This window comes from Ereboglobus sp. PH5-10 (genome assembly GCF_029504735.1).
GTDB lineage: Bacteria > Verrucomicrobiota > Verrucomicrobiia > Opitutales > Opitutaceae > Ereboglobus.
On record NZ_JAQFIP010000003.1, the window covers coordinates 173,015 to 286,799 of the forward strand.

Consider the following 113,785-nt stretch of genomic DNA (forward strand, 5'->3'; position numbering starts at 1 on the left):
CGCCGGTGAGTTGCGCGCTGAGGGTGTCGTCGTGCGCGTCGGCGGGATTGATGACGAGGCTTTCGGCGTCGCTGAGCGCATCGATTGAGACGAGGCCGTAGTTGAGCAGGATGTCGCCGTCCTGGGTGATGGCGTTGTAGCCGTAGGTGTTTTTGCCGACGGGTGTGGCGCTGTTTTGTCCGTAGGTGAGCGTGGAGGCGCCGGAGGGGAGCGGCGCGCCGTTGCTGTCGATGAGCTCAAAGGCGATGCCGTCGGCGGGGCCGCTTTCGGTGGAGCGGACGATGGTGCGCTCGTGCAGGAGGTAATCGGGCGGGGCGACGTCGACGTCGAAGATGTTGCCGTTGAGGCCGTGGCCGGGGGGCGCGGGCGGGTTGATGCCGGAGAGGACGTCGGTGTCGATGCCGATTTTGGTCGCGGCGGTGCCGCTGGTTTCGCCGACGGAGAGCGTTTTCACCGTGAGCATGTGGGGGGCGATGCCGGAGGTCGTGTCGGTTTTCACGATGAAGGTGCCGCCGGCGAGGTCGAGGCCGCCGATGGTGCGATTGGCGTCGAGCGTGGTCTCGGAGTTTTCGGCGAGCTGGAGGGTCGCGTTGGCGAGGATGGTTTGCGCGGTGTCGTTGAAATTGAACTTGGATGTCCGCGCGCCTCCGCCGACGCCGATGGTGCCGGTGAAGGAAAGGGCTGAGGGGCTGAAGGGCTGAAGGCTGAAGGTGACGGATTGCGCGTCGCCGGTGTTGCGCAGGTTCACGAGGCCGTCGCCGGCGAGGGCGTTGGCGACAGTGGCGTCGGTGGCGGCGTGCACGCCGAGGGTCGCGCCGGTCGCGATGTTCACGGTGGCGTCCTTGAGTTGGGTGGCATCCCACGCAACGGCCAGGGTGCCTTCGCGCACATCGACGGTCCGCATGTCGAGGTCGTCGGTGTCCATTGTCCATGAGCCCGCGCCCCGCTTGATTAGCGTGCCGGTGAAAGTCGTGGGGCCGGTGACCGCCGAGGTGTAGGCGGTTTCGCTGCCGGCCGCGCCGTTGAGCACCAATTGCGAGGCGTCGCCAGCAATGAAGAGTTGCCCGGCCAGCGTGCTGCTGTTCCAGAGGCGCACTTCGTGCGCGGCGTCACCGTCATCGCCTTCGTCCAGATAGACGGCGTGGTCGCCGCCGCGGATCACGCCGCCGGTCGTGTTCGTGACGATTGTTCCTTGCAAGGAGACAAGGCCGGTGTCCGAGATGCCGTTGATGGTGCCGCTGTTTGTGAGCGTGCCGCCGCTTACCATGATGACGCCGACATCGGCACCCTCGATCACGCCGCCGAGGTTCGAGATCGTCGCCTCGCCCGCGATATCGACGGCAAAGGTGTATGCGCCATCGGGGCGGCCCGTGGCGAGGATGGTGCCGGTGTTTGTCACCGTGCCCCCGGCATACAGGGAGACGCCGGCTATGCCGCCCTGGATCAGGCCGGCGTCGTTTGTGACTGCGGAGTCGGTGTAGCTGGTGATGCCGCTCACCGTCCCGCCGATGATCGTGCCGCTGTTCGCGAACGTGCCGCCGGCCATCGCGTGGATGCCAATTTCGGCGCTGTGGATAAGGCCGCCGGCGTTGTTTGAGACCGTCACCGCGAGGCCGTGCGCATAAACGCCGTTGAAATGCGCGCCGAGGATCGTGCCGCTGTTGGACAGCGTGCCGCCGTATTGAAACCAGATGCCGCTGTGATCGCCCGAGAGGAGGCCGTCGGTCGTGTTGGTCACCAATATGGACGCGCCCAGATTGGTGATCGCGTATTCGCCGCCCCTGATGACGCCGCCGTTTGCGATTTCACCCCCGCCCGCCATTTGAACGCCCGCGTAGGTGCTCGAAATAATCCCGGAGGCATTGTTGATGATCAGCGCGGACGAGCCGGCGGTGAAAACTCCGTAGGCGGACTGGCTGCCGTAATAGGACGGGTTGATGATCGAGCCGGAATTGACCACGGTGCCCCCGGCTCTCAACGTCACGCCGGCGGAGGTGCCTCGCAGCAGGCCGGTGGTGCCGTTGATGACAAGCGCGCTGGCGCCGTGGGAATACACGCCATGGCTGTTGGACGCGTAATAATTGCTCGTGCCGGAGATCACCCCGGTGTTTGTCACCGTGCCCCCGGCGGTGAGCTGGATGCCGCCCTGGCCGCCCTGGATGGTGCCGCCATTGTTCAGAATCGCCACCGCGCCCCGCTGGGCATGGATGCCATAATCATAGTAGCTCATGCTTTTGATGAGACCGGCGTTTGTCACCGTGCCCCCGCCGCTTAAAAACACGCCCTTGGAGCTTCCCTCGATCACCCCGGTGGCGGTGTTGTCGATGAACGAGGGGCCGCCGTCGGAATAGATGCCGGAACTCGCCCAGCTTGCCGCGGAGCTGATCATGCCGGCGTTGGTGATGACGGCGCCGCCATTGTTAAAATACAAGGCGTGAGTGGAGTTGGCTGACACCAGCGAGCCCTCGGTAATGGCGAGCGTCACACCGGTCATCGTCCCGGTTATGCCCCCGAAAACGATCACTCCGGAAAGAACGTATTCGCCCGCGGCGGGAATGTTGTAGCCGGTCCCGGACGGGATGCTTGTCGTCTGCGCGGACAGACGCCCCGCAAAGATAACAAATGGAAGAATGGCAAAAATGGCGGCGGCCTGAAACGACTCGCGAACCATCCGGCGTGTCTTGATATATATTTTACTTTTCATGCGATATTCGATGTCTGATAATCCGCTGGCGAAAGGCCGAAACGGACCGTTATATAATGCAACAGGGATTCATTTAAGGCGGGAATTCAACGAAATTCGCATACTTTTTACTTTAATAATTTGTGTGTATTTATATTTTAATAAACACAGTAAATCACGACTGGCCTTCGCGCTTATTTATAAAAACAGTGTTATGTTTTTATATTATATCTATGAACACCATCCGCCGGGGTAAAACGGAGCGAGGAACACAGGCCGCGACAGGGGTTTACATTCGCGAGGGGGAGTGGATAAACAAATGCGCAAAAACAAGATGCGCCGGCCAAGGAGGCCCGCCTTTGCGCATCGAGCGCGCACACGCCAATTTCAGGCCGGCTTATGGTAGCGCGCGCATGCGATTAAAATTTCTTCCAGCCAAAACCCCCGGGACAGTATCATCACATTGCCGCGATTGCATGCGCTCCTGATTTTATTTTTTGCGGTGTATACAAAAAGCATTTATATTTTGCAGCGAACAAATGTGCTCCAAGGCCACGGCCTCCCCGTTTCATTAAAAACGGAAGGATGAGAAAGATGAATTTTCAACCGCGGATGGACGCGGGGTTGCGAAGATATTCCCAAGCCAATTAGGTTTGGGGCTCGATGGTTTTATTATCCGCGTGCGCCTGCGTTTATCCGCGGTTGGATTTGCCTTGGTTTTTTTTCGGGATCACTAACAGGCGGACTTGGCAGTCTGCGCTGCGTTACCAGAGGCGGCGGTAGCCGAGGTTGAGCGACCAGGGGCGCTCGTAGGCGCCCGCCTTGTTGTATTCATAATCCAAATACACCTGGCTGCGCGGGTCGATCAGGTAGCTCGCGCCAAAACCGGCCTCGAATCGCCAGCCGTCGTAGTCGGGGGCGAAGGTCTTTTCGTTCGCGTGTATCTTGCCGCCGTCGGTGTCGGTGCGCACCACGCCGATTTTGCCGTAGGGCGACCATTTCGAATTCGTGAGCTGACGGCCAACACGCACCTGGCCGCGATATTGGGCGGCGCGGGAGCCGTCCACTTTTACGTCAAGCGCGACGCTTTCCGGCGTGGTGCGATAGCTCGCGCTGTTCAGCCAGGCCACGGCCACTTGCACGCCGGGCTCGACCCACCAGCCGTTGGGGTTTTCAAGGCGGCGGCCAAACTCAAGCGACACGCCTTGCGCGTTGCTGTTGTAATCACCACGAACCAGGCGGCCCCCGGTCGTGCGCGCCTCGAAGCTGTTTTTGTAGCGATCGACCTTGAGCACGAGGTCGGCGAACCAGCCGTTGTCGCGCAGCCACGTGGCGTAGAGGCCGGCGGAGAGATTGCGGGTCTCGCCCTCGCCGCCGGCGGCGTCGAAGTCGCGGTCAATGTTGCCCATGTCAACAAATCCGCCGAGGAGATTCACGCTGCTGCGCGCGCGGAAGGCTTTGTCGCCGCCGGCGGTCAGTCCATAGGCATGCTGGTCAAAGCCGCGTCCGGAGATCGTGTTGTTCGCGTTCAAATAGTAGCCGCGTCCGCGCAGCCACAGGTTGCCGGTCGGTTTTTCGACGCCGGCCAGTTCGGCGCGGGCATGGCCCATGCGCAGGTGAAGCGCGTCGAGGGAATAGTGCCAGTCCTTGGCGAGCATGGAGGCGGTGTTGATGATCGAGTCCGCCACGTCCGAGAGGCCGGTGTTGAGCAGATACCATTTGTCGGGGTCAAGGCTCAACGCGCTGAGGACCGCGGAGCCTTTGTTGAGTTCAAACGAGGCCAGTCCAAAGTCGATTTTTTCGCCTTCGAGCCGGTAGGTCGCGGCCCCGGCGTCGGTGATGAGCGGGATTGCGGTTTCGCCACCGGCGGGAATGCCGTCGGCGGACACCGGGTTGACCGCAACGGTGTGCGCGCCGACGGCGCTGCCGTTGGTGATGGCGAAATGGTCGGCCACCTCGCCATCGGCCTTGAGTCCGGTGGCGTTGCTGAAATCGACGTTGAACACCAGCGAGCCATTGTCGCCGGAGAGGCTGGCAAGCGTGGCGCGCCGGAAGGCCGGGCCGGAATGGACAAAGCCCAGCTTCGAGTTGTCGAGCGTCGTGGCGCCCAGTTGTGCGTTGTCAATGTCGAGCCAGATGGCGGAGTCGTCGCGGGCGTCCACGCGGGCGGTGGCGCCGCCGAGGGCGCTTGCGGCGCGCAGGTGAACGACGGCGTTGGCCAGCTCGACGTTGTCGATCTCGTTGTCGTGCTCGATGGCAAACCAGTCGCTGGTGGTGATCGCGAGCGTGCCCGGGCCGGTGACAGTGTTGCCCATCACGCCGGCGGCGGTGCGATATTCGAGGGTGGCGCCGTCGGCGACGGAAATATCGGCGGTGTTGAGCGCGGCGATGTCCTCGAGGACGAGCCTGCCGCGCTCGACGCGCGCGCTGCCGAGGAATCCGGCGTTGGCCGTCGCGATGACGGCGGCGCCGCCGTTGGTTTTGATGATTTCGCCCGCGCCGGCAAGCGTGTTGGCGATGGCGCCGTCCGCGGCGACATCAAACCGGAGCGTGCCGCCAACCGTGATGTTGCTTGCGCCGAGCGCGGCAACGTCCTTCAAGTCCGCCATGGCGGATTCGGCGATTGTGATGTTTGCGTCGAAGCCGGTGTTGGCGGAGGTGACGGTGAGCGTGCCGCCCCGCAATTCGAGCGTGCCGCCGCCGGTGAGCGTGCCAGCCGCGACGCCGCCGTTCACAATGGTGAGCGCGCCGTCGAAGCCGAGGGCGACCGTGGAGCTGGCGGCGGTGTGGAGCGCGCCGACGATTTGCGCGGTGTTGCCGATCAGGGTCGTGGTGTTGTTTTCCAGGCGCAGGAGCGAGGTGTGGCTGTCGTTGTTGCCAAGGGCGTTGTTTTTGCCGGTCACCAGCACGCTGTCCGCGGTGACAACGGTTTCGCCGGCATAGTCGTTGCCGCTATTGTTGAGCGTGATGATGCCGCCGGTGGCGCTGATGCGCAGACCGCCCTCGCCGGTGACTCTTGCGTCGAGCACGCTGTTCGCCGCGCCGGTGGTGTCGAGCGCGAGCGTTTTGCCGCCCTGAATGTCGAGCTCGGTGAGCAGATAATCGTAATAGAGACCCGCGCCCCGCCCTCCCATGGCGTTTGTCGCGGTGGCAACGGCGGCGTATTCGTAATTGGCGATCACGACGCCGTCGTAATTTATTTTCTTACCGGCGCCGATGGCGCTGCCGTCCTCGCGCCGGATTTCCATCTGGCCCTCCTGCGTGACGATGTCCGCGTCCAAGAGCTTGACCGCGTTCGCGCCGGGGTCGTCCTGGTCGAGGAAGTTGGTCGGGGGCGGCAGCGTGCCGTCCGACGTCAAGTCCTCGGAGAAGCCCTCGAAAATGACTTTGCTGGAGGAGTCCGCGACCGCGAGCGTGCCGGTCTTGAAAACGTGCGCGGGGTTGAGCGCGTCCATGGCGATGCTCAGCGTGCCGCCGTCCATCGTCAGGCCGCCGATTGCGCCGGCGCGCGCGACGCGCACATTCGAGTCGGCACCGGCGCGCACGGTCGCGCGCGCGAGCGCCCGCTCGTTGAGCGCGCCCGCGGCATCGTTGCCGAAGTCGAGCCTGGTCGAGACGAGGTTGAGCGCGCCGTTGAAATCCGCGCCGGCGGAGGCGGCGAAGTTTAACGCGCCGCCGTCGAGGTCAACAGCCACCACACCGGCTCCGGTGAGAACATTTTCGTAAGTCCAGGCGGGGGCCGTGTCGCTTTCGATGCGGAGCGTGCCGCTGACATCGGTCGCGGCGGCGCCGAGGTGGTCTTGCTCGCCCACGAGCATGTCGCCGATGATGTCCCACTTGCCGTCGAAGCCGGAGTTGTCGCCGCCGACCGTGGCGGACGCGCCGGACGCGATGCGGTTGGTGCCGCTGCCGCTGATATCCGCCGCCAGGTCAACGCCCGCGACGCGCACGTCCAGCAAGCCCGCATTGGCCGTGGTGTTCGCGTAAGCGCCGGCGGCGGTGAGCGCGAGCACGGCGTTGTTGGTCACGTTGCCGTCGCCGATGCCGCCGAGATGCGCCAGCGTGAGCGTGCCGCCCGTGACGAGCGTGTCGCCGGTGAAGTTTTCGTTGGCGCGGCTGATGACGAGGTTGCCGGTGTTTTGTTTGACGAGTTCGCCGGCACCGGTGAGGGCGTTGGCGAAGTTCCATGTCGCGGCGTTGTCGGCGACAAACACGCCGCTGTTGGCGATTGTAGCCGCGCCGGTGTTCGCGGCCTCGCTCGCGATGAGGCGCGAATCGGCGTCGATGATGAAACTGCCGGAGGCGGTGATGGCGTTGGCTCCGGCGAGCGTGATTGTCGCGCTGTTTGAAAGTTGCACGTTGCCGTCACCGTTGACCGATTTCGCGAAGACGCCGCGCGCCGCGTCGAACAACACGAGGTTGCTGTTTTCGATTGCGCCGGTCGCGCCCACCGCGTCGACCTCGCGCAGTTTGAGTGTGCCGCTGTTTTCAATCGCGGCGGTGAATCCGCTGTTGGAATTGGTCACGTCGAGCACGCCGCCGATGAGCGCGAGCGTGCCGCCGCCGGTGAGCGCGCCGGAGCTCGTGCCGCCGGACAGAATCGTGAGCGCGCCGGAGTTCAAGTTCAGCGTTGAGGTTGCGGCGCCGTTGAACGCGCCCACGGTTTGCGCGTTGCCGTCGAGGTCCGCGCCGGCGCCGGCGGCGAGTTCGAGCAGGCTGGTCTGGCCGAGCGCGCCGGACGCGCCGAGCTTCAACGTGCCGCCGGTGACAAGCGTCGCGCCGGTGTATGTGTTGCCGTCGTTGCCCAGGGTGATGACGCCGGTGTCGCCGTCGGCGTTGATTTGCAGGTTGCCGTCGCCGCTGACCAGGGCGTGCAGTTCGTCGCCGCCAAGGAAGGCGGTGTCCTTGTCCAGCAGCGTCGTCTGGCTGGTGAGCAGGCGCAGGTGCGTGAGCGTGTAGCCGAGGAAGAGGCCGCCCTCGTCGGCGGTCGCGGTGAAGTTGTAAGTGCCGCTGGCGGTCACGGTGTCGCCGCGCGTGATGTCGCGCTGCGTGGCGTCGCCGAGTTCGTTGCCGAACTGGTCAACAAGCTGCGCGCCGGAGAGCGCGGTCTTGCCGCTGTGCGCGACGCTCTTGACGAGCTGGACGCCCAGGCCCTCGTCCTGACGCAGGAGCGAGAGGACGTTGTTGAAACTGCCCGTGTCAACAACCAGCACGGTGTCGCCGACGTGCAGCGCGTTTGTGTCAACGAAGCCGGCGGCGGCGGTGCCGCTGTTGTCCAGCGCGAAACGGATCGTGCCGCTTTCCAGCATGAGGTTTCCGACTCGCTGCGAGCCGGTGGCGACGGTCGTGATGTTGCCGTCGCCAATGAGCAGGCTCGCGTTCGCGAGCGCGGAGGCGTTGTCCGCGCCGAGCGCGAATGTGTTGTTTTGCAAGCGCACCGTGCCGCTGTAATTCGCGCCGACCACCGAGGCCGCGCCGAAGCCGAAGCCGCCGGCGTTGTCCACGAGCAGCTCGCCGGACGCGCCGACCAGGCGGTGGTTGAAAATGTAGTCGCCGCCCATGCCGAGCAGCGCGAGGCGACCGCCGTCGATTTCCACGGTCGCGCCGGACGCGCCGGCGACGCCGAGATTGTCCTGCGAAGTCATCGTGCCGGTGCCGCGCACGAGCCACGCGCCCGCAAACCCGGTGTTTTCGCCGGCGATGGAGAGATCGGCGTCCGCCCCGACAATGACCGCGCCGCCGCCGCTGATGTTATTGGAAACGGCGCCGTCAAAATCGTCGAAAACAAGAACGCCCGCGGGTTGCGCCCCGACATCCGACGAGCCGAGCGCGCCGGCAATCGCGGCGGTGAGCGTGCCGGTCGTGACGAGCGTGTCGCCGGTGAAGTTTTCGTTGGCGCGGGCGATGACGAGGTTGCCGGTGTTTTGCTTGACGAGCGTGCCGGTGCCGACGAGGGCGTTGGCGAAGTCCCATGTCGCGGCGTTGTCGGCGACAAACACGCCGCTGTTGGCGATTGTAGCCGCGCCGGTGTTCGCGGCCTCGCTCGCGATGAGGCGCGAATCCGCGTCGATGATAAAGCTGCCGGAGGCGGTGATGGCGTTGGCTCCGGCGAGCGTGATTGTCGCGCTGTTTGAAAGTTGCACGTTGCCGTCGCCGTTGACGGATTTTGCGAAGACGCCGCGCGCCGCGTCGAACAACACGAGGTTGCTGTTTTCGATTGCGCCGGTCGCGCCCACCGCGTCGGCCTCGCGCAGTTTGAGCGTGCCGCTGTTTTCAATCGCGGCGGTGAATTCGCTGTTGGAATTGGTCACGTCGAACATGCCGCCGGTGAGCGCGAGCGTGCCGCCGCCAGTGAGCGCGCCGGAGCTTGTGCCGCCGGACAGAATCGTGAGCGCACCGGAGTTCAAGTTCAGCGTTGAGGTTGCGGCGCCGTTGAACGCGCCCACGGTTTGCGCGTTGCCGTCGAGGTCCACGCCGGCGCCGGCGGCGAGTTCGAGCAGGCTCGTGAGGCCAAAGGCGTTGTCCGTGTTGGCGATCACGGTGCCGCTGGTGATCGTGGTCGTGCCGGTGTAGTTGCTCAGCGCGTTGCCGATGAACGCGACGCCGGCGGCGCGCATATCGAAATTGCCGGAGCCGGTGAGTTGCGCGCCGAGGGTGGCGTCGGCGCCGGTGTTGTCGAGCACGATGGTCTTGCCGGCGTCGGCGTCGAGCCGCTTGAGGCCGTAGGTGAGATACACGCCGCGGCTTCCGTCCTCGTCGCTGACCACGGCGAAATAATCGTAATACGCGGTTCCGAGCGTGCCGCCCGCCTCAATGACCGGCTTGCTGATCGCGGCCGTGCCGCCACTGAGCGCGCTGCCGCTGATCGTGGTGACGGTGAGCTGCGCGCCCGCGCCGCTATCAACGACGGCGGCGGTGATTACTTGCTGGAGATTTTCGCCGCCGTCCTGGTCGAAGAACGAGGCGGGGGAAGGTTCATCCGCGTCGAAATCAATCGGGCCGCTGCCGCTGATGACGATCGTGCCCGTGCCGGTCGCGCCGAGGTGGCCGACCATGAGCGTGCCGGTGATGACGTTGTTGACCATCCTCGTGACAAAGGCGCCGCCGTCGAAGTCGATGCCGGCGATTTCGCGGTTGGAGGCGATGGACGCGCTGCCGCTCGCGCCGAGGCGAAGCGTGGCGTTGCGCAAGGCGGTTTCGGAGGTGTCGTCGTCGAGCAGGAAGGAGCCGTTTTTGACGAGCACCGCGCCGGTGAAATTATCCCCGGCGAAGGCGGCGCTCGCGACGGCGAAGCGGAACGTGCCGGAGCCGCCGAGCTCGGCCGCGAGCACGCCGGAGCCGCCGAGGGCGTTGGCGTAGGTCCAGTCGGAGCTGGTGCCGACGGTGAGCACGCCGTCAACGCGCGTGGCGGCGGCGCCGAGATTGTCCTGCGCGGTGACGGTCGCGGAACCGTCGGCGGCGATGTGCCACAGGCCGTCGAAGCCGGTGTTGTCGCCGGTGATGTTTGTATCCAGGTTTTCAATACGGTTGGTGCCGCTGCCGGTGATGTCCGACGCGAGCGTGACGCCGCTGCCGGTGACGAGGAGCACGCCGGCGTTGACAGCGGCGTTGGAGAAGGCGGCGTCGCTTAGCGCGAGGGTGAGCGTGCCGGTTTGCGCGATGCGCGCGGCACCGGTCGCGCCGAGCGCGCCGGACGCGCCGAGCGAGAGCTCGCCGTTGTTGACGAAGGTGTCGCCCGAGTAGGTGTTGCCGGAGGTGAGCGCAAGGGTGGAGTCGCCCTCCTTCACCAGCGCGCCGTCGCCGGAGACGAGGCCGGAGAAGGTGGAGCTTCGCGTGGCGTTCACGGTGAGCGTGCCGGTGCCGAGGGTGACGGCGCCGTCGCCGGAGAGGTTGTTCACGCGCTGGTTATAATTGTTCAGGTCGAACACGCCGTTGACGACGACTGCGGTGCTGCTGGCGATGGCGTTGGCCGTGCCCGCGCGCAGCACGCCCTCGCTGACGAGCGTCGTGCCGGTGTGGGTGTTTTCCGCGCTGAGGATGAGCGTGCCCTCGCCGAGTTTGACGAGCGATTTGCCGTCCCAGCCGGCGTGCGCGGTGGTGTTGCCGAGGACCACGTCAACCTCGAACGTCTTGCCCGAGCCGAGCGTGAAGTTGCCGTGGCCGTAGGGCGCGCCGTTGCCAAACCAGGAGAGGTTCACGCCGGCGAGGTATCGTTTCGCGTCGGCGGATTTGTGGATGCCGCCGTAGAGATAGTCGGGGAGGCTCGCGGCGTCGAAGCCGGCGAGCGTGGCGCTGTCGAAGGTGCCGGAGATCACGCCGGTGGTTGTCTTGAGGAGCACTTGCGTGCCGTTGGCAAGAACCTCGGCGGCGGTGGAAAGATCCGGGCCGATGGTGAATCCGGTCACGCTGAGCGTGCCGCCGACCGTCGCCGCCGACGCGATGACAAAGGCGTCGCCAAGGCCGCGCCCGGAGGCGTCGAGCGCGAGCGTGGACGCGGCGTTTTGCTGATACGTGCCGACGACGTTGACGAGGCCGCTGCCGGAAACGCCGAGGTATCCCACGCCGGTGTAGCCGACGCGGAGGTTGTTCGCATTATTGAAGTAACCGGAGCCGCTCACCGTCACGCGGCCGTGGCTGTTTGCGTTGCGACCGATGTAGCCGTGGGTGGTTTGCACGCTGCCGCTCCCGGCGATCTCCAGGCTGCCCGTGCCGGAACGTCCGACGTAGAGGCCGCTCATGCTCGTAATGTTCCAGTGTCCGGAATCGTCCACGGTCACGCTGCCGTTGCCGTTGGCGGCGTAGCCGATGTCGGCACTGGCGCTTTGCACTCCGCCGCCGCCGGAAATCGCCATGCGGCCCGTGCCGCTGTTGCCGACGCGGAGATTGCCCGTGTTGTTAAAGTAACCGGAACCGCCCACCGTCACGCTGCCGTTGCTGTTTGCGATGTTGCCGACGTAACCGTTGACGGCTTGCACGCTGCCGCTCCCGGCAATCATCAGTATGCCGGCGCCAGTGCGCCCGACGTGGAGATCGCCCGTGTTATTCCAGAATCCGGAACCGTCCACGGTCACGGTGCCGGTGCTGTTGACGCTGTTGTTGCCAATGTAACCGATGGTGTTTCGCACGCCGCCGCTTTCGGTGATCCTCAGGCCGCCGGCGCCGTTATTGCCGATGGTGAGGGATTGCGTGTTATTCCAGAAACCGGAACCGCCCACGGTGACGCTGCCGACGCCGGTGGCGTGGGCTCCGATTTCGCCGCTGTCGCTTTGCACGCTGCCGCTTCCGGCAATCGTCAGGGTGCCGCTGCCGTTGGCGCCGACATAAAAGCCATATCTATTATTCCAGAAACCGGAACCGCTCACCGTCGCGCTGCCGACGCCGCCGGCATATGCGCCGATGAAACCGAACGCGCTTTTCACACTGCCGCTTTCGACAATCGCCAGGCCGCCGGCGCCGGTGTGGCCGACATAAAGATAGCCGTTGTTGGAAAGGCCGGCCTCGACGCCGAGATAACCGCTCACGTTGACCGTGCCGTTGTCGCCCGCGGTTTCGCCGATGATGACGCGCGTGTTGCCGCCCGTCCAGTCGGTGATGTTGAGCGTGCCGCCGTTGACGAAGGTCGTGCCGGTGTGGGTGTTGCTCGCGCTGAGGATGAGCGCGCCCGCGCCGAGCTTGGTGAGCGATTTGCCGTCCCAACCGGCGTGCGCGGCGGTGTCGGCGAGCGGCACGTCAACGTCGAACGTGTCGCCCGCGTCGATGGTGAACGTGCCGTGGCTGCCCGGCGCGTCGCCGAGCCAGGAGAGGCTCACGCCGGCGAGGTATTGTCTCGCATTGGCGGATTTGCGGATGCCGCCCTGGATATAATCGGGCAGGCTCGCGGCGTCGAAGCCGTCGAGCGTGGCGCTGGCGAACGCGCCGGAAATCGTGCCGGTGGTGGTTTCGAGAAGCACTTGGTTGTTGTTGGCGAGAACGTCGCTGGCCTTGGAGAAATCCGCGCCGATGCTCAACCCGCTCACGCTGAGCGTGCCGCCGACCGTGGCCGACGAGGCGACGACAAAGGCGTCGTCGCGGTCGCGAGCGGTGGCGTCGAGCGCGAGCGTGGACATGGCGTTTTGGCGGTAGGTGCCGCCGATGGTGACGCGTCCGCCGTCGGAAATGGAGAGGCGGCCCGTGCCGCTGTTGCCGACGAAGAGGTTGCCCGTGTTGTTCCAGAGACCGGAGCCGGACACGGTCACGGCGCCCTTGCCGCTGGCGAAGCGCCCGATGTAGGCGGTGGCGCTTTGCACGCTGCCGCTCCCGACAATCGCCAGGCTGCCGGAGCCGTAACGTCCGACGGAGAGGATGCCCGTGTTGAGCCAGTGGCCCGAACCGCCCACGGTCACGACGCCGACGCCGTTGGTGTTGTTGCCGATGGCGCCGGTGGTGTTTTGCACGACGCCGCTCCCGGAGATGGTCATGGCGGCGGCGCCTTGATCGGCGACGTAAAGATCGCTCGCGCCGCCAAGGTAACCGCTGACATTGAGCGTGCCGCTTGTGCCGGCGGCGCCGCCGACGAGGACGCGCGCGGTGGCGCCCGTCCAGTTGGTGATGTCGAGCGAGCCGCCGCTGACGAGGGTCGTGCCGGTGTAGGTGTTGCTCGCGCTGAGGATGAGCGCGCCCTCGCCGAGCTTGGTGAGCGATTTGCCGTCCCAGCCGGCGTGCGCGGTGGTGTTGCCGATGGCCACGTCAACATTGAACGTGTCGCCCGCGCCGATGGTGAACGTGCCGTGGCTGTATGCCGCGGCGCCGAACCAGGAGAGGGTCATGCCGGCGAGGTATTGTCTCGCATTGGCGGATTTGTAGATGCTGCCGAGGAGATAATTGGGCAGGCCGGAGCCGTCGAAACCGTCGAGCGTGGCGCTGGCAAAGGCGCCGGAGATCGTGCCCGTGGTGGTTTCGAGGAGCACTTGGTTGTTGTTGGCGAGAACCGCGCTGGCGGAGGAACCAGCCGAGCCCGCGGCGAATCCGCGCACGCTGAGCGTGCCGCCGACCGTCGCCGACGACGCGACGACAAAGGCGTCGGCGAGGCCGCGCCCGGAGGCGTCGAGCGCGAGCGAGGAGCGGGCGTTTTGCACATACGCGCCGGCGATGTTAACGGAGCCGCTGCCGGCGACCATGATGACGCCGCCGGCGCCGGCATCGCCGAGTTGGAGGTCGCCCGCGCCTCGGAGATAACCGGCCGCGTCGATCGTGCCGGTGGCGGTGACGCGGTCGGAGCGGTTGAGGAAGAGCGTGGCGCCGGAGCTGATTTGCGCGTTGGCGGCGATGACGCCGCCCGCCCAGCCGTCGGTCGCGCCGGAGCCGATTTGTAGCGAGCCGTTTTTGACGACGAGATTGCCGGTGAGGGCGTTCGCGCCGGTGAGCGTGGTGGCGCCGCCGCCGAGTTGGACGAGGTCGCCCGCGCCGGTGATCGCGCCGGCGTAGGTGACGGCGTCGGATCGGTTGAATGTGAGCGTGCCGGAGTTGGCGACCGCGGCGCTGGCAATCATGCCGGAGGCGCCGCCGCCCTCCCCCGCCGCGCCGAGTTGGAGGTGCGCGGCGGTTTCGATTGTGGCGAGGCCGGTGTGGGTGTTGTTGCCGGTGAGGATGAGCGCGCCGCCGGCGGCGAGGGTGAGCGCGCCCGCGCCGTCGATCGTGCCGGAGAAGACGAGGCCGGCGGTGTTGTTGATGATGTCGAGCGAGCCGTCGCCGATGTGGATGGCGCCCGCGCCGGAGAGGTTGCGCAGGGCCTGGTCGGTGTTGTCGGTGTCGAAGGCGGCGCCGGCGGTGATGGTCACGCTCGTGCTGCTGGCGATGACGTTGTCGATGCCCGCGGTGGTGAGCGTGGCGGAGCCGGTGATGAGCGTGGCGCCGGTGTAGTCGTTGTCGGTGTGGCCGAGGACGATGGTGCGGCTGCCGGTGAACGCGAAGCCCGCCGCGCCCGCGCCGGTGAGTTGCGCGCTGAGGGTGTCGTCGATGGCGTCGGCGGGATCGATGACGATGTTTTCGATGTCGCTGAGTGACTCGATGGAGACGAGGCCGTGGTTGAGCAGGATGTCGCCGTCCTGGGTGATGGCGTTGTAGCCGTAGGTGTTTTTGCCGACGGGGCCGCCGCCGGAATCCTCGCCGTAGGTGATGGAGGAGGTGCCGGAGTGGATCGGGTCGCCGTTGCTATCGACGAGGTCGAAGGCGATGCCGTCCTCGGGGCCGCTTTCGGTGGAGTGGACGATGGTGCGCTCGCGCAGGAAGGAGCCGGACTTGACGACATCAATGTCGAAGATATTTCCCGCGAGGCCGATGCGCGGGTCCGCTGACTGGGGGACGCCGGAGAGGAGGTCGGTGTCGATGCCGATCGTCGTCGAGGCGGTGAGGTCGGTTTCGTTGACGTAGAGTGTTTTTACGGTGAGCAGGTGGGGTTCGACGCCGGAGGCGGAGGCGGTGTCGGTTTTCACGATGAAGGTGCCGCCGTCGAGGTTGAGGCCGCCGATGGAGCGGTCGGCATTGAGGGTGGTCTCGGAGTTGTCGGCGAGCCAGAGGGTGGCGTCGGCGAGGGTGGTTTCGGCGGCGTCGTTGAAATTGAACACGGCCATTTGCGCGTCTCCGCCGACACCGATTGTTCCGGTGAAGGAAAGGGCTGAAGGACTGAAGGGCTGAAGGCTGAAGGTGACGGCGTCGGTCGGGGAGGTGTTGAGGAGGTTGACGAGGCCGCCGCCGGTGAGTGTGTTGGCGAGGGTGGCGTCGGTGGTGGCGCGCACGGCGAGGGTCGCGTCGGCGGCGATGTTCACGGCGGCGGCGTTGAGTTGGGTGATGTCCCACAGCGCGGTCAGGAGGCCTTCGCGCACATCGACGGCGCGCATGTCGATGCCGCCGGTGTCCATGAGCCACGAGCCCGCGCCCTGCTTGACGAGCGTGCCGGTGAAGGTCGTGAGGCCGGTGACCGCCGAGGTGTAGGCTTGTTCGCTGCCGGACGCGCCGTTGAGCACCAGTTGCGAGGCGGTGCCGGCGATGGAGAGTTTGCCGGCCAGCGTGCTGCTGTTCCAGAGATGCACCTCGTGCGCCTCGTCGTCATCGCCGAGCAAATCGACGGCGTATTCGCCGCCGCGAATCACGCCGCCCACCATGTTCATGACAACGGTCCTGCCTTCCTCGGAGAGAACGCCGGAATCCGTTATGCCGCTAATGGTGCCGCTGTTTGTCAACGTGCCGCCGTATACCAGGCCGACGCCGACATCGGCGCCCTGGATCAGGCCGCCGGCGTTGTTCGTGATCACGGCCTCGTCCTCGGATTCGATGCCGAACGCGTAGAAATCACCGGGAACACCCGGGGCGCGGATGGCGCCGCTGTTCGTCACCGTGCCCCCGGATCCCAGGAAAATACCGAACATGCCGCCTTGGATGAGGCCGGTGGCGTCGTTTGTAATTGTCGCCTCGTCGCGGCTGCTGACGCCGGTAGCGGCCCCGCCGATGATCGTGCCGCTGTTGGTGACCTCGCCGCCGGTTTGCAAGCGGATGCCGAGCGTGCCGCCCTGGATGAGGCCGCCGGTGGCGTTTGCGATCGCCACCCCGGTGTTGAGGGCGTGGATGCCCACCGCGCTGTCAATCGTGCCGCTGTTGAGCACCGTGCCGCCGGCTTGCAGAAGGACACCGCCCCTTTCGCTCAAGATGAGTCCGCCGGTGGTGTTGGAGACCAGCATGGACTCGTTCACGCTGGTGACCGCGTATTCGTTGCTTTCGATGGTGCCGCTGTTGGTGATTTCGCCGCCGTCCGTCAGCCGGACGCCAAAGCGGTCGCCCCAAATCAATCCGGTAGCATGGTTGGTGAGTTGAACGCGCGCGCCGCCGCCCTGGATGCCGACGGCGTCCGGGTTGTAGAAGGCCGTGCTGAGGATCGAACCGGAATTGATAATGACGCCCCCGACCGTCAATGCCAGTCCGGCGGACTCGCCGCGCAACAGGCCGGTGGCCTCGTTGGTGATGTGCGCGGCGGCATTGGCGGCATACACGCCGTAGCCCCCGCCAAAGAAGGCATTGCGCGTGCCGCTGAGCACTCCGGCGTTTGTCACGGTGCCCCCGCCCTGCATGTGAACGCCGGCCACGGCGCCCTGAATCAGGCCGCCGGTGGTGTTTGTGATTGCCACGGTGCCAACGGCATAAATGCCATGGGACTCGGTTCCCGTGCCGATGATCGTGCCGCTGTTCGCGACCGTGCTGCTGATGCCGAGATGCACGCCGGTGAGGCTGCCGCTGACGAGGCCTTGGTTGCCGACATTGGTGGTTCCGCCCGCGTAGATGCCGCCGTCGATGACGCCGGCGTTGGTGATGGCCGCCACGCCTCTGTCGGCGTTCACCGCGTATCTTTTGACGCCGCGAATCGTGCCGCTGTTGGCCAGCGTGCCGCCGTTGGGAATAAACACGCCGTAGTTGACACCATGAATCAAGCCGCCGACCGCATTTTCCATGAAGGTGTCGGCGATAAGGAAATAGACGCCGTGAGCGTTGGCTCCGGTGCCGGAGATCGTGCCGGCATTGAGCACCGTGCCGCCGGCGGCGAGATACACACCGCGGTTGATGCCCCAAATCAAGCCGCCGGTCGTGTTGCTCACGAACGCGGCATTGCCGACGGTCTCGACGCCGAAATTACCGCCGATGGTGCCGCTGTTCGCGATCGTGCCGCCACCACCAAGATGTATGCCACAGAGGACGCCATGAATCAGGCCACCGGGCGCGTTAACCACGGATGCAATGCCGGCGTGGGAATAGACGCCGTATCCAAGGATTTCGATGCCGTAGCCGGATATCGTTCCGGAATTGAGCACCGTGCCGCCGGCCAATAAATCGACGCCACTGATAACACCCCGGATCAGTCCGCCGGTCGTGTTGCTCACAAGTGTGGCGGCGGAGTCGGAATAAATGCCGACGTTGGAGGCGCCGGAGCCGGAAATGACGCCGGCATTAAACACCGTGCCTCCACTCGCCAGCGAAATGCCCGCGGTGCCTCCTTGGATAAGGCCGATGACGGCGTTGGTGATTATTATACTACTATCGTCGCCTTCAATGCCGTGGACCTCGGTGCCGATAATTGTGCCGCTGTTCGCCACCGTGCCGCCTACGACGAGATGCACGCCAGCGAGGCTGCCGCGGACAAGGCCTTGGTTGTTGAAATCCGCCACACCTTCGAAGATGACCGCCGTGCCGGTGACATCGATTGTGCCGGTATTGGCAAGTGTGGAACTGACCCCGATGACAGCGCCGCGCTCGCCGGTGACGAGGCCCTTGTTGTCAACGGTGGTGATGCCGCCCGCATAAATGCCGCCGTCGATGACGCCGGCGGCGGTGTTGGTGATTTCCGCCTCGCCGTTGTTGACGCGCACCGCGTAGTCGTTGACGCCTCGAATCGTGCCGCTGTTGGCCACCATGCCGCTATTTTCCAAAAAAACACCTGCCGAGCCGCCTTGTATCAAACCGATGGCGGAATTTGTGATTATTAAATTAATTTCGCCACCAATGCCGTGGGACTCCGTGCCAATGATCGTGCCGCTATTCGTCACCGTGCCGTAGTCGTCCGACGATCCCCACCCCTCTTTTCTTACCCAAATACCATCAGCGCCACCTTGAACCAGGCCGGCGGCATTGTTTATGATTGTCACATAAGGGCCGCCGCGAATGCCGGCGGATCCCGTGCCGAGGATTGTGCCGCTGTTCGTGAGCGTGCCGCCCTCCCTCATGAGGGCGCCATCACCGCCGCCTTGAATCAATGCGGCGGCGTGGTTTGTCGCTATCACATTATAGCCACCGTAGAAGCCCACGCCCTCCTCACCTATGATCGTGCTGCTATTTATCATCGTGCCGGTCCACAAACTAATGCCACCAGTGCCACCTTGGACCAGGCCGGTGGCGTGGTTTGTGATTGTCGCGTCACCATCGACGGAAATACCGGTTCCCGCCATGCCGAGAATTGTGCTGCTATTGGTAACCGTGCCGCCTTCCCACAAAGAAATACCCGCGTGACCGCCCCGAATCAGGCCGGCGTTGGTGTTTGTAATCACTGTATCAATGGATCTCGTATGGATGGCGTCACTTACAACGCCAAGGATCGTGCCGGTATTCGTAATCGTGTTTCGATCCTCAATGAAAATAGCCTCAAAGGCACCTTGAATCAATCCGGTGGCGTGGTTCGTGATTGTAGTTGTTGCGGGTGAAGACAAACTGTGACTTGTGATACAACCGATTTCGATGCAGATGATCGTGCCGCTGTTTATAATCGTGCCACTACTCCACAGGGAAATACCCCCGTAATCACCTTGAATCAGTCCAGTGGCATGGTTCGTGATTGTCGCATTACTGTAGGCTTGGATGCCGTCGCTCGCACTGATGATCGTGCCACTATTGGTCACCATTCCGTTGCCCACTCCGGCAAGGAAAATGTCTCCAAGGGAAATGCCATACCAGTCGCCTTGGATCAGGCCGGTGGCATTATTTGTAATGGTCGAATTGCCGCCAGCGTAAATACCTTGTGATTGATTTTGCGTGCTGACGATCGTGCCACTGTTGGTCACCGTGCCACCGTCCTGCAGGGAAATGCCGCGCCTGCCTCCCTGAATCAGTCCGGTTGCGCTGTTGGTAATAACCATGTCATTGCCGCCGCTGATGCCGGAGGATCCCGTGCCGATAATCCTGCCGCTGTTTGTGAGCGTGCCTCCCTCAACGTTGAGGCGCACGCCGGTGAGGCTGCCGCGGACGAGGCCTTGGTTGTCGAAGTCCGCCGCGCCTTCAAAGATGACCGCAATGCCGGTGACGTCTATGGTGCCGGTGTTGGCGAGCGTGGAATCAGCCCCGATGACGGTGCCGCGGCCACCGCTGACGAGGCCCTGGTTGTCAACATTGGTGGTGCCGCCCGCATGGATGCCGCCGTCGATGACACCGGTGTTGGTGATGTGCGCCCCGCCGTTGTTGACGCGCACCGCGTAGTCGTTGGCGCTGCGAATCGTGCCGCTGTTTGTGACCGTGCCGCCGTTGGAGAGATACACGCCCTGAAAACCGCCCCGGATCAGGCCGCTGGTCGCATTGTCCACGAGCGTGTCGGCGGCGAGGGAATAGACGCCGTAACCGCCGGCCCCGGTGCCGGAGATCGTGCCGGCATTGGTGAGCGTGCCGCCGCCACCGAGAGACACACCGCGGAGGCCGGCCTGAATCAGGGCGCCGGTGGTGTTGCTCACGAGTGTGGCGTTGCTGGAGGAATGGACGCCAAAACCACTGGCGCCGGTGGCGGCAATGGCGCCGCTGTTGGCCACGATGCCGCCGCCGGCAAGTTGCACACCGCGGGTGACGCCCTGAATCAAACCGCCGGCGGCGTTATCCACGGATCCGACGCCGTCGTGGGAATAGACGCCGTAGGTGCCGGAGACCGTGCCGGAATTGAACACCGTGCCGCCGGCCCATAAGGCGATGCCGCGTTCGACACCCTGGATCAGGCCGCCAGTCGTGTTTCTAACGAGCGTGGCGTTGGAGTTGGAATAAACGCCTATGCCGTAAACTCCGACCCCGGTGATCGTGCCGGCATTGAGCACCGTGCCGCCGGCGATGAGATGCACGCCATAGTAATTGGCCAGGACAAGGCCACCGGTCGTGTTGCTCACAAGCGTGGCGTTGGCGTTGGAGGAGACGCCGGAATCCAAAGGCCCCTTGGCGCCGGGGCCGGAGATGGTGCCGGCATTGAGCACGATGCCGCCGCCGCCAAGATACACCCCCCGATAATTGCCGCTGATCAGGCCGCCGGTGGTGTTGCTCACGAGCGTGGCGGCGCCGTTGGAATAGACACCGGCGCCGTTGGCCCCGGTGCCGGAGATGACGCCGGCGTTGAGCACCGTTCCGCTGGCGACAAATCGCACGCCGTGGATGCCCTCGATCAAGCCGCCGGTGGTGTTTGTGACGAGGGTGTTATTGGCGGCGGTGACGCCATAGGCCTCCGAGCCCGTGCCGAGAATCGTGCCGCTGTTCGCCACCACGCCGCCGTCACCCAGAAGAATGCCGGCGGTGCCGCCCCGGATCAGGCTGTCGGCGGCGTTGCTGATTGTGGTGTCATCGCCGGCGCTGATGCCGTCGAGGATTACGCCGCGATTTATCACCCCTCCGCCGTCCTTCATGGAGAGGTATTGGATCACGCCCTCGTCGTTTGTGATTGTCGTGCCCTCGCCCGCCCCGATTTCGCCGATGATCGTGCCGCTGTTCACAAGCGCGCCGTTGATCCCCAGAGAAACGCCAATGGAGCCGCCCTGGATAAGGCCGGTGGAGGCGTTGGTGATTGTTGTATTGTCGCCGCCCTTAATGCCATGCAACCCCGTGCCGATAATCATGCCGCTATTGGTGACCGTGCCGTCGGAACCCAAGGAAATGCCGTCGATGCCGCCCTGGATCAGTCCACCGGTGGTGTTTGTGATTGTCAGACCATCGTAACCGGAGACCCCATCGCTCAACTCGCCGATGATTGAGCCGCTGTTTGTGATCACGCCTCCGTTCCTCAGGAAAATACCATTCCTGCCGCCGCGAATCAGGCCGGCGGTGCTGTTTGTGACTGTTATATTATCGCCGCCTTGAATGCCATGGAGGCTTGGCCGCGTGCCGATGATCGTGCCGCTGTTTGTCACCACACCGCCGCGCCCCAAGTAAATGCTTGTGACGCCGCCTTGAATGAGGCCGGTGGCGGCGTTTGTGATGGTTGAATCGACGCCGCTATTTATGCCGGAGGAGGACTCGCCGGTGATCGTGCCGGCATTTGTAATCGTGGCGCCGTCACCCAGGGAAATGGCGTCAAAATCGGCATGGATCAAGCCGGTGGCATTGTTTGTTATTGTTATGTCATCGCCGCCGGTGACGCCGAGTTCTTGCACGATGTTGATGATGGTGCCGCTGTTTGTGATCGAGCCCCCGTCTCCGAGCAAAATGATCCTTTCGCCGAAGGTTTCGATCCGGCCCGTCGCGTTGTTTATAATTGTCGCATTATCGCCGGCTGTGATGCCTTCGGTGATTTTGCCGTCATTTGTCACAGTGCCCCCGGCGCCCAGCGATATGCCTTGGATCAGGCCCGCGCCGCCCGTGATCGTCACGTCGTCGCCGCCGGTGATGCCGCCGGTGGTGCCGCTGTTCACCACCACGCTTCCGTCCCCGAGGGTCATGCCCCGGGCCAGGCCCGACGCGCTGTTTGTGATTGTTGTGTTAATGCCGGCCTCGATGCCTCCGATGATCGTGCCGCTGTTCGTGATCGTGCCGCCGTCCAACAGCGAAATGCCACCCGCGACGCCCTGAATCAGGCCGGAGGTGCTGTTGGTGATTGTCACGTTATTGCCGCCGGCGATGCCGTAACTGGCGGCGTCGGTGCCGGTGACTCGACCGCTGTTGGTTATCGTGCCGCCGTCGCCCAGGGATATGCCATAAGCGTCGCCCCGGATCAGGCCGGTGGCGGCGTTTGTGATTGTGGTGTCATGGCCGGCGGCGACACCGGCGCTGGGGGGGGTGTAATCGCCGCCGATGATCGTGCCGCTGTTGAGCACCGTGCTGTTGTTTCCCACCTTGACGCCATGCCCGCCGCCTTGAATCAGGCCGGTGGCGTTGTTGGTGATTGTTGCATTCTCGCGGGCGTCTATGCCTTCGTATAGCATCTCACTGAAGATCGTGCCGCTGTTGATCACCGTGCCGCTGCTCCACAGAGAAATGCCCAAAGTGCGACCATGGATCAGGCCGGCGATGTCATTTGTGATTGTCAGATTGCTCCAGCCGCTAATGCCCTCGGTCCCCTCGCCGTGAATTGTGCCGCTGTTCGTGATCGTGCCGCCGCCTTTCAGATAAACGCCCTGCCATTCACCTTGAATCAGGCCGGTGGAGCTGTTCGTGATTATTGCATTATCGGTGACGGTGATGCCGCTGGCGTTGTATCCGACACCCTTGATCGTGCCGCTATTGGTCACCGTGCCCCCGTCCCCCATCAAAATGCCGCTGGAGCCGTTTCCGTCGCTCGAGATCACGCCGTAATTGGTCACCGCGCCGTCGGCCCCAAGGGAAATGCCAAAGGTGCCGCCCTGGATCAAGCCGGCGGCATTGTTGGTGATTGTCGTGTCATCGCCGGCTTCAAGGCCCAAGTCACCCGAGCCGATAATCGCGCCGCTGTTCGTGACCACGCCCCCGGCCCCCATGAAAATGCTCCGGGCGCGCTCGCCGATGATCGTGCCGCTGTTCGTCACCACGCCCCCGCTTCCCATCAGAATGCCCGTGGTGCCGCCCCGGATCACCCCCGTGGCACTGTTTGTGATTGTCGCATCAGCGCCGGCGGCAATGCCATAGGCCAGCGAACCGGTGATAACGCCTTCATTCGTCACCGTGCCCCTGTCCCCCATGAAAATGCCAGCCGAGCCGCCTTGGACCAGGCCCGCAGTGATTATAATTGTTGAATCACTGCCGGTTCTTACGCCATAGGCCCGCGAGCCGGTGATAATGCCACTATTAGTCACCGTGCCGCTGTCCTCAAAATAGATGCCGGTAACGCCGCCTTGGATCAGGCCGGTGGCGTTGTTTGTGATCGCCACATCCAAATAGACGGGTGGGTAATCAAGCCGGGCATTGATGCCGAAGGATCCCGTGCCGATGATCGTGCCACTGTTTGTCACCGTGCTGCCATCCCGCATGGTGATGCCGTTGGCGAGGCCCCTGATCAGGCCGGTGTCGTTGTTTGTGATCACTGCATATTTCCAACCATTGATGCCATCATACAAACTGATGATACTGCCGCTGTTTGTCACCGTGCCGCTGTCATAAAAGCTTATGGCATGGTTGAGGCCTTGGATCAGGCCGGTGGTGGCGTTTACGATTGTCGTGCCGACATGGCTAATGCTGTCGATGCCTTTATACGTGTCGCTGAGGATCGTGCCGCTATTCTCCACCGTGCCGCTGCTTGACATGTAAATGCCTGTGGAATAGCCACGAATCAGGCCGGTCTCGTTGTTTGTGACGGAGCCATTGCTGATGTTGACGGCATGGCGAACTTTGTGCTCCGTGGGATCAGTGTTAGTAATAGTGATCGTGCCGTCGTTAACCAGCGTGGTCACATCCGAAATGCCTGTATAGAATCCTTGAATCAGGCCGGTGGTGCCGTTTGTGATGCTGCGGACTCCGGAAACGCCAGTTGCCTTTGTGCCCACGATGCTGCCGCTATTCATGAGCGTGGCGTCGTTTGGCGGATAGTTAATATAAATGCCCGTGCTGTCGCCTTTAATCAGGCCGGCGGCGCTGTTCGTGATTGTGATAACACCGCTGCCGGTAATGCCATAATACAGCGTGCCGATGATTCTGCCGGTATTTGTCACCGTGCCCCCGCCCCGCATGTAAATGCCGGCCGAGCGGCCTTGAATCAGGCCTGTTTCGTAGTTTGTGACGGACGAGGGATTGGTGGCTGAAAAAACACCGTAGTCCGACGAGCTAATGACCGTGCCGGAGTTGTAAATGTCAGCGCCGCCCTGAAGAAAGTTCAAGGCATTGCCGGACGAATTCACACGCGCGCCGGTGTAGATGATGAGCGTCACGCCTGTCATCGATCCCGTTATGCTCCCGGAGCCAATCGTGCCGGAAAGCGCATAGCTTCCGGGTGATGAAATATTGTAGCTGTAGCCGGGGGGGATAATTGTCACAGTTTGCGAGGGCGACTGCACGGCGAGGGACGCCAGCAGGAAGGGCGCGGCGAGGGCGCGCAAACCACGGAGAGTCATCCGATATGATGCGGGATGTTTTATAGTTTTCATGGCATTACTGTGTTTGCCGCCCAGAAACGAAAACCCGGGCAGGACGGCGCATGGCATGGATTAATTAACGAAAAAAATCATGGTGTTCCTGGATTCACTTTCATGGCTCTAGTTTCCTTCAAACTGTCATTTATTTAATTCTTAAAATGGAAAACGCCCCGCTACCAAACCGCCCGATGAAAAAACATATCAATAATATAGTAAATTATAAAAGCAGTTCGTTCGGTTAAAATGGAGTAAAATGAAACGAATATTTGCATTTATATAATCACAATGCACGACACTCGAAAAAATACCCACGAGGGAATTATTTACGGGCAATGTTCAGAATAAAACTAATCAAAATCGACACCGTGCCGGGATATAAAAAGGCGCCCTCGGCGTAATGTTAAAAAAACCTTTAATATAATTAAACAAAATAATATTAATCAGTTTTTTTATTATAATTTCATAATTTTATAACATACCGCACACAACATGAATTTCATCACAATTTTCGCGTATGAAATTAATGAAAACACACCGCACCCCACGGATGGCCCTCATCCACGCGGGCCGTCAACGGCGGGGTGAGTCCGCCGTTCCGCGCACCCGACGGGAACGCCTCCTTTAAAACCAGTTCGCAAACGGCATCATTGCACGAAAAGCAATCCCAGCACCGCGCGAAGATCGCGCCCCGGCACGGGCGCGCCGCGCTGGGTAAGCACAAGCGATTTGCAGCGCCACGCCTTGAGAATCGCGTCGTCCTTCCAGGTTATCCGCGCCTCGCCCGCGATGCCCGCAATCTCCGTCTCGCCAAGCGGTGTCCACGCGAAGGGAATCCCCGTCTCGTTAAACAGAATCTCCCAGCCGCCCACGCCGCCGGACGGCACCGGCTTGGTCAGCAACGCCGGATAGCGCCGTGTAAAATCGGGCACCGCGCGCGTGACATAACGCACACGCACCGCCGGTTTCATCCGCGAGAAATACGCGCGAAAATCAGGAACCTCACCCGCCCGCCATTTGCTGAAAAAATCCAGCGGATCAAACCCCATCAGGTTCATTCCGTTCCAGACGCCGTGTTTGTTTTTGCCGCCAAAATCCCGCGCGTCATACCACGGCTGGAAATTGTCAGTCAGCCGCACGCCAAGCTCGAAGTGCAAATGCGCGCGGCTTTTCGGAATTGCGATCACATCCGAGCTGCGCCCCATCGTCGCGATGCGCTGCCCGCGCGCGACCGTGTCGCCGGCGCGCAACCCCGGCTGCGCCGCGCTCAGGTGCGCATACAACGAATACACCGCGGGCGACACGCCCGGATGCTCGATCACAATGTAGCGCCCGTAGTTGCTGTTTCCGGGGATGAGGTTGAGGTGGCGCACCACGCCCGGCAGCACCGCGAAAACCGCGTCGAGCGGCTCGCCCCGCGTGTCGCGCAGCGTCGGCTTCAAGTCAATCCCCTCGTGAAAACGCCGCCCGCCGTTGCGCGTGCCCCCATACAAGCCCGACGCGACCACGCCCGACGCCGTCGGCTGGATATACGCCTCGACTCCCCTGCCCCGCATGAAAGCCGTGTTCGGCGTTGGCCACGCCATGTCGAGCCTCGCCGTTTGCGCCCGCGCCGCGCCCGCGAACAACAGCGCCGCCGCCACGGCAACGGCTAATTTATAATGAATAATGTATAATTTATAATAAAGAGCCATGGTGATAAATATCCAGGGAGTGCCCACCCGCCACCCGCTACTCACTGCCCGCCCCTTCCGTCAGAGCGCCCAGCATTTCGGCGGCAATCGCATCGGCTACGAGCCGGCCTTTCAATGTCAGGCGCAACCTGCCCTCGTCGTTTATTGCAAGCGCGTCGTTTGTCAACCGGTCCACAAGCGCGTCGACTGCCGTCCAGTTCAGGGCGTCCGCGCCCGCTTTCTTGCGCAACGCACCCACGTCAACACCCTCGTTCATGCGCAGTCCGAAAATCAACGCGTCCTCCGCCAGCAACGCCGGCGTCATCCTCACGCGATCCTCGGTGACGCGCGCGCCGTCTCGCATGCCCGCCAGCCATTTTTCCAGATCGCGCGCATTCGCGCCGCGCCAGCCCGCGTGCTGCGACGCCGCGCTCGGGCCAAGGCCGATCCATTCCTCCATGCGCCAGGTGTTCAAATTATGAACACACTCGAAACCGCGCGGCGCAAAGTTGGAAATCTCGTATTGGGGAAACCCCGCCGCGTCCAGCTCCGCCCAAGTGCGCTCGTAGAGACGCGCCTCGCGCTCCGCGTCCAGCTTCACCTTGCCCTGCGAAAGCTTAACCCACAACGCCGTGTCCTCCTCGAAGGTCAGGCAATACGTCGAGAGATGATCCGGCCCGAGCGCGAGCGCCTCGCCCACATCGGCAAGCCACGCCTCCTCCTCCTGCCCCGGCAGAGCGAACATCATGTCCAGGTTCACATTCTTGAACCCCGCCGCGCGAATCCGCTCGTAGGCGCGATAAATCTGCGACGGCGAGTGACGCCGCCCCAGCGCCTCCAGCAAATCCGCGCGGAAGCTTTGCACGCCAAGCGAAACGCGCGTCACGCCAATCTCGCGCAACGCCTCCAACCGCGCCTCCGACACCGACCCCGGCGCCAGCTCAACCGACCACTCTTCCGGCGCGCCCCTCCCTTTCCAAAGTCTGCTCGCGATTCCGCCCAGCCGCAGGATATCCTTCGCGGCGAGCACCCCCGGCGTCCCTCCGCCCCAAAAAACCGTGTCCACCGCGCGCGTTTTTTTGCCAGCGCCGGTTTCCACCCCGCCGTTTTCCGTCAGGATATCCACCTCGCGCGCAACCCCGTCCAGATACCGGCGCACCTTTTCCGCCGTCGGAGCCTCCTCGTAAAACGCGCAAAAATCGCATCGTGTCGCGCAAAACGGCACGTGCACATACAACCCGAGCGCGCGATTTTCAGGGCGCGCGGGCTCGTCCGCATTCTTAAGGGAGTCAATTTCGCTCATTGCCAAGCGGGAATGTTTGTGTTGCGTTTGCGTCGTTTTTTAACCGGAAAACACTCATGCAAAACAACCGCACCTTTCACGCGAGATCATTCTTTGTCATCATCAGCGCCCTTGCCGTCCTCGTGCTGGCCGGGTGCGGCACGCCGTCCATCACCAACCTGACGGCTCCGTCGCTTCCGCCCAACCCGTCGCAAATCTACACGATCACCGCGCGCATCAAGCCGCAGGCATCCAACGTCGTCGAGGGCAGCACCGTCGCCAAGCTCATCATCGACGGCAACGCCCACAAGATGACCATGATTCCCGACACCCCCGGCATCTACGAATACGAATTCCAGGCCCCCCCCGGCGTGACCGAACTTCGCTACTACTTCCTCATCGAGTATCAAGTTTCCAATATCGGCATCCTCCGCTCGCGCACCGATTACAGCCCGTTACAAGTCGCCACGATTGTGGGGCGCGACGCCGTCGGCCTCAGCTCCAACCGCGGCCCCGCCGGCTCGCGAATCGCAATCACCGGACGCGGCTTCACCAGCCACGACAACGTCTATTTCAACGACAGCCTCGCGCGATCCATCTACGACTCCGCAAACTCAATCAGCTTCTACGTGCCCGACCTTCCCGCCGAACAAAACTACACCGTCTCGATCGGCGACGTCCCCGGCAAACTTGTGATCGGCACCTTCCGAATCGACCCCGGCGCGGACTCAGGCGCACCCGCAACCGTGATTCCCAACGATCCGCAACCGGCCGCGACAACCGCCCCCGCGCAAACCGCGCAACAAGGCGGCGCGCTCACGGTCAGCCCCTCGGAAATCAAAATTCGCGAGACCCAGACGCTCGTCCTCAAGTTCATCACGCCGCAAGTCGTGCAAGGCGCGCCCATGCTCATCGACGTGACGACCGACATCCCCGAAAGCGTGATCATGCCCGAAGTTTACGTGCAGCCCGGCAGCAACGTCGGCAGCGTCACCATCAAAGGCGGCACCCCCGCCACCGGCCAGCTCTACGCGCAAATGCCCGGCGCCGACAAACCCCTCGTAATCCCCGTCACCATCCAGCCGCTCAACTGACGCGCGCCCACGAAAACGGATTCCCTTTACACAAACGCCCCGGATTTTTCCGGGGCGTTTTTCATGAAAGGCCGCGCCTACTTCAACATCCGCACACGGCGGTCTTTTCTTGGAAATTGCAAGGTCACCACGGTTCCCGCGCCCTCGCGGCTTTCGACGCCGATCTGGCCGCCGTGCTCGCGCATGATGCGCTGCACAATCATCAACCCGAGACCGTGCCCGCCCTGCTTGGTCGTGTGATACGGCTGGAACAGCTTCGCGAGATCGGCCTGCTTGATGCCCGCGCCGGTGTCCCCAAAAAGCAAATACACATTGTCGTCGTCCGCGCGCGCCTTGACGCGCAACACACCGCCGGGCTGCATCGCCTCCATCGCGTTTTTGTTGATGTTAAAAAACACCTGCTTGAGCTGGTTGCGATCCGCCATCACCAAGGGCAGGTCGCCCGGCGCCTCGACCTCGACCGTGATGCCGCGATCCTCCAGCTCGCGCCGCTGGAAATGCAGCACGTCGGCGAGCACTTCGCTGACCTGCGTCTCGCACAAATCCGGCGGACGCGGGTGCACCGCCTCCAGAAAATTCGTGATGATTCCGTCGAGGCGCTTCACCTCCTCCTGGCAAACGCCAATCGACTCGGCCAGCGCATCGGCATCCTTTTGGGCGGCGCCCTTGAGTTTTTTCAAACGCCGTTCGATGAGTTGCAGATGAATTGTGAGGGAGTTGAGCGGATTGCCGAGCTCGTGCGCCACGCCGGCGGCAAGCAGGCGGATCGACGATGTGCGCTCGTCCGCGATGCGCTGCTCCGTCTTTTCGCGCTCGTTGGTGATGTCGCCCAGGATCACGGCATATTGCTGCCGCCCGCCGTTTTCGTCCGAGAAAAACGGCACCATGTAAAGCCGCAGCACGCGCGGCTCGGGATAGGTCAGCTCGATCTCGCGCGTCATCGCATGGGCCGCTTGCACGGCGTCGTCGCGCGCGTCCCCGCTCACATCGATGATCGGCGGGCGCAGCCCCGGCACAAAACGCCAGAGCACCACGTCGCCGAGCTGGTCGTCGCGCAGGCCGAGCATTTTGCCGGCGGTCTGGTTCGCATACTCGACGCGCCCGTCGGCATCGACCAGAATCACGCCGTCCTTGAGCACGTTGAAAATATTTTCGAGCAGGCGGCGTTCCCGCGCGAGACGCTGCACGAGGCTGGCGCGGCTGGCGGGATCGAGGCTGTCGAACCTGCCCAGGACATGATCGAGCGATTTATATGTTTTGGCCGCCATTTTCGAAAAACGATAATTGCCCCGGATCCTCGCGATGGTCGAGCAGCTTGCGCAGGAATTTTGCGCGATGCTGCGGGCTGCTTCCCTTTTCCAGCACCGCCGCGCGATGCATTTCGGTGCCGTAGCCCTTGTGCTGCTCGAAACCATAGCCCGGATGCTCGCCATCGAGCTCCGTCATCAGGCGGTCGCGCGTCACCTTTGCGATGATCGACGCCATCGCGATGCAAAGCGAGCGCGCGTCGCCGCCGACAACCCCCGTGTGCGGATACGGAAAACTTTTCAGCGGCAGCCCGTCGACCAGGATGCGGCACGACAGTTTTTGCCCGAAAAACGGACTGCGCGTTTCCATGTCCGCAAACAATTCCGGCTCGCCGGGCTTGCTGCGGCGGAAGGCCGCCGGCGGATAAATGCCCTCGAGCGCGCGCCGCATGGCGAGCTTTGTGGCGCCGAGAATGTCCATCTGTTCGATTTCATCGACCGATGCCACGCCGTGGTGCGCGTGGATGAGCCCGCCACGCGCTAGCTTGTCGAGGTCGTTCCACGCCTCCTCGCGTCCGGCGGCGGTGAGCTGCTTCGAGTCGTTGATGCGCCCCGCGTTTCTCATGGCCCAGTTGCTCGCCAAAAACTCCCGAGTCACGAGCACGGCGGCGGCCACGACCGGCCCGGCGAGAGCGCCCCGGCCGGCCTCGTCGACCCCGATGAGGCTTTCGTAACCGTTGATCTGTTTTAAGTCGTAGCCGCGCAGCTGGCGGCGTTTCATGCGTTCCGGTTGTAAGACTCGCCGCCCATGGTGCAAGCACGCTGATTAGCCGTTGCCGCGCAAAAAATCACGCCACCTCCGCCCTGTTTCGCACGCGCATAACCAAGCACGAGGGAAAAATTGCGCTGCAAAATTTTTTGAATGCCTCCCGCCATGCTATTGCCCTCGCCTCTTGTATTCGACTATGTCTTTTCACCGCACATGGCATCAAACACGCACAGGATCGTTTGCTTCGACATCGAAATATCCCGACAAAACCATAGTGTTTTGGACATCGGTGCGGTTGATGATGCAGAATGCGTTTTTCATTCGCCCTTAAAAAGGGCATTCGCAGAATTCTTAGAAGGCGCGGCTTTTGTCTGCGGGCACAATATTATTCGTCACGATCTGAAATTCGTGGGCGAGTGCATGCCAAAGTCAGCAGTGACGGTGGACACGTTGCCGCTCTCCCCGTTGCTTTTTCCGCGCAAACCCTATCATGCGCTGCTCAAGGACGACAAACTGATCTGCGACGAACTGAACAATCCGGTCAACGATGCGCGCAAAGCGAGGGAACTGCTCGATGCCGAACTCGCCGAGTGGACGAAGCTGCCGTCGGAATTGCGCGCCATTTTTTTCGAACTGCTTTCCGGGAAGCCTGATTTTTGCGGCTTCATCAAACTTGCAAATTCCACCTCCGGTGCCACGGCCCCCGCCTCCTCCGATGCCAGCACAATTGCAAAAACTATTGCCGACTTTTATCGCGAATTGATTTGCGAAAATGCTCCTCTCGCGGAAACCGTGACAAAAAATCCGGTCGAGCTCGCCTACGCGCTGGCGCTCATTCATTGCGCCGACGTCGGGTCACTCACGCCGCCGTGGGTGTTGATGCAACATCCCCGTGTCGAGCACGTGTTTCGCCGGCTGCGAGCGACACCGTGCATCGCCGGATGCCCGTATTGCCGCGAAAAACTGGACCCACGGCACGGACTTAAAAAGTTTTTCGGTTTCGACAACTTCCGCTCCTACGCAGGCGAACCATTGCAGGAAAATGCCGCGCGGGCCGCCGTTGGGGGAAAGTCCGTGCTGGCTGTTTTTCCAACGGGCGGCGGCAAATCCGTCACCTTCCAAGTCCCGGCGTTGATGGCCGGCGAAGCCGAAAAAGCGCTTACTGTCGTCATTTCGCCGCTCCAGTCGCTTATGAAAGACCAGGTGGACAACTTGGAAGCGCGCGGCATCACGCAAGCCGTCGCCATCAGCGGACTGCTTGATCCCATCGAACACGCCAAGGCCATCGAACGCGTCGCCGACGGTTCCGCCTGCCTGCTTTACATCGCGCCCGAATCACTGCGCTCGGTGACGATGGAAAAACTTCTCCTCCAGCGAAACATCGCCCGTTTTGTCATTGATGAGGCGCACTGTTTCTCCTCCTGGGGACAGGATTTTCGTCCCGATTATTTATATGTTGGCGATTTCATAAAAAATCTTCTCGAGCGAAAACTCTCGGGCGCGACCGGCGACCCAATCCCCGTTTCCTGCTTCACCGCCACCGCCAAGCAACGCGTCATTGAGGATATCTGCGCGTATTTTAAGGAAAAACTCGGGCTCACCCTCGATGTTTTTATCGCGCGGTCCCAACGCGAAAACCTGCACTACGTCGTGCTCGAACGCACCGGTGATGATGAAAAGTTCAACACGGTGCGCGACCTCATCGAGCAACACAAATGCCCGACTATCGTTTACGTATCGCGAACCCGACGCGCCACGGAAATCGCCGGGCATCTGGCGCAAAACGGCTTCGCGGCGCTCGCGTTTCACGGCAAAATGGATCGCGAGGAAAAGACCGGCAACCAGAACAAATTTCTCTCCGGCGAAGCCCAAATCATGGTCGCCACAACCGCGTTTGGCATGGGCGTTGACAAAAAAGACGTCGAACTCGTCATCCACTACGACATCTCCGACTCCATCGAAAATTACGTTCAGGAAGCAGGCCGCGCAGGGCGCGACGAAAATATCCGCGCCGAATGTTACGTCCTCTTTAACGAGGACGACCTCAACAAACACTTCCTCCTCCTCAACCAGACAAAACTCAACCTCGGCGAAATTAACCAAGTTTGGCACGCGATAAAAAACCTTACAAAAAACCGTTCGAGCGTCCAGCAATCAGCCCTCGAAATCGCGCGCGAAGCCGGGTGGGACGACACTTCCGGCGCTGAAATGGAGACGCGCATACTCACCGCCATCAACGCACTGGAGCAATCGGGCTACCTGAAACGAAAACAAAATTCACCCCGCATCTACGCCAGCAGCATCCGCTGCCAGTCAATGATCGAGGCGTCGCAAAAAATCGCCGCATCGGCGCGTTTCGCCAGCGAAACTCAGCGCCAAAACGCCAGCCGCATCATGGCCAATCTTTTCAGCGCGCGCAGTCGCAAAGGCTCGATGCAAGACGGCGCGGAAAGCAGGGTGGATTACATCTCGGACAACCTCGGCATCGTGCGCGAGGACGTCATTCGCGTCATCCAGATTCTGCGTGAGGAAAAGATTCTTGATGACCAGAAGGACATGTCCGCCCATTTCGCCCGCAACGAAAGCGAAACCACGGCACGCCGAATCCTGAAGGAGCATGTTGAAATCGAACACTTCCTCCGAAAACACATCACCGAGGAAGGCTCCGTTCTCAACATTAAGGAGCTGAACGAAAATGCGGAAACCGCCGGGTGCCGCTCCTGCGACACGAAAAAAATCAACACACTGCTCAACTATTGGGACATCAAGCGCCTTGCCAAACGGGAGTGGGACGGACGCCACAATGCGCATGTCACCGCAAAGCTGCCTCCCAATGAGTTCGCCGGCGTCGTGGAAAAGCGCGGTGAAATCGCGCGCCGGATAGTCGAATATCTCCATGAAAAAATGGCGGCGGACGAGGATACGCAAAGGAGCGTGGCGCCGGACGCGCAAGTCGCCCCCCTGTCCACCTCCGTTTCCTTTTCCATCCTAGAGCTCGTCCGGATCGTTTCCGCCAATTCCGGCCTTTTTTCGATGGCGGCGAGCGCCGCCGAAATTGAGGACGCTCTCTTTTATCTTTCACGGATTGGCGCGATGAAAATTGAGGGCGGCTTCATGGTCGTCTACAATCGCCTTACCATCGAACGGAAAGAGCACAATCTCCGCGTCTCCTACAAAAAGGAGGACTATCAAAAACTCTCCGAGTTCTATGAAAACCGCATGCAGCAAATCCACATCATCGGCGAATACGCAAAAAGGATGCTGGAGGATTACGCTGGCGCGGTGCAGTTCGTTGACGACTACTTCCGTCTTAATTTTTCATCCTTCCTCTCCAAGTATTTCACAAATGCCCGACGCCGTGAAATGCGCCTCAACATCACGCCGAAAAAATACCGACAACTCTTCGAGTCGCTCTCGGAAACGCAGCGCCGCGTCATTGACGACAAGGACTCCCGGGTGATCGTTGTCGCCGCCGGGCCGGGCAGCGGAAAAACAAAACTTCTCGTTCACAAACTCGCCGCACTCCTGCTGATGGAGGACGTGAAACACGAGCAATTGTTAATGCTCACATTTTCAAGGGCGGCTGCGACCGTGTTCAAAACACGACTTCTCGAACTGGTCGGCAACGCCGCAAACTTCGTCGAGATAAAAACCTTTCACTCCTACTGCTTCGACTTGCTCGGTCGCGTGGGCTCGCTGACCAAGACAGACCACATCATCAAGGAAACCGTGGCAAAAATCCGCGCCGGCAATGTCGAGCAAAGCCGCATCACAAAAACCGTGCTCGTCATCGACGAGGCGCAGGACATGTCCGCCGACGAATTCGCACTCGTGAATCTGCTCATGGAACGCAGTGAAAAAAAGATGCGCATCATTGCCGTTGGGGACGACGACCAGAATATCTATACCTTTCGCGGCTCCGACTCGAAATACTTCGCCAGTTTGCTGAATGCCGAGGGTGCGACTCGCTACGACCTGCTCACCAACTACCGCGCACGGCCAAACCTTGTCGCCTTTTCAAACCAATTTGCCAGCACGATCACAGGCCGCATGAAGCGAATTCCCGTCGCCGCCAACGACACACAAAACGGCATCATCACGATCACCCGCTACACCACGCCGCACCTCGCCGCACCTCTCCTGCGGGTAATTTTGCGCACCGGCCTCGCCGGATCGACCGCCATCCTAACCCGCGACAACACCACCGCGGAAATCATCACCGGACTGCTCAACCACCACAACCAACCCGCCCGTCTCATCCAAAGCAACGACGGCTTTTCACTGGCGGACATTGAGGAAGTTCGTTTTTTCTTCCGCCAAATCGAGCAATTCACATCCATTCCCAATGACGAATGGAATGCAGCAAAAAGACTCCTGCAACGGATGTTTCCGACGACAAGCCGCGGACTCTCGGTATGCCGGTCGCTTATACGCGCATTTGAGGCCGCAAACACGCGTTCGCGCTACCGCACCGATTTCGAAATTTTCGTGCGCGAATCACGCCTCGAGGATTTTTGCGAAACGGAATCCCGCGAAACCATCACAGTCTCAACCATGCACAAGGCGAAGGGGCGCGAATTCGACAACGTGTTTCTTCTCCTCACGAAACCGCCGCGCGATGACGAGGAACGTCGCCTGCTCTATGTCGCGCTCACCCGCGCCCGCTCACGCCTCGCTATTCTCACCAACACCGGCACATTTGATTCAATCCAGGCCGACGCAGTGCGCCGGGTCACGGACACCAACGCCTGGGGCGAGCCATCCGAAATCACAATATTCCTTACGCACAAGGACGTGTGGCTCGATTTCTTCGAACGCGTTCAGGATCAACTGAAAAATATCCGCTCCGGCGACACGTTGCACATAACATCGGATGTGGACGGTTGCACTAGTTCGCATCCCGGCGCAACCGGACGGGTCATTTTGAGATTTTCGAAAAAATTCTCTGAAGAACTGGCGCGTAAAAAAGCGTCTGGCTACCAGCCTGTTTTCGCACGGGTGAACTTCGTCCTTTGGTGGAAAAAAACAGACGCCACCAGCCAAACGCCCCATGGCTGCGCCTGTAAAATCATCCTCCCCGAACTCCTTCTGCGAAAAAAACAAGAAAAACACATAAATCAGAACGCGATAATTTCGACTTTTCACTGAAGTTGTGATTCAGCCAAAACTGAATTTTTTCAAGGGACTTCAACGTATTTTTTACCCCATATACTCACAATCTTCCGTTTTTTTAAAAAATTTCCCTTGCCAGACTCGCGCGGGCAGCTTTGCCTCGCCGACTTCAATCTAATCGAAACATGGCAAGAATTTGTGCAATAACAGGCAAACGTCCCACCAAGGGCAGCCGCATTAACCGCAAGGGTCAGTCCAAAAAGAGCGGAGGCATCGGCACGCACGTGACGACCATCACTCCCCGCAAATTCCGCCCGAACCTTCAGCGAATTCGAATTAAGACCGCAAACGGCGGCACCAAGCGCATTCTCGTCTCCGTGAAGGCGATTAAGGCAGGTCTCGTCGAAAAAGTTTAATCCGCGAGCCCTCGTATCACGCACCCATTTCCAAAAGCCCGCGGATCAAGCCGCGGGCTTTTTGTTTTTTCTCACTCCCTCTCCAGCATCACACTACAAACTCCACACTTCGCATTCCCATGAGCACACCCACCCAGGTCAAAATATACGACACCACCCTCCGCGACGGCACGCAGGGCGAGGGCATCAACTTCTCAGTCACCGACAAACTCCTCATCGCGCAAAAACTCGACCAGTTCGGCGTGGACTACATCGAGGGCGGCTTCCCCGGCTCCAACCCGCGCGACATCACCTTTTTTCAGGAGGCGCAAAAACTCAAACTCAAGCACGCACGCCTCGCCGCCTTCGGCTCCACCCGCCGCGCCAATACCAAGGCCGACGCGGACCCGCAGCTCCGCATGCTTCTCGACAGCGGCATGCCCGTCATGACCATCGTCGGCAAGACGTGGACGCTCCACGTCACCGAAATCCTCAACACCACCCTTGAGGAAAACCTCGCCATGATCGGCGATTCCGTCGCCTACCTCACCGCGCAGGGACGCGAGGTGGTCTACGATGCCGAGCACTTTTTCGACGGCTACAAAGTCAACCCCGACTACGCGCTCAGCACACTCGCCACCGCGCTCAAAAACGGCGCGTCCAACCTCACCCTCTGCGATACCAACGGCGGCACGCTCGCGCACGACTTTGAAAAAATCGTCGCGCGCGTAGTCGGCGAATTCGGCCCCGAAAAAGTCGGCATCCACACGCACAACGACTCCGGCCTCGCCGTCGCGCTCTCCCTCTCCGGAATCGCCGCCGGCGCGCGCCTCGTGCAAGGCACCGTCAACGGCTACGGCGAACGCACCGGCAACGCCAACCTCGTCACCGTCCTCCCCAGTCTCTTCCTGAAAATGGGCTGCACCGCGCACTGCGCGCCCAAGCTCGGGGAACTGCGCGAGCTCTCGCTCTATTTCGACGAACTCGCCAATCTCCCCCCCGACACCAAGACCCCCTACGTCGGCGCCTCGGCCTTCGCGCACAAAGGCGGTCTCCACGCCAACGCCGCGCAAAAGGTCAAATCCAGTTACGAGCACATCGACCCCTCGCTCGTCGGAAACCGCACCCGCATCCTCGTGTCCGACATGGCCGGACGCACCAGCATCGCCACCAAGGCGCGCGAACTCGGATACGAATTCGACGAAAAATCCCCCACCATCGCCGACCTCATCAAGCAACTCAAGACGCGCGAGTTCGAAGGCTACGAATACGAGGCCGCCGACGCCTCGCTCAAGCTCCTCATCGCAAAAAACCTTGGCCACTACAAACCCGCCTTTGAACTCGAAGCCTACCGCGTTATCATCGAGCGCCGTCACGACGAGCTCGTCTCCGAGGCCACCGTCAAAATCAAGGTCAACGGACAAACCTACCTCACCGTCTCCGAGGCCAATGGCCCGGTGGCGGCGCTCGACCGCGCCCTGCGCAACGCGCTCGAACCCGTCTATCCCCAACTGAAAACTGTCACCCTGGCCGACTACAAAGTGCGCATCCTCGACAGCCAGCAGCACGCCGCCGCGCGCACCCGGGTCCTCATCGAAACAAACGACGAGCGGGGAAACATCTGGGGCACTGTCGGCGTGAGCGACAATATCATCGACGCCAGCTGGGAGGCCCTCCGCGACTCCGTCGAATACAAACTACTGCAGGGATAACCCCGGAAACGCAACCCGGCCCAAACTAAAATAAACCGGTCGGGTTTCATGGGGAGTGCAACCTATGGGTTGCACTGTCTATGATCTGATTTTGGTCTTCAACGGGTGGGGCGCGCTCGCCGAGCGCGCCGAGAACCGCGAAGAATAAAACCTCAAACGCGCCTAAACCGCGCTTGCCGTGATGAACGCCTTGATCGCGGCGGGGTCGGCCTTGATCTTGTGCTTCACGAGCGGGCGCGTTTTTAGAATTTCGAGCGCGGGGTCGGTCGGCTCGACGCCGATGGCCTCGCGAATCGTGTCGGGGAATTTCGCCGGGCTCGCCGTCGCGAGCACCACGCTGGCGCGGTCACGCGAGAGATCCTTGAAGGCGCATGCCGTGTGCGGATCGACGATGTATCCGAAATCCTGATACACGCGCTTGATGATGCCGGGGATTTCCGCGTCGTCGCAGCGCGAGGCGCCGAAGGTGTCGCGGTTGAAATTTTCAAACACGTAGCGGCCTGTCGTCTTGAACGCGTGCATGACTTCGCGCACTTTGGCCGTGTCGCGTCCGAGGCTGTAATAAAGGAAGCGCTCGAAGTTCGACGACACCTGGATGTCCATCGACGGCGCGAGGCTCGGGCGGACATCCGCCACGCTGTATTCGCCGGTCGTGAAGAGGCGGTGGAGAATGTCGTTCTGGTTTGTGGCGACCTTGAAGCCGCGAATCGGCACGCCCATTTTTTGGAGCATCCAACCGGCAAGCACATTTCCAAAATTGCCGGTCGGCACGACAAACTCCGCCGAAGCGCGCGCGCCTTCCGGCAGGCGCAGCCATGCGGACAAATAATAAACGCATTGAGCGAGCACACGGGCGAGGTTGATCGAATTGACCGCCGACAAATGGTAGCGCGTGCGGAATTCCTGGTCGCCGAAAACATCCTTCAGCGCGTTTTGCGCGTCGTCGAAAGTGCCGTCGATTGCGAGCGTGAAGACGTTTTTCGCGCCGGTGCAGGCCATCTGGCGCTCCTGCAGCGGCGAGGTGCGCCCGTCGGGATAAAGGATGAAGATGGCGGTGCCGGGTTTGCCCAAAAGTCCGTGGATGGCGGCGGAGCCAGTGTCGCCGGATGTCGCCCCGAGGACGTTGATCGACTCGCCGCGCACACGGCATTGGTGCTCGTAGAGATTGCCGAGCACTTGCAATGCAAAGTCCTTGAACGCGAGCGTGGGGCCGTGAAAAAGTTCGAGCACGAACAGATCCGGCGAGAGCTGCTTGAGCGGCGCGATTTCGGGAACGGAAAAGGTGGTGTAGGATTTCGCAATGATCGCGCGCAGTGTCTCCTCCGGAATATCGGTCGCGAAGTGGCGCAGAAACTCGAAGCACAGCGCGGCGTAGTCGTTTTTCAGCGCGTCGAAGCGCACGAGCTGCGCGTCATCAAACGCGGGCAGCGTCTCCGGCAGGAACAAACCGCCGTCCGGCGCGAGTCCGGTGGCGACGGCGTCGGAAAATGAGAGTGCCGGAGTTTGTCCGCGTGTGGATGTATAGAGCATGAGAAGAAGAGGCCAGAAAACCAGAGGCCAGAGTGCCAGAGGTCGGAAGACGAAGTATTGAAATTAGAAAATTATGTTATGACTGTTTGTCATCGTCGCTCAATAGGAATGGTTCGGGATTGCGAATCATGCTTCCCAGCATTCGGCCCACTTCCCGAGCCAGTTCCACGTGTTCATCGAATTCAGGTTGATTGATATATCCGTGACTGCGCGCGAAGCGGAGCCAGTTTTCGGATTCCAGCAATTCGCCGTCGGCATCGGTAAGCTTGCTGATGAAATGAGCTCTGTAGCGTCGCTTGGCCCATGATTCACAGATGTTGCCACTCACCGAGCGCGCAGACCGGCGAACCTGATCGGTCAGGGCGTAACGTTCTTCGCGCGGCCAGTTTCTGGATAACTCAAATATGCGACACCCGAAATCGAACGCCTTTTGCCACACAATCAAATCGGTGTAATGGCGAATCAATCCCATGGGTTGTCAATGTTTGGGCATTCTGGCCTCTGGCTCTCTGGTCTTCTGGCTTTCCGGCCTCTTGCCTTCCCCTTCACGCGTCGAGTCCGAAGACCTTGTGCGCGATGCGGGCGGCTTCGTCAACGCGCTCGCTGGAGATGACGACGGATATCTTGATCTCGGAGGTTGTGATCATGTCGATGTTCACGTTCACGTCGGCGAGCGTCTGGAAGAGCGTCGCGGCCACGCCGCTGTGCGTCTTCATGCCGACTCCGACAACGGACAACTTGGCGATGTCCTCCTGGATCGTCACGTTGCCGCCGCCGATTTCCTCAAGCACGGGGGCGAGCGTTTGCTGCGCCTTATTGGAGTCAACCTGCGGAACGGTGAAGGAGAGGTTGGCGACGCCGTTGCGGCCCACGTTCTGCACGATCATGTCAACGATGACATTCGCGTCGGCCAGGGCGCGAAACACCTTGGCGGCGGAGCCGGGCTTGTCGGCGATGTTGCTGACGGTGACCTTGGCCTGGTCCTTGTCGACGGCGACTCCGCGCACGACGACTTTTTCCATATACGAGACTTCTTCTTTCACGATTGTTCCTGGGTTGTGGTTAAAGGATGAGCGGACTTCAAAAACGACGCCGTATTTCTTGGCGAATTCGACCGAGCGGCTTTGCATGACCTTCGAGCCCGACGAGGCGAGCTCGAGCATTTCGTCGTAGGAAATCTCGTCGATTTTTTTCGCGGTTTTCACAATGCGCGGATCGGCCGTGTAAACGCCGTCAACGTCGGTGTAGATTTCGCATTTGTCGGCCTTGAGCGGCGCGGCGAGCGCGATGGCGGTGAGGTCCGAGCCGCCGCGGCCGAGCGTGGTGAGCTGGCCCGCGGCGTTGATGCCCTGAAAGCCGGCAACGATGACGACCTTGCCCTGCTTGAGCGCGTCCTCGATTTGCTTGGGCGTGATGGTCTGTATCTTGGCGCGTGTGTGCGCGTCGTTGGTGAGGATGCCCGCCTGCGCGCCGGTGAAGCTGACCGCGGGCACGCCGAGCGCGTGCAGGGCCATCGCGGTCAGCGCGATGGTTTCCTGTTCGCCAACCGCGAGGAGCATGTCCATTTCGCGCTCGTTGGGAAGGTCGCTGATGGACTTGGCGCGCGCGATGAGCTCGTTTGTCACGCCCGAACGGGCTGAGACGACAACGACTACTTCGTTGCCATCGTCGCGGGTGAGTTTGACGCGTTCCGCGACTTTTTTGATGCGTTCGACGTCACCGACTGAGGTGCCGCCATATTTTTGGACGATGCGTGCCATGTAGGAATAGGGACGAAAGATGAGACTAAAAAACAAGTTTTGTCCTTCCGGCGAGAGGAAAAACGAGCCGCGCTGAGGCTGGCACGCGAGACGGGGTGCCGTTTGGCACGCGAGGAGGCGGGCGCAACGCTCCATTGCGCATGCGCACTCCACTGGTTCCGCGCTCCGCAACACCCCGCCCGCGGACGCGACATCTCATGAAAATAGTAACTTGCGGCTCGCAAAAACCGTCACAGTTCATTGTGAATGCTGTTTCGATCAACTTATGCCTGCCGACCCCGACGCGCCCTTTGACATCGCCCGCTGCCTGGAGCGGGTGCGCGCGCGCGATCAGGAGGCCGCGCGCGAGCTGGTCGAGCACCTTTACCCGCTGGTCATCCGCATTGTCCGCTCGCATCTTCCCCGCCGCGTGCCGGAGGAGGATCTCGCACAGGAGGTGTTTATGAAAATGTTCACGCGCCTCGGCCAATACCAGGGAGCCATGCCGCTCTCGCACTGGGTTTCGCGCATCGCGGTGACGACATGCATCGACCACCTGCGCGCCCAAAAACGGCGCCCCGAGTTTCGCTGGGCCGACCTTTCCGAGACGGAGGCGGAGGTTCTGGACAGCGTCATCACCAACGAAAACGATGTGGCTGCGGGCGACGCATTTGCCGCGCGCGAACTCGTCCACCGGCTTCTCGACCAGCTCAAGCCCGAGGATCGCATGGTCATCCAACTGCTCGATCTCGAGCAAAAAACACTCGCCGAAATCAGCGCGCTCACCGGCTGGAACACCACGCTCATCAAGGTCCGCGCCTTCCGCGCGCGGCGCAAGTTGAGGAAATTTTTTCAAGAACTAAAAAAGGAGGAACGCTCATGAATCCCGCCACACCGAGAACAACCGCATGGAAACGACTGACGGAGGCCGCCCGGCGCTCGCAATTTGAAAAGGTGAGCGACATCCCGGCTCCCTATGGGTTTGCCACGCGCGTCGCCGCACGGGCGCTCAGCATGCCGCCAACCTCCGCCGGGCCGTTTTTCGTGGCCAAGCTCACGCTGCGCGGACTCTGCGTCGCCGGCCTGCTTGCCATTGTCAGTGTGACCATCAACCTCGGCCCGATCCTGCGCAACATTGACAAGGCGGCAGGCGACCTCGGGGGCACGTCCATCGAGGCCGTTGAAGTCGAGAACAACACCGAAGTCCCCGCCCAGCCCTGAGCACCCGGCTATTTCGAAATGAACAAAACCATCATCACCGTATTTGCCCTGATCGGCATTTTTTTCTGCGGCGCCATCGCGGGCGGTGTCTTTGCCGTGCGTTACGTGAACGTGACCGTGCAAAGAAAAGCCGCCGCCCAGCAACTCAGCAACCAGCAATGGGTGCGCATCACCAACCGCCTCGACCCCACGCCGGAACAGCGCGAACAGATCAAGGCCATCGTCACCGTTTACATGGAGAAACAACAGGCCTCGCGCCAAATCGAACGCGACGCCTCGGCCAAGTTGCACAACGACATTCGCGCCGTCCTCACGCCCGGACAAGTGGAGGAATACGACAAAATCCGCGCCCGCCATCGCGAAAACGAACGACTCTGGCAGCGCTGGTATAAGGAACAACGCGCCAGGCACGGCGAGTCCCCGCTCGTAAGCCCCAAGCGCGTCGACCTGAAAAACAAGAAGGAAAAGGGCCGGGAAAAGAATCCCAAGCCCGCAACGCCGGAGAAATAACCGCGCGCGAAAATCGCCGGAACAGCCTCGCCCGAGTCCACTCAGATCACAAGAAAGTCCTTCTTCGAGGAACCCTTGAGCTTGTAAATGACGATGTTGTTGCCGTCTGGATCGTTCACCGTGGCCTGATAAGTGCCCGAAATCTCGGCGGGCATTGTCACGAAAGTCGTGTCGTGCGCGCGCAACGAGGCGATGACGTCGTTGAAATTGTCCACCTCGAACGCCACGGTGACTCGCGGCATGTTTGCCACGGGCAGCTGCCCCTCGCACTTGATCGTGACGCGCCCCGAGTCCAAGTCGTAGTCAATCGAACCACGCCCGTCCTTTTCAAAAATCCGGGCGGGCAGCAAATGAAGCGCATCCTCGTAAAATTTTCTCGCGCGGGCGATGTCGGACACGGGCAAAACAACGAATGCGATTTTGGTGATTTTCATGATATCGTGAGTAGTTAGACAGAGTTTCCGGGCAAATCAATCCGCCTCCAGCCAAACCGCCTTGTAAGGGTGGTGGTCGAGCAGGGTCGGATGCCAGTTCCTGACCGAAGGCCGGATCAAAAAAACGTGCGAATAATGATAGAGCGGAATCATCGGCGACTGCCCCAGCAAAATCGCCTCCGCCTTTTGCAGCAACACCGCGCGCGCCTGCTTGTCCGCGGTGCGCGCCGCCTGGTAAAGCAGCTGGTCGAAAGCCGCGTCGCTCCAGCCCGTGTGGTTGTTTCCGCTCGACGATTCCCACACTTCGAGAAACGAAAGCGCGTCGGCATAGTCGGCCATCCACGCCGAGCGCAGCACCTGGTAATCGCGCGCCCGGCGCGCGCCGAGCACGGTCTTGTTCTCCTGATTGACGAGCGTCACGCTCAGCCCCAGCTCTCGCCGCCACATTTCCTGCACCGCCTCGGCCACGGCGCGATGGCTCTCCGATGTGTTGAAAAGGAGCTCGACCGGCGGAGCGCCCTTCCCCTCCGGATAACCCGCCTCGGCGAGCAGGGCGCGCGCCGCGTTTGCGTCGTGCCGCAACGCGCCGGGGGCCGGTTTTCCGTCCGCGCGCGCAAGGGCGTCCGGCGGCACGAATTCGTATGCGGGCGATTGCACGCCGCGGAGGATTTGCGCCGCGATGAGCTTGCGGTCAACCGCCAGCGAAAGTGCGCGCCGCACACGCGCATCATTCAAGAACGGACGCTCCGTGTTGATTCGGTAAAACTCGGTTCCCAAATACGGATCGACGCGCAACAGCCCCGGTGAATTGCGGCGATACGCGTCGATCTTCGAGGGGGAAAGCGCCTCGGTCAGGTGAAGCTGCCCCGCGCGAAACGCGCGCTCCTCGGCATCGCGACTCTCGAACGAATAAAACACGACCCCGTTCAGCCGCACATTTTCGGCATCCCAATAGGTCGGCGATTTTTCGACCGATATCCGCTGACCGTGCCGCCATTCCTTGAGGACGAACGCGCCGTTCCCAACAAAGCGTCCCGGTCTCGCCCAGTCGGTTTTGCGATCCGCAAGCGCGCCGTGCGCCTCGATCGAGCGCGCGTGCACCGGGAAAAATGCGGTGTGATTGAGCATCGACAAAAAATTCGCGCACGGATGCTCCAGCGTGATCTTCAGCGTGCGCTCGTTAACCGCCACCGCGCCCACTTGCGCAAAATCCTCCAGGTGCCCCTTGTGATACGCCTCCGCGTTTTGGATGATGTATAAAAAGTGCGCGTAATCCGCGGCGAGCGACGGCGAAAGCATGCGCTTGAACGACGCCACAAAATCACCCGCCGTCACCGGGTCGCCGTTGCTCCAGCGCGCGTTGTCGCGCAGCAAAAACGTGTAGGCCAACCCGTCCCGCGAGACATTCCAGCTCTCCGCGACGCCCGGCTCCGGGGACAGGTCAACCGGATTCTCCGTCACAAGCCCCTCGAGCAGCGCCGACAAAATATTATACTCCGAAGTCCCCGTCGCCAGGTGCGGATCGAGTGTCGCGATCTCCGGTCCCGCGCCTCGATGCAAAACCTGCTCGCGATTTCCACTGTCGATGGCGCGCTCGCGCTGAAAACAGGAGCCCAGCGCAAAAACGCCGAGGGCCGCCGCCGCGCAAAAGATTCGTTGAAAGATACGATGAGCCATGGAAACAGTTTGTCGCGCACCCAATACCATCAGCCGCGCCGTCGCAAGCGCGGAGCTCGCGGTGAATGTGTTTCTCTTGGCTTGCGAACAATTTTCGCCGCCCGCACCCTTGCCGCCAAGATGCCTCCCCGCCGCCATCCCCTTCCCCGGGTTTTCACGCTGCTCGCCGCATTGATCGCGATCGCGCTGCCCGCCCATTTGGCAAAAGCCGCGCCCTGGGCCAATCTCGAGACCGACTTGCCCCAGGATCCCGCGCTCGTCCTCGGCGAACTGCCCAACGGTTTTCGCTACGCGCTTCTGCCAAACGCCGAGCCCGCGAACCGCGTCTCGCTCCGGCTGCTTGTATCCGTTGGATCAATACACGAAAACGACAACGAGCGCGGCATCGCCCACTTCATCGAGCACATGGCGTTTCGCGGCACGCGCAACAAGCCCGGAGGCGGGCTCATTGCCGAGCTGGAACGCATGGGCGTCAGCTTCGGCCCCGATCACACCGCCTTCACCTCATTCAACAACACCATCTACCACCTCGAGCTGCCCGACGTTTCCAAGTCCACCCTGCGCGAGGGCTTGCGAGTCTTCCGCGAATACGCATCCGGCATCGAATTCGCGCCCGGCGACATAGAGCTCGAACGCGGCGTGATTCTCAGCGAAATGGCCACGCGCGACACCGGCATGGCGCGCGCCGGCCAGCGTTACAGCGCGTTCATCTGGCCCTCCGCGCGCGAAAACAGCCGCTCCCCCATCGGTGTCGAAAAACAAATCCGCCGCTTCACCCAAAAACAATTCCGCGCATTTTATGACGCGTGGTATCGCCCCGAGCGCATGGCGCTCATCGCCGTGGGGCAGATCGACCCCGATGCCCTGCGCGCGATGATCGCGGATGAGTTTTCCCCGCTTGCCGCGCGCGCCCCCGCGCGCCCGGAACCGCCGCCGCCATCCCCGCGCCCCGCCTCCAGGAAACTGCCGGCTGTCGGCGTCTTCACCCACAACGAACTCACCGGCATGGGTGTCATGCAAACCTGCGCGTGGGCCGAGCCGCCCGCGCCCTTCACGCGCGAGAAACTCGCCGAGCACACGCGCCGCAACCTCGCCCTGTCCATGTTCACCCGCCGCCTGACGCTCCGCGCCCGCCAGCCCGGCGCGCCGTTCGGCGCCCCAAATGTCGAATACACGCAACTTTTCCCCGGCCTGCGCATGGTCCAGTTTGCCGTTCCCGGCGACCTCAATAAAACTGACATCGTCATCGCCGCCGCCGAGCAATCCCTCCGCGCCGCGATCGAGCACGGTTTCACCCAAGGCGAGCTCGACGAGGCAAAGGCCGACCTCGTCAACCGCTACCGCCAGGGCGCCCTTTACGCCCCTTCCCGAAAATCGGCGATGCTCGCCTCGCAACTCGCCTATTTTTTGCTCAATGGCGAGGGATTCTGCACGCCCGAAACAACTTGGCGCGAAGTCGAAAAACCCATCGCCGACGCCACACTCGCCGAATGCAACGCCGCCTTTGCCAAGCTCTGGAGCCGCGCCCCCGTGCGCACATTTATCAACGGCAACATCCGCCTCCTGCCCTCCAAGCCCGCCGCCTTTGAGAAAAAACTCGCGGCCAGCCGCGCAATCCCCGTCAAGCCGCCCGCCGGAATCAAGGCGCTCGATTTTGCCTACACCGATTTCGGCAAGCCCGGACGCATTGCGGAAACCAAAACGCTCCCCGAAATCGACGCGCACCTTGTCCGCTTCGAGAACAACATTCTTCTCAACTTCAAGCACACCGAATACGAAAAAGACTACGTCCTCATAAACCTCCGCATCGGGCACGGAAAACGCGAGGAACCCAAAAACGTTCCCGGCATCGGACTCCTCGCATCAAAAGCCTTTCTTTTCGGCGGACTGGGCCGTCACACCGCAGCCGAGATCACCCATCTCAACGCGCGGCATCTGCTCGACATCAATTTTACAATCGCCGACGACGCCGCGCACTTTTACGCCCAATGCCCGGTGCGGTCGCTCCCCTACGCGCTTCAAATGATGACCGCCTTCATCACCGACGCCGCCTATCGGCCCGAGTCGTTCGTTCTCGCCCGGCCCGATCTCACAACACTGTTCCAGCACACCCTTTCGTCGCCCTCCGCAAACCTGAACGCGATTTGCGAACGCGCGCTCACGCGCGACACGCGCTTCGGCTGGCCCAATTACGACGAGCCCGCCTCCCGCACCGTCAACGAGCTTCGCGAATGGCTCGTCCCCCTTTTCACCTACGACGACATTGAGCTGAGCATCGTCGGCGATGTCGATTTGCAAGCCGCCCTCGATGCCGCCGCCGGGACGCTTGGCGCCCTTCCCGTTCGCGCCAAGCGCCTCCCGCCAAAACCCAACACCGGCGTCGCCTTCGCCCCCGCGCCCTCCGCGCCCATTGTCATCAATGTGAACCCCGCGCTCAAACAAGGCGCGTTCCTCCTCGTCTGGCCCGTGCCCGACGCCGGCGACACGCACCAAGACCGGGCCCGTGTGCTTCTTGCCGACGCGCTCGACAATGCCGTCCGCCTTTGCATCCGCGAACAACTCGGCGCCGCCTACGTCTCGTCCGCCGCCTATGCCACGCACGACGGTTTCGACAATTTCAACTACCTCTTCGTCGGCGCCGAGGTTGACCGCGGCTCGCTCGACAAAGCCATCAACGCCGTGCGCAAAACAATCGCCCGAATCGCCGCCAATGGTTTCAGTGACGACGAATTCCTGCGCGCCAAAAGACCCTTCGTCGAACACTACGACCAGCAATCCCGCACCAATGCCTACTGGGGCTACACCGTCCTGCGCGACATTCAAAACCGCCCCGAACGCCTCACCCAGGCGCTGACACGCCTTGCCGACGTCTCCTCGATAACACGCGACGAAATCAACGCCATCGCCGCCAGGCACCTCCGCGACGACACCCTTTTCCTTTTCAAAACAGCCCCCGCGAAAAAATAGGGCTGTTTAATTGAACTGTATTCGCGCCGTTAAAGGCCAACCCCGGCCATCGCAAATGGCATAAAACCTAATCGCGTCCGTCGGTCATTATGATCGGGAGGATCAGGCCTTTCTTGTCGTAACGCACGCGCTCAATCGCAATTTGCCGGCGCGTGCTATACGGGCCATCCCCGGTCTGGCCGTCATAGCGGTGATAAACAATAAGGTCGGAACCGTCGGCGGGATTTTTGAAAAAGGAATGATGCCCGGGTCCCTTGTGCGATGCGTCGCTTTTCAAAATTGCGCCGCGATATTTCCACGGGCCAACGGGGGATTTTGACGTCGCGTAGTGCACGGAATAGGAAGCCCTCTTGTAGCTTCCGTGGCTGTAGGACAAATAATACACGCCGTCGCGAAAATGCATGAACGCGCCTTCCGTAAAATGCGCGGGCGTCTCCACGGGCACTTCGGCGGCGAAGCTGACCATGTCTTTGTTCAACTCGAACACGCGCAGCTTCGAGCCGGCGCTTCCACCGGCGTAAAAATAATATTTCCCCGACTTCGGGTCGGCAAAGACCATCGGGTCAATTGCCTCGAAGCCTCTTTTGCCCTCGTCGTCAAGGAGCGGGCGGCCGCTGTCAACAAACGGCCCGGCGGGACTCGCCGCGGTGGCGACACCGATGCGCGAGCGCTTTGGGCCGACGGAATAATAAAAATACCACGTGCCGTCGCGCTCGATGACGCCGGGCGCCCACGCGCCGTGATGCTCGCGTCCATCCTCCCCCACCCACGGCACGTTCTTGAAATCCAGCACGGGGCCGTGGCGCTTCCACGTTTTTAAATCGTCCGATGAAAACGCGTAAAAGCGATCTCTCGATATGGTGGGATACAGCCAGACGGTTTTGCCGGCGACCACCGCGTGGGGATCGGCGCCGCGCATCAGCGGATTGGCGAACTCGCCCGCGCGGGCGTGACCTGCGGCGGCGGCGAACCCCGCAATGCAAACGAGCAGGATTGCGTGGCGAAAAACGGTTTTCATGGTTGGCAAGAAAGTCGAAGCGTTAATGCGCGCAAGCCTGCCTTCGCGAACGGACGAGACAACAAAAACCGCCAAAATCCGCGCTGGCGCGGATTAGTTTGCGGACGTTTGTTTGCCAACGCTTTCCCACCAGTGCGCGAAAGTTTGGGCGTCGTCGCGAAGGTCAACAATTTCGCCGATGACCGGCGTGAGCAGTCGAAGGTTTGGGGCTCGCCCGCCCTGTGTGACTCGCCGGTGGGGATCGTCCCAGTCGTGGTTTGAAATGCTGAACTTCGAGTTGTGCACGGGCAGCAGCCGCCTGGTTTTTAAATCGGCCGCGGCTTGCAGTGTTTCCTCCGGCATCATGTGGATGCTGGCCCAGTTTGGGTCGTATTGTCCGTTTTCGAGAATCGCGAGATCCATGGGGCCGAAGCGTTCGCCCGCCTCGGCGTAATGCGCGCCGTAGCCGCTGTCGCCCCCGATGTAGAAACGGAGCGCGGGAGTCTCCACAAAAAACGCGGCCCACATCGAGCGTTCATGCGAAAGACCGCGTCCGGAAAAATGGTGGGTGGTCAGGCAGTGCACTTTCACACCCGCCTCCGGCGAGGTTTCGTCGCCCCAGTGCATTTCAATGATCTGCTCCGGCTTGAAGCCCCAGTATTCGAGGTGCTCGCCGACGCCGAGCGCGCAGACAACTTTCCCGACCTTGGGCTTGAGTTTCAAAATGGTCTCGTAGTCGAGATGGTCCCAGTGATCGTGCGTGATGAAAAGGTAGTCGATGCCGGGCAGGTCGCCGACCGTGTAGGCATCGGAGCCCGTAAACGCCTTTGTGGTAAAGGAAACCGGCGAGGCCGCGCCGCTGAAAACCGGATCGACCAAGATGCGTTTCCCTCCCGCTTGCATAAAATATGAGGAATGCCCGAACCAGACGAGAACATCGCGTCCGGCGTCGAGATTATGCAAGTCGCGCTTCACGGACGGAACAGGGGCGGACGGCGTGCGCTTGCTTTTGTCGCCAAAGAAGAATTTCCCGAGCGCCTCGATCGTGCTCACGTTTTCCGGAGTTCGGGGCTTGGGCTCCACATTGCGAAATTTGCCGTTCTTGAAGTGCGGCGACTTTTGAATTCGTTCAAGGCGCGCACCACTGGGAAGGCGTCCAAATTTCGGATGCTGCATGTATGCAAACACCAACAGCGCCATCGCGCCGATCAGGCTGAGTCCGATGATCAACATGCGCTTAATCCACTTTCTTGTTTTGGTTGTTTTTTTGGCGGACGCCATGCGGTGTTGGGTTTGAGCGGCAGGGCGAGCGCGCCGAGCGCGCCGAGGATTGGCGAGAGATGCGCGGGAAACGAATGCGGCGATTACGCGCCGTTGGATTTTTGCTGTGTGCCGCGGACGGCCTCGGCGATGGTGTCGTCGCTGCCTCGCTGGACTTCGGCGTCGCCGAGTTCCTTGTTGAAGCGCATCGAGACGGTCTTCGAAACGCCGCGCTCCTCCATCGTCACGCCGTAAATCGCGTCGGCGGCGGCCACCGTGCGCTTGTTGTGCGTGATGATGATGAACTGGCTTTCGTTCGTGAAGTGCGAGAGCAGGTCCGTGAAGCGTCCGATGTTGGATTCGTCGAGCGGCGCGTCGAGTTCGTCCAGCAAACAGAAGGGCGAGGGCTTCACCATGTAGAGCGCGAAGAGGAGCGCGACCGCGGTGAGCGTTTTTTGCCCGCCGGAGAGGAGCGAGATGCCCTTGAGTTTCGTGCCGGGGGGCTGCGCGGTGATTTCGATGCCGCTTTCGAGCGGGTCGTCGGCTTGCACGAGGTCGAGCGCGGCTTTGCCGCCGCCGAAGAGTTTCGTGAAGGTGTAGTCGAAGTTCTTTTTGATTTGCTCGAAGGTGATCTGGAACTGCTGCATCGAGGTGTTGTTGATTTCGTCGATGGTTTTCAGGAGTTCGGTTTTCGCGTTCACGAGGTCGTCGTTTTGCGTCTTGAGGAAGTCGTAGCGTTGCTTGAGCGAGCGGTATTCCTCGATGGCGACGAGGTTCACGTCGCCCATGCTGTTGATGCGCTGGCGCAGGCTGGCAACGTCGGAGCGGACTTGGTCCCAGTTGGTGTCGTCGAGCGCGGCGAGGTCTTCCTCGGTGGGATCGCCTTTTTGTTTTTGTTTGCGGCGACGGCTGCGTTTGGCGGGCTCGGCGGGTGCGGCGGCGGCGGCTTCGGGTTGTTCGGAGGGCGTCGCAAGCGACGCCCCTACGTCGGCAGACTCGGATGCGGGCTGATCGGACTGATCGGGCGGAGTGGACTGATCGGATGCGGGTTGCTGATCCTCCGGCTTCTGGCTCTCTGGCGCTCCGGCCTCTGGCTTCTGGCCTTCCTCTTCGTCTTCGTCGAGGTCGAGATTTTCGATGCCCTCGGGTTCGTCGTCGGCGTGCCAGAGGAGGTTTTTCCAGTCGAGCGTGGTGATGTCGGTTTGGAATTCGCGCTCGACTTCCTCCTTGAGAAAATCGGCCCGGGCGCGGCTTTCGGCGAGTTTCACCTCGCACTTGCTGAATTCGTCGTGCGCTTTTTCCGCCTCGACGCGAAGGCCGTCCTGCGTGCCTTCGACGCCGGTGATTTGTTGCTCGACTTCGACGAGTTGCACGCGGATTTGCTCCACTTGCTGCTGCGCGACGGTGATGGTTTCGTCGAGTGTTTCGGCGCGGGCGCGCTTGGCGGCCGTCTCGCCTTCGAGGTCCTGGATTTGCTGCGTCCAGAGTTCGATTTCCTGCTGGCGCTGGATGAGGAGGGTGCCGAGCTCGGCGCGACGGCGTTCCATGTCGGCGATGCCGCGGTCGAGGTAATCGACTTTGCTGCGTTGCTCGGAGGCGGCGAGGCGGGCGGAGTTGAGGCTTTCGCGCTTGGTGTCACGCTCGACGCGGAGTTCGGCGAGGCGCGTCTCCATTTGCGCGATGCGCTCCTTGCCTTGCGTGTGAAGGGTTTCGGCCTCGGTGAGCTGGGTTTGCGCTTTTTCCCAGCGGGCGTGGGCCTCGTTGCGCGCGGCTTCGACCGAGGCGGTCTCGGCTTCCATGCGGCGGAGTTTGTTGGAAATGTCCTCGAGGGTTTTTTGCGCGTTGCGTTGCTCGGCCTGGATGGCGGCGACTTGTTGCGAGATGGCGAGTTCCTCCTCGCGTTTTTCGGCGAGGGCGGTTTCGGCCTCGGCGATGCGGGCGTTGATGGCGTCGCAGATGGTTTTTTGCTCGTCGTGCGCCTTTTGGTCGTCGGCCAGGGCGTTGGCGGTTTCGCGCATTTCGTTTTCGCGCTGGACGATGCTGCGGGGGTTTTTCTTGTTGCTGCCGCCGGAGACGAGGCCGCGGCGGTCAACGTATTCGCCTTTGCGCGTGGCGACGGCGAGGAAGGGGAAGGCGGGGTTTTGTTTCCAGTAGTCGAGGAAGGCGGCGAGGTCGTCGGCGATGTAGCAGGCGGAGAGGAGGCCGGCGGCGGGGTGCTGCTCGGCGGCGGTGTTGAGGATTGCGCTGACTGGCGTCAGCCCAGAAGCCAGAGAGCCAGAGGCCAGAGGGCCGGAAGATTCCGGATTCTGATTTTCTGTCTTCTGGCTTTCTGGCCTCTGGTCTTCCGGCCTCTGCTTTTCTGTGAGTTCGCCGACGCGGAGGCAGATCGAGCCGGTTTGGGAGGTCTCGAGGTGGGTGAGGATTTTTTGCGCGGTGGCGAGGTCGGCGACGGTCACGGCCTCGGCGGCGGCGCCGAGGAGGACTTCGATGGCCCTGGTGTATTCGGGGGCGAAACTGAGGCCGTCCATAATCGCGACGGGACGGGGCGCGCCGTCGAGGATGTTGTCGAGCTGGCCTTGGAGAACGGCTTTCGCGCCTTCGCCGAAACCCTCGAAGGATTCGTGGAGGCGCTGGAGGACTTGGAGGCGTCCGGAGCGGGTGGTGAGCTGGCGGTCGATTTCGGTGAGGCGGCGCTGGGCGTCGCGAAATTCGCGGGTGCGGTCGGCGATGGCTTGCTGCGCGTCGCGGGCGTCCTGCTGGGCTCGGGCCTTGGCAACGTGGGCTTCCTCGACGCGCTGCTCGAACTCGGTGGCGATTTGCGCGGCGGCGCTTTGCTGCTGGCGGACGCCTTCGATTTCGGCGAGGAGGGCTTCGTGGCGGTGGACGGAGGTTTTTTGGTCAACCTCGTAGCTGGAGCAATCGGTGCGGAGGCGCGCGAGCGTGCTTTCGACTTGGAGGATTTGAAACTTGGATTGCGTGAGTTCCTGCTCGGTGTTGGCGAGGGAGGCGTCGGCGACGGTGACTTGCTGGATGATTTCCTGGAGCTGCGCCTCGGAGGTGCCGAGGAGGGAGAGCTGGAGTTGTTTGTCCTGCGCGCCTGTGTCGACCTGGGTGGCGATGTCGCGGAGCTGCATTTCGAGTTCGCCGAGGGTGGCGCGGGTGGCGTCGAGGCGCTCGATGAGGCCGGTGCGCTTGATTTGCGCGAGGTTGGCGGCGTTGAGGATTTGTTCGCGTTCGGTGCGCAGGTCGAAGACGGCTTGCTGGGCTTCCTGCACGCGCTGGTTGAGGCGCGAGCGGTGGGCTTTTTTCTCCTCGAGGTCCTGCTGTTGTTGCGAGTAGTGGACGCGGCGGGTTTCGGAGGCGGCGCGGAGTTTGACGACTTGCTCGTCGAGCTCGGCAAGCGTGGCGGTGATTTTGCCGTGCTGGTGGCCGCTGTGCGCGAGGGCGAGGTGGCGGAGGCGGTGCGAGACTCGCTTGTAGCGAAGGGCCTTCGAGGCCTGGCGGCGCAGGGAGCCGATCTGGCGTCCGACCTCGGTGATGACGTCGGAGACGCGGGCGAGGTTGGTGTCGGTGAGGGCGAGTTTTTGGAGGGCTTCGCGGCGCTGGCTTTTGTATTTGGTGATGCCGGCGGCTTCCTCAAACACGGCGCGGCGCTCCTCGGGTTTGGAGGAGAGGATCTGGTCGATCTGGCCCTGCGCCATGATCGAGTAGGACGTGCGGCCGATGCCGGTGTCCATGAAAAGCTTGTGGATGTCCTTGAGCCGGCAGGGGGTGTTGTTGAAGAAGTATTCGCTGCCGCCGTCGCGATGGACGCGACGCATGATTTCGATTTCGTGGAACTGGCTGCCGAGTTGTTTTTCGCAGTCGGTGAGAAGCAGCGAGACTTCGCACATTTGCGAAGGTTTGCGGGTGTCGGCGCCCTCGAAAATGACGTCCTGCATTTTGCCGCCGCGGAGAGCCTTTGCGCTTTGCTCGCCGAGAACCCAGCGGATGGCGTCGGCGATGTTGGACTTGCCACAGCCGTTGGGGCCGACGACAGCGGTCACGCCGCGTTCGAAGTCGAGTGTGGATGGATCAGCAAAAGATTTAAAGCCGTGCAGTTTGAGTGCCTTGAGATACATGAAAATGAAGCCCGCTAATGGAGCGGACGCTTTCTTGCTCGGCAAACGGAAAATTCACACACACGCGGGAAATTGTTCACATTGCCCGCGCACCCGCCGGCTTGCGCGTCAATTCCGCCTGGCGGAGACGAGCCAGAGGAGGTTTATCAACGAGCTGAGGAAAGCCGCGACATAGGTGAGCGCGGCGGCGTTGAGGGTTTCACTCACGCCTTTTTTTTCCTCGGGCGCGATGATGCCGAGCCCCGCGAGCTCGGCCTTGGCGCGGCGGCTGGCGTCGAACTCAACGGGAAGCGTGACAAGGTGAAAAAGCGTCAGCACGGCGTAGCAAACAATGCCGATGTCCAGCATGATGCCGCCAAAGCCGCGAAAGAAAAACGCGCCGACAATCACAAAGGGCAAAATGCGCGATGTGATTTGCGTGATGGGCACGAGCGCCATGCGTGTCTGGAGCATCGAATAACCGACCTTGTGCTGGATGGCGTGGCCCGCCTCGTGCGCCGCGACTCCGAGCGCGGCGAGGCTGGTGCCCTGGTAGTTTTCCGTCGAGAGAACGAGGCGTTTGTGCGTCGGGTCGTAATGATCGGTGAGGTGCCCGGGCGTCTGGACGATTTCAACGTCGCGGATGCCGGCGCGCGCCATCACCGCCTCGGCAGCCTCGCGCCCCGTGATGCGTCCGCGCGATGGGATGCGGACGTTTTTGCCATAGGCGCTCGACACACGATACTGCGCATAACCCGCGAAAATGATCGAGAATAGCAGCAGCCCCAGGACAATCGGCGGCGAAAGAAATGCGAAGGCAAAGAGTTGTGTGGTCATTACGCTGAAAGAGATTCTGTTTTTTGGGTTTTGTTTCCAATAATTTCGCAGGTCTCAAGATTATCACAAGAGGCAAGCGCGAGATGGATCAAATGTGTCAGCGGATGACATGAAACTCCGGCCAGCCCGCCAGCCTTGCGCAACCGAAGATGCCGCGAAGATTATTAGAATTGGTTAAACTGACCATTTTTCTTTTTTGCATGACGTTTTTGGTTCAACAGTGCGCAAAGAGGATAAAACAACTGCCCTCGATTTATGTAATTTATTCTCAAAAATTATTTTAAACAGTGTTCACTGTTCCTCATTTGGTGAAAGATTTTTTTCATCAGCGAACAACTACTATTAGTTATTTTTATTGTTAGCCATCCTGCTAATTTCCGATTTGTGCAGCGGAGCATGGCGACTCAAGGTCTGCCCCTCGCGCAAAGCGTTGATTCTCTCCACATCACACATTTTCAGCCATGCCATACGTCCAAAAAACCATCGAGGCCCTCAAGTTCAGCAGCCCGGCGCAAGCCGAGTTCTACCAAGCCGCCGAGGAAGTTTTGCACTCCTTGCGTCCGCTTTTTGAGCGCGAGAAAAAATACCTGAAGCACAACATCATCGAACGCATCGTCGAACCCGAGCGCCAGATTTTCTTCCGCGTGTGCTGGGTTGACGACAAGGGCGACGTGCAGGTCAACAAGGGCTACCGCATCCAGTTCAACTCCGCCGTCGGCCCCTACAAGGGCGGCTGCCGCTTCCATCCAAGCGTGCGCGCGGGCATCATCAAGTTTCTCGGCTTCGAGCAAATTTTCAAAAACTCGCTCTCAGGCCTCGCCATCGGCGGCGCGAAGGGCGGCTCCGACTTCGACCCGAAGGGCAAGTCCGACAACGAGGTCATGCGCTTCTGCCAGTCGTTCATGAACGAGCTCTACCGCCACATCGGCGCGACGATCGACGTGCCCGCCGGCGACATCGGCGTGGGCGGCCGCGAAATCGGCTACCTTTACGGCCAGTATAAAAAACTCACCCGCCACTACGAGGGCGTGCTCACCGGCAAGCGCCTCAACTGGGGCGGCTCGCTCGTGCGCACCGAGGCCACCGGCTACGGCTCCGTTTATTTCGCCGAGCACATGATGAAGGCCGCCCACAGCGGGCTCGAGGGCAAGGTCTGCACCGTTTCCGGCTCCGGCAACGTCGCCATCTACACCATCGAAAAACTCCAGCAGCTCGGCGCAAAACCCGTGACCTGCTCCGACTCGAAGGGCATGATCTACGACAAGGAGGGCATCGACCTCGAACTCCTCAAAAACGTGAAGGAAGTGCGCCGCGAACGCCTCACCGAATACGCCAAGGAGCGCAAAAGCGCCGTTTACACACCCGTCGAAAAATATCCCGAGGGCCACAACGCCGTGTGGACCGTTCCCTGCGATTGCGCCTTCCCGAGCGCCACGCAAAACGAGCTCAACGGCAAGGACGCCGACGCGCTCCTCAAAAACGGCTGCGTCTGCGTCTCCGAGGGCGCGAACATGCCCTCGACGCCCGAGGCGGTCGAAAAATTCCTCGCCGCGAAAATCGGCTACGGCCCCGGCAAGGCGGCCAACGCCGGCGGCGTGTCCACGAGCCAGCTCGAAATGGCGCAAAACGCCTCGATGCAGCAGTGGCGTTTCGAGGAAGTCGACCTCAAGCTCCAGGGCATCATGCGCGGCATCTACAAAACCGCCGCCGAAACCGCCAAGGAATTCGGCGAGCCGCACAACCTCGTGCTCGGCGCGAACATCGCCGGCTTCCGCAAGGTCGCCGACTCGATGATCGAACAGGGCGTCGTCTGACAACACAGGCACAGAAATGTCCTAGCCATAACCATGAAGCCCCGGCGCCAAAAATGCCGGGGCTTTTTGGCGGGCGAACCGGCCAGTCTTACGCTCCCCGAAAGACTTTCGGACACGCGTGCGACTTTTGATTGGACACGCCTCGACCGCCTGCTTCCTAATGGGCAGACTATTTTCCTCAAACTTCCAAAAAAACAAACACCATGAGCCTCAAAATCAAATCAGCCAAGGAATGCGCCTTCGACCAAATCTCGCTCGGCGAGATCATGCTCCGCCTCGATCCCGGCGAGGGCCGCATCCGCACCACGCGCTCCTTCAAAGTCTGGGAGGGCGGCGGCGAATACAACACCTCGCGCGGCTTGCGCAAATGCTTCGGCCTGCGCACCGCAGTCGCCACCGCGTTCGTTGACAACGAGGTCGGCCACCTGCTCGAGGACTTCGTCATGCAGGGCGGCGTTTGCACCGACTTCATCAAGTGGAGCGAGGACGACGGCATCGGCCGCACCGTTCGCAACGGCCTCAATTTCACCGAGCGCGGCTTCGGCATTCGCGGCGCCGTCGGCGTTCCCGACCGCGGCAACACCGCCGCCTCCAAGCTCAAGCCGGGCGACTTCGACTGGGACCACATTTTCGGCAAGCTCGGCGTGCGCTGGTTCCACACCGGCGGCATTTTCGCGGCGCTCTCCGAATCCACCGCCGCGCTCACGATCGAGGCCGTGAAGGCCGCCGCCAAACACGGCACCATCGTTTCCTACGACCTCAACTACCGCCCCTCGCTCTGGAAGACCATCGGCGGCCTCAAGAAGGCGCAGGAGGTCAACCGCGAGATCGCCAAATACATCGACGTGATGATCGGCAACGAGGAGGATTTCACCGCCTCGCTCGGCTTCGAGGTCAAGGGCGTTGACCACAACATCAGCAAGATCGAAGTCGACGCGTTCAAGGCGATGATCGAAACCGCCGTGAAGGAATTCCCGAACTTCAAGGCCGCCGGCACCACGCTCCGCGTCGTGAAGACCGCCACCGTCAACGACTGGAGCGCGATCTGCTGGCACGACGGCAAGTTCTACGAAAGCCGCAAATACAACGACCTTGAAATCCTCGACCGCGTCGGCGGCGGCGACGGTTTTGCGAGCGGCCTCTCGTTCGGGTTCCTCGAGCACAACGACCCGCAAAAGGCGGTCGAATACGGCGCGGCCCACGGCGCGCTCGCCTCGACCACGCCCGGCGACACCTCGATGGCCACACGCAAGGAAGTCGAAAAGCAAATCGCCGGCGGCGGCGCGCGCGTCGTCCGCTGAGAACCGGCAAGGACAAACATTTGATTAACGAAGCCCGGATTCACTCCGGGCTTTTTTGGATTTGCGATTTATACAGTCCGGACGGGGCGTCGTTATTCCAGAATCACGCTTGCGCCTTTTGCGCCTGTTTGCGGCAATTCAAGTGAATCTCATGCGTTTTCTTCCGCTCATCGTTTTGTCGTGCTGCCTTTTGTCGATTGGCATCGCCGCGCCCGAAAAATTTGTCCCGACGAAACACGATTCCTTTGTCGGCGACTGGCTGCCGAAGAATCCGGGGGATTATGTCGCCCAAGTCTTCGCAACGGGCGACAACGCATATCAGGCAAACATCCTTCTCGCGTTTGACGACGAAAGCAGCGCGGAACCGGTCGCTGTTTTGCACGGCACGCGCCCCGACGAAAAGTCGCCGGTTTCCCTAAATGGTGGAGATTGGACGGGCGCGCTTCGCCCCGATTGCTGCGGCAGTCCGCAAATGGAAATCGTCAATTCCAAGACGGGGCAAAAAACACGCCTCGCCCAATACATGCGCCCGAATCCGCGGTTGCAAGTGAAGCCGCCGAAAGGCGCAAACGCGCGCATGGTGTTCACCAATCGCATGCGCGACGGCGTGAGGACACTTGATTCCGCAATCCTCGCAAGCGAAACAATCGACGGGAAAAACGTCCGCGCGCACATTGAGTTCCGTCTGCTCAGCGCCCAAAGCGCGGCCGCCGTCACGCTTTGGAAGGACAGGTGGATTGCGCTTTCGGCCAGCTACGGGCGCGCTGGCGCGGCGCCGACATGCGGAGCGCTCGGCGACACGCCGCCAACAATACGCGCCGAGCGCGCCATTCTCGAATGGCAGGCGCTCGACATCGAAAGGCGCGACGGCCGCGCGACCATTTTTTTAAACGGCGTGAAAATCCACGACAACGTGAAGGTCGCGGACGTCGCAAGCCCCGCGCCGCTGAAAATCGAAACCCGCGGCGCGCCAATCGAACTGCGCAATGCCTGGATCGCAACCGAGTGAGGCGTCTCCGTTGCACGATTCGGAGCGATTTACTTTTCCGAACCCGCGGCACGGTTTAAGCAAAACTAGGCGACATCCCCAAACCCGGCTGTTCAAAACCGCACCCTCACACCGGTTTGGATGCGCCAGCGGCTGTTGCTCCCCTGAAGAGGTTGCGCGCGGGGATGGACCAAGTTGCCGGATGAATCCGTCATGGAATAACGATACACTTCCGCCTCGGGATCGTAGTAGCCGTAGGCGATGCCGAGATTGTAGGGGGAATTGTATTGGTAAACGCGGCCCCATTTTTCGTTCAGCAGGTTGGCAAGGTTGGTGATGGTGCAATACACCTCCGCGCGCAAAGTGCGCCAAAAGGGGATTTGTTGCGTAACACTCAGGTTGAGGCGGTGCTGGAATTTGCTGCGCTCGCTGTTGCGGGAAACAATTTTCCCGGCGTAGCGGCGGAGGGCGTCATTGGTGGCGAGATAGGCGAAAAATGCGTCCTCGTCGGGTTTGCTCGCCCAGTAGAGTTTCGGATCATTGCGCCCGGCGGGAACGTAGAAAAGATCGTTTCCGGACTGTCCGTCGCCGTTGGCGTCGTTGCGAAAGGTGAAGCTGTAGGGGCGGCCGCTGTGGCCGTCGTAAGTGAGTGTCATGACGGTATCGAAGCCGCGAACAAGGGCGAACTTGGTCGTCACGCTTGCGATGACGCGGTCCCGTATTTCCGTGGCCGACGCGCCCGATTCATCGCTGTTGGGGTTGATGCCGATGCGGCGGGTAAAGTTGGCCGAGGCGCTGCTGTTTGTGAAGGGACTGACCTCGGTTGCGTGCCCGCGTGTGTAGGCGAGCCTCGCGCTCCAATGGTTGCGCATCGGGCGGCTGAGGCTGAATGTGAGATGCGAGCTGCGGGAGGAATCCTTGTCTTTGTCGGCATTGGTGAGCCAATACACATCATCAAACGCCCCGTGGTTGAGCTGGCTGTCGGTGATGTGCGGAATGCCGGTGACGTTTCCATCCTTGTCGGTCTTGATTTCCCATTCGCCGTAGAGCGGGCGCCCGTCGGGGCCGGCAACGGGTTCCTTCAAATTGAGATTGCGATAGACGAGGCTTTTTTCCGCGCGCGAAAAGAGCCATTCGATCGAGGCGCTCATGCGCTGCCAGGGCAGTTGAAAATCCACGGCGATGTTTCCGCGCAGCAGGCTGGGCATTCGCAGGTCCTTGTCCATCATATCCACGCGCATGCGTTTCGAGCCCGGCTCGCCTTCGGGCTGGGCATCGACATCAACAATCACGCTGCCGGGTTTTTGCGTGGTGCGAAACGCCGTCATGCCATCGTTGATGTAGGAGTTGCCCATCCAGACGCCGGGTATCTGCCCTTGAAAAATGCCGACGCCGCCGCGCACTTGCGCCTTGCGCAGTTTGCGCGGCGACCATGTGAAACTGACGCGCGGGCTAAAGGTGTAAACGCCGTCAATCGTCGAGTTATTGCGCACGCCAAAGGTCTGCTCGACCTGTTTGTTTTCACGCGGGGCTTCGTTCATCTCGGGATAATCGAAACGCAGTCCGGTGGTGATGGTGAGCGAGCGGAAGAAGCGCCAGTTGACCTGCAAAAACGCGGTGTTGATCGCGTAGCCCCAGGCAAAACCCGGCGCGCCGCCATCGGCTGTGTATTGGTAAATGTAGGAGCTGATCTTTCCGCTTTCAAAATCGTTGATGGACGCAAAGGCGTAGTGCCCCCAGGCGTAATCGAGGTATTTGTTGTCGAAATCATTGCGGACGCGCTCGGCTCCAAACTGAAGCGTGTGCCTTCCAAGCAGCCACGTTGCCGAGATTTTGGCCTGCTGCTTTTTTGTCGTCAGAAAGTTCAAGTGGCTCGTGCTGTATGCGCCCAACCACAGCGTCTCGGCGCCGCTGCCGTCGGCGGCGTCAACACTGTTCACCCTGATTTGCGGCAGGCGGGAGTTTGGCTGACGGTCCGAGGAGTATCGCTGGTTCGCAAAACTGATCTCGGTCTGAAAATTCGGATGCCATTGCGAGGTCATTTGCGCGCTCCACGCTTTCAAGTCGCGCGAGTTGACATACCAATGGCTGCTCAGGGACGTGGACGCCGTGCTGGCATAATTCTGATAAACGGGATTGTCGCCATACGACGATGAGTAACGCGCGGACAAGCGATGCCTCGCGTTGATGCGCCAGTCGAGCTTTGCCATGTGGGAATCGCTTTTCTGACTTCGCTCGCCCGGGTCAAAAAGCACGCCGGGCTCGATGCCGTATTTCTCCCTCGCGATGTTGACAATCCTCTCAAGCGCCCCGGGAGCGGGGATGAAACTGGCCTCGCGCGACGGATCAGTGCGTTCCTTGCGCTGCCAGTTCACGAAAAAAAACAGCCGGTTTCTTATAATCGGGCCGGCAAGTGTGAAACCATACGTCTCGTCCGTAAAACGCGTGCGCTGGCCGGTGGCGGGATCCTTTGCTCGAAATTTTTCGTTGGCGTATTTGTAGTAAGCGGAACCGGAAAAGGCGTTCTCACCACTCCTCGTCACGGCGTTTATCGACGCGCCGGTAAATCCGCTGCGCCGCACGTCATACGGCGCAAGATCGACCGAAACGGCCTGGATGGTTTCCATCGAAAACGGATTCCCGAGCGCGGGCAGGCCGTTGTCGCTCAGACCGAAACCGTCGTCGAGACGAATGCCGTCGATTTGAAGCGAGTTAAAAAGATGATGCTGCCCCGCCGCCGCGATGACACTGTTCTCCTCGTCAAGCATCGTGACGCGCGGATCAGCGGTCGCGTAGTCGTTGACGGTTTGGTCGATCGACGGGCGCTCCTCGATATCGCGTTGCGTAAGCGCGGTCGATGTGCCGGGTTGCGGATGCTCGCGGCGCGCCTCGACGACAAACTTTTCAAGGTGCACAATCTCATCCGCCGAAGCGGAAAGCGCCACGTCAAGCTGACGGTCCTCCCCCAGCGAAAGCACGATCTCCGGGATATCCGCGACCTCATGTCCAGACGCGCCCACCCGCAGCGAAAGGCGTTCGCCCGGGCGCAATCCGGTGAACAAATACCGGCCGGCGTGATTGGTGCGCGTCTCAAAAACATCCCCCGTCGCCCCATGGCGCAACACCACGCGCGCGCCGCCAACCGGCGTTTTCAAAACACCGCCAAAAACCGTGCCGCCGAGCGCCGCCGTCGTCTCCATTTGCGCACGAAGCCCGTCCGGACAACACCACGCGATGACGCAGGCACACACAATTTGTCTTAACTTTCGTGGGGAGCAGGGCGAACGCAAACACATGGGGACGCGGGGTTGGGGTTGGCGTGGAGTTCGACTCCAGTCAAACCGCGCCCCGTGATTTTTCAACCTCAAACATCGCGCGAACACCGGCCCCGCGATGGCTCCGTGTTTCGAAAACCCCGCCTATGCCTTCTTCACGAAACACGCTTTCAGCGCCATCGCAACGCCGTCGATGCGGCAATCAATCTCGTGGTCGCCATCAACCAGGCGGATGCCTTTCGCCTTCGCGCCCTGTTTCAAAACTCCCGACGAGCCGCGCAATTTCAAATCCTTGATGAGCACAACCGTGTCGCCGTCCGCGAGCACGTTGCCGTTGGCATCCCTCACAACACGCGCGCCACTCTCCTCGGCGGCGGCCTCCTTGGGCCATTCGTGTCCGCAAGTGGAGCATTCCCAGTGGGCGGGATGCTCGAGAATGTCTTCAAGTGTGCAGGCGGGACAGGCGTCGGGTTTGGTCATGATTAAAAAAAGTGTGCGCGGACGAGATGCCGCACCGCCCCGGGATTGTCCAATCGAAACAATGCCCGTTGGTGGAAAACGCGCCATTTCACACGCATTTGTTTTCCCCTTCGCGTCACGGAAAACCGTTCTCCCGTCATGGCAGCACGATCACCTCGGTGTCGATTTCGACGAGTTCAACGAGTGCGAGCGCATCCCAGTTTGCGAGGCGAAAACAACCGTGCGATTCCGTGCGCCCCACTTTTTCCGGTTCCGGCGTGCCGTGGATGCCGTAGCCGGATTTGTCGAGGCCGATCCAGACGAGGCCTACTGGATTGTTCGGGCCGGGAGGGATGATGAGTTTGCGCCCGAGCTCGCGAGCCTCCTCGGATTCGGTGAAAATCTCGGGATCGAATGTGTAGTTGGGGTTGGGCGCGATGGTTTTGACACGCAGCGTGCCGACGGGGCGCTTTTCGATTTTGCGCGCGATGCTCACGGGGAAATGCGCAAGGAGCCGCCCGTCGTCAGCGCGCGCCTGAAGTGTGTGCTCGCCAAGGCTGATAATGATGCGCGCCGCCTTTTCACCGGCGCGAATCGTGGCGGCGCGCGTCTCTGGGCCGGCGTCGGGAATGGCGATGATCGTGCCGGGCTCGATTTTTTCCCAAATCATGCCGGGATTGAGCTGGCGGAGAAGCGCGGGATGCGCGCGGGATTGCTCGGCCGCCATTTCGAGCGCGGTGGCGTAGGCGAGCGAGGGCTGTTGCGATTTGCCGAGCCAGGTTGGCGGCACGGGATGGAGCGAGGCGAGGTCGGCGGCGGTGACAATGCGAGTGGTGATCGGAGGCGCGGCGAGCGCGAGCGCGGCGCGGGTTTCCCCGTTGAGCCTGCCCGTGGCGTCGAGTGATTGCTCCTCCTGAAACGCGATCAACGCGGCGCGGGTTTGCGCGCCAAACTTGCCATCGATGGGCCCGCTGGAAATGTTGCGGCGCGCGAGCGCGACTTGCGCCTCAAGGATGTCGGCGGGCGGGCGGGGAAATTGCCCGGAATCGGCGGCGCTTGAAATTACCAGTCCCGGAAAGACTCCCAATTTCAAAATCCAAACCCCAAGGAAACCGCGCACCGCGCCGCGCTTTTTAATTTTTGGAAATTTGCTCATTTGAACTCTCAGGACTTGGAATTTACAGAGTCGTTCCACGATGCGCCCGGAGGCTGAAGGATTTTGACCGGCCAATTGCCACGCCCAACCCGGCAATGCCTGCTCTTGCTTTGTTCATCCGCGCATAAAAATGCACGCGACCCGCGCCTTCGCGAATAAAAAAACGCAATGCGCAGAAAATGCGAATGCGCGGCGTGATTTTTGTGATTTGCCGGTGTTATTTTTTAAAAAACTCGTGGACTCGCGCGCCAAATCCCGCAACCTGACAGGTTCCAATTATGAAAACACCCATTCGTGTCGCTGTTACCGGCGCTGCCGGACAAATCGGTTATTCGCTCCTCTTCCGCATCGCCTCTGGCGCGATGTTCGGCCCGGAGCAACCCGTCATCCTCCATCTCATTGAGATCGAGCCCGCGCTTCCCGCGCTCAACGGCGTGGTGATGGAACTGCAAGACTGCGCGTTCCCTCTCCTCAAGGGCATCGTCGCAACCGCCGACCTCAACGCCGGCTTCAAGGACGTCAACTGGGCGCTGCTCGTCGGCTCCGTTCCCCGCAAGCAAGGCATGGAGCGCAAGGACCTGCTCAGCATCAACGGCAAGATTTTCACCGGCCAGGGCAAGGCGATCGCCGCCAACGCCGCCAAGGACGTGCGCATCTTCGTCGTCGGCAACCCCTGCAACACAAACTGCCTCATCGCCATGAACAACGCGAAGTCGATCCCCTCCGACCGCTGGTTCGCGATGACCATGCTCGACCAAAACCGCGCCGTCACGCAGCTCGCGATGAAGGCCGGCGTCGACACGACCGAGGTCAAGAACCTCGCCATCTGGGGCAACCACAGCTCGACGATGTATCCCGACTACTTTAACGCCAAGATCGGCGGCAAACCCGCCACCGAGGTCATCAAGCACGAGATTTGGTTCAAGGACACCTTCATCCCGACCGTGCAGCAACGCGGCGCCGCCATCATCAAGGCCCGCGGCCTCAGCTCCGCCGCCTCGGCCGCCAACGCGGTCGTGGACACCGTGCGCAACCTCGTCAACCCGACGCCCGCCGGCACCTGCTTCAGCGTGGGCGTCTGCTCCGACGGCAGCTACGGCATCGAGAAGGGCCTCATCTACTCGTTCCCGATCGTCAGCGACGGCAAGAACTGGAAGATTGTGCAAGGCGTGGAAATCAACGAGTTCTCGCGCGAGAAAATGACCGCCACCGAGAACGAGCTCAAGGAAGAGAAGGCGATGGTCGCCGAGTTGCTCTAAGAGGAACAACCGCGCAACAAGCAAAACCCTTCCGCACTTTCAACGGCGTCCGCAAAAACGGACGCCGTTTTTTTGCGCATGGTGGTTTTCAAGCGCAAAACCATGACGCATGGAAAATTCGCTGTTTCCCGGAATAACAGAGAACCCCTTCAAAATTCCCACTCTCAGTTTTCATCAGCCGTCGCAATCAGTCCGAGCCCAAACGGGCATTATACGATTCCATGATTCCACTTTCCCCGGGAAAGCTGATGAACATGGCGCCTGCCAGGGCCTGAGTGACGGCATTCTCATCGGCCTGCATGTTTGCTGTCGTTGCGGAACCGTTGTATATAATTCCTTCAATCGATTGGGCTGTCGCGGGATTCAAGGAGGTGAGAATCGAAATATCATGGCCGGCCTCAACGAGTTTTTTGCCGTCACTAATAATCATATAAACATAACGCTCCGGACGCATTTCAAGCCGAGGAACCTCCTCCACATCGTAAGACCTGAAATAACTGTTTGAACCAAGATTTGAAAATCCGATGCTGCCCTCCATTTTGAAACGTGCATACACCCATGCATTTTCATAATCCTTATAGAGCACGCGTCTCACACCATGCCTGAGGATTACATAATAATCGGGGGCCGACGCCCCTGACGCATCATGATACAAAAGCCCAAGCGCATTGAGCTTTTGCGTAATGAGTTTCGCCTGTTTTATGAATGAGGTTTGGCCTGCACCCTCCTGATTCTCGACGGACACAATGACGAAAGTTTTTCCCGCAAGATCGCCGGGCATCGAATGAATGCGCCCGACTTTTGTTTTTATATTATTTGGATCCACGTCCACAGCCTGTTTCCGATCGGCATTCTGCTTTTGTTTGGTTTGGCCGACAGTTCCACAGCCAGCCAAGATCATTGGTAACAAAAGAAAGAAAAAACAGATAGGGAGGGGGTTATTCGAACGCATGGATTTTTTTCAGGGGCAAACGGGGGATTTTGAAGGGGGGCAGGGTCGATGTTTGTTGATTTTCGTTGGCGGCATGAGTTTTGACGGGGTAATTCAATGAATTATTCGTATTTATTTGCAGTCCCAGCATGCAAGCGAGCGCGTTGATTGCAACGCCACTTTCACGAGCTTCAATGATACCATTTATGAGTTCGTTTTGATCCTTAATAGGTAGGCGCGCGCCAAGAATTATGAAAGGCAAACACGGCGGCCTCGGCGAGGCCGCCCTACCCTTGGCGCCCACCAAAAGAATAAATCGCGTTCGCAAATGGGGGCACTCCCCGGATATCGAATCCCCGACCGCTCACACGAGTTTTCCGCCGCAGATGACTTGGGCGACGGGATTGCCGCCCAGTTCGTAGGCGAGCAGGCGTTCGTCCTTGTGGTGCAGCAAAACCAAATCCGCGCGTTTGCCCGGCTCGATTGTGCCGCGATCCGCAAGGCCGAGCACAAGCGCAGGATTCACCGTCGCGGCCACAATCGCCTCCTCGATGTCGAGCCCGCAAAAACGCACCGCCGTCGCGATGGCAAGCGGCATCGAGCACGAGGGCGACGTGCCGGGATTGCAATTCGTGGCGATGGCAACCGCGCCCCCGTTTTCCGCCAGAAATCCTCCGCGCGCGAAACGCTGGTTGAGATGCAATCCGGTCAGCGGAGTGAGCACGGCGACAACGGGCGACTCGGCAAGCTCGCGAAGCTGCTCCTTCGGCGTTCCCTCGAGATGCGCCACGCAGCCCGCATGCAACCGCACCGCCTCCGGCACCATGCCGGTCGGCGTGAACTGGTCGGCGCTCGCGCGAATCGGCAAGTGCTTGCGCGCCTTTTCGAGCAGGCGCACGCACGTCTCAACCGTCCACGCGCCCTGGTCGCAAAACGCCTCGATCGCGATCCCCGGAAACTCGCGCAACACCTCCGGCAAAATATCGCGCACGACCATTTTCGCATAGTCGTCGAGACTGCTGCCCTCGCAACCGTGCCCGAGCAACGCCGTCGGCACGACCGTGCCCGGCCAGTCACCCGCCGCGCGCTGGATCGCGCGAAGCATTTTTAGCTCGGCCTCGAGCGTGAGGCCGTAGCCGCTTTTGATCTCGAGCGTCGTCGTGCCGTTGCGCAAAAATTCGTCGAGCCGCCCGCGCAGGTTTGCGGCCAGCTGGTTGCGCGTGGTCTCGCGCACGGCGCGCACCGTGGCAAGCATCCCGCCGCCCTTCTTGAGCAGATCGGAATACGTTTCGCCGTTGAGCAGCGCCCGCCACTCATCGAGCCGCGAGCCCGCCCAGCACGCATGCGTGTGACAGTCGACAAAACCCGGCATGAGCACGCGCCCCGCCGCGTCAATCACCTGCGCGTCAGCGGGCGCCGTGTCGATTTTTTCGGCGACCGCGGCAATTTTCCCATCGTCGCCGACCAGCACCTCGCCCTGCGGAATCACTCCCAGCGCGCGCAACTCCGCGCCGCGGCGGGCGACGGGTGATCCGGACAGGGTGAGAATGCGGGCATTGCGAATAATGAGGGCTGGCATGATGCACCTAGTAGAGATGCATCTCCGGATCGCTTCAAGAATTGTGTGACGGACGGGGCGGCACCGGGTGTAATTGCGAATGGTAGCAAAACGCAAAGATGCAATCCTTTGGAGTGCGGTGGCAAAGCGAAGCGGCGACACCGCTTTGAGCGATTTGCGCCCGGTGAAAATCTTACGCTGTTCAAAGCGGTGTCGCCGGTCGCTTGCGCTCCCTTTGCCACCGCACTCCAAAATAACTCCGCTTCGTCGCGTATTCCATCAAACTGCTACCAATTGCAATTACACCCGGCGGCGTCCGGAGTAAATTATGCAAAGCCTCAATTGACCCCGGCGCAAAACTTGCCCATGCGTGATGGTTTTCCTCGCACAATCCACACTCATGAAAACACCCGCATTGTCCATCCCTGCCAAACTCACCGCGCTGGTTTCGGCGCTTGCCCTCGCATTCGGCCTCGCCGGTTGCGGTGGCGGCGGCGACTCCCAAAACACTTTCCGCATCGGCCTCGAGGCCAGTTATCCCCCGATGGAATTCAAGGACGCCAGCGGCAAAACCGTCGGCTTCGACATCGACATGGCGCGCGAGATCGCGAAGCGCCTCGGCAAGGATCTCAAGATTGTCGAGATCGAGTTCGACGGCATTTGGGAGGGGCTCAACACCGAGCGTTACGACGCCGCCATCTCGGCGTGCTCCATCACGCAGGCGCGCATGAAAAACTACCTCTTCACGAAGCCCTACATCGCCAACAAGCAGGTGATCGTCGCGAAGAAGGCCATCGCCGGCAAAATCACGAGCCTCGACGCCCTCGCCGGCATGAAGGTCGGCGTGCAAAAAGGCACCACGGCCGATTCCGCCTGCCGAAAGTTTCTCGACGAAAACAAAAACAAGCAATTCACGCTCGAATCGTATCCCGGCGCCACGCAGGCGCTCGACAATCTTGAGCTCGACCGCCTGCAGGTCGTCGTCGTCGATCTCGTCGTGGGCAGCTACTATGTGAACGACGCCAAGCGCGGCTTCGCCTACGCGCCCGCCTCGTTTGCCTACGAGCCCATCGGCGCGGCCTTCAAGAAAACCAACACCGAGCTGCACGCCAAGGTGGACAAGATCCTCGCCGAAATGCGCGCCGACGGCACGCTCCAGGCCATTTCCAAAAAATGGTTCAACGAGGACATCGTCTCGAACGTGAAGCAGGAATATCCAGAGTGAGGTGATTTTCGATTTTCGATTCTCGATTTTCGATTGCGCGCTTCCGCGCGTGCCCGAAATCGAAAACGGAGCGGTAGCTCCCAATCGAAAATCGAGAATCGAAAATCGAAAATTTCAACATGACTGACATTTTTAACGAAATCTGGCCGATGATGCCGCAACTGGCACGCGGCGCCGTTTACACCTTGCTCATTGCCTTTGTGGGTTTGATCGGCGGGCTCGTGCTGGGCTTTTTCATCGCGCTGGGCAAAATCAGCAAGAACCCGGTTCTGCGCGCCGTGTGCGGTTTCTACACCTGGTTCATTCGCGGCACGCCGTTGCTCATGCAACTGTGCTTTATTTATTTCGTGCTGCCGAAGCTGATTTTTCACCTGCGTTATCTCGACGCGTTGCAGGCGGCGCTGATCGCGTTCAGCCTCAACTCCGCCGCGTATCTCGCCGAGATGTATCGCTCGGCGATCCAGTCGATCGACAAGGGCCAGTATGAGGCCGCGCACGCGCTCGGGCTCACTTACTGGCAGACGATGGGGCGCGTCATCATCCCGCAATCCATCCGCCGGCTCGTGCCGCAGGTGGGCAACGAAATCATCATGTTGCTCAAGGACACCTCCGTCGTGGCGTTCATCGGCCTGACCGACCTCATGAAAATCACCTCGCAGATTCAAAGCTCCGGCGGCAAGAGCCTCGTGTATCTGCCCTCGGCGCTCATCTACCTGATAATGACGACGCTCTTCACCTACATCTTTTCCAAGATCGAGGAGCGCCACGCGAAATACGAATGAGCCGCTTTTTTCGCTGCATTTCTGAACCACGGATTTCACGGATTATCACGGATAAATACAAAAGTGCCGGAGTCCGGATCCGTGCAAATCCGTGAAATCCGTGGTTAATAAAAACTCCCAAAAATCTTTTTCACCGCCGTGTCCGAAAAAATAATTGAAATCAAAAACGTCCGCAAAAACTTCGGGAAACTCGAAGTGCTCAAGGGCATCAACCTGCACGTCGACAAGGACGAGGTCGTGTGCATCATCGGGCCGAGCGGCTCCGGCAAAAGCACGCTCCTGCGCTGCCTGAATTATCTCGAGCGCATCACCTCCGGCGAGATCACCATCCACGGCGAGCTTTTCGACAAGCGCGAGAACGACCGCGACGTCCACAAGCTCACTGCGGCCGAGGTCTCCGCGCACTGCGCCTCGCTCGGCATGGTTTTTCAGCGCTTCAACCTCTTCCCGCACATGACCGTGCTCGGAAACCTGATCGAGGCGCCCATCCGCGTGAAACACATGGACCGGGCCGCCGCGATCGCCCTCGCCGAAAACCTGCTCGTCAAGGTCGGCCTCGCCGACAAGCGCGACGAGTATCCCTCGCGCCTTTCCGGCGGCCAGCAGCAGCGCGTCGCCATCGCGCGCGCGCTCGCCATGCAGCCGCAAATCATGCTTTTCGACGAGCCCACATCGGCGCTCGATCCCGAGCTCGTCGGCGAGGTGCTCAATGTGATGAAGGACCTCGCCACCGAGGGCATGACGATGGTCGTGGTGACGCACGAGATGAGTTTCGCACGCGACGTGGCGACGAGGGTTGTCTTCATGGACAAGGGCGAAGTCGTGGAGCAAGGCCCGCCGCAGGAAATCTTCACCGCCCCGAAAAACGAACGCACGCGCATGTTCTTGAAAAAAGTGCTGGCCTCGTAGGGGCGCACCTTGCGTGCGCCCTTGTGTGCGAACGACTGTTTGCGCGGGCAGCCAAAAAGCGGGATGACGCGAGGGCGCGCGCAAGGCGCGCCCCCACAAAAAAACGGACGCCTTTTCGGGCGTCCGTTTTTTTGTGATTCAACGTTTCCTCAATTCTTAGAACAGCGAATAGCTGAAGGTCATCTGCACGCGGACGTTTTCGCCCGAGGAGCCGCTCTTCACCTTGTTCTTGCCGTAGAGGGCCTCGATGCCGACGTCGAAGCGGGGCATCACCGTCCACACGAAATTCACCGAGGCGTATTGCACGCGGTGGTAGGCGTCGTCGGCCTGGGTGGAGATGTTCTTGATGCTGGACACGCTGTAGGAAGCCGTGGAGCGATACTTCGGCGACCAGCGATGCGTGTAGCCGGCAACAAAGCCCCAATAGGTGAGCGCCTTGAGTTCGCCCTTGCTGTTGAACGCCATGTCACCGTCGCGGAAAAAGTCATTGATGTGGCTGAAGATGCCTTCGCCGTAGGTGCCTTCGAGCTGGATGCTGTCGTTTTCGCCAAACTTAGGGCAGAGGCTCAGGCTCAAACCCCAGCCGAGAACGTCGTCGTCAACAGGACCGTCAACAGCGAGTTTGCGCACGATGCCGCCGAGTTGGGCGCTGCCGCATTTTTCGCTTTCCCAGCGGATGTTGGCCGAGAAGTCGGGAAGGCGGTCCCTAACGCTGCCGTCGTTGCCCGTGGCGCTGTAGAGCGAGGCGTCGGGATTGGAAAGCGCGAAGGCGGTGTTGAAGCCGTTGCCAAAAACAGGCGTGTCGTAGCGCAGCATGGAAGGGCGCGAGAAGACCTTGGCGCTGGCGCCGCTGTAGTCGAGCGTCGCGGGCCAGGAGTCGACATTCTCAAAAGGCGAGACGGTTTTGCCCATGGTGAGCTTGCCGAAGCGGCCCTTCATGCGCGCGTAGAGGTGATTGATGCGGTAGCCCAAGTCGCGGCCATTGCTGGTGTCGTAAAAGTCGTTGTTATAGAAAACGGTGATCTCGTTGTCACCGGCCACGGTGATGGCGTCGAAGGTGATGTTCGAGCCGCGTCCGGTGACGTAGGTGTGATTCGAGCTGTCGTAGCCGCCGACTTCGGAGCCTGCGGGCGCATTTTTGACCGGCACGAGCGCGACGGCAAAGCGGCTGTTGAGGCCGGGGTTGCGGCTGTCGGCGATGACGTCGAGACGCGGGCTGAGGTTGAGGCGGACCTTGGCGTTGGTGCCGGGCACGAAAATGTAACCGTCGCCGATGTCGTGAAGGCCGATGACCACAGGCTCGGCCGGCGCGACGGCAACCGGGGTCGGGCGCGTGTTGCCGCCCTGCTGCTGCTCGAGACGCGAAATTTGCGCGTTCTGTTTGATAACCATTTCTTGCAGGCCCTTGACGGAGGCGCGCAACTGCTCGACCTCGGATGACGAGGTTTGGGCTGTCGAGGGAAGAGCAGCGGTTATTAAGAGCGCAAGACTTGCGCTGATGTTACGTAGCGAGGTTTTGTTCATGGTGTTTTCGATGGACAGAAATTTCGATGCTCTGCGATTTCATCGGCCGTGGTCGATATTATTTTCCAAACCAACGATATTGTTTCTTGCCTCCCCCTTGCCCCGCCCCTCATTTCTAGACGCTTCTTTCCCAGCAACTACCGCCCACTAATCTCTTATGGACCAAAGCGTCACGCCCGATACCCAGCCGCCGCAAACAGGTTTGCTCAAGCGCGGACTGAAAAACCGTCACATCCAACTTATCGCCCTCGGCGGCTGCATCGGCACGGGGCTGTTTCTCGGCTCGGCGGGCGTCATCCAGCTCGCGGGCCCGGCCATGATTCTCGGCTACTTGATCGGCGGCATCATCGAATTTTTTATCATGCGCCAGCTCGGCGAGATGGTCGTCGAGGAGCCGGTGGCGGGATCGTTCGCGCACTTCGCGTATAAATACTGGAGCAAGTTTGCCGGCTTCATGTCGGGCTGGAACTACTGGGTGCTCTACGTGCTCGTGGGCATGGCCGAACTCACGGCAGTGGCGAAATACATACACTGGTGGATGCCCGACATGCCGCAATGGATTCCGGTGCTGGTGTTCTTCATACTCATCAACGCAATCAATCTCGCCAACGTGAAGATATTTGGCGAGGCGGAGTTCTGGTTCGCGATCATCAAGGTGCTCGCGGTGGTCGGCCTGATCGTGTTCGGCGCGTATCTGCTGATCGGCGGCGGCGCGGGTCCGGAGGCAGGCGTGGCAAATCTTTGGAAGCACGGCGGATTTTTCGCGCCCGCCGAAAGCGGTTTCGCGATGTTCCAGAACTTCTCAATAGCGCTCGTGCTGATCATGTTCTCCTTCGGCGGACTTGAGCTTGTGGGCGTGAGCGCGGCCGAGACGGCCAATCCGAAAAAAACCATCCCGAAGGCGGTCAACCAGGTGTTTTTCCGCATCCTCATTTTCTACGTGGGCGCGCTCACCGTCATGATCATGCTCCAGCCCTGGCCGGAAATGGTGAAGGCGATCAACGCGGTCAGCAACTCCGACCTCGGCGACAGATACGGCGCGAGTCCGTTCGTGCTCATCCTGAAACAAATGCACGTGCCGAGCGCGGCGGGCATTCTCAACTTCATCATCCTCACCGCAGCGCTCTCGGTTTATAACAGCGGCGTGTATTGCAACAGCCGCATGCTTTACAGCATGGCGGACAAGGGCAACGCGCCGGCGCTCTTCAAGAAAACCGACCGCCGCGGCGTGCCCGTCAACGCGCTCATCGCCTCGGCGTGCGGCACCGGCATCGGCGTGCTCATCAACTACACGATGCCCGGCAAGGCGCTCGGCCTGCTCTTCGCACTCGTGGTCGCGGCGCTTGTGCTGAACTGGGCGCTGATCAGCTTCACGCACCTGATGTTCCGCCGCGCCAAGAATCGCGAAGGCTACACGACGAGTTTCAAATCATGGGGTTTCCCGGTCACAAACTGGATTTGCATCGGGTTCGTGGCGTTCATCCTGTTTGTCATGGCCGCGTGGGCGGGCATGGAAACCTCCGTCATCATCATGCCGATATGGATCGGTGTCCTGGCGTTGCTTTACTGGATACTGCATCGCAAGCCCAAACAGGGCGCGCAGTAACCGGAAAACGGACGAGTCCTTCGCCTCGACGGGCGGCTGAAAAAGCCGCCCTCCCCTTCGCGCAAACGCGCTTTTACTGCTGCGGCTGTTGCTGCTGTTGCGGCGGCGGTTGTTGTTGCTGCTGCGGCGGTTGTTGTTGCTGCTGCGGCGGTGTGCCGACCTTGGTCCGTTTGACTTCGTAAGCGCTCGGCTGGGACACTTGCTGCGCTTCATCATCCGGGTTCGCGGACGAATCCTGCGCGGCATCCGCGGGGGGCGGCGGTGTCGGCAGTTGCAATTTCAGTTCGTTGAAACGCTCGCGCTCCGCGTCGTCCTTCGATGTTTTTAGAGCAAATTCGACCAAGGCTCGCGCAGCCGTGTTGTTTTTCATGCGCAGCAGGATTCGGGCTGACTGATAAAGCAGCGCCCGGTCATTCCTGAACAACACCAGGCCTTCAGACAGGACTACAAAATTTTCATTGGACGGCGTCGCCGAGCTCGCGATCCATGCGTCGGCAATCGTCCGGTAGGTTTGCGGCAGGGCCGGCCTCAACTTGCGCGCGGCAAAAAGCACTTCGAGAATCGGCGTGAGTTGCGTGGGCGTTATGTGCACGCCGTCGGAGGCCTCCGGGTGCGCCTTGGCGTCGTCCAGCAAAATGCGTGCGTATGCGGGATAGGCGGCGGCGCGTTTCGCCTTTCCCACGACGGCTTTCGAGAGCATGCGGCGGGCGAGCTCGGTCTGGCCCGCCGCATGGGCGGCGAGACCGTAGGAGGCGAGAAATTCCGGATCGCGCGCCCCGCGCCCGTAAGCGCCGCGCAGCGTGGGAATCGAGGGGGAGGCATTGTTGGCGAGCACGAGCGCGTCGGCCTTCATGCGCGCGCTGTCCCCTTCCGGCGCGAGCGTGAATTCGCGCGCCGGCGCGTCGATGCGCTCGCCCTTCCCCTTGACGACGAAATCCGTGTATTGGTAGGCCGTGAGGCCGATGTAGCCGCGCAGTTCGACGAGGAATCTTTTGTAGGTCACGCCAAAGCACTCCTTGAACAGCTCCTCGGTCATGGGTTCCTTCACCGAGCGCGCCACAAGGGTTTCGAGCGCGGTCTTGTAGTTTTTGTTGGGAATCCCGTAAAGGCACCTGTGCACGAAGGCGTAGCATTGCTTGGCCCAGACGTTGTTGCCGATCGGATTGCGCGCGAGCGGCGAATCACGCGTGACGCCAAAGAAATCCTTGAACCCGAGAAGCGCGCGGCGATCCAGTGCGACATTAAAATCCTCGTCCGGTATGGTCTCCATGCCGGGAATGCCGACATCCTCCTCGTCGCTGACTTCCATATCCTCGCCGTCGCCGGCAACGGGGGCGACAACCGCCATGTTGTTCTTGCCCTGGCCTCGGCGCACGGACCTGAGCTCCCCGATTCGGATGTATTTTGGATACACTTCCATTTTTTGGATAATTTGCAGGACGCCCTCCTCATACCACGCGGGCGGCGGCGTCTCCGTCTGGCTGAGCAAATAATGCACATACTCGCGATAAAGGAGGCTGTAATAATCGACATCGAATGTCGCGCCCAGGGACGAGGCGTCGATATCGTAAGTGGTGTCGTTGAGCGTCACGCTCGAGGTGCTCATATCGATCACAATAAAAGCCTGCTCGGGCCCAATAAGCGTGGTGCTCGCACGCGCGCTGTCCTTCGAGTAATCGGCCTGGTCCGACCGTGGAATGAAATCGTCGAACCCCGAGCGCCCGCACAAAACCAGCGTGGTGGGTTTGCGAACGGTGACATTGATCGGCCACGCGGCGTCGAGCGCGACGCGAAACATCTCGAAGTCCTGGATCAGTTTCCGCGAGGCGCGCTCGCTGGCGCTGGAGTAAATCTCAAAACCCGGGATGCTGGCGGTCAGCCAGTTTTCCGGACGCGGCAGCTCGGTTGCGGCCGTGACCACAAGCGTGTCGAGCTGCACGACGGGTTCCTGATCTCGCGCGGCAGTGCCCGAAGCGGCGACAGTGCCGGAAACGACCTGCGCAAAACTCAAGGTTGCGAAAACAGGAATCAACGAAAGGACGCAGGTGACAAGGAAACGACGGGACGCGAATTGCATAAAAAGGAGGTTGAGCGGATAAGACGGGACTTGTGGACGCAAGTTTCGCGGCAGTCACGCCGTAAATAATTTTACCCGGACAAACACCGAATCAATGGGGAAACCGGCGCTGTCCGATCCGCAAAATCAAAAAACGAAGCCCAAATAAACGCCGGGCCTCCCGCCCGCCCCATTAAAAAATTAAACCGGGGTGGCACGAACGCCACCCCGGATTAACAGGACGCGGCATGCGCCGGCACCAAGGCCGCGGACTTATGCGACGATCGCCGATTCCTGCGCCAGGAACGCTTCTTCTTGTTTCGTGAGGAAGTCCAGGACCGCCTCAATCAAAAGGCTTTCGCGAATCACCTCGATCTGGCCGTTTTTGTTATAAGCGGCGCGAAGCTTGGCGGGGCTCATGCCAACCGAGCCCGCCACATTTCGGAGGTGCTCCTCCAAACGCGTCTCGCTGACCGTGATGCCGTGGCGGTCCGCCACCTCGTGCGCGATGATGTGCAGGAGCGCGTTGTGCTCGGCCTCGTCCCACAACTTTGAGCCCGGCTGCACAATGTCGCGCTGCATGGAATCGAGCTCCTTGCGAATGATCGGCTCCGGCACATTGCATTCCGTGTTGGCAACCAGCCATTCCCTCGCCTCCGTGCGCCGCGTGTGCTTGCTGTCCGTCACGGGCTCAAAGCTCCCGCAATCGGGCAGCGACACCTCGGGGCGCAAAAGCAATTCAATCGTGCAAACGAATTTTTCCCCGGGCTCGAGCGAGGCCTGGAGAATCAAAAGCGGACCGACCGTGCGGATTCCCTTTTCAACGAGAACCGAGCGGATCAACCGCGACGCGCACCGCCGAATGGTCTCCGCCCGTATCTCGCGGCTGAAGCAATTGGCGGTGATGATCGCGGGCACCTCGCCCTGCGAAAAACCGGGAACCGGGATGTCACGATAAAGCGCGCAGGCTTCCGCGTAGTCCGAGGCGGCCGTGCTCCACGCCGCTTCAAGCGTAATGCGGATACAGCCCGGGGTTACTTGCATGAATGATGTATACATTTTGGGATTTTCCTATGGGTTAATATACTGCGAGGGCGGGTTGACCAAGCTGGACAGTCCATATCACTGAAAACATATGAGCTGTAATATAATTTTTTCCGGATGTGGCGTCCAAAAGTGTATAATAAGTATGAAAAAACCCCCGCCCCGGAGGGAGAAACCCCGTCGCGCGCATTTTACCATCCTCCATTATGTTATAAAATTCGAGCGAACCCGAAGGCACTTGCGGCCCCGCGCAATCATAATTTCGCAACAATATTTATTAAATTATATAATCAATTGGCCCGAATTGTTAATATAAAGTCAAACGCCCGCCGCCCAAAACTCCGGCAATGGCGCAACCGTCGCGCAAAAAAACCTCCCGCTTCCTTTCGCCAGTCACCGCCAACCAAACAGACTTAACGGCGTTTTTCATAATTCGCCCGCGGCGGTAAATGAATTTTAACCTTGTTTGTTGACCAAAAAGTCAACAAAGTATGCCGCATGGGACGCACAAGCAATGCCGATCAACGCCTGATGGACGCCGCGCTCTCGCTTATCTGGGAGCGGAGCTACGGTGCCATTACCGTTGATGACATTTGCCGGAAAGCGGAAGTAAAGAAGGGGAGTTTTTATTACTTTTTCGATTCCAAGGCGGACCTGGCCGTCGCGGCGTTGGATCGCTATTGGCGTGAGCAGAAACCATTGTGGGACAGCCAGTTCTCGCCAACTATAGAACCAATGCAACGCATCCGTGCGCATTGTGATGCCGTCTATCGGCAACAAGTCGCGATCAAGGAACGCACGGGGCGCGTGCTGGGGTGCCCGTTTTGCACACTGGGTTCCGAAATTTGCAAACAAGACGAGGCGATTCGCGCCAAGATTTGCGAGATCCTCAGCAACAAGACAAAATATTGGGAATCAGCAATAAACGACGCACAAAAGGAAGGCCTTGCCGCCCCGGGAAATAGCGCCGAAAAGGCTCGTTGCGCAATGGCGTATTTCGAGGGTTTGCTCGCGCAGGCGCGCCTGCACAATAACGCCGAAACACTTGCGTCGCTCGGAGATCGGGTGTGCGAACATATGCTGGCCAGCAGGGACAGCTCACCAGGCAAGCCCAGCTCGCCGAGTGCGCCAACCTCAGTGGAAACGACCGCCCCGCCCGTGGAATCAGAGGAATTCGACCCGACCAAGTATTAATAGACAACTAGTCAACTATTCAAAAACTATGCCGCGGTGAGGATTCAGCCGCAACCACATCTTCATTTTTCGTTATGGACACATCAGAAAACACAATCACAACCGCCCAGCTTCTTGGCGCGCTCAACTGGAGATATGCGACGAAAAAGTTCGACGCATCAAAAAAGATTCCCGCCGAAACGTGGGCCGCGCTGGAGAAGGCGCTCGTGCTTTCGCCGTCGGCGTTCGGCCTGCAGCCGTGGAAGTTTTTCGTGGTGAACGACCCCGCGGTGCGCGCGCGCCTGATCGAGGCCTCCTACGGGCAGACACAGCCGGCGGATGCCTCGCATTTTGTCGTGTTCGCCCTCCGCAAAAACATCGGCGACGAATATCTGGACAACTACCTGAGGCGCGCGGCGCAAGTTCGCGGTGTGCCCGCCGAAACGCTCAAGCCTTTCCGGCAGGCGATTGAGAGCAGCATTGAGCAACAGGCCAAAGCCGGCGTTCTGGATATCTCGCAAGCGCAGCAGTCGTTCATCGCGCTCGGGCAGTTCATGACATCGGCGGCGCTGCTCGGCATCGACACATGCGCGCTCGGGGGCATCGACCGCGAAAAATACGCGGAGCTTCTCGGGCTCGACCGCGAAAGCCACATGCCGCTTGTCGCGTGCGCCGCCGGTTATCGCGCCGCCGATGACAAATACTCGTCAATTCCAAAAGTGCGTTTTGAGGATAGCGAAGTAATCACACATGTGTAAAGTGACTGGAATGCGGCTCTCCGGAGCCGCATGAAAATCACCGCACACACCATTGATTACCGCCATGCCAACGCTTCAGGAACTCGCCAACCCGTCCGTCCTCACGCAGCCCGTTTACGAACCGGGCAAGCCCATCGAAGACGTTGCCCGCGAACTCGGCCTCGATCCCGACGGCATCATCAAAATCGCGTCGAACGAAAATCCCTCGGGGCCGTCGCCGCTCGGCATCGAGGCGGCGCGGCGCGCGCTCGCGCAGGCGCAGCTTTACCCCGATGGCGGATGCGTCGCGCTGCGCGCCAAGCTCGCCGAAAAATGGCGGCTTTCGCCGGAGCAGTTTGCCGTCGGCAACGGCTCCAACGAATTGCTCGAGCTCGTGGGGCGCGTGTTCCTGCGCCCCGGCGACGAGGTGGTGATGGGCGCGCCCGCGTTTGCCGTGTATAAGCTGGTCGCGCTGCTCTTCGGCGCGAAGCCGGTCGAGGTGCCGCTCGTCAACCACACGCACGACCTCGCAGCGATGCTGCGCGCGGTCACGCCGCGGACGCGCATCGTTTATTACGCCAGCCCGAACAACCCGACCGGCACGGTCAACAGCGCCGGGGAAATCCTCGATTTCGCGCGCGCGCTGCCGCCGCATGTCGTGCTTGTGTTCGACGAGGCCTACGCGGAATTTGTCGAGGCCGACGGCGACGCGCCGGACATTCGCCCGCTGATCGCCGAGGGCCGCCACGTGATCGGCTTGCGCACGTTTTCCAAGCTCTACGGACTCGCCGCGCTGCGCGTCGGCTACGGATACGCAAGCGCGGAGTTTGCCGCGCTGCTCAACCGCGTGCGCCAGCCGTTCAACGTGAACGCCATCGCGCAGGCCGCCGCCATCGCCGCGCTCGACGACCACGATTTCACGGGGCGCTGCACCAGGGAAAACAAAAGCGGCCTCGCACAAGTTGAGGAGGGCTGCCGCGCGCTCGGATTGGAGTGCGTGCCGAGCCGCGCGAATTTCATGCTTGTCAAGGTCGGCGACGGCGCGCGCGCGTTTGAGGCATTGCAGCGCCGCGGCGTGATCGTGCGCCCGCTGCGCGGCTATGCGATGCCGGAGTGGATTCGCGTGACGATCGGCACCGCTCCGCAGAATGAGAAGTTTCTGGCAGAGCTGAGGCAAGCCCTCGCATGATTCGCGGCGGAAACCGAAGAGCGCCAAACCGCCCCGCCAAAAGGTTTTACTTTGCGACAGTCCATGCCGGCGAAATACCAAGGGATGACCTGACGATCGCCGGCTTCCCTCCCCTACTCCGGCAGCCACACCTCAAAGATTGAGCCGTGTTCGGGCGGGGCGGCGTTGCGCACCGAGACCACGCCGCCATGCGCCTCGATAATCGCGCGCACCAAGCTCAATCCCAAGCCGAGGCCGGTTTGCGAGCGGCTCTGGTCGCTGCGATAAAGCCGCTCCCAGATTCGCCCCTGCTCGGCCTCGGGCACGCCGGGGCCGTTGTCACTGACCGCGAGCAGCGCGCCGTTTTGGATGCCGCGGCTTTCGGCGCGCGCGCCCAACATCACGCGTCCGCCGTCGGGCGTGTATTTGAGCGCGTTGTCCACCAGGTTCACGATGACCTGCCGCAGGCGTATCGGATCGGCGGATACAAACAGGGGGGCGGCGAACGGCGCGACCTCCAGGGTCTGCGCGCGCGCGTCGGCAACGTCGGCATACAGGTCGCACGCGGCGCGCAAGATCGTCTCCACGTTGCATTGTTCGCGCTTGAGTTTGAGCATGCCGGAGTCGGCCTCGGAAATTTCCATGAGCGCGCGCAACAGGCGCAGCACCTCGTCGGAGCGCTCGATGTTGTCGGCGAGCGCGTCGCGCATGGCCGGCTCGCCGCCGTTGGCAAGCGCGAGCTCGGCGGTGCCGCGCATGCTTGTGAGCGGCGTGCGCAAGTCGTGCGCAACGTTGTCGAGCGCCTCGCGCATGGAGCGGAGCAGCGCGGCGTTTTTGTCGAGCACGGTGTTGAACAGGCGCACGAGCTCGGCGATGTCGTTGTCGCGCCTGGGCTCGGCCACGCGCGCGTCGAGCGCACCGGTGCTGATAATCTGTTGCGCCGTGTCGATGACGCCCTGGAGCGGTTTGACTGCGCGGCGCGCGGCGAACCAGCCGACGGCAAAACCCACCAGCACGACCGCCCCGGCCACAAACGTGAACGTGCGCTGAAGCGGCTTGAGCAGGGTGGCGCGATTGTTCGTGCTGACGCCCACTTGCAGCAGGAAGCCGCCGCGCAGCATTTTTGAAAACACAATCAGGTCCTCCTGCTGGTCCTGCGGCACGCGCCACGAGTAAACTTGCTGCTCCGTCCAGAAACCCCAGCTGTCGGGCACCCGCACGCGCTTGGCCTCCTTGTCGATCCAGTCGTTCGGGACGATCAAAATGGGCGTGGCGCCGTTTGGCATGATCATGCGAACGAACAGCGGACGGTCGAGCAGTGTGTTTGAGCCGCGATACAGCGCGAGTTGCAGGCCGGGCTCGCCCTGCGTGTTGTAAATGTGGGCGTATTCCTCGATGCGGTTCCTGACCGCGTCCTCGTCGCGCTGCGCGAGTTGTTTTCCGAGCAGCCAGTAGAGCAGGACGAACAGCGCCGTGAAGCCGACGGTGAACAGCAGCGCGAACGTCACGCTCAGGCGGATCGCCACCGAGCGGCGTATTCGTTTAATGACTCCCTTTGAAAACATAACCGACGCCCCTCACCGTTTCGATGCGTGTTTTGTCGGGATCAACTTTCATGCGCAACCGGTGCATGAGCACATCGACGACGTTGGTTTGCGGATCGAAGCTGTAATCCCACACATGTTCGAGAATCATTGTTTTTGTGAGCGGCCTGCCCGGATTGCGCATCAGGTATTCGAGCAGTGAAAACTCGCGCGGCTGCAGCTCCACTTTTTGCCCGGAGACTGTCACCTCGCGCGTCACCAGGTCCATGACGACGTCGTTCACCGAAAGCCGCATCGCCTCGGGGGCGCGTGTGGCGCGGCGTATCAACGCCTGCAGGCGCGCCGAGAGTTCCGCAAACGCGAAGGGTTTTGTCAGGTAATCGTCGCCGCCGGCCTGAAGCCCCTTGATGCGATCCTCCACGGTGGCACGCGCGCTCAGGAATAGCACCGGCAAATCAGCGCGGTGGTTGCGCAGGCGCTTGACAAGCGAGAGGCCGTCGAGCCGCGGCAGCATCACATCGACGATGGCGGCGTCGTAAGGCGTGTTCATTGCGAGCGCGAGTCCCGTGTCCCCGTCGGGCGCGTGATCCGCGGCGTAGCCCTCCTGCTTGAGTCCCTTGACCACAAACTGGGCGATTTTTGCATCATCTTCGACAACGAGAATCCTCACGTCACGCATGAGAGCATACTTGGGGGCGTTGCGGAAGAAATATGTGCGGCAAGGCGCATGGGGGCCGGAGGTGTCGCCGGCTATTCCGCGCCGGAACGCGGCGTCGCCGGGAGATTCCGCGCGATGTCGTCGGCAAGGGCGGAGGCGGCTTGGCCGAGGAGCGCGGCGAGGGAGGAAGAATCCTTGCCGTCCCAGTCGGCGGCGGGAGCCGTGAATTTGCGGATGCCCGTGACCGTGTTTCCACCCGGCGCCGTGATTTCATACTCGGCGGTGAAGCGCGCGACGGGTGATGCCCCGGCACCCGAAACCGCGCCTTCGCATTCGATGATGCGGATGCTCACGTCGTAATCGCGTTTCACTCGGCCGGGGCGAAGTTCCACGCCGGACACGGAATTGGTGGCGATGAGGCGCTCGCTCACGATGCGCGTGATTCCGGCATCAAGCGTCTCGGCCCAGCGGGAGAATTCGTGATAAACAATTTCACTGGTTCCGTGGCGGACGGCGATGTTTCTGCGCGCGCGCAGGTAGGCGGGAACCTCAACGGAGCGAAGGGCGAGGAATGGTTTGCCCTTGTTTATCTCGCCGGCACCGGCTTGCGACGCATTGGATGGCATCGTGAGCACGTAGTATCGCGTTGGGTCTGCCTTGGGCTCGGGCACGATGGAGCAACCGGAGGCCAGAAGGATAGAGGCCAGAAGGCCAGAAAGCCAGAGGACGGAGGATAGAAAACGGAGGGATCGGATGGTGGTCATGGAAAGGGAGGAGTTTGCAGTTTACGGTTTACAGTTGGCGCGCTGCCGCGCGGTGAGGAATTTTAAGATGGGATTTTAGGATTCCGGTCTCTGGCTTTCTGGCCTCTGGTCTTCTGGTATTCTGACTTTCACGGTTGTTTTTTTCCGGAGATAATCGCGCTGGGATTTCGTTCGAGATAGTCGAGAAGCTGCTGGAGGGTTTCCGCTGTTTCACTGAACTGGCGGAGGGCGCGCGTGGCGTCCTCGCCGAGTCCGCCCTGCGCCTCGACCAATTGTTTGGCGGCGTCCGCCGCCTCGCCGACCTTGTTGATGGCGGTTTGCGCGTCAACGAGCACGGTGTCGAGGCGCTCGCCGACCGGCCCGACAGCACGATCGAATCTTGAAAGGGTGCGGCGAAACTCGGCGATGGCGGAGCTCATGTCGGTGAACATCCTTCGAACCTCGGCCGACTCGGCGAGCGAGGCGACGGATTTGCCGGCGCGGGTGAGCTCGGTGTTGAGGGAGGCAAGATCGAGCGAGTTGACCTGGCCGCGCAGGTCCTTGATGAGGCCGCGGAGCTCGTGTGTGAATTCGGGAAGGTTCATGCGCTTCACATCGGCGAGCAGGTCGGTGATGTTGGCCTGAAGCGCGGCGATGGCGGAAGTCGTGGCGGGAATGACGACGTAGCCTTTGTCGTCCAGCATGGTCACGGCGGGCGGAGGCTGGTTTGCGAACTCCGAGGGATTTCGGAAATCGAGCTCGACGAAGAGCAGCCCGGTGGCGAGGCCCTGGATGCCGAGCTCGGCGCGGAGTCCGTGCTTGATCATTTGTTGCAGGCTCTTGCGGTCGTTGACGTCGATGAGGGAGCCCTTGCTGTCGACTATGATGTTGCGGCTGAACTCGCAGACGACCGCGACGACGGATGCGTTGGTGGCCCCGTTGTAAACGACATTCATGTCGACCACGCGCCCGACGCGCACGCCGCGGAGCTTCACGGGCGAGCCGAGGTCGAGCCCGTGCGTCGATTCGTCAAAATACACGATGAAGCGTTTCGGGCTGGAGAAAAAATTGATGCCGCCAAAGGACACGATGCCAACGATGGCGATCAGTATGGCGCCTAGGACAAATAAGCCGACCAAGGTCGGGCTGACTCTGGTTCTCATGGGAAAAGTTTAAGTTTGAAGTTCGGGTTCATTGAGAGGGACGGGAATTAGTTTTCATTTCTTCACCTTAAACTCGTCGCGCTGAGGCCGGGCGAGCGCGCCGCGCTGCAGGAAATCGCGCACGCGGGTGTCGGTGCTCGACACGGCGAGTTGCGCGGGCGGCCCCTCGGCGATGGCGCCCCGCGCCTCGCGATCAAGCATCAGGATGCGGTCGGCGATGCCGTAGATGCTGGCGAGCTCGTGCGAAACGATGATGAGCGTGGTGCCGAGGCTGTCGCGGATGGAGAGCAGGAGATTGTCGAGGTTGCGCGAGGTTACGGGGTCGAGTCCGGCGGAGGGCTCGTCGAAGAAAACGATCTTGGGGTCGAGCGCGAGGGCGCGAGCGAGGCCCGCGCGTTTTTTCATGCCGCCGCTGATTTCCGAGGGATAATAGTCCTCGAAGCCGCTGAGGCCGACCTGTGCGAGTTTGTGCGCGACGACAATGTCGCGCTCCTGTTTTGTAAGCGTGGTGTATTCCTCGAGGGGAAGCGCGACGTTTTCGCGAAGCGTGAGCGCGCTCCAGAGCGCGGCGCTCTGGTAGAGGACGCCGAAAGTTTTGAGGTGTTCGCGACGGCGCGCGAGGCTGGCGTTGGTGAAGTCCTCGCCGAAATAAACCACGCGGCCCGCCGTCGGCTGGTGAAGGCCGATCATGTGCTTGAGGAGCGTGCTTTTGCCGCAACCGCTGCCGCCGACGATAAAAAAGATTTCCCCGCGCTTGACGGTGAAGTTGATGTTCTCGATCACAACGCGCCCGTCGTAACCGCAGCGCAGGTTTTCAACACCGATGGCGGTTTGCGCGCCGGACGCGGCAGGGCGGTGCGGTGACGGGGTGTTGGAAGCGGGAGTGTTCATTCTACATTATGCATTCTTTATTAGCGCGCGGCGCGTCACCATCCGAGAATATTGAAGAGCACCGCGTAAACGGCGCAGGCGACGATTATGTAGAGCATGGCGGTGACGACCGCGGAGGTGGCGGCGCTGCCGACGCCGGCGGAATCGCGCCGGGCCTGAAGTCCGCGCAGGCAGCCGGCGAGCCCGATGATGATGCCGTAGGTGGCGGCCTTGATGAGGCCGGTGGTGATGTCGGACATGTCGAGCGCGGACTGCATCTGAATCCAGTAGGCGGAGGGCGAGATTTTGAGAAGCAAGGCGGCGACGGTCATGCCGCCGAGATTGCCGAGCGCGTTGGAATAGAGGGAAAGCAGCGGCATCATAATCGCGAGCGCGACGATGCGCGGGATGACAAGGAAATCGACGGGGCGAATGCCGAATGTGACGAGCGCGTCGATTTCCTCGCCGGTCTTCATGTTGGCGATCTGCGCGGCAAACGCGCCGCCGGTGCGCCCGGACAAAACGATGCCGGTCATCATCGCGCCCATCTCGCGAACCATGGCGAGCGCGACGAGGGTGGCGATGAAGATGTCACCTCCGTATTGGCGGAGCACAACGGCGCCGATGTAGGCGAGGATGACGCCGACGAGAAAGCTGATGAGCCCGACGATGGGCAGCGCCATGGCGCCGCAGCGTTGCATTTCCTGAAGGCAGTCGCGCCAGCGAAATTTCTTCGGATGGCGCGCGAGGTGAAACGCGCTGATCACGCATTCGCCGACAAACTGTGTGAATTGTTTGGCCTGCTTGTAGGCGGAGACGGAGGCGAGACCGGCCGTGGCGAGAATGTTGGGGCGGCGCTGCCTGTCGATCGGACGCACGCGCGCATCGCGCATGGACTTGAGCGGCCGGCGAATGTTTTCGGGAAGCGCGCTTTCGTCGGGCTCCACCTGGTTGTTTTCGCACCAGTCGAACGCCTCGCGCAGGAAGAGGACGAGCGAAGTGTCCCATTCCGTCACCTGTGAAGTGTCGGGGCGAAGCCTGCCGGCCTTTAATGCGAGCGCGGCGAGGCTGGCGGTGTCGAACGATGCCCATTCGGGCGTGCCGCCGGTGATTTGCCACGAGCCGCCGAGCTCAAGTCGAACGCCGTCCTGGTCCGGAACGGCGCGCGCCCGCGCTGCGGTGGATGTTGTCGTGGTGGAAATGCTCATTCGCACAAAATAACTGGTTCATTATTGGGAAAACCTAAACGCAAAAGTGTGCCACGTTTTGCAGGGCGCATCCCAAGATTTTGCAATGTTTCGTAAAATATACGGTTAAATCCCCGCATAAGCGCGCGCAAAGGAAGTCTGGGCGGCGTCACCGCGGCGCGGGCGGAACCGCAGGGACGCGCCTTGCGGGCGCACGCGAGGTGCGCGCCCACGAAACCCAGGCGGGCTTTGGAAAGTTTTAATTGTAATCTTTCGCGGCGGAAAGACCGGTTGTGAATTCCTTCACCGAATAGGTGTTTCCGAAACGGTCTGTCGCGCGGACCTCGACGCGGGCGTTTGGATTTTTCAAGGTGTGCCGGTAAAGGTGCGTGTTTTCGCCGTTTCCGCCGGAGGCATACGACTTGCGCTTGAGCTCGCCCACATGGTAACCGGCGGCATAGGCATCGACCATCCGGGGAAGTTTTTTCAACGGGCCGGCCTCCACACCGTCTTCGTAGGCGATAATTTTCCACGACGGATCGGAGTTCCAGACATCGACGACGATGTCGTCCGCGGTTTGATAATAAGTGAAGTGGCCGCCGGGGCCGCCGAAGCGCGCGTCGCCGCGATACATCCGCATCTGGAAATCGAGGCCGCGCCTGATGGACTTGTAGGCCCAGTTCGCGGCCTTGTTTCCGTTGAAGGTGTAGAAGGCGAAACCGTTTGGCGTGCCGTCAGTGTTGAGCGTGGACCGCCACCACGCGCCGCAGGCGGTGGCGTGGGTGTGCTCGAAGGCGTCGATCGGCTGGGTGATGACGAGATTCTCCTGGGTGTGCATGTGGCCGGCCATGAGCTGCACGTCGGCGTAGCCTTTCAACAGGGAGAGCACGGCCTCGCGGTTTTGCAGGGAGTTGTCGGCGCGCAACGGGGCGTGGTAAGCGAGAACGATGGCTTTGTTTTTCGGCACAAAGCGCAGGTTCTGGCGGAGCCACTCGACCTGCTCGTCGGTGAAGCCGACTTTGTAGTTTTTCCTGTCGCCGTAGAGGATGTTGTCCATGCCGATGATGTGAACGCCGCCGCGATTGAAGGAGTAGTTGAGCGGGCCAAAGACGTTTTCAAAATTCTCGCCGGATTTATAGTCGTCGTTTTTGACGGCCTCGTTGTGATCGTGGTTTCCGATGACGGCGAAGAAGGGTATTTCGGCGAGGCTGGTGATGTCGCGCATGGGTTCGAGAAACTGCAGGTTGTCGTGGACGACATCGCCGAGGAGAATGGCGTAGCAGGGCAGGCGCGAGGCCTCGCCGAATGCGCGAAGGTCGGCGATGGTCTCCTCCTTGTAACGCGCGAGGTTGGCGTCGATGCGCGTCTGGGGGTCGCCAACACAAACGAGCGTAAATTCCCTCTCGGGCGCGGGAAGCCTCGCGAGGTCGAAGTTGTGGCGGTTGCCATTTCCGAGTTTTGTCCAGAACTTGGCCAGGCTGTTCTTGCCGGGCGCGCCGCCGGTTTCAACGACGAAGTTTTCCGGCGTGGAATAATACACCATGCGCGCCTTCGAGTTGCGCTTCATTTGATAAACGCCCCTCGCGTCGGTGGCGACGCACTGGAAACCGTCGCTTACGACAACGCCCGCGACGGGCGCGCCGGTTTCGTCGAGAATGCTTCCGTAGAGGTCGATGCCGGCGTCCGGTTTGATGTCGGGGTGAGTGCCTTTTGCAAAAGCGATGCCGGAGACGGCAAGGAAAAGAAACGCGGCGATGGCGCGCGCGATGCGGTGCATGGTGGTGATGGATGTCGGGTGATGGGTGGTCATAATTGAGAAAGGAGCCGGTGCGAAAGGAGTCAGGAGTCAGAATACAGGAGTCAGGAGGGGCGCTGTCGCGCCAATGAAAAAGGTTAAATTAAAAGATAAAATGTAAGAGCGTCCGACTGGCGTTTGGCTCGAAACCGGCCTCCGGTATTTTGGTTTTCCACTTTCAGCCCTTCAGTCTTTCAGTCCTTCAGCCCTTGCCCTGGCCTCCGGATATTTCTCAAGGAATTCGAGCAATTCCGCCCGCATCTCTTTCACGGCGTTTTGAGTGGACTGGTTCTTCAACATTTCCTCCACGATAATTTGCCCGAGAAGCCGACCCGCCTGGGTGTCGCTCGGATAATGCGCGCCCGCGAGGACTCGGCTCCACATGATTTCCCGCGCGGCATCGTCGAAAAGCGTTTTATACTCGGGCAACGCCCCGCCCAAAAACATCGCCCAGAGCACGCCGCAGGAGGAATGGCCGCTTGGATAGGAGGCGCTGCGCGGCACGTCCACGCAAGGCTCGACTCCGAGGCCGCGTTTGTGGGGACGAACGCGATTCCATTGGTTTTTGGACGCAATCATGACCACGCGGCGCTCCGCCGTTGCCTGCCGCAAAATCGCGGCCGTGCGGGGCAGGTTTTCCCCGGTGAACGCGGGACCGAAAACAACCTGCCCCATGCACCCCTCCTCAATGGACAGGAATGCGTGCGCGTTGATGCGCACGGCGCGCGCGACTTGCTCCGGCGTGCGATCTTTTTGGACTTGGAGCAGTGTTTCCACGTCGGCCATTCCGGCGGGAGAATCGTTCGCGGGCGGCGGCGGAATCTTCGCAAGAATGAGTTCGTGATCCGTTGTCAGAAAGCGCGGCGTCGCGAGCTTTGCGAGGATGTCCTCATGCTCCGTGGTCAGGTGGTGAATCGGCGGAGCCCCGAAGGCAGCGGCAAGGCCGGACGCCAACAACAGCGTTATGGTGAGCAGCTTTTTCATGGGTAGCATCTGGTTTGGCGTTTCGGCGGGAAGTGCGGTTGCCCGGTGTTTGATTGCGAAAGGCGGATGTTTCCTGAAAGCAAAGCCGGGACACGCGCGATTGAGCAAATCAAAAGACAGGATTTCCAGGAGCCGGACGCATCCCAAGATTAGGCGGCGTCTGGCGAAACGCGCGGGTGAAAACGAGCGCGCACAAGAACGCGCACGGGCAACCGGGTGTCGCGACAAAGTTTTCCTCGAAATCCCGCGCCATTGTCTCCGAGGCAAAAGCGAGCCGCGTCATATGTGACCGCCAGCGTCGCGAGCGCCTGCGAGTGAACCGCCTTGTGTTGGGCGGAGAGACCGGGAAACGGAACTTCCTTATGGAAAGCAAACGCCGGGGAAAACTCCCGGGCCTCCCGCGGCGGCAAGATTTAACATTGCATTGAAACTTGTTGAAAACCGCGCGGCGTTGTAAAGCCACGCCTCAGAATTTCATGCTCCTCGCGCTCAACAAACCCTACGGCGTGCTTTCGCAATTCACGCCCGAGCCCGGCTCGCGCTGGCGCTCGCTCGCGGACATCTCCGCGCCCGCGCCGCTGCCGCCGCGCGTGTATCCCGTCGGGCGTCTCGACGCCGACAGCGAGGGGCTGTTGCTGCTCACCGACGAGCGCGCGCTTGTCGACCGCCTGCTCAATCCCGCCCGCGCCCATGCGCGCGAGTATTTTGCGCAGGTTGAAAACATCCCCGAGCCCGGCGCGCTTGCGCGGCTCGCGCGCGGCGGCATCGTCATCGGCGGACACCGCGCGCTGCCGTGCCGCGCGGAGTTGATTGATCCCGCCTCGCCGGAAGTCGCCGCGATTCCGCCGCGCGATCCGCCGATTCGAGTTCGCAAAAACATACCCGACGCGTGGCTCTCGCTCGAACTCACCGAGGGCAAAAACCGCCAGGTTCGGCGCATGACCGCCGCCGTCGGGCATCCGACGCTGAGGCTCGTGCGCGTGCGCATCGGCGCCCTCCGCCTCGCCGCGCTCGGACTCGCCCCCGGCGAGTGGCGCGAACTCACAACCGCCGGGCGCGAAGCGTGTTTTTCGTAGCGCGGGCATCCTGCCCGCACAGACCTTCAAACCGGCGGGCAGGATGCCCGCGCTCCCAGGGGCTACTTTCTTTTCGCCGTCGCCTGCGGCGTTTGCGGCAGGGCCACGCTTTCGCGCTTGATCAAACCATACGGCAAAATCGTGTGGGGCTGCGGCCTTTCCCCGTCCAGGCACGCCTCGATGACATCGGCGGTGGACGCGGCCATCGCCGCATAGTCGGGCGAAATCGTCGTCAGCGGGGGAACCGTGTAGTTGGAAAACGCCGTCTGCTCCGAGGCGATGAGCGAGATGTCATCCGGCACCCGGCGCTCGTAAAGAGAGAAGGCGTAATACGCCATGACCCCGGCGTTGCCTCCCGGGCAAAACAGGGCGTCCACACCGCGCTTCAACAGTTTCCCGATCAACTCCACATACCGTTCGGAGCCCGGGCCGGAAAACATGACCAGCGAATCGTCGCAAGGGAGCTTTCGCGCGTTCAGCGCGCGAATGACGGCGGCGTGCCGCAGGTCGGCGTTGCCCGTGCCCGGATCGCCATGGACGATGCAGCCGATCTTGCGGCAACCGCGTTCGTGGAGATGCGAAATCGCGATCTTCATGCCCTGGGCCTCGTCCGAGCGAACGTAGAACACATGGGACGGATTGGGCTTTCCGTCGCGATCCATGATGACCAGCGGAACGGGAAACCGGTCGGGCCAGTCGGCAAAGTCGGCGGGCTCGGCGCCGATGGCGACCGCGGCGCAAAACTGCATGTCCTCAAGCCGGTCGCGATTGTTGACGGGCAGTATTTCCAGGCGGAAGCCGCGCCGCGGCATCTCCTGCGTGAGCGCCATCAGAATCATGTCCACGCAACTCTGCACCGGCCACACCGCGTTGTAGGGCGTGATGATGACCACGTTCTTTTGCTTGAGCGAAAGCCGGGGGTGGTAGCCGTGCTCGCGCGCCGCGGCAAACACGCGCTTGCGCAAGTCGGGACGGATGTTCGGGTGGTGGTTGAAAACCCGCGAGATGGTCGCAATCGACACTCCCGTGAGGCGCGCGAACTCCTGAATCTTTATCATGGAGGGCTTGTTCATGGTTTGAAAATAGGGGGTATTTTTCTAAAAATTTTCCAAAGTTTCAAAAAACAAAATCAATTTTCAATGATAATATTGAAATCTTTCTGATAGAATGCCGAGCATGAAACCTCGCACCCGCCCCGTGTCCGCCCTTCGCCATCTTCCCCTGTCTCTCCTCGCCGCGCTCGCCGTGCTTATCTCCTTGCCGGGCGTGGCGGCGCGGGCCCAGACCGCGGCAAATGCCGGTTCCGGCGCCGTCACCGGGCGCGTTTTTAATCCCGCGACCAAGGAATATGTGCGCGACGCGCAAATCCGCGCCGTGCCCACCGGTGAAACTGTTTTCACCGAGGCCGGCGGTTTTTACCAAATCTCCGGCCTGCCCGCCGGCGAGGTCGCGCTCGTGCTCAGCTACGCCGGCTTGCCCGACATCACGCGCACCGTCACGGTTGCCGCCGGCGCCACCGCCACGCTTGATTTCGACCTGCCCGTCGCCAGGGCGCCCGCCGTCACCGGCGGCGACGACGACGTGGTCCAGTTGGAACAATTTACCGTCACCTCCGAGCGCGAGGGCCAGGCCAAGGTCATCATGCGGCAGCGCGCCTCGATGGACATCGGCCAGTCCATCTCGTCCGACCTTTTCGGCAGCGACCCCGAGGGCAACATCGGCGAGTTCCTCCGCAACGTCCCCGGCATCTTCGTCAACTCCGTTTCCGGCGAGGCCTCCAACGTCAGCATCGGCGGGCTTCCCGCCGAATACACCAACGTCACCGTGGACGGCATGGCCGCCGGCGCCGCCAATCCTCCCGGCGGCGATTTCAACGCCGTCACGCGCGCGCCCTCCTTCGAGTTGATTTCGCTCAACAGCATGGAGTCGATCGACATCTCGCGCACCATCAGCGCGGATGTGGACGCCAGCGCCCCCGCCGGCACCATCAACCTTCGCAGCAAGACCGCATTCGACCGACGCGGCACCCGCTTCGCCGCGCGCCTGGTCGTCAACGCGCACTCCTCCGCGCTCACCCTCGACAAAACGCTCGGCCCCGACGACGACCGCGGCTCGCTCAAGGTCCGCCCCGGTTTCCTCGCCGAGTTCTCCACCGCGGTGCGCAACAAATACGGCCTCATTATCAATATCAGCGAAAGCAACATCTACTCGATCACGCACCGCACCGGCCTCGTCACCGACTACGCTCCCACCGCCGCCGACCCGCGCCCGCAGTTGCCCAACAACTTTTACTTTCAAGAGCAGCCGCGCGTGAACCACCGCTTCGCCGCCACCATCCGCGGCGACTGGCGCGTCACTCCCCGACTCACGCTTGGCGCGACCATCAACTACAACAAGACCGACACGTGGAGCAAGCTGCGCAAGGTCGCCTTCAGCGCCGGCCTCGGCACCAACCGCGCCACATCGCTCAACGTCATCGGCAACGCGCCGATGTATTCCTTCGAGACCACCGGCACCACCGCCTTTGCCCAGGTTGAGCAGCGCGCCTCCGTCCTCAACAGCCGCTATTTCGCCCCGCAGGTCCGCCTCGAATACAAACTCCGCGACATCACCCTCGACGCCACGGTCGCCTACTCCGATTCGAAAAGCGTCAGCGACGGTTACGGCCAAAAAGGCGCCGCCTACTTCGCCCGCGCCAACGCCAGGGGCATCAACTTCCGCTCCACCCGCACTCCCGGCGCCGACACCTCCGACTTCACCGTCACACAACTCTCCGGCGAGGACATCGCCTCCGGCGCCTCCTTTAACAGGGACACCACCCTCTTTGTGGAGGACGGGCGCAAAAACACCCGCAAGGATTTCACCGCCCAGGCCAACGCCTCCGCGATCACCCGCTGGCTCCTGCCCATCCACTGGAAAGCCGGTCTGAAAAGCCACCAGCAAAAGCGCACTTTCGACCAGGCGTATTGGCTGAAACGCATAGCCTATACCGACACCTCCGCCGCCAATATCTCCGCCCAAAACGCCTCCTTCAAAAGTGCCTACGATTTCGACTTCGGCGATCTTGGCGGCTCCATCATCACGCCCTCCGGCGGCACCATTTTTATGTTCGATCCCGCCGCCATTGCCAGGGTTTGGGATGAGGACCAGACTCGCGACGCCGCCGACAGAATCTTCCGCCCAGCCCCCACCGTCGCCGACTACTACAGCACCAACGTCCTTTACCACCGCAATTTCCGCGAACGCATAGACGCCGGTTACCTGATGGGCACCACCACCTTCCTCGACAAGCGCCTCACCGTGCGCGCCGGCATCCGTTACGAGGACACCAACATCAAAATACACGAGCCCAACCCGCGCTCCGCCCGCGAGGTCGAGCTCAAAGGCTACACCATCGGCGCCAGCACCGGCTACGCCACCACCACCGAGGGCATAGACTACCAGTTCTTCTCCCTCCCCCGCGCCACCCGCAAATATGACTACGACAACTTCTTCCCCAGCGCGTCCCTGAAATACCTCATCCGCCAAAACCTCGTCTTTCAGCTTGGCTACGGCACCACCATCCGCCGCCCCAACTACGACGACCTCATCGGCGTCATCAACGTCATGAGCAGCCAGAACCGCATCAGCGTCCCCAATATCAATCTGCGTCCTGAAAAAGCCAAAACATTCTCCGCCCGTCTCGCATGGTATTTGAAGAGGGCCGGCCAGCTCTCCGTCGCCGTTTACCAAAACAACATCGACAGCAAAATTCAAAACGAGGAGGTGCCCGTCGAAAGCTACGACGACGTCCTGGCGGACCAATATCCCGGCTACAACGTCTCCACCCGCTTCAACAGCGGCGGCCAGGTTACCACCCGCAGCATGGAGCTTTCCTGGAGCCAAAATCTCGGCATGATCGCCCCTGTCCTCCGCCCCGTCAGTCTCCGCGCCAACTACACGCGCACCTACGCCGACACCATTGTCTCCAACCTCGTCCCGCACACCATCAACGCCGGCATCAGCTACTCGTGGCGCGCACTGAGCCTCAACGTCAACTGCAACTGGAGCGACGACTTCCCAATCGTCGCCAACGGGGAGAGAATCCGCCGCCACCGCGCCCAGACCGACATCAGCGGCGACTGGCGCATCAGCCAGCGCTACACCGTCTCCTTCAGCGTTCGCAACGTCTTCGACGCGCGCTACGTCTGGCAGGAAAAAAAGGGCGACAACCCGCTCACCCTGTATCTGACCGACCGCGTCGGCTCCGTTGTCAGCCTCTCCGTGAAAGGCCAGTGGTGACCCGCCGCCGCCGGCCCCAGCAAAAAACTGAAAGCCCCGAAAACACAAATCCCAAAACCGCCATGAACCTTTCGCAACACTCCCCCTTGCCATCGTTTTCCACAACGCTGCCGGCCTCACCGGCGGAAAACTTCCCCCTCGCGTCCGAGCCAGTATTCGGGGCGTCGCGCGTGGTGCCCGAAAGCCAGCACCCAAATTGTTTCATCCAGGATGATGTAGGCGAAGTAATACGGAAACATCCGCAGGTTCACCCGGCGGTATCCGCCCGCGCGCAAGGCCGCCGCCAGCGGGTTGCCCGCGATACGCTCACGCGCGATGCGCGCCTCCTCCTTCAGCTTGGGGCCAAGCCGCTTTTCGATGGTTCCGTAATACTCGACCGCCACGAACAATTCCTCCCGCGCGATTGGCAAAAACTTCACCTTCACGACGGGAATCGACTGTCAAGCTCGGCAAACACCGCATCGGCGTCCACACCTCCGGCGGTCCCGTTTCGCACCGCCTCCGCGCGCCGCGCGATTTCCTCGCCCCAAGCGTGCTCAATTTCCGCGCTCAACGGACGCCCCTCATCCACCCCGGCGAACAACTCCAGCGCCAGTTCAGCCTTCTCCGTTGGCGTCAGCCGGGCGATCTCAGCTTTTATTTCAGCAACACTCATGCCCGCCACCCTGTCCCGCTTTTTCAAAATGACAACCCGAAACCCTGCCTCCCACCCATTCAACCCTGTCAAGATGCTCGTTCCGCTCGCAGCAGCCTTTTTGTCCTTTGGCGCCTTGCTGCCGTGCGTCCGCGCCCAGACCACCACAATCACCACCAGCACCAACGCCCCCGCGCAGCTCGTCCTCAGCGCAGGCACCACCACCATCGATGTCGCCGCCGGCGCGCTCTACACCTTCGACAACCTCGCCACCGGCGGCAACAGCGCCATCATCGGCAACACCGCGGGCGCTGTTTTTCGCACCACCGGCAGCGGCACCACCGTTTTTATTAACAATGACATAGCGGGACGAGGCCCCGGCCTGAGCCTCCGCTACTCCGGCACGCTCGACCTGCAAAACGTCCGCTTCGGCGACAAGGACAACCCCGCGCTCGGCAACATCAACCGCCAAAACGGCGGTGGCGGCGGAGCTCTTTCCGCCACCGGCGCCGGATCCCTCCTCGATCTCCGCAATGGCGAGTTTTATTACAACAAAAGCACCCACACCAGCGCCAGCGGCGGCGCCGTCGAAATCGCTGGCGGCGCGCGCTCCATCATCGACGGAGCCACCTTCCTCGGCAACTCCTCCGCCAACATCGCCGGCGCCATCCTCTACAATTCCATCAACCAATCGCACATCCTCAAAAACGCGGTCTTCACCAGCAACACCGCCGCCTCCCGCGGCAGCGCCGTCTCCGTCTATGCCGGCACTGTCACGATGACCGACGTCGCATTTTACGGCAACAAAACCACCAACACCTCCGGCGCCCACCCGGGCGGAGCCGTCCACATCGTGGCCGCCGCGCGCGCCACGATCGACGGCGCCGTCTTTGAGCAAAATTCATCATCCATCATTGGCGGCGGTGCAATCAGTGTCTACGCCACCGGCATCACCACCATCACCAGCGCCACCTTCGGCAATGCCACCGACCTCACCCGGGGCAACTTCTCCTCCAACGGAGCCGGCGGCGCCATCCTCGAATCCGGCTCCTCGAACCTCGTCCTCAACAACGCCGCCTTTTACGGCAACTTCACCTCCACCGGCAATGGTGGCGCCATCGCCGTCCTCGCCGGCGGCACTCTCTCCGTTAACGGCGGTGTCTTCGTCTCCAACTCTGTCGGTCCCACCGCCGGCTCCCAAGGCTCGGCCATTCACCTCGCCACGGACGCTGTTGCCACCATCACCAGCGCCACCTTCGCCAACAACAACTCCAACTCCCACGCCACCGTTTTGATCATGGGAGGAAACGCCAGTTTGAAAACCTACACCTTCACCGACGTGCTCTTCGATGAAAACTACGTCGCCAACGAGGGCGGCGGCGTCTTCCTCAACGGCGGCAACAGCCGCTACGAATTCAACCGCGCACGCTTCACCGGCAACTCCGCCAACACCGGCGGCGCCATCACCACCCGCGCGGGCACCATCCTCACCCTCACCGACGCCGTCTTCACCAGCAACACCGCGCGCGCCGGCACCGGCGGCGCCATCTCCCTTCACCTGGGCGGCCTCCTCGCCTACAACGCCACCGTCTCCGCCACGCACTCCGGCAACATCGCCGGCGCGGGCGCCGCCTCCGGCGGCTTCCTCTACCTCGGCTCCGGCGGCACCGCCAACTTCAACATCGCCCCCGCCGCCATCGTCCAGATTGGCGGCGAATCCGGCGCGCACGACACCATTTCCACCGGCACCTTCACCGACACCGTCATCAACATAAACAACGACCCCGCCGCCGTCGGCGCCGCCCCCGGTGACGGCGCGGGCACGCTCATCCTCGCCAATGGCGATTCCTCCTCACAACGCGGAGCCATCAACCTCCACGCCGGACGCCTCCTGCTCGCCAACTCCGCCACGCTCGGCGGCACCATCACCGTCGCCGACGGCGCGACCTTTGGCGGCGAAGGCACGCTCGACTCCGCCGCCGGAGGCGCGCTCAACCGCTCCGTCGCCATCCAAACCGGCGGCACGCTTCAAGTCGGACTCGACGGCGCGGACGGCGCCGCGCAAACGCTCGCCATCGCCGGCAACCTCGCGCTCGCAAACAACACCGCCATCATCGGCGACGGCGTTCTCGCCACGCCCGGCGCGGGAGGCATCACGCTCGGCGCGGCGGCGGGCGACACCGTGACGGCCAATATCGCCGCGGACAAACTCGTGTCCATCACAGGCCTCGCCAGCGGCGCGGGCGGCCTGCTGAAAACCGGCGACGGCACGCTCGATCTCTCCGGCGCGAACACCTTCGCCGGCGGCGTCACGCTCGCCTCGGGCACGCTCACGCTTGGAAGCAACACCGCGCTCGGCACCGGCGCGCTCGCCGTCACCGGCACCGCGACCGTGGGCTTTTCCGCCGCCGCCACCGTTTCAAACGCCGTCACGCTCGGCACGACCACTGTGATTGACAGCGGCGCGTTCACCACCGCGCTCAACGGCGCCATCACCGGCCCCGGCGGCATCATAAAACAAGGCTCCGGCCAGCTCGCCCTCGGCGGCGCGCTCACCGGCGTCCCCTCCATCGCCATCAACGCGGGCTCCCTCTCCGGCAACATCGACGGCGTCTCCGCCATCAGCATCTCCAACACCGCCGCCTACATCGGCAACCTCGCGCGAGCGAGCGGCCAGACGCTCTCCATCACCACCGGCTCCATCGGCGGCAACCTCACCCTCTCGCAAGGCGCCCTCCTCGAATTCAACCTCGCCGACGCCGGCACCGTCGCGTCCCTCGACATCAGCGGCGCCTTCTCCGCCACCGGCACCACCACGCTCAACTTCATCAACCTCGGCAACGCCACCTACACCATTGTCTCCGCAAACAGCATCACCGCCAACAACTCCAACTTCGACTACACCGTCAACGGCGGCCCGCTCACCGGACGCAACAGCCTGGCCCTCACCGTCGGCACAAACGATATCACCGTCGCCGCCTCCTACCGCAACCTGCGCATGACCTGGGACGGCGCAAACGGCGGCATCTGGGACACCACCGCCTCAAACTGGAACGACAACGGCACGTCCGATTTTGGCGAGACACGCTTCGTCACCGGCGACAGCATCCGCTTCGCCTCCACCGCCTCCGGCACCGTCCTCGTCGCGGACGCGGGCGTGACCGCCGGCGACATCGAAGTGGCGTCAACCGGCGCGCTCACCTTCACCGGCGGCGCCATCACCGCCAGCGCGACCTCCGCCTCGGTGGACGGCGTCGCGGGCGCCGTTTACCTCAGCTCCGGCACCGTCGCGGCAACAGGCAAGTTTGTCAAAAAAGGCGCGGGCACGCTCACATTCGACAACGCCGCGGGCGTCTTCGAGGGCGGCCTTGAAATCGAGGACGGCGTGCTCGCGTTCAATCGCGCCGCCCAGCTCGGCGACGCCTCCGGCACCGTCAGCATCACCGGCCCCGCCACACTCCGCGCCAACGGCGACATTCTCGGCGCCACCGGCACGCTCGCCGGCGCCATCGCGATCACCGCCGCCAGCGGCACGCTCGACACGCAAGCCCACACCGTCGAGTCCGCCGCCGCGCTCGCCGGCACCGGCACGCTCGTCAAAATCGGCGACGGCAAACTCATCCTCCGCGCAACCGACAACGCCGCCTTCGCCGCCCCCACCCTCGTCTCCGCCGGCTCGCTCCTCCTCGCCGACGGCGCGAAACTTGGCGGCGCGCTCACCGTCGTATCCGGCGCGACCGCCGGCGGCATCGGCGCGTTCACCGGCGGCGTCACCGTCAACGACGGCACGCTCCTCGTCGGCGACGCCGGCGAGACCGGCGCCGGCGCGACCGCCATCGGCGGCGCGCTCACCCTCAACGGAGCCGCCCGAGTCGAGTTCGGCATCCACGCCGGCGGCATTGCCGACACCCTCGACGTCACCGGCGCCATCAACACCGCCAACGCCACAAACGTCGTCTCGATCAGCATCGCCGGCGGCATCGCCTCCGGCACCTACGCCCTCGGCAACGCCGGCGCGCTCGCCTCCGTGCAAAACCTTGAGGTCAACGGCGTCCTCATCGACAGCTCGCTGCGCATCGTCAGCGAACTCGCCGCCACCTCCGGCACGCTCCTCTACATCTACGGCATGGACGACTCGCGCTACATGGAATGGACCGGCGCGAGCGGCACAAACACATGGAACATCGGCCTCGCCAACTGGCAGGGCTACAACGGCGACACCGGTGGCAAATCCAAATTCCAGGACGGCGACACCGTGCGCTTCACCGGAGCCGCAACCGCAAGCATCGCCCTCGAATCCGCCGCCACCGTCTCCGACATGGTCGTGGACAACACCGGCACGCTCACATTCACCGGCGCGGCTCTCTCCACCAGCGTCGCGACAAACGGCGCGCTCATCACAAACGCCGCCGGCAAACTCGTGAAATCCGGCGAGGGCGCGCTCGTGTTTGAAAACGCCGCCAACACCTTCATCGGCGGCATTGAGCTCGACGCCGGCCTCCTCGCCGTCTCCACCGACGCGCAAATCGGCACCGCCGGCGCCGGCATCACCCTCTCCTCCGGCACCCTCCGCGCCCTCGCCAGCCTCGCGCTCTCCGACACGCTCACGCTCGCGGGCGGCTCCGCCGCGCTCGACACCGGCGCGAACGCAATCACGCTCACCGGCGGCATCGCCGGCTCCGGCACGCTCTCCAAGCTCGGCACGGGCGCGCTCACGCTCTCCGCCGCCACCTCCGGAGCAAGCCTCCTCTCCGCCGACGCCGTCACGCGCATCGTGGACGGAGCCGTCCTGCTCCGCGACTTCACCGCCGCCGACGCGACCGCGACCACGCACACCTTCATCCTCGACGGCGGATGGCTCGACCTCTCCGACACCCCCGGCTTCAATCCCGCCACCGGCGCGGGCGCGAACGACTGGGCCGGCCTCACAATCACCGGCACCGGCGGCACGGTCATCGGCTCCAACGACAAAATCACCCTCCGCGACGGCGCCATCCTCGCCTCCGTCGGCGGCGCCACCACCGCCGAGCAAGGCATCTTCGTCGTCGTTGACGCCGGCGCCGACGGCGTGGCCACCCTTGCCAGCGCCAATAATTACGCCGGGCGCACGCTCCTCCAAAGCGGCACGCTCCGCATCGCCGCCGACGACCGCCTCGGCCTCGTCTCCCTCAATCGCGAAGTCCGCGTCACCGGCTCCGGCGCGGCGCTCGAAATCACGGAGGACGGTTTCCTCTCCAACCGCACCCTCGGCCTCGACGAGAACGGCACGCTCTCCATCGCCGCCGGCGCGAGCGGCACCTGGGCCGGCGCCATCACCGGCCTCGGCAAAACGCTCACCAAGGCCGGCGACGGCGAACTCGTCATCACGAACACGGGCAACTCCACCACGCTCGCCTACCATGTGGCCGGGGGCGTCCTTGAGGGCGACGCGACCATCCTCTCCCGCGCCATCACGCTCGACGCCGCCGGCACCGTCGCCGTCAACCAGGCCGCCGACGCGGACTACACCCCGCAAATCACCGGCGCGGGCGTCTTTGAAAAACGCGGCGCGGGCGTGCTCACGCTCCTCTCCGCGCTCGGCAACACCGGCGCCGTCCGCGTTGCCGCCGGCACCCTCAAGACCGGCGCCGACAACCAGCTCTCCGCCGCCTCGCCGCTCGTTGTCGCCCAAGGCGCCGCGCTCGACATGCGCGGCACGCGCCAGACCGTCTCGTCACTCTCCCTCGACGGCGCGCTCCTCCTCTCCGCCACCGTCAACTCCAACCTCGGCGCCATCATCGCCTCGGATTACCTGAAGGCGACGGACTTCGTCACCGGCACCGGCTCCATCGCCCTTTCCCTCGACGAAACCGACGAGGACGGCTACTCCCCGCTCAACGGCAACGCGCCATCCTCGGTAATATTAATCGAATCCGGCAACAACACCGCCGACCTCTCCATCAGCATCGCCAACAACCCCGACGACACCATCTACGCCTGGGACGTGACGAGCGACGGCAACAACTGGCGCCTCTCCCGCGAAAACCTCATCCCCGTCATCCCGGCCGTCACCGGCATCAACGCCGCCGTCCACATCGGCACCCAAACCGCCTTCGACACGCTCTCGCAACGCATCAGCCTCCTGCGCCTCGCCAACGACGGCAAGCACCGCATCGGCGGAGACCTGTGGGTGGCCGGCGCCTATCGCCACGACAAGATAAAAGGCACGCTCTACGAAGGCGCCAAGGCGGACACCAGGTCCGTGCAAACCGGCGTGAACCTCGTCAAGGCGCCCAAGGCCGCGCGAGGAAAAAGCAAAGGCGGCCTCAAATACGCGGCGGGCGTGTTCCTCGATTTCACCGACACCGACATCGACATGACCGACGCCGACACCACCACCCGGACCGGCGGCGGCGGATTTTATCTCACCTACCAGCCCAACGACGCGTTCCACGCCGAAGGCATCGCGCGCCTGGCGAAAGGCAAGCACGACACCCGCGTGAACGGCATGGACGACATGCGGCTCGGCACAAACGGCTTCGGCCTCTCGCTTTCGCTCGGTCACACCTTCCGCACCAAGTCCGGCTGGATGGTGGACGTGAGCGAGCGCATCCTTTACAGCATCACCAACGTGCAGGAGGACATCGACAGCGCGCACCGCCTCTTCAAGGTGAGCGACGTGGATTCGTTCCGCGGCCTCGTGGGCGTGCAATTCTCGCGAAACGTCCGGCTCTTTGGAAAATGGGATCTGCGCCCCGCGTTTCGCGTGGCCTACGACCACGAGTTCAAGGGCAAAAACGGCACGACGGTTCTCCGCTACCACGACGCGGGCCGCACCCGCCTGCGCGACCGGTATGACTACGCCGACGATTTCAGCGGCGGCTCGGTTGACATCGGCGCCGGCGCGACGCTGCGCTTCAACGCGCACTTCGAGCTCTACACCGACATCTCCGGCAGCCTCGGCGGCGAACTCGAAAACTACACCGCCAACCTCGGCATAAGCTGCCACTGGTAAGCCGCCGGAACCGGTCACCGACACGCCACAAAACAACACCATCGCCACTCTTGGGCGGTTCGAGCGCGAGCAAAGTGCAGGCTCGCGCTTTTTCATTTAAGCTGCCGCGAAAAGCGACCGCCCGGTCGCGCACCGGCATGACCTCGCCGGGGGGCGTGACGGCAGGGCGCCACGCGCGCTTACTTCGACCAGAGATAGCTTTGCCGTGAGAAAATTTCCGCGCCGTCGGCGGCGAGCAGCCTCAGGCGCCAGGCCGTGGGACGGGCCTTTGCGTCGGGCCAGTCCGCGCCGGTGAGCCCGGGATTGAGAATCAGCGCGCCCTTGCGCAGCGGCGGCGCGGGCAGCGAATAGGTTTTCGGATCGGGCGAGGTCGGCATGATGACGTCGAGCACAATGCGCGCGCCGGAAATGTCGCCGGGGATTTTCACGCGGGTGAAAAAATAGTAGCCCTCCCGGCTTTCGGGGCGGGTGCGGAGAACGATTTGGCCGCCCGTGTTTTCCCTGCCGGAAAAATACTCCGAGATGCGGTCGAACGATTCCGCCGCGCGGTATTCCGGCCAGACGCGCACGACTTTGACCGCGCCGGATTTTGATCCGCCGCTCGCGCATCCGGCGGCGATGACGACGGCGGCAATCATGAGCGAAAATGAAAATGTTTGGGCGAGGAGGCGTTTCATTGAACTTGGGGTTGGGCACGGTTTGAGTGTTTCCAACACAAGCCGGCATGCTTGAAATTGCCGTGAATGGCGAGTCGAAGATTTGTGACGCCCCAAGGCGAGCCGTAAGATTTCCGGCTCACCGGGACGGTTCGCCCCACCTAAAAATGCGACTGAACAAATCTCTTTCACTCAACCGCACAACCGGGGCGGCGAAGGATTGACGGGCTCGTTACAGTCGGTCTTTTCATGTCGCAAATGCACGAAAACGCGCACACCGCAGCTCCCTTTTTCCGACGGCTTTTTGCGTCGGGGCTGTGCGCGCTTGTGCTGGCGGTTGGCATGCTCGCGGCTTCGCCCCAGCTGCACAAGATGCTGCACAATGATGCCGACCAGCCCGACCACACTTGCGTGATCACGGACTTTGCGCAGGGTGCCACACTCACGGCCGCCCTCGACGTCCCGCCCGCGAACGTGATCGTGTGGCGCGAGGTTTTTTTCACGGCGCCCGAGGCGCCGCTGTTTGGGATTCCGAAACACACGCACCCGCTCCAATGCGGGCCGCCGGCGCGCGTTTGATAAAAACTCGTCCGCTTTGGGGCGCGACGCCCGCGATTGCCGAACATGACATGCGACGCGGTTCCTCCTGTTTGCAATGCGCGAGCTGTATTCCCGCGATTGCGCGAACCGTCCCGAAAAACACCCGAAACCCAACATGAAAACCAATGTCCACAATTTCCCTTTTTTCCCGATCCCTGCTCAATTCAAACACCGCAAGATGCAACATCGCGCGGCTCGTCATCGCAATCGCGCTCATCGCGCTTAATTCCGGCGTTCGCGGCGCAACCCGCGACGACGACGATGTCATCAACCTGGACCGCCTCACCGTTTCCACGGGCACGCGAACGGAGCGGCTGGCTTCCGACGCGCCCGTCAAAACCGAGTTTTTCCTCGCATCCGAAATCAAGGCCCACGGGGGCGTCACCCTCGCCGATAGCCTGCGCTTGATACCGAGCGCCCGCTTCGAGTCGAACTGCTCCAATTGCGGCCTCAACGAAATCCAGCTTCTCGGGCTCAGCACCGATTACACCGCGATTTTGTTTGATGGCGCGCCGCTTTACTCGGGACTGGCCAAGGTTTATGGCGCCGATCTTTTCCCCACGATTTTCATCGACCGCATCGAAATCGTCAAAGGCAGCAGCTCCGTGCTTTACGGACCGGAGGCGGTCGCTGGCGTCGTCAACCTCATCACCACGATGCCCACGCACAACCACACCAGCGCGCTGTTGAGTTACTCCAATTTGAAAAACGACGCGGATGAGCGGAAGTTCACCTTCAAATCCAGCTGGCTGGACCGATCTGAAAAACTTGCCCTCACCGTCTACGGACTATGGGAAAACCGGGACGGCCTCGACTTGACGACGGACGGATTCACCGAACTGCCCGAATTTGAAAGCAAGGTCGTCGGCCTTCAGTTTCACTATCGCCCCGACAAGGACAAGCTGCTCAAAGCCTCCTATCAATACATCGACCAGTCGCACCGCGGCGGCGACCAGCTTGACTTGCCCGAGGAACAGGCCCGCGTCGCCGAATCACTGGCGCACAAAATCCACATGATCAACCTGCAATGGGAGCAACAGCTCACGCCCGCCCTTTCCTATTCGCTTCGCGGCTCCTACCTGCGCCTGCAACGCGATGCGTTCTACGGAGCGCGGGCTGACGCCGAGTTCGGCGCGTTCGACGAGGCTGGCGGATTCGCCGATCCCGGCAATCCCACGCCCGCCGAGGAGGCCGCGCTGGACGTGTTCGCCGCCGATCCCGCAAACCAGTCCGCAATCGACGCCGTCGCGCATCGCATCTGGAGCGACACGCGCAACCAGGTCGTTTTCCTGGACGCCCAGGTCACGCAAAAACTCGGCGCGCACGAGCTCGTTTACGGCGCGCAATACCGTTACGAAAAGCTGAAGGAACACCGCCCCAACGATCCCGCCATCGCCGACACCACCGACGACTTTGCAACCTACGGATTTTTTGCCCAGGACATCTGGACAATCCGGCCCGGACTCGAGCTCGTGCCCGGCGTGCGCGTCGACCGGCATGACAATGTTGGCGGTGCCATCTTTTCGCCGCGCGTCGCCTTGCGCTACCAACCGCTCAACGCCCTCACACTGCGGGCCTCATACTCGGCGGGCTTCAACGCCCCCGGTGCCTACAACGAGGACCTCCACATCGGCGTGAGTTCCGGCGGCGCCATTTTTCTGCGCAACTCACCCGACCTTGAGGAGGAGCGCTCGGACTCCTTCACGCTCGGCGCCGACTGGCTGGTTCCCTCCCTTGGCAAACGCCTCATGCTCAGCTCGACCGTCCACTACACATTCCTGCACGACACGTTCGACATTGACGACAGCGACGTCAACGGCACGGGAATTTGGGAACGCGTCAACGGCCCCGACGCCAGGGTTTTTGTCTGGGAAACCGGTTTCCAATGGATGGTCGTCCCCGGCTTGCGACTCGAAGGCAGCGTCAGCTACATCCGCGCGCGCTTCGACGATCCCATCTTTCGCGTCACTGGCCTGACCACGAGAGAGTTTGTCAAGCGCCCGGAATGGACGGGTAAATTCTCCGTTACATACGATTGCGGCGCGGGCTGGCAAATCGTGTCCCTGCTCAACTACACCGGCAGCATGCTGGCCGTCGGCGAGGAGGCGGACATTCATCGCAGAGCCCCGAAGTTCTGGGAGCTCGACCTGAACCTGAGCAAAACCTTCCGCCTTTCAACACACATGGACCTGAAAATCGGCGTCGGCGTGCGAAACCTGTTTGATGATCGTCAGGATGACCTTTTCGACAATGGCGAAGACCGCGATCCGACCTACTTTTACGGCCCCGTGCGTCCGCGCACCCTCTTCGCAACCGCGGGCATTGAGTTCTGATCACGGATCTCTTGGCACGGAGCAAACGCAACCTAAACAAACGGAAAGCGCCGCCAAAGGCAGGGCAGTTGGCAGACTGTCGCTAACGCTAGGAACGCCGAAACCGCAGTGTTTGCCTTTGAGATTCCCAGACAATCACTCCACCCACACTTTTTGATAGCGGTGGATTCCCAGGAGCGAGGGCACCCAGTTTTGCACTCGCGGGGAAATCAGGTAGCTGCGCGTGCCAAAGAAGATCGGCGCGATCGGAGCCTCGTCGAGGAGGATTTTTTCGGCGCGCTGATAAAGCTCGAAGCGTTTCTCCCGGTCGGACGCGCGTCCGGCCTCGGCGATGAGGCGGTCGTATTCGGCGTTGCTCCAGTGTGTCTGGTTTTGCCCGCCGTTGGTCACAAACATGTCGAGAAAGGTGATCGGGTCGTTGAAGTCGCCGACCCAGCGCGAGCGGCTGATGTCGAAGTCAATGGCGCGCTGCGCGTCGAGATACACGCGGTATTCCTTGTTCGTGATTGTGACGCTGATGCCGAGTTCGCGCCGCCACATTTCCTGAATGGCCTCGAGCACGGTGCGGTTGACTGCGTCGTTGTTCATCTGGATGTCGAGTTTCGGAAATCCTTTTCCTTTCGGATACCCCGCCTCGGCGAGCAGGCGGCGGGCGGCGGCGAAGTCGTCGGGAATCGCGGTCGCGCAAGTGTAACCTCCGGTGTTTGGCGGCGTGTAAAAGCGCGCGGGCGTGCGGCTGTTGTGGAGCACGCGCGCGATCAAGTCGCGGTTGATGGCGCGGGCGAGCGCGGCGCGGACTTTCGGATTGTCGAGCGGAGGGCGCTTGGTGTTGAATCGCAGGAAAAAGGTTTCCAGCAACGGGTCGATGCGCAGGGCGGCGGGGTTGTTTTTGCGGTAGGCGCGGATTTTTTCGGGGAGAATGTCGTAGGTGATGTCAACCTGTCCGGCGCGGAAGTTGCGCTCGTCGGTGGCGATGTCGTCGTTCGGGAAAAACACGACCGCGTCGAGCCGCGTGCCGGCGGCGTCCCAGTAGAGCGGATTTTTCTCAACGGTGATCTGGCGGTTCGGCTCCCAGCTTTTCATCGTGAACGCGCCGTTGCCGACGATGTTTTCCGGGCGCGTCCAAGCCGTGCCGCGCTGGTCGAGTTTTCCAAAGCGCAAAATCGTCGGCGCGTGAACGGGAAACCACATCGGTTGCGCGACAATGGAGAGCAGGTGCGGCGTCGGAGCCTCGAGCGTGAGCACGAGAGTGCGCGCGTCGGGCGCGGCGACGCCCACTTGCGCAAAATCGGAGAGCTTGCCGGTGTTGAAGGCCCCTGCGTTTTTGACTGGGTAAAGCATGTAGGCGTATTCGGCGCCGAGCATGGGCGAAAGGATGCGCCGGAATGATGTCGCGAAATCTTGCGCGGTCACCGGGTCGCCGTTGGACCAGCGGGCGCCGGCGCGCAGGCGAAATGTCCACGTGAGTCCGTCGGGCGAAGTATCCCAGCTCTCGGCAACGGCGGGGACGGGTTGCGAAGTGGCCTCGTCGATCGCCACCAACCCCTCGAAGAGCGCGATTGCGATGTTTTGGTCGGTGTAGGCCGACATCGTTTGCGGGTCCATATCCTGCGGCTCCGCGCCGTTGCCGATGCGCAAGACGGAAGAGGAGGCGAAAAGGGCTGAAGGGCCGAAAGGCTGAAGGGCTGAAAGAAACAGCAGCGCGAGGAGGTGGAGAAATCGCATGTTTGAAATGTGTAGGCGGTATTTTATGCGGTGGAAGTGGAAAAACACGCGCAGCCGAACACACTTCGGGCGGGTGCTGGTTTAGCGCATGCGCGACCTCACATAATGGCGAGCCCCCAACAGCAGACTTGGCAGCCCGTGCCGCGCGGGACATCGTGCGCCTCATGCTCCCATTTCGTCGCGCCCTGGCCCTCGCCGCCTTTTCATTCTTCATTTTTCATTCTCCATTCTGCATTGGCGCGCGCGCGCCCAAGCCGCTTTATCGCGACACCATTTACGACGGCGCGGCCGATCCCGTCGTCATCCACAACCGCGCCGGGAACAACTGGCTCATGTTCTACACCAACCGCCGCGCCAACGTCCCCGGGCTCGACGGCGTGAGCTGGGTGCACGGCACGCCCGTCGGCATCGCGCAATCCAACGACGGCGGCGCGACATGGGCCTACCGTTGCGACGCGCGCTTCCACGGCATCCCGGTCCCCGCGGGCACCGACCCAAAAACGCTCACGCACTGGGCGCCCGACGTCATCGAGCACGATGGCGTTTACCACATGTATCTCACGCTCGTGCCCGGCGTTTTCACCGATTGGAAACACCCGCGCGACATCATCCATCTCACCAGTCGCAACCTCATCGACTGGCACTACCAAAGCACGCTCGCGCTCGCCAGCGACCGTGTCATCGACGCGTGCGTGTTTCCGCTGCCCCAAGGCGGCTGGCGCATGTGGTATAACAACGAGCGCGACGCCAAATCCATCTACTACGCCGACAGCCCCGACCTCCACAACTGGACCGACAGGGGCAAGTGCGCCGGCGTCGGCGAGCGCCCCGGCGAGGGCCCGTATGTTTTCCGCTGGCGCGGACACTACTGGATGCTCGTCGATCTCTGGCGCGGCATCGGTGTTTACCGCTCCGACGATCTCCTCAACTGGACGCCGCAGCCCGGCGATCCGCTCCTCGGCAAACCCGGCAAGGGCGCGGATGACGGCGTGAACGGCGGGCATTGCGGCGTCGTGGTCGATCACGCCACCGACCGCGCGTATTGCTTCTATTTCACGCATCCCGGACGCAACGGCACCATTTCGCCCGACGACAAAAACAACCTCGAACTCCGCCGCAGCTCCATCCAAGTCGTCGAGCTCCGCGAAAAAGACGGCGTGATTTCGTGCGACCGCGACGCGCCGGCTTACGTGAAACTTTCCGCACCCGCCGTCGCAGCTGCTGATTTCGACTTAGTCGGTGTGAACGGCCCCGCCTTTATTTTCCACTCCGACCGCGATGCCAAGGTCGTTGCCATCGCCGCCCGCGATCTTGCCGCCGACATCAAACGAGTTTCAGGAAAAGAACTCTATCTCGCCACACATCTGGACTACGACGATGGCGTGCCACCACCCGCAATAATTGTCGGGACTCTCGGTAAAAGTGAATACATCGACAACCTCGTCCTATCCCGCAAACTCGACGTCTCCGCACTGCGTGGCTCATGGGAATCCTTTCTCATCACCACGCTCGACAACAACACGCTCGTCATCGCCGGCAGCGATCCGCGCGGCACGGCGTTTGGCGTTTACGAACTCTCGCGCATGATCGGCGTTTCGCCCTGGCATTGGTGGGCGGACGTCACGCCCGAAAAGAAAACCAGCATTTCGATTCCCGCCGGCACGCGCGTTTTCGGTCCGCCCTCGGTCAAATACCGGGGCATCTTCATCAACGACGAGGACTGGGGCCTGCAACCTTGGGCCGCAAAAACCTTCGAGCGGGAAAATGGCGGCATCGGCCCGAAGACCTACGAAAAAGTTTTTGAACTCCTCCTGCGCCTCAAGGCCAACACCCTCTGGCCCGCCATGCACGCCTGCTCGCCCGCGTTCAACAGCAACCCCGCCAACGCCGCACTCGCCTCCGACTACGCCATCGTCATGGGCAGCTCGCACGCCGAGCCCATGCTCCGCAACAACGTCACCGAGTGGACCGCCCCCCACAAGGACTACAACTACGCCACCAATCGCGACGGCGTCCTCGCCTACTGGGAGGAGCGCGCCAAAACCAACGGTCGCTACGAAAACATCTACACCATCGGCATGCGCGGCATCCACGACAGCGGAATGCAAGGCGGCGGCACAAAGGAAGAGCAAATTGCCCGCCTCGAAAAAATCTTCGCCGACCAGCGCGCGCTCATCGCCAAGCACGTTTCGCCCGGTGTCGAGCGCGTCCCCCAAATGTTCTGCGCCTACAAGGAAGTGCTCGACCTCTACCGCGGCGGCCTGCGCGTGCCCGACGACGTCACGATTATGTTCCCCGACGACAACTTTGGCTACATCCGCAACTTCCCCTCCGACGCCGACCGCGCCGCCATGCGCGACGGCAAACGCACCGGCGGTTTCGGCATCTACTACCACCTCTCCTACCTCGGACGCCCCATGGCCTACCTTTGGCTCAGCACCACGCCGCCCGCGCTCATCTGGGAGGAAATGAACAAAGCCCACCAGCTCGGCGCCGACCGCATCTGGATCGCCAACGTCGGCGACATCAAGCCCGCCGAAATCACCACCGAGTTTTTTCTGCAAATGGCATGGGACATCGGTTCCGTCGCCACGCTTCCGAACATGCAAATCGATTTTCTGCGCCAATGGGCCGCGCGCGAATTCGGCGCCGAACACGCGCCCGACATCGCGCAACTGATGGACATGTATTACCGCTACAACTTCGAGCGCCGCCCCGAGCACCTGCAATGGTGGCTGCCCCGCGAAAAACCAAAACCATCCACATTCACCCCCGCGCAACGCGAACGCCGCGACGAACTCGCGCGCAAAATGAACGAACTCCTCGCCACGATCCGCGAACGCATCCCCGCCGAAAAGCAGGACGCGTTTTATCAACTCGTCGAGTATCCCGTGCAAGGCTCCATCCTCGCCAACAACCGCTACTTCACCGGCGAGGAAGCCGCGCTCAAGCACATCGCCGGCGACAAAACCGCGCTCAACAAACTCGGCTACCAAGCCGACGTCCTCAACCTCCAACTCGCGCGCATCACGCACCGCTACAACAATCTCATCGCCGGCGGCAAATGGCGACACCTCATGCAACTCGAGCCCGCCGACAACGATTGGAAATCCATGCGCATCTCCAAGTGGCGCGTCCCCAATTTCCAGCAACCGCTCCCGTCCGCGCCAAAAGATCCGCTGACAGAAGCGGAAGAGAATGGCATTGAAATCTGGACGACAGGCATGCTCACTCCGATTGACGGATTGGGACGCTCAGGAACAGTCACTACCATTACTCCCGCCACGACATCAGCGACATCGATATTAGAAGCAAAAACAGCCCCCACTCTTATTTTTAAATACACCCTCGCCGCCCAACCCAATTCCGCAACCCTGCGCATCCACGTCCTCCCCACGCACGCCATCGACGGCTCCGGCAAACTCCGCATCGCCTACGCAATCGACGGCGCCCCCGAACCGCAACTCGCCGAACTCATCATCAACGACGGCAAACCCGAGTGGGCGCAAGGCGTCCTCGCCAACGAGCGCACCTTCGACATCCCGCTTCCGCCCTCCGCGCTCACCGCGGGCGAGCACACGCTGCATCTCCACGGCATCGACTCCAGCGTCGTGATCGACCGCGTAACGATTGAGTGAGAATATCGATGAGCTTAAACCAACAATGCCCGAATAATATTCCGTGAAAAAAGCCCGCTTCATTTTTAATCCGCGCTCGGGTTACAACATCAGCAATCCGCATGTTGTCGAACGGGTGCGGCGGTTCATCGCGGAGCAAAACGCGGCGGGCGTGCTCGACGCGCGGCTCGTGAGCACGGAGCGTCCGCATCACGCGACGGAACTGGCGCGCGCCGCAATCGCGGACGGATGCGAGCTCGTCGTCGCGGTCGGCGGCGACGGAACAATAAACGAAACCGCGACCGCGCTCGTCAACGCGCCCGCCCCGGTTGCGCTCGGCCTTGTCCCGTGCGGATCGGGCAACGGACTTGGGCGGCACCTCGGCATTCCCCGCCCAGACGAAAACGCCCTGCGCACGCTTGTCGACGGCACGCCGCGCGTGATCGACACGGCGATGGCAAACGAGCATCCGTTTTTCAACATGATGGGACTCGGCTTCGACGCCGGGATCAGCGCCCGGTTTCGCTCGCTCAAAAAACGCGGATTTCCGCGCTACCTGAAAATCATCCTCTCGGAATTTTTCCGCTACAAGCCGGTGTCCTGCGCAATCACGCCCCTCGATGAAAACGCACTCCCGGCACCCGCCACGGCAAAGCAACGGCTCGAGGCGGAGGCGTTTATTTTGGCGATCGGCAATTCCGACCAATACGGCAACGATGGCTTCATCACTCCGCTGGCGCGCATCGACGACGGACAGCTCGACCTGACGCTGGTGCGCGGCGTGTCGCTGCTCAACGCGCTGCCGCTTGCGATCCGCCTGCTCACGCGCCGCCTGTATGGCAGCAAAAAGGTCGCGCACCTGCGCGCGCCGGGATTTGTCATCGAACGTTCCGAGCCGGGCCTGATTCACACCGACGGCGAACCGCGCGAAGCGACGGCGCGAATCGAAGTGAAAATCCTGCCGCAAAGTTTGCGCGTGATGACCCCGCGCGGGAAGGTGCCTTAATATATTGGGCGAAAGTATAAAGCGCCCGCGCGTTAAATTGTTTCACCAAAAGCGCGAGCCAATGGCGCGGTTTCCGGCGCGCGCCCCGCTGCCCGCCCAAACCTTACTTGCCCTTCTCCTCCTCAAAATGCTCGTGAACATCCAGCGTGGTGACACGGAAATTCCTGATCTGCATTTTTGAGTCCACCGTGCGAAAACCAAACCAGCCCTCCTTGAGCGGCTTTGGATCCTTGTAGGAGAATACTGTTTTGCCGTCGCAAACAAAGCGCGCCTCGCCGTCCTGCGCGATCAGCACGATCTTGTATGTGTGATCGGGCTTGAGCATGTGCCCGGCGTCGGTGAGGTCGTGCTCCGGAAGCAGCGGACGCGCGCCCGTGCCATCGTAACGGCGGAAGCGCGTTGTCGTGTTCGCATTGCCGCCGTAGCCGGCATAGTAGAGGTTGAGCGCGTCGTAAGTCGCAAATTGTCCCGTGCGGCCGTGCTTCGCGTGAAACAAATCCTTCGGGTTCTTCGGATCCGTCGCCATCCAGAAACAGTTCATGTCCGACACGCGCGCGGCGGAGCTCATCGTGACCTCGTAGGAAATCGCGACTGGCGCGGTCAGCTTTTCCCTTAGCCACACCGTGCAGCCCTTCGCGTCCGTGATTGTGAGCACTCCGTTTTCCGCCGTCACGGTGCCGCCCGGCATTTGTTCGACAACCCACTTGTCGAGGCCGCCCGAAAAATCATCACTCGCCACAACCTTCGACTTGATCGTCACCGAATCGGGCTTGGGTTTGCATCCGGTGAAAAACGCGAGCGTGGATAAAATTGCCGCGGCAAACGCGAGCGCAGACTTGGCGTGAGGACGTTTCATGGTTTGCATGCTGGACGAATCGCATGTCCCTGCCCAACGAAAAAATTCTACACGTGCTCACCGGCCCGACCGCCGTTGGCAAAACCGAGCTCGCGCTTCGCTGGGCCGGGGCGAACAACGCGGAGATCGTCTCGTGCGACTCGCTCCTCTTTTACCGCGGCATGGACATCGGCACCGCAAAACCCGCGCCCGCCGAACTCGCCCGCGTGCCGCACCACCTGGTCGGCGTGTGCGACTGCGCCCGGCAAATGGACATCGCCCGCTACATCGCCCTTGCGCGCGCCGCCGTTGACGACATCGCCTCGCGCGGCAAACAAATCCTCGTCACCGGCGGCAGCGGTTTTTACCTGAAGGCATTTTTCGCGCCCGTCGTCGATGACATCGCCGTGCCGCCCGCGCTCCGCGCCGAAATCGCCGGACAACTCGCCGCGGAAGGCCTGCCCGCGCTTGTCGCGCGGCTCCGCGCGCTCAACCCCGAAGGGCTCGGCGCGCTCGACACCGCCAACCCGCGCCGCGTCACCCGCGCGCTCGAGCGCTGCCGCGCATCGGGCCTCACGCTCGCCGAACTCGCCGCCGACTTCGCGCGCCGCCCCCTCCCTTTCGCCGGCTGGAAAACGCGCATTGCCGTGCTCGACCGCGGGCGCGACGACTTGGAAAAACGCATCGCCATCCGTGTTGACGCGATGCTCGCCGCCGGACTGGTTGACGAGGTTCGCCGCCTGCGCGCGCTTGGCTTTGAGAAAAACACCAGCGGTTCCGGGGCCATCGGCTATCGCGAAACCCTCGCCATGCTCGACGGCAAACTCCCTCCCGAATCCCTCGCCGCTGAAATCACAAAAAACACCCGCGCGCTCGTCAAAAAACAACGCACTTGGTTTCGCACGCAACTGCCCGCGCACAAACTCATCGACGCGGACAGCGCCACAATCGGGACAATTTTCGCAGCATAACCAGGCGACGGTTCCGAACCACGATTGCACCCGGGAGCGGGGGGGGGGGGGCGCCGCCCGGGGGGGGGGGGGGGGGGGGGGGGGGGCGCGGGGGGGGGGGGGGGGGCCGCGCCCCCCGGGG

Annotated in this window: 64 protein-coding genes (1 of these 64 only partly in view); 27 read left to right on the top strand and 37 right to left on the bottom strand. The window is 61.7% G+C overall.

The genetic code is table 11. The features are described 5' to 3' along the window. The 4 genes from M2447_RS04115 to hemW all read right to left on the bottom strand — a co-directional run. Window positions 1-2,704 carry the 5' portion of an autotransporter outer membrane beta-barrel domain-containing protein gene (locus M2447_RS04115; protein ID WP_277557507.1) on the bottom strand. Its footprint begins 2,312 nt before the window's first position, so 2,704 of the gene's 5,016 nt are visible here — the first part of the coding sequence; the start codon lies at window positions 2,702-2,704; its stop codon lies off the left edge, out of view. Between the two features lie 743 nt (window positions 2,705-3,447). After that, on the bottom strand, window positions 3,448-24,486 hold the full coding sequence (locus tag M2447_RS04120) for an autotransporter-associated beta strand repeat-containing protein (RefSeq protein ID WP_277557508.1): 21,039 nt from the start codon (window positions 24,484-24,486) through the stop codon (window positions 3,448-3,450). 632 nt (window positions 24,487-25,118) lie between these two features. After that, window positions 25,119-26,165, bottom strand: coding sequence for a M23 family metallopeptidase (locus M2447_RS04125; RefSeq protein WP_277557509.1), 1,047 nt, complete (start codon window positions 26,163-26,165; stop codon window positions 25,119-25,121). Window positions 26,166-26,202: 37 nt separating this feature from the next. Beyond that, a complete protein-coding gene (hemW, locus tag M2447_RS04130; RefSeq protein WP_277557510.1) occupies window positions 26,203-27,447 on the bottom strand; it encodes a radical SAM family heme chaperone HemW in 1,245 nt (414 codons plus the stop codon). A gap of 56 nt (window positions 27,448-27,503) precedes the next feature. Here hemW and M2447_RS04135 point away from each other — a divergent pair, with 56 nt between their 5' ends. Beyond that, window positions 27,504-28,520 carry an IPT/TIG domain-containing protein gene (locus tag M2447_RS04135; protein ID WP_277557511.1) on the top strand — a complete coding sequence of 339 codons (1,017 nt, stop codon included), beginning with the start codon at window positions 27,504-27,506 and terminating at the stop codon, window positions 28,518-28,520. 77 nt (window positions 28,521-28,597) lie between these two features. Here the strand turns inward: M2447_RS04135 and M2447_RS04140 are convergent, their stop codons facing one another. Beyond that, window positions 28,598-29,788 carry an ATP-binding protein gene (locus M2447_RS04140; RefSeq protein ID WP_277557512.1) on the bottom strand — a complete coding sequence of 397 codons (1,191 nt, stop codon included), beginning with the start codon at window positions 29,786-29,788 and terminating at the stop codon, window positions 28,598-28,600. Further along, window positions 29,769-30,548: a ribonuclease HII gene (locus M2447_RS04145; protein WP_277557513.1), complete on the bottom strand. Its 780-nt coding sequence runs from the start codon at window positions 30,546-30,548 to the stop codon at window positions 29,769-29,771. Before M2447_RS04145 ends, M2447_RS04140 begins: the two co-directional genes overlap by 20 nt. A 408-nt stretch (window positions 30,549-30,956) precedes the next feature. Between M2447_RS04145 and M2447_RS04150 the strand changes: the two genes are divergently transcribed. From M2447_RS04150 to cimA, 3 genes are all read left to right on the top strand, one after another. Continuing rightward, on the top strand, window positions 30,957-35,684 hold the full coding sequence (locus M2447_RS04150) for a RecQ family ATP-dependent DNA helicase (RefSeq protein ID WP_277557514.1): 4,728 nt from the start codon (window positions 30,957-30,959) through the stop codon (window positions 35,682-35,684). Window positions 35,685-35,833: 149 nt separating this feature from the next. After that, window positions 35,834-36,064, top strand: a complete 231-nt coding sequence (gene rpmB / locus M2447_RS04155; RefSeq protein ID WP_277507946.1) for a 50S ribosomal protein L28 — start codon at window positions 35,834-35,836, stop codon at window positions 36,062-36,064. A 119-nt stretch (window positions 36,065-36,183) separates the two neighbouring features. Then, complete coding sequence (cimA, locus tag M2447_RS04160; protein WP_277557515.1) at window positions 36,184-37,755, top strand: citramalate synthase; 1,572 nt, start codon at window positions 36,184-36,186, stop codon at window positions 37,753-37,755. A gap of 162 nt (window positions 37,756-37,917) precedes the next feature. On the opposite strand, the gene thrC is transcribed toward cimA, so the two are convergent. From thrC to M2447_RS04175, 3 genes are all read right to left on the bottom strand, one after another. Continuing rightward, entirely contained in the window at window positions 37,918-39,285 is a 1,368-nt protein-coding gene (gene thrC / locus M2447_RS04165; RefSeq protein ID WP_277557516.1) for a threonine synthase, read from the bottom strand. Between the two features lie 76 nt (window positions 39,286-39,361). Then, complete coding sequence (locus tag M2447_RS04170; protein WP_108823990.1) at window positions 39,362-39,757, bottom strand: four helix bundle protein; 396 nt, start codon at window positions 39,755-39,757, stop codon at window positions 39,362-39,364. 73 nt (window positions 39,758-39,830) lie between these two features. Further along, on the bottom strand, window positions 39,831-41,045 hold the full coding sequence (locus M2447_RS04175) for an aspartate kinase (protein ID WP_277507949.1): 1,215 nt from the start codon (window positions 41,043-41,045) through the stop codon (window positions 39,831-39,833). A 265-nt stretch (window positions 41,046-41,310) separates the two neighbouring features. Here M2447_RS04175 and M2447_RS04180 point away from each other — a divergent pair, with 265 nt between their 5' ends. Genes M2447_RS04180 through M2447_RS04190 form a run of 3 tightly spaced genes read left to right on the top strand, consistent with a single transcriptional unit; the run spans window position 41,311 to window position 42,755 of the window. Further along, window positions 41,311-41,907 carry an RNA polymerase sigma factor gene (locus M2447_RS04180; protein WP_108823992.1) on the top strand — a complete coding sequence of 199 codons (597 nt, stop codon included), beginning with the start codon at window positions 41,311-41,313 and terminating at the stop codon, window positions 41,905-41,907. After that, window positions 41,904-42,245 (top strand): hypothetical protein, encoded by a 342-nt coding sequence (locus M2447_RS04185; protein ID WP_277507950.1) that lies wholly within the window; start codon window positions 41,904-41,906, stop codon window positions 42,243-42,245. The genes M2447_RS04180 and M2447_RS04185 overlap by 4 nt, the downstream gene beginning before the upstream one ends. A gap of 18 nt (window positions 42,246-42,263) precedes the next feature. Further along, on the top strand, window positions 42,264-42,755 hold the full coding sequence (locus M2447_RS04190) for a hypothetical protein (RefSeq protein ID WP_277557517.1): 492 nt from the start codon (window positions 42,264-42,266) through the stop codon (window positions 42,753-42,755). A gap of 41 nt (window positions 42,756-42,796) precedes the next feature. Here the strand turns inward: M2447_RS04190 and M2447_RS04195 are convergent, their stop codons facing one another. Both M2447_RS04195 and M2447_RS04200 read right to left on the bottom strand, forming a co-directional pair. Next, window positions 42,797-43,189: a VOC family protein gene (locus M2447_RS04195; protein WP_277507951.1), complete on the bottom strand. Its 393-nt coding sequence runs from the start codon at window positions 43,187-43,189 to the stop codon at window positions 42,797-42,799. Window positions 43,190-43,225: 36 nt separating this feature from the next. Then, window positions 43,226-44,866, bottom strand: coding sequence for a peptide ABC transporter substrate-binding protein (locus M2447_RS04200; protein ID WP_277557518.1), 1,641 nt, complete (start codon window positions 44,864-44,866; stop codon window positions 43,226-43,228). 81 nt (window positions 44,867-44,947) lie between these two features. On the opposite strand from M2447_RS04200, the gene M2447_RS04205 reads away from it, so the two are divergent. Beyond that, complete coding sequence (locus M2447_RS04205; RefSeq protein ID WP_277557519.1) at window positions 44,948-47,833, top strand: insulinase family protein; 2,886 nt, start codon at window positions 44,948-44,950, stop codon at window positions 47,831-47,833. 67 nt (window positions 47,834-47,900) lie between these two features. Here the strand turns inward: M2447_RS04205 and M2447_RS04210 are convergent, their stop codons facing one another. The 4 genes from M2447_RS04210 to M2447_RS04225 all read right to left on the bottom strand — a co-directional run bounded on the left by M2447_RS04210 (window position 47,901) and on the right by M2447_RS04225 (window position 55,027). Then, window positions 47,901-48,851, bottom strand: a complete 951-nt coding sequence (locus M2447_RS04210) for a family 43 glycosylhydrolase (RefSeq protein WP_277557520.1) — start codon at window positions 48,849-48,851, stop codon at window positions 47,901-47,903. A 93-nt stretch (window positions 48,852-48,944) separates the two neighbouring features. Then, on the bottom strand, window positions 48,945-50,111 hold the full coding sequence (locus tag M2447_RS04215) for an MBL fold metallo-hydrolase (protein ID WP_277557521.1): 1,167 nt from the start codon (window positions 50,109-50,111) through the stop codon (window positions 48,945-48,947). An 83-nt stretch (window positions 50,112-50,194) separates the two neighbouring features. Further along, window positions 50,195-54,211: a chromosome segregation protein SMC gene (gene smc / locus M2447_RS04220; RefSeq protein ID WP_277557522.1), complete on the bottom strand. Its 4,017-nt coding sequence runs from the start codon at window positions 54,209-54,211 to the stop codon at window positions 50,195-50,197. Window positions 54,212-54,319: 108 nt separating this feature from the next. Continuing rightward, the gene (locus tag M2447_RS04225; RefSeq protein WP_277557523.1) at window positions 54,320-55,027 is read right to left on the bottom strand and encodes a zinc metallopeptidase; all 708 of its coding nucleotides are present in this window, start codon (window positions 55,025-55,027) and stop codon (window positions 54,320-54,322) included. A 461-nt stretch (window positions 55,028-55,488) separates the two neighbouring features. Between M2447_RS04225 and gdhA the strand changes: the two genes are divergently transcribed. The 3 genes from gdhA to M2447_RS04240 all read left to right on the top strand — a co-directional run bounded on the left by gdhA (window position 55,489) and on the right by M2447_RS04240 (window position 59,151). Continuing rightward, window positions 55,489-56,841 (top strand): NADP-specific glutamate dehydrogenase, encoded by a 1,353-nt coding sequence (gene gdhA, locus M2447_RS04230; protein ID WP_277507958.1) that lies wholly within the window; start codon window positions 55,489-55,491, stop codon window positions 56,839-56,841. A gap of 203 nt (window positions 56,842-57,044) precedes the next feature. Then, on the top strand, window positions 57,045-58,142 hold the full coding sequence (locus tag M2447_RS04235; RefSeq protein WP_277557524.1) for a sugar kinase: 1,098 nt from the start codon (window positions 57,045-57,047) through the stop codon (window positions 58,140-58,142). Between the two features lie 151 nt (window positions 58,143-58,293). Continuing rightward, entirely contained in the window at window positions 58,294-59,151 is an 858-nt protein-coding gene (locus M2447_RS04240; protein ID WP_277557525.1) for a family 16 glycoside hydrolase, read from the top strand. Window positions 59,152-59,243: 92 nt separating this feature from the next. Here M2447_RS04240 and M2447_RS04245 read toward each other — a convergent pair whose 3' ends face one another. The 3 genes from M2447_RS04245 to M2447_RS04255 all read right to left on the bottom strand — a co-directional run bounded on the left by M2447_RS04245 (window position 59,244) and on the right by M2447_RS04255 (window position 63,951). Beyond that, window positions 59,244-62,330, bottom strand: a complete 3,087-nt coding sequence (locus M2447_RS04245) for a TonB-dependent receptor (protein ID WP_277557526.1) — start codon at window positions 62,328-62,330, stop codon at window positions 59,244-59,246. A gap of 219 nt (window positions 62,331-62,549) precedes the next feature. Further along, window positions 62,550-62,885 carry a zinc ribbon domain-containing protein YjdM gene (locus tag M2447_RS04250; RefSeq protein ID WP_277507963.1) on the bottom strand — a complete coding sequence of 112 codons (336 nt, stop codon included), beginning with the start codon at window positions 62,883-62,885 and terminating at the stop codon, window positions 62,550-62,552. A 136-nt stretch (window positions 62,886-63,021) separates the two neighbouring features. Continuing rightward, the gene (locus M2447_RS04255; protein ID WP_277557527.1) at window positions 63,022-63,951 is read right to left on the bottom strand and encodes a L,D-transpeptidase; all 930 of its coding nucleotides are present in this window, start codon (window positions 63,949-63,951) and stop codon (window positions 63,022-63,024) included. Between the two features lie 347 nt (window positions 63,952-64,298). Between M2447_RS04255 and M2447_RS04260 the strand changes: the two genes are divergently transcribed. Beyond that, window positions 64,299-65,279 (top strand): malate dehydrogenase, encoded by a 981-nt coding sequence (locus M2447_RS04260; RefSeq protein WP_108824007.1) that lies wholly within the window; start codon window positions 64,299-64,301, stop codon window positions 65,277-65,279. 187 nt (window positions 65,280-65,466) lie between these two features. Here M2447_RS04260 and M2447_RS04265 read toward each other — a convergent pair whose 3' ends face one another. Continuing rightward, window positions 65,467-66,231: a hypothetical protein gene (locus M2447_RS04265; protein ID WP_277557528.1), complete on the bottom strand. Its 765-nt coding sequence runs from the start codon at window positions 66,229-66,231 to the stop codon at window positions 65,467-65,469. A gap of 343 nt (window positions 66,232-66,574) precedes the next feature. After that, window positions 66,575-67,789 (bottom strand): imidazolonepropionase, encoded by a 1,215-nt coding sequence (hutI, locus tag M2447_RS04270; RefSeq protein ID WP_277507967.1) that lies wholly within the window; start codon window positions 67,787-67,789, stop codon window positions 66,575-66,577. A 379-nt stretch (window positions 67,790-68,168) separates the two neighbouring features. Between hutI and M2447_RS04275 the strand changes: the two genes are divergently transcribed. From M2447_RS04275 to M2447_RS04285, 3 genes are all read left to right on the top strand, one after another. Next, entirely contained in the window at window positions 68,169-68,993 is an 825-nt protein-coding gene (locus M2447_RS04275) for an ABC transporter substrate-binding protein (RefSeq protein ID WP_277507968.1), read from the top strand. A gap of 119 nt (window positions 68,994-69,112) precedes the next feature. Continuing rightward, the gene (locus tag M2447_RS04280) at window positions 69,113-69,775 is read left to right on the top strand and encodes an amino acid ABC transporter permease (protein WP_277507969.1); all 663 of its coding nucleotides are present in this window, start codon (window positions 69,113-69,115) and stop codon (window positions 69,773-69,775) included. 138 nt (window positions 69,776-69,913) lie between these two features. Next, window positions 69,914-70,684 (top strand): amino acid ABC transporter ATP-binding protein, encoded by a 771-nt coding sequence (locus tag M2447_RS04285; RefSeq protein ID WP_277557529.1) that lies wholly within the window; start codon window positions 69,914-69,916, stop codon window positions 70,682-70,684. Between the two features lie 156 nt (window positions 70,685-70,840). Here the strand turns inward: M2447_RS04285 and M2447_RS04290 are convergent, their stop codons facing one another. After that, window positions 70,841-72,208, bottom strand: coding sequence for a DcaP family trimeric outer membrane transporter (locus M2447_RS04290; protein WP_277557531.1), 1,368 nt, complete (start codon window positions 72,206-72,208; stop codon window positions 70,841-70,843). Window positions 72,209-72,365: 157 nt separating this feature from the next. Here M2447_RS04290 and M2447_RS04295 point away from each other — a divergent pair, with 157 nt between their 5' ends. Continuing rightward, on the top strand, window positions 72,366-73,814 hold the full coding sequence (locus M2447_RS04295; RefSeq protein WP_277557532.1) for an amino acid permease: 1,449 nt from the start codon (window positions 72,366-72,368) through the stop codon (window positions 73,812-73,814). Window positions 73,815-73,887: 73 nt separating this feature from the next. On the opposite strand, the gene M2447_RS04300 is transcribed toward M2447_RS04295, so the two are convergent. Beyond that, window positions 73,888-75,891 (bottom strand): hypothetical protein, encoded by a 2,004-nt coding sequence (locus M2447_RS04300; protein ID WP_277557533.1) that lies wholly within the window; start codon window positions 75,889-75,891, stop codon window positions 73,888-73,890. Window positions 75,892-76,143: 252 nt separating this feature from the next. Then, on the bottom strand, window positions 76,144-76,929 hold the full coding sequence (locus tag M2447_RS04305; RefSeq protein WP_277507974.1) for a trigger factor: 786 nt from the start codon (window positions 76,927-76,929) through the stop codon (window positions 76,144-76,146). A gap of 447 nt (window positions 76,930-77,376) precedes the next feature. Here M2447_RS04305 and M2447_RS04310 point away from each other — a divergent pair, with 447 nt between their 5' ends. The 3 genes from M2447_RS04310 to hisC all read left to right on the top strand — a co-directional run bounded on the left by M2447_RS04310 (window position 77,377) and on the right by hisC (window position 80,013). Next, window positions 77,377-78,108 (top strand): TetR/AcrR family transcriptional regulator, encoded by a 732-nt coding sequence (locus M2447_RS04310; RefSeq protein ID WP_277557534.1) that lies wholly within the window; start codon window positions 77,377-77,379, stop codon window positions 78,106-78,108. Between the two features lie 74 nt (window positions 78,109-78,182). Beyond that, complete coding sequence (locus M2447_RS04315) at window positions 78,183-78,845, top strand: NAD(P)H-dependent oxidoreductase (RefSeq protein ID WP_277557536.1); 663 nt, start codon at window positions 78,183-78,185, stop codon at window positions 78,843-78,845. Window positions 78,846-78,909: 64 nt separating this feature from the next. Then, the gene (gene hisC / locus M2447_RS04320) at window positions 78,910-80,013 is read left to right on the top strand and encodes a histidinol-phosphate transaminase (RefSeq protein ID WP_277557537.1); all 1,104 of its coding nucleotides are present in this window, start codon (window positions 78,910-78,912) and stop codon (window positions 80,011-80,013) included. Window positions 80,014-80,126: 113 nt separating this feature from the next. Here hisC and M2447_RS04325 read toward each other — a convergent pair whose 3' ends face one another. From M2447_RS04325 to M2447_RS04360, 8 genes are all read right to left on the bottom strand, one after another. Continuing rightward, window positions 80,127-81,557: a HAMP domain-containing sensor histidine kinase gene (locus M2447_RS04325; protein WP_277557538.1), complete on the bottom strand. Its 1,431-nt coding sequence runs from the start codon at window positions 81,555-81,557 to the stop codon at window positions 80,127-80,129. Next, complete coding sequence (locus M2447_RS04330) at window positions 81,535-82,206, bottom strand: response regulator transcription factor (RefSeq protein ID WP_108826357.1); 672 nt, start codon at window positions 82,204-82,206, stop codon at window positions 81,535-81,537. The genes M2447_RS04325 and M2447_RS04330 overlap by 23 nt, the downstream gene beginning before the upstream one ends. 80 nt (window positions 82,207-82,286) lie before the next feature. Then, window positions 82,287-82,958, bottom strand: coding sequence for an ABC-type transport auxiliary lipoprotein family protein (locus tag M2447_RS04335; protein ID WP_277557539.1), 672 nt, complete (start codon window positions 82,956-82,958; stop codon window positions 82,287-82,289). A gap of 128 nt (window positions 82,959-83,086) precedes the next feature. Beyond that, complete coding sequence (locus M2447_RS04340) at window positions 83,087-84,100, bottom strand: MlaD family protein (RefSeq protein ID WP_277557540.1); 1,014 nt, start codon at window positions 84,098-84,100, stop codon at window positions 83,087-83,089. Window positions 84,101-84,154: 54 nt separating this feature from the next. Continuing rightward, the gene (locus M2447_RS04345; RefSeq protein WP_277557541.1) at window positions 84,155-84,991 is read right to left on the bottom strand and encodes an ATP-binding cassette domain-containing protein; all 837 of its coding nucleotides are present in this window, start codon (window positions 84,989-84,991) and stop codon (window positions 84,155-84,157) included. A gap of 35 nt (window positions 84,992-85,026) precedes the next feature. Further along, window positions 85,027-86,178 (bottom strand): ABC transporter permease, encoded by a 1,152-nt coding sequence (locus M2447_RS04350; protein WP_277507983.1) that lies wholly within the window; start codon window positions 86,176-86,178, stop codon window positions 85,027-85,029. Between the two features lie 238 nt (window positions 86,179-86,416). Further along, the gene (locus M2447_RS04355) at window positions 86,417-87,967 is read right to left on the bottom strand and encodes a calcineurin-like phosphoesterase C-terminal domain-containing protein (protein ID WP_277507984.1); all 1,551 of its coding nucleotides are present in this window, start codon (window positions 87,965-87,967) and stop codon (window positions 86,417-86,419) included. 171 nt (window positions 87,968-88,138) lie between these two features. Beyond that, on the bottom strand, window positions 88,139-88,936 hold the full coding sequence (locus M2447_RS04360; protein WP_277507986.1) for a phosphatase PAP2 family protein: 798 nt from the start codon (window positions 88,934-88,936) through the stop codon (window positions 88,139-88,141). Between the two features lie 476 nt (window positions 88,937-89,412). On the opposite strand from M2447_RS04360, the gene M2447_RS04365 reads away from it, so the two are divergent. Next, entirely contained in the window at window positions 89,413-90,012 is a 600-nt protein-coding gene (locus M2447_RS04365; RefSeq protein ID WP_277557542.1) for a pseudouridine synthase, read from the top strand. 62 nt (window positions 90,013-90,074) lie between these two features. Here M2447_RS04365 and M2447_RS04370 read toward each other — a convergent pair whose 3' ends face one another. After that, window positions 90,075-91,085 (bottom strand): LacI family DNA-binding transcriptional regulator, encoded by a 1,011-nt coding sequence (locus M2447_RS04370; protein ID WP_277557543.1) that lies wholly within the window; start codon window positions 91,083-91,085, stop codon window positions 90,075-90,077. A gap of 103 nt (window positions 91,086-91,188) precedes the next feature. Between M2447_RS04370 and M2447_RS04375 the strand changes: the two genes are divergently transcribed. Then, window positions 91,189-94,293: a TonB-dependent receptor gene (locus M2447_RS04375; RefSeq protein WP_277557544.1), complete on the top strand. Its 3,105-nt coding sequence runs from the start codon at window positions 91,189-91,191 to the stop codon at window positions 94,291-94,293. Between the two features lie 116 nt (window positions 94,294-94,409). Here the strand turns inward: M2447_RS04375 and M2447_RS04380 are convergent, their stop codons facing one another. Both M2447_RS04380 and M2447_RS04385 read right to left on the bottom strand, forming a co-directional pair. Then, window positions 94,410-94,712 (bottom strand): hypothetical protein, encoded by a 303-nt coding sequence (locus M2447_RS04380; RefSeq protein ID WP_277557545.1) that lies wholly within the window; start codon window positions 94,710-94,712, stop codon window positions 94,410-94,412. 2 nt (window positions 94,713-94,714) lie between these two features. Next, window positions 94,715-94,975 (bottom strand): addiction module protein, encoded by a 261-nt coding sequence (locus M2447_RS04385; protein ID WP_277557547.1) that lies wholly within the window; start codon window positions 94,973-94,975, stop codon window positions 94,715-94,717. A gap of 1 nt (window position 94,976) precedes the next feature. Here M2447_RS04385 and M2447_RS04390 point away from each other — a divergent pair, with 1 nt between their 5' ends. Then, complete coding sequence (locus M2447_RS04390; protein WP_277557548.1) at window positions 94,977-101,921, top strand: autotransporter-associated beta strand repeat-containing protein; 6,945 nt, start codon at window positions 94,977-94,979, stop codon at window positions 101,919-101,921. Between the two features lie 179 nt (window positions 101,922-102,100). Here the strand turns inward: M2447_RS04390 and M2447_RS04395 are convergent, their stop codons facing one another. Further along, on the bottom strand, window positions 102,101-102,559 hold the full coding sequence (locus M2447_RS04395; RefSeq protein ID WP_277507993.1) for a hypothetical protein: 459 nt from the start codon (window positions 102,557-102,559) through the stop codon (window positions 102,101-102,103). Window positions 102,560-102,826: 267 nt separating this feature from the next. Here M2447_RS04395 and M2447_RS04400 point away from each other — a divergent pair, with 267 nt between their 5' ends. Next, complete coding sequence (locus tag M2447_RS04400; RefSeq protein ID WP_277557549.1) at window positions 102,827-103,156, top strand: hypothetical protein; 330 nt, start codon at window positions 102,827-102,829, stop codon at window positions 103,154-103,156. Between the two features lie 146 nt (window positions 103,157-103,302). Further along, on the top strand, window positions 103,303-105,510 hold the full coding sequence (locus tag M2447_RS04405) for a TonB-dependent receptor (protein WP_277557550.1): 2,208 nt from the start codon (window positions 103,303-103,305) through the stop codon (window positions 105,508-105,510). A 135-nt stretch (window positions 105,511-105,645) separates the two neighbouring features. Here the strand turns inward: M2447_RS04405 and M2447_RS04410 are convergent, their stop codons facing one another. After that, a complete protein-coding gene (locus M2447_RS04410) occupies window positions 105,646-107,235 on the bottom strand; it encodes a peptide ABC transporter substrate-binding protein (RefSeq protein ID WP_277557552.1) in 1,590 nt (529 codons plus the stop codon). A 164-nt stretch (window positions 107,236-107,399) separates the two neighbouring features. Between M2447_RS04410 and M2447_RS04415 the strand changes: the two genes are divergently transcribed. Beyond that, window positions 107,400-110,873, top strand: coding sequence for a glycosyl hydrolase 115 family protein (locus tag M2447_RS04415; protein WP_277557553.1), 3,474 nt, complete (start codon window positions 107,400-107,402; stop codon window positions 110,871-110,873). 43 nt (window positions 110,874-110,916) lie between these two features. After that, window positions 110,917-111,858, top strand: a complete 942-nt coding sequence (locus M2447_RS04420; RefSeq protein ID WP_277557554.1) for a diacylglycerol kinase family protein — start codon at window positions 110,917-110,919, stop codon at window positions 111,856-111,858. 103 nt (window positions 111,859-111,961) lie between these two features. Here the strand turns inward: M2447_RS04420 and M2447_RS04425 are convergent, their stop codons facing one another. After that, on the bottom strand, window positions 111,962-112,714 hold the full coding sequence (locus M2447_RS04425) for a DUF6250 domain-containing protein (RefSeq protein WP_277557555.1): 753 nt from the start codon (window positions 112,712-112,714) through the stop codon (window positions 111,962-111,964). A gap of 23 nt (window positions 112,715-112,737) precedes the next feature. Between M2447_RS04425 and miaA the strand changes: the two genes are divergently transcribed. Then, complete coding sequence (gene miaA, locus M2447_RS04430) at window positions 112,738-113,664, top strand: tRNA (adenosine(37)-N6)-dimethylallyltransferase MiaA (RefSeq protein WP_277557556.1); 927 nt, start codon at window positions 112,738-112,740, stop codon at window positions 113,662-113,664. The last annotated feature ends 121 nt before the right edge of the window (window positions 113,665-113,785 follow it).

Excerpts from the sequence above, each read along its gene's own strand:
- M2447_RS04245 (WP_277557526.1), bottom strand. The coding sequence starts at position 62,330 with ATGGAGACGACGGCGGCGCTCGGCGGCACGGTTTTTGGCGGTGTTTTG.
- M2447_RS04235 (WP_277557524.1), top strand. The coding sequence starts at position 57,045 with ATGAGCCTCAAAATCAAATCAGCCAAGGAATGCGCCTTCGACCAAATC.
- M2447_RS04150 (WP_277557514.1), top strand. The coding sequence starts at position 30,957 with ATGCCAAAGTCAGCAGTGACGGTGGACACGTTGCCGCTCTCCCCGTTG.
- miaA (WP_277557556.1), top strand. The coding sequence starts at position 112,738 with ATGTCCCTGCCCAACGAAAAAATTCTACACGTGCTCACCGGCCCGACC.
- M2447_RS04210 (WP_277557520.1), bottom strand. The coding sequence starts at position 48,851 with ATGAAAACCGTTTTTCGCCACGCAATCCTGCTCGTTTGCATTGCGGGG.
- M2447_RS04140 (WP_277557512.1), bottom strand. The coding sequence starts at position 29,788 with ATGGCGGCCAAAACATATAAATCGCTCGATCATGTCCTGGGCAGGTTC.
- M2447_RS04275 (WP_277507968.1), top strand. The coding sequence starts at position 68,169 with ATGAAAACACCCGCATTGTCCATCCCTGCCAAACTCACCGCGCTGGTT.
- M2447_RS04190 (WP_277557517.1), top strand. The coding sequence starts at position 42,264 with ATGAACAAAACCATCATCACCGTATTTGCCCTGATCGGCATTTTTTTC.
- M2447_RS04355 (WP_277507984.1), bottom strand. The coding sequence starts at position 87,967 with ATGACCACCCATCACCCGACATCCATCACCACCATGCACCGCATCGCG.
- cimA (WP_277557515.1), top strand. The coding sequence starts at position 36,184 with ATGAGCACACCCACCCAGGTCAAAATATACGACACCACCCTCCGCGAC.
- M2447_RS04125 (WP_277557509.1), bottom strand. The coding sequence starts at position 26,165 with ATGGCTCTTTATTATAAATTATACATTATTCATTATAAATTAGCCGTT.
- hutI (WP_277507967.1), bottom strand. The coding sequence starts at position 67,789 with ATGCCAGCCCTCATTATTCGCAATGCCCGCATTCTCACCCTGTCCGGA.
- M2447_RS04350 (WP_277507983.1), bottom strand. The coding sequence starts at position 86,178 with ATGAGCATTTCCACCACGACAACATCCACCGCAGCGCGGGCGCGCGCC.
- hisC (WP_277557537.1), top strand. The coding sequence starts at position 78,910 with ATGCCAACGCTTCAGGAACTCGCCAACCCGTCCGTCCTCACGCAGCCC.
- M2447_RS04370 (WP_277557543.1), bottom strand. The coding sequence starts at position 91,085 with ATGAACAAGCCCTCCATGATAAAGATTCAGGAGTTCGCGCGCCTCACG.
- M2447_RS04215 (WP_277557521.1), bottom strand. The coding sequence starts at position 50,111 with ATGGCGTCCGCCAAAAAAACAACCAAAACAAGAAAGTGGATTAAGCGC.
- M2447_RS04195 (WP_277507951.1), bottom strand. The coding sequence starts at position 43,189 with ATGAAAATCACCAAAATCGCATTCGTTGTTTTGCCCGTGTCCGACATC.
- M2447_RS04395 (WP_277507993.1), bottom strand. The coding sequence starts at position 102,559 with ATGATTGCCGCCGTCGTCATCGCCGCCGGATGCGCGAGCGGCGGATCA.
- M2447_RS04295 (WP_277557532.1), top strand. The coding sequence starts at position 72,366 with ATGGACCAAAGCGTCACGCCCGATACCCAGCCGCCGCAAACAGGTTTG.
- M2447_RS04175 (WP_277507949.1), bottom strand. The coding sequence starts at position 41,045 with ATGGCACGCATCGTCCAAAAATATGGCGGCACCTCAGTCGGTGACGTC.
- M2447_RS04390 (WP_277557548.1), top strand. The coding sequence starts at position 94,977 with ATGACAACCCGAAACCCTGCCTCCCACCCATTCAACCCTGTCAAGATG.
- M2447_RS04170 (WP_108823990.1), bottom strand. The coding sequence starts at position 39,757 with ATGGGATTGATTCGCCATTACACCGATTTGATTGTGTGGCAAAAGGCG.
- M2447_RS04185 (WP_277507950.1), top strand. The coding sequence starts at position 41,904 with ATGAATCCCGCCACACCGAGAACAACCGCATGGAAACGACTGACGGAG.
- M2447_RS04120 (WP_277557508.1), bottom strand. The coding sequence starts at position 24,486 with ATGAAAACTATAAAACATCCCGCATCATATCGGATGACTCTCCGTGGT.
- M2447_RS04415 (WP_277557553.1), top strand. The coding sequence starts at position 107,400 with ATGCTCCCATTTCGTCGCGCCCTGGCCCTCGCCGCCTTTTCATTCTTC.
- M2447_RS04180 (WP_108823992.1), top strand. The coding sequence starts at position 41,311 with ATGCCTGCCGACCCCGACGCGCCCTTTGACATCGCCCGCTGCCTGGAG.
- M2447_RS04200 (WP_277557518.1), bottom strand. The coding sequence starts at position 44,866 with ATGGCTCATCGTATCTTTCAACGAATCTTTTGCGCGGCGGCGGCCCTC.
- M2447_RS04300 (WP_277557533.1), bottom strand. The coding sequence starts at position 75,891 with ATGCAATTCGCGTCCCGTCGTTTCCTTGTCACCTGCGTCCTTTCGTTG.
- M2447_RS04145 (WP_277557513.1), bottom strand. The coding sequence starts at position 30,548 with ATGAAACGCCGCCAGCTGCGCGGCTACGACTTAAAACAGATCAACGGT.
- M2447_RS04410 (WP_277557552.1), bottom strand. The coding sequence starts at position 107,235 with ATGCGATTTCTCCACCTCCTCGCGCTGCTGTTTCTTTCAGCCCTTCAG.
- M2447_RS04325 (WP_277557538.1), bottom strand. The coding sequence starts at position 81,557 with ATGTTTTCAAAGGGAGTCATTAAACGAATACGCCGCTCGGTGGCGATC.
- M2447_RS04405 (WP_277557550.1), top strand. The coding sequence starts at position 103,303 with ATGTCCACAATTTCCCTTTTTTCCCGATCCCTGCTCAATTCAAACACC.
- M2447_RS04340 (WP_277557540.1), bottom strand. The coding sequence starts at position 84,100 with ATGAGAACCAGAGTCAGCCCGACCTTGGTCGGCTTATTTGTCCTAGGC.
- M2447_RS04225 (WP_277557523.1), bottom strand. The coding sequence starts at position 55,027 with ATGACCACACAACTCTTTGCCTTCGCATTTCTTTCGCCGCCGATTGTC.
- M2447_RS04375 (WP_277557544.1), top strand. The coding sequence starts at position 91,189 with ATGAAACCTCGCACCCGCCCCGTGTCCGCCCTTCGCCATCTTCCCCTG.
- M2447_RS04305 (WP_277507974.1), bottom strand. The coding sequence starts at position 76,929 with ATGTATACATCATTCATGCAAGTAACCCCGGGCTGTATCCGCATTACG.
- M2447_RS04365 (WP_277557542.1), top strand. The coding sequence starts at position 89,413 with ATGCTCCTCGCGCTCAACAAACCCTACGGCGTGCTTTCGCAATTCACG.
- M2447_RS04425 (WP_277557555.1), bottom strand. The coding sequence starts at position 112,714 with ATGAAACGTCCTCACGCCAAGTCTGCGCTCGCGTTTGCCGCGGCAATT.
- M2447_RS04265 (WP_277557528.1), bottom strand. The coding sequence starts at position 66,231 with ATGCGTTCGAATAACCCCCTCCCTATCTGTTTTTTCTTTCTTTTGTTA.
- gdhA (WP_277507958.1), top strand. The coding sequence starts at position 55,489 with ATGCCATACGTCCAAAAAACCATCGAGGCCCTCAAGTTCAGCAGCCCG.
- hemW (WP_277557510.1), bottom strand. The coding sequence starts at position 27,447 with ATGAGCGAAATTGACTCCCTTAAGAATGCGGACGAGCCCGCGCGCCCT.
- M2447_RS04400 (WP_277557549.1), top strand. The coding sequence starts at position 102,827 with ATGTCGCAAATGCACGAAAACGCGCACACCGCAGCTCCCTTTTTCCGA.
- M2447_RS04280 (WP_277507969.1), top strand. The coding sequence starts at position 69,113 with ATGACTGACATTTTTAACGAAATCTGGCCGATGATGCCGCAACTGGCA.
- M2447_RS04260 (WP_108824007.1), top strand. The coding sequence starts at position 64,299 with ATGAAAACACCCATTCGTGTCGCTGTTACCGGCGCTGCCGGACAAATC.
- M2447_RS04345 (WP_277557541.1), bottom strand. The coding sequence starts at position 84,991 with ATGAACACTCCCGCTTCCAACACCCCGTCACCGCACCGCCCTGCCGCG.
- thrC (WP_277557516.1), bottom strand. The coding sequence starts at position 39,285 with ATGCTCTATACATCCACACGCGGACAAACTCCGGCACTCTCATTTTCC.
- M2447_RS04135 (WP_277557511.1), top strand. The coding sequence starts at position 27,504 with ATGCAAAACAACCGCACCTTTCACGCGAGATCATTCTTTGTCATCATC.
- rpmB (WP_277507946.1), top strand. The coding sequence starts at position 35,834 with ATGGCAAGAATTTGTGCAATAACAGGCAAACGTCCCACCAAGGGCAGC.
- M2447_RS04335 (WP_277557539.1), bottom strand. The coding sequence starts at position 82,958 with ATGACCACCATCCGATCCCTCCGTTTTCTATCCTCCGTCCTCTGGCTT.
- M2447_RS04360 (WP_277507986.1), bottom strand. The coding sequence starts at position 88,936 with ATGAAAAAGCTGCTCACCATAACGCTGTTGTTGGCGTCCGGCCTTGCC.
- M2447_RS04250 (WP_277507963.1), bottom strand. The coding sequence starts at position 62,885 with ATGACCAAACCCGACGCCTGTCCCGCCTGCACACTTGAAGACATTCTC.
- M2447_RS04290 (WP_277557531.1), bottom strand. The coding sequence starts at position 72,208 with ATGAACAAAACCTCGCTACGTAACATCAGCGCAAGTCTTGCGCTCTTA.
- M2447_RS04240 (WP_277557525.1), top strand. The coding sequence starts at position 58,294 with ATGCGTTTTCTTCCGCTCATCGTTTTGTCGTGCTGCCTTTTGTCGATT.
- M2447_RS04315 (WP_277557536.1), top strand. The coding sequence starts at position 78,183 with ATGGACACATCAGAAAACACAATCACAACCGCCCAGCTTCTTGGCGCG.
- smc (WP_277557522.1), bottom strand. The coding sequence starts at position 54,211 with ATGTATCTCAAGGCACTCAAACTGCACGGCTTTAAATCTTTTGCTGAT.